This is a genomic window from Marivita sp. GX14005, from assembly GCF_023370775.1.
GTDB lineage: Bacteria > Pseudomonadota > Alphaproteobacteria > Rhodobacterales > Rhodobacteraceae > Marivita.
In genome coordinates this window covers 950,627-1,063,330 of the sequence record NZ_JAMCCQ010000001.1, presented here as the reverse complement: position 1 = coordinate 1,063,330, position 112,704 = coordinate 950,627, and the positions used below count along the sequence as shown (strand labels likewise).

Annotated in this window: 112 protein-coding genes and 1 tRNA gene (2 of these 113 only partly in view); 63 read left to right on the top strand and 50 right to left on the bottom strand. The window is 61.4% G+C overall.

Going from position 1 to position 112,704, the window contains the following annotated elements:
- Positions 1-241 carry the 5' portion of a DUF167 domain-containing protein gene (locus tag M3465_RS05350; RefSeq protein ID WP_249500668.1) on the bottom strand. 14 nt of this gene lie to the left of the window's left edge, so only the first 241 of its 255 coding nucleotides appear in the window; the start codon lies at positions 239-241; its stop codon lies beyond the left edge, outside the window.
- A gap of 49 nt (positions 242-290) precedes the next feature.
- On the opposite strand from M3465_RS05350, the gene M3465_RS05345 reads away from it, so the two are divergent.
- A complete protein-coding gene (locus tag M3465_RS05345; RefSeq protein WP_249500667.1) occupies positions 291-869 on the top strand; it encodes a nitroreductase family protein in 579 nt (192 codons plus the stop codon).
- Positions 854-1,585: an EI24 domain-containing protein gene (locus M3465_RS05340; RefSeq protein ID WP_249500666.1), complete on the top strand. Its 732-nt coding sequence runs from the start codon at positions 854-856 to the stop codon at positions 1,583-1,585. Before M3465_RS05345 ends, M3465_RS05340 begins: the two co-directional genes overlap by 16 nt.
- On the opposite strand, the gene M3465_RS05335 is transcribed toward M3465_RS05340, so the two are convergent.
- Together M3465_RS05335 and mce are read right to left on the bottom strand one after the other, a co-directional pair.
- Complete coding sequence (locus M3465_RS05335; RefSeq protein WP_249500665.1) at positions 1,521-1,817, bottom strand: DUF1467 family protein; 297 nt, start codon at positions 1,815-1,817, stop codon at positions 1,521-1,523. The genes M3465_RS05340 and M3465_RS05335 overlap by 65 nt on opposite strands.
- Before the next feature lie 28 nt (positions 1,818-1,845).
- Positions 1,846-2,250 (bottom strand): methylmalonyl-CoA epimerase, encoded by a 405-nt coding sequence (gene mce / locus M3465_RS05330; RefSeq protein ID WP_249500664.1) that lies wholly within the window; start codon positions 2,248-2,250, stop codon positions 1,846-1,848.
- Between the two features lie 123 nt (positions 2,251-2,373).
- On the opposite strand from mce, the gene M3465_RS05325 reads away from it, so the two are divergent.
- Positions 2,374-3,090, top strand: coding sequence for a response regulator (locus M3465_RS05325; protein WP_249500663.1), 717 nt, complete (start codon positions 2,374-2,376; stop codon positions 3,088-3,090).
- A 19-nt stretch (positions 3,091-3,109) separates the two neighbouring features.
- Here the strand turns inward: M3465_RS05325 and aspS are convergent, their stop codons facing one another.
- Positions 3,110-4,888, bottom strand: coding sequence for an aspartate--tRNA ligase (gene aspS, locus M3465_RS05320; protein WP_249500662.1), 1,779 nt, complete (start codon positions 4,886-4,888; stop codon positions 3,110-3,112).
- Between the two features lie 172 nt (positions 4,889-5,060).
- Here aspS and carB point away from each other — a divergent pair, with 172 nt between their 5' ends.
- On the top strand, positions 5,061-8,393 hold the full coding sequence (gene carB / locus M3465_RS05315) for a carbamoyl-phosphate synthase large subunit (protein WP_249500661.1): 3,333 nt from the start codon (positions 5,061-5,063) through the stop codon (positions 8,391-8,393).
- A 9-nt stretch (positions 8,394-8,402) separates the two neighbouring features.
- Here carB and M3465_RS05310 read toward each other — a convergent pair whose 3' ends face one another.
- Together M3465_RS05310 and M3465_RS05305 are read right to left on the bottom strand one after the other, a co-directional pair.
- Positions 8,403-9,038 (bottom strand): flagellar hook capping FlgD N-terminal domain-containing protein, encoded by a 636-nt coding sequence (locus M3465_RS05310; RefSeq protein WP_249500660.1) that lies wholly within the window; start codon positions 9,036-9,038, stop codon positions 8,403-8,405.
- A 4-nt stretch (positions 9,039-9,042) separates the two neighbouring features.
- The gene (locus M3465_RS05305; protein ID WP_249500659.1) at positions 9,043-10,350 is read right to left on the bottom strand and encodes a flagellar hook-length control protein FliK; all 1,308 of its coding nucleotides are present in this window, start codon (positions 10,348-10,350) and stop codon (positions 9,043-9,045) included.
- Between the two features lie 179 nt (positions 10,351-10,529).
- Here M3465_RS05305 and M3465_RS05300 point away from each other — a divergent pair, with 179 nt between their 5' ends.
- The 3 genes from M3465_RS05300 (at position 10,530) to flbT (ending at position 12,639) form a co-directional block, all read left to right on the top strand.
- Complete coding sequence (locus M3465_RS05300) at positions 10,530-11,801, top strand: flagellin N-terminal helical domain-containing protein (protein WP_249500658.1); 1,272 nt, start codon at positions 10,530-10,532, stop codon at positions 11,799-11,801.
- A 62-nt stretch (positions 11,802-11,863) separates the two neighbouring features.
- The gene (flaF, locus tag M3465_RS05295) at positions 11,864-12,238 is read left to right on the top strand and encodes a flagellar biosynthesis regulator FlaF (protein ID WP_249500657.1); all 375 of its coding nucleotides are present in this window, start codon (positions 11,864-11,866) and stop codon (positions 12,236-12,238) included.
- The gene (gene flbT, locus M3465_RS05290; RefSeq protein WP_249500656.1) at positions 12,235-12,639 is read left to right on the top strand and encodes a flagellar biosynthesis repressor FlbT; all 405 of its coding nucleotides are present in this window, start codon (positions 12,235-12,237) and stop codon (positions 12,637-12,639) included. The genes flaF and flbT overlap by 4 nt, the downstream gene beginning before the upstream one ends.
- Positions 12,640-12,667: 28 nt before the next feature.
- Here the strand turns inward: flbT and M3465_RS05285 are convergent, their stop codons facing one another.
- Positions 12,668-14,011, bottom strand: a complete 1,344-nt coding sequence (locus M3465_RS05285) for a FliI/YscN family ATPase (RefSeq protein ID WP_349305023.1) — start codon at positions 14,009-14,011, stop codon at positions 12,668-12,670.
- Positions 14,012-14,099: 88 nt separating this feature from the next.
- On the opposite strand from M3465_RS05285, the gene M3465_RS05280 reads away from it, so the two are divergent.
- The 9 genes from M3465_RS05280 to M3465_RS05240 are packed head-to-tail and all read left to right on the top strand — an operon-like array spanning position 14,100 to position 18,643.
- The gene (locus M3465_RS05280; protein ID WP_249500654.1) at positions 14,100-14,483 is read left to right on the top strand and encodes a FlgB family protein; all 384 of its coding nucleotides are present in this window, start codon (positions 14,100-14,102) and stop codon (positions 14,481-14,483) included.
- A gap of 11 nt (positions 14,484-14,494) precedes the next feature.
- Entirely contained in the window at positions 14,495-14,884 is a 390-nt protein-coding gene (gene flgC / locus M3465_RS05275; protein WP_249500653.1) for a flagellar basal body rod protein FlgC, read from the top strand.
- A 23-nt stretch (positions 14,885-14,907) separates the two neighbouring features.
- Positions 14,908-15,195: a flagellar hook-basal body complex protein FliE gene (gene fliE, locus M3465_RS05270; RefSeq protein WP_249500652.1), complete on the top strand. Its 288-nt coding sequence runs from the start codon at positions 14,908-14,910 to the stop codon at positions 15,193-15,195.
- Between the two features lie 4 nt (positions 15,196-15,199).
- On the top strand, positions 15,200-15,469 hold the full coding sequence (locus M3465_RS05265) for a flagellar biosynthetic protein FliQ (protein ID WP_249500651.1): 270 nt from the start codon (positions 15,200-15,202) through the stop codon (positions 15,467-15,469).
- Between the two features lies 1 nt (position 15,470).
- Positions 15,471-16,184 (top strand): flagellar hook-basal body complex protein, encoded by a 714-nt coding sequence (locus M3465_RS05260; protein WP_249500650.1) that lies wholly within the window; start codon positions 15,471-15,473, stop codon positions 16,182-16,184.
- Between the two features lie 11 nt (positions 16,185-16,195).
- Positions 16,196-16,981 carry a flagellar basal-body rod protein FlgG gene (gene flgG / locus M3465_RS05255; protein ID WP_249500649.1) on the top strand — a complete coding sequence of 262 codons (786 nt, stop codon included), beginning with the start codon at positions 16,196-16,198 and terminating at the stop codon, positions 16,979-16,981.
- Positions 16,981-17,400, top strand: a complete 420-nt coding sequence (gene flgA / locus M3465_RS05250; RefSeq protein WP_249500648.1) for a flagellar basal body P-ring formation chaperone FlgA — start codon at positions 16,981-16,983, stop codon at positions 17,398-17,400. Before flgG ends, flgA begins: the two co-directional genes overlap by 1 nt.
- Position 17,401: 1 nt before the next feature.
- Entirely contained in the window at positions 17,402-18,133 is a 732-nt protein-coding gene (gene flgH / locus M3465_RS05245) for a flagellar basal body L-ring protein FlgH (RefSeq protein ID WP_249500647.1), read from the top strand.
- An 18-nt stretch (positions 18,134-18,151) separates the two neighbouring features.
- Positions 18,152-18,643: a flagellar basal body-associated FliL family protein gene (locus M3465_RS05240; RefSeq protein ID WP_249500646.1), complete on the top strand. Its 492-nt coding sequence runs from the start codon at positions 18,152-18,154 to the stop codon at positions 18,641-18,643.
- On the opposite strand, the gene M3465_RS05235 is transcribed toward M3465_RS05240, so the two are convergent.
- The 7 genes from M3465_RS05235 to ubiE are packed head-to-tail and all read right to left on the bottom strand — an operon-like array spanning position 18,640 to position 26,010.
- Entirely contained in the window at positions 18,640-19,062 is a 423-nt protein-coding gene (locus M3465_RS05235; protein ID WP_249500645.1) for a hypothetical protein, read from the bottom strand. The two genes, M3465_RS05240 and M3465_RS05235, sit on opposite strands and share 4 nt — an antisense overlap.
- Positions 19,059-20,132 (bottom strand): EscU/YscU/HrcU family type III secretion system export apparatus switch protein, encoded by a 1,074-nt coding sequence (locus M3465_RS05230; RefSeq protein ID WP_249500644.1) that lies wholly within the window; start codon positions 20,130-20,132, stop codon positions 19,059-19,061. Before M3465_RS05230 ends, M3465_RS05235 begins: the two co-directional genes overlap by 4 nt.
- On the bottom strand, positions 20,129-20,896 hold the full coding sequence (locus M3465_RS05225; RefSeq protein ID WP_249500643.1) for a flagellar biosynthetic protein FliR: 768 nt from the start codon (positions 20,894-20,896) through the stop codon (positions 20,129-20,131). Before M3465_RS05225 ends, M3465_RS05230 begins: the two co-directional genes overlap by 4 nt.
- Positions 20,897-20,898: 2 nt before the next feature.
- Positions 20,899-22,977, bottom strand: a complete 2,079-nt coding sequence (gene flhA / locus M3465_RS05220; RefSeq protein WP_249500642.1) for a flagellar biosynthesis protein FlhA — start codon at positions 22,975-22,977, stop codon at positions 20,899-20,901.
- Complete coding sequence (locus M3465_RS05215; RefSeq protein ID WP_249500641.1) at positions 22,977-23,672, bottom strand: transglycosylase SLT domain-containing protein; 696 nt, start codon at positions 23,670-23,672, stop codon at positions 22,977-22,979. Before M3465_RS05215 ends, flhA begins: the two co-directional genes overlap by 1 nt.
- A 51-nt stretch (positions 23,673-23,723) precedes the next feature.
- Positions 23,724-25,256: a 2-polyprenylphenol 6-hydroxylase gene (gene ubiB, locus M3465_RS05210; RefSeq protein ID WP_249500640.1), complete on the bottom strand. Its 1,533-nt coding sequence runs from the start codon at positions 25,254-25,256 to the stop codon at positions 23,724-23,726.
- Between the two features lies 1 nt (position 25,257).
- Positions 25,258-26,010 carry a bifunctional demethylmenaquinone methyltransferase/2-methoxy-6-polyprenyl-1,4-benzoquinol methylase UbiE gene (gene ubiE, locus M3465_RS05205; RefSeq protein WP_249500639.1) on the bottom strand — a complete coding sequence of 251 codons (753 nt, stop codon included), beginning with the start codon at positions 26,008-26,010 and terminating at the stop codon, positions 25,258-25,260.
- Between the two features lie 85 nt (positions 26,011-26,095).
- Between ubiE and mutM the strand changes: the two genes are divergently transcribed.
- The 9 genes from mutM (at position 26,096) to M3465_RS05160 (ending at position 39,324) form a co-directional block, all read left to right on the top strand.
- On the top strand, positions 26,096-26,947 hold the full coding sequence (gene mutM / locus M3465_RS05200) for a bifunctional DNA-formamidopyrimidine glycosylase/DNA-(apurinic or apyrimidinic site) lyase (protein WP_249500638.1): 852 nt from the start codon (positions 26,096-26,098) through the stop codon (positions 26,945-26,947).
- A 65-nt stretch (positions 26,948-27,012) separates the two neighbouring features.
- Complete coding sequence (locus M3465_RS05195; protein ID WP_249500637.1) at positions 27,013-27,789, top strand: enoyl-CoA hydratase; 777 nt, start codon at positions 27,013-27,015, stop codon at positions 27,787-27,789.
- Between the two features lie 154 nt (positions 27,790-27,943).
- Complete coding sequence (rpsT, locus tag M3465_RS05190) at positions 27,944-28,207, top strand: 30S ribosomal protein S20 (protein ID WP_249500636.1); 264 nt, start codon at positions 27,944-27,946, stop codon at positions 28,205-28,207.
- A gap of 479 nt (positions 28,208-28,686) precedes the next feature.
- Complete coding sequence (dnaA, locus tag M3465_RS05185) at positions 28,687-30,057, top strand: chromosomal replication initiator protein DnaA (RefSeq protein ID WP_249500635.1); 1,371 nt, start codon at positions 28,687-28,689, stop codon at positions 30,055-30,057.
- Positions 30,058-30,207: 150 nt separating this feature from the next.
- The gene (dnaN, locus tag M3465_RS05180; RefSeq protein WP_249500634.1) at positions 30,208-31,326 is read left to right on the top strand and encodes a DNA polymerase III subunit beta; all 1,119 of its coding nucleotides are present in this window, start codon (positions 30,208-30,210) and stop codon (positions 31,324-31,326) included.
- A 24-nt stretch (positions 31,327-31,350) separates the two neighbouring features.
- Positions 31,351-32,460 carry a DNA replication/repair protein RecF gene (gene recF / locus M3465_RS05175; RefSeq protein ID WP_249500633.1) on the top strand — a complete coding sequence of 370 codons (1,110 nt, stop codon included), beginning with the start codon at positions 31,351-31,353 and terminating at the stop codon, positions 32,458-32,460.
- A 108-nt stretch (positions 32,461-32,568) separates the two neighbouring features.
- Positions 32,569-34,986 (top strand): DNA topoisomerase (ATP-hydrolyzing) subunit B, encoded by a 2,418-nt coding sequence (gene gyrB / locus M3465_RS05170; RefSeq protein WP_249500632.1) that lies wholly within the window; start codon positions 32,569-32,571, stop codon positions 34,984-34,986.
- A gap of 143 nt (positions 34,987-35,129) precedes the next feature.
- Positions 35,130-36,116, top strand: a complete 987-nt coding sequence (locus M3465_RS05165; RefSeq protein WP_249500631.1) for an efflux RND transporter periplasmic adaptor subunit — start codon at positions 35,130-35,132, stop codon at positions 36,114-36,116.
- Positions 36,109-39,324 (top strand): efflux RND transporter permease subunit, encoded by a 3,216-nt coding sequence (locus tag M3465_RS05160; RefSeq protein WP_249500630.1) that lies wholly within the window; start codon positions 36,109-36,111, stop codon positions 39,322-39,324. Before M3465_RS05165 ends, M3465_RS05160 begins: the two co-directional genes overlap by 8 nt.
- Before the next feature lie 137 nt (positions 39,325-39,461).
- Here M3465_RS05160 and M3465_RS05155 read toward each other — a convergent pair.
- The 7 genes from M3465_RS05155 to leuC form a co-directional block, all read right to left on the bottom strand.
- A tRNA-Pro gene (locus tag M3465_RS05155) sits at positions 39,462-39,538 on the bottom strand.
- An 80-nt stretch (positions 39,539-39,618) separates the two neighbouring features.
- Positions 39,619-40,596: a DMT family transporter gene (locus M3465_RS05150; RefSeq protein WP_249500629.1), complete on the bottom strand. Its 978-nt coding sequence runs from the start codon at positions 40,594-40,596 to the stop codon at positions 39,619-39,621.
- Between the two features lie 15 nt (positions 40,597-40,611).
- Entirely contained in the window at positions 40,612-41,718 is a 1,107-nt protein-coding gene (gene leuB / locus M3465_RS05145; RefSeq protein ID WP_249500628.1) for a 3-isopropylmalate dehydrogenase, read from the bottom strand.
- A 57-nt stretch (positions 41,719-41,775) separates the two neighbouring features.
- Positions 41,776-42,699 carry an endonuclease/exonuclease/phosphatase family protein gene (locus M3465_RS05140; RefSeq protein ID WP_249500627.1) on the bottom strand — a complete coding sequence of 308 codons (924 nt, stop codon included), beginning with the start codon at positions 42,697-42,699 and terminating at the stop codon, positions 41,776-41,778.
- Between the two features lie 38 nt (positions 42,700-42,737).
- Positions 42,738-43,646 carry a hypothetical protein gene (locus M3465_RS05135; RefSeq protein ID WP_249500626.1) on the bottom strand — a complete coding sequence of 303 codons (909 nt, stop codon included), beginning with the start codon at positions 43,644-43,646 and terminating at the stop codon, positions 42,738-42,740.
- Positions 43,647-43,878: 232 nt separating this feature from the next.
- The gene (leuD, locus tag M3465_RS05130) at positions 43,879-44,484 is read right to left on the bottom strand and encodes a 3-isopropylmalate dehydratase small subunit (protein ID WP_249500625.1); all 606 of its coding nucleotides are present in this window, start codon (positions 44,482-44,484) and stop codon (positions 43,879-43,881) included.
- Positions 44,484-45,887 (bottom strand): 3-isopropylmalate dehydratase large subunit, encoded by a 1,404-nt coding sequence (gene leuC / locus M3465_RS05125; protein WP_249500624.1) that lies wholly within the window; start codon positions 45,885-45,887, stop codon positions 44,484-44,486. Before leuC ends, leuD begins: the two co-directional genes overlap by 1 nt.
- Before the next feature lie 265 nt (positions 45,888-46,152).
- On the opposite strand from leuC, the gene M3465_RS05120 reads away from it, so the two are divergent.
- Both M3465_RS05120 and M3465_RS05115 read left to right on the top strand, forming a co-directional pair.
- The gene (locus M3465_RS05120) at positions 46,153-47,481 is read left to right on the top strand and encodes a mechanosensitive ion channel family protein (protein WP_249500623.1); all 1,329 of its coding nucleotides are present in this window, start codon (positions 46,153-46,155) and stop codon (positions 47,479-47,481) included.
- A gap of 159 nt (positions 47,482-47,640) precedes the next feature.
- Entirely contained in the window at positions 47,641-49,407 is a 1,767-nt protein-coding gene (locus M3465_RS05115) for an ATP-binding protein (RefSeq protein ID WP_249500622.1), read from the top strand.
- On the opposite strand, the gene yaaA is transcribed toward M3465_RS05115, so the two are convergent.
- The 3 genes from yaaA to M3465_RS05100 all read right to left on the bottom strand — a co-directional run bounded on the left by yaaA (position 49,392) and on the right by M3465_RS05100 (position 52,637).
- On the bottom strand, positions 49,392-50,171 hold the full coding sequence (gene yaaA, locus M3465_RS05110) for a peroxide stress protein YaaA (RefSeq protein ID WP_249500621.1): 780 nt from the start codon (positions 50,169-50,171) through the stop codon (positions 49,392-49,394). The genes M3465_RS05115 and yaaA overlap by 16 nt on opposite strands.
- A gap of 33 nt (positions 50,172-50,204) precedes the next feature.
- Positions 50,205-52,247: a DNA helicase RecQ gene (gene recQ / locus M3465_RS05105; RefSeq protein ID WP_249500620.1), complete on the bottom strand. Its 2,043-nt coding sequence runs from the start codon at positions 52,245-52,247 to the stop codon at positions 50,205-50,207.
- Between the two features lie 99 nt (positions 52,248-52,346).
- On the bottom strand, positions 52,347-52,637 hold the full coding sequence (locus M3465_RS05100) for a YggT family protein (RefSeq protein WP_249500619.1): 291 nt from the start codon (positions 52,635-52,637) through the stop codon (positions 52,347-52,349).
- A 135-nt stretch (positions 52,638-52,772) separates the two neighbouring features.
- On the opposite strand from M3465_RS05100, the gene M3465_RS05095 reads away from it, so the two are divergent.
- From M3465_RS05095 to arfB, 6 genes are all read left to right on the top strand, one after another.
- Positions 52,773-53,315, top strand: coding sequence for a thioesterase family protein (locus M3465_RS05095; protein WP_249500618.1), 543 nt, complete (start codon positions 52,773-52,775; stop codon positions 53,313-53,315).
- 52 nt (positions 53,316-53,367) lie between these two features.
- Positions 53,368-54,708, top strand: a complete 1,341-nt coding sequence (locus M3465_RS05090) for an MFS transporter (protein WP_249500617.1) — start codon at positions 53,368-53,370, stop codon at positions 54,706-54,708.
- The gene (mepA, locus tag M3465_RS05085) at positions 54,705-55,619 is read left to right on the top strand and encodes a penicillin-insensitive murein endopeptidase (RefSeq protein ID WP_249500616.1); all 915 of its coding nucleotides are present in this window, start codon (positions 54,705-54,707) and stop codon (positions 55,617-55,619) included. The genes M3465_RS05090 and mepA overlap by 4 nt, the downstream gene beginning before the upstream one ends.
- A 7-nt stretch (positions 55,620-55,626) precedes the next feature.
- Positions 55,627-56,448: an esterase-like activity of phytase family protein gene (locus tag M3465_RS05080; protein ID WP_249500615.1), complete on the top strand. Its 822-nt coding sequence runs from the start codon at positions 55,627-55,629 to the stop codon at positions 56,446-56,448.
- 91 nt (positions 56,449-56,539) lie between these two features.
- Positions 56,540-57,169 carry a queuosine precursor transporter gene (locus M3465_RS05075; RefSeq protein ID WP_249500614.1) on the top strand — a complete coding sequence of 210 codons (630 nt, stop codon included), beginning with the start codon at positions 56,540-56,542 and terminating at the stop codon, positions 57,167-57,169.
- Positions 57,170-57,422: 253 nt separating this feature from the next.
- Complete coding sequence (gene arfB, locus M3465_RS05070; RefSeq protein ID WP_249500613.1) at positions 57,423-57,842, top strand: alternative ribosome rescue aminoacyl-tRNA hydrolase ArfB; 420 nt, start codon at positions 57,423-57,425, stop codon at positions 57,840-57,842.
- A gap of 96 nt (positions 57,843-57,938) precedes the next feature.
- On the opposite strand, the gene M3465_RS05065 is transcribed toward arfB, so the two are convergent.
- From M3465_RS05065 to argH, 5 genes are all read right to left on the bottom strand, one after another.
- Positions 57,939-60,503: a TIGR02302 family protein gene (locus tag M3465_RS05065; protein ID WP_249500612.1), complete on the bottom strand. Its 2,565-nt coding sequence runs from the start codon at positions 60,501-60,503 to the stop codon at positions 57,939-57,941.
- Positions 60,504-60,551: 48 nt separating this feature from the next.
- Complete coding sequence (gene lysA, locus M3465_RS05060; RefSeq protein ID WP_249500611.1) at positions 60,552-61,817, bottom strand: diaminopimelate decarboxylase; 1,266 nt, start codon at positions 61,815-61,817, stop codon at positions 60,552-60,554.
- Between the two features lie 113 nt (positions 61,818-61,930).
- Positions 61,931-62,248, bottom strand: coding sequence for a DUF2834 domain-containing protein (locus M3465_RS05055; protein ID WP_249500610.1), 318 nt, complete (start codon positions 62,246-62,248; stop codon positions 61,931-61,933).
- Positions 62,245-62,418 carry a hypothetical protein gene (locus M3465_RS05050; protein ID WP_249500609.1) on the bottom strand — a complete coding sequence of 58 codons (174 nt, stop codon included), beginning with the start codon at positions 62,416-62,418 and terminating at the stop codon, positions 62,245-62,247. The genes M3465_RS05055 and M3465_RS05050 overlap by 4 nt, the downstream gene beginning before the upstream one ends.
- On the bottom strand, positions 62,418-63,809 hold the full coding sequence (gene argH, locus M3465_RS05045) for an argininosuccinate lyase (protein ID WP_249500608.1): 1,392 nt from the start codon (positions 63,807-63,809) through the stop codon (positions 62,418-62,420). Before argH ends, M3465_RS05050 begins: the two co-directional genes overlap by 1 nt.
- A gap of 22 nt (positions 63,810-63,831) precedes the next feature.
- Here argH and M3465_RS05040 point away from each other — a divergent pair, with 22 nt between their 5' ends.
- Entirely contained in the window at positions 63,832-64,395 is a 564-nt protein-coding gene (locus M3465_RS05040) for a TlpA family protein disulfide reductase (RefSeq protein WP_249500607.1), read from the top strand.
- Here M3465_RS05040 and M3465_RS05035 read toward each other — a convergent pair.
- The 3 genes from M3465_RS05035 to M3465_RS05025 all read right to left on the bottom strand — a co-directional run bounded on the left by M3465_RS05035 (position 64,289) and on the right by M3465_RS05025 (position 66,956).
- Complete coding sequence (locus tag M3465_RS05035; protein WP_249500606.1) at positions 64,289-65,005, bottom strand: sugar transferase; 717 nt, start codon at positions 65,003-65,005, stop codon at positions 64,289-64,291. The genes M3465_RS05040 and M3465_RS05035 overlap by 107 nt on opposite strands.
- A 59-nt stretch (positions 65,006-65,064) precedes the next feature.
- Entirely contained in the window at positions 65,065-66,384 is a 1,320-nt protein-coding gene (locus M3465_RS05030) for a UDP-glucose dehydrogenase family protein (protein WP_249500605.1), read from the bottom strand.
- 128 nt (positions 66,385-66,512) lie between these two features.
- Positions 66,513-66,956 carry a c-type cytochrome gene (locus tag M3465_RS05025; protein WP_249500604.1) on the bottom strand — a complete coding sequence of 148 codons (444 nt, stop codon included), beginning with the start codon at positions 66,954-66,956 and terminating at the stop codon, positions 66,513-66,515.
- Between the two features lie 227 nt (positions 66,957-67,183).
- Here M3465_RS05025 and idi point away from each other — a divergent pair, with 227 nt between their 5' ends.
- Together idi and M3465_RS05015 are read left to right on the top strand one after the other, a co-directional pair.
- Positions 67,184-67,741 carry an isopentenyl-diphosphate delta-isomerase gene (gene idi / locus M3465_RS05020; RefSeq protein WP_249500603.1) on the top strand — a complete coding sequence of 186 codons (558 nt, stop codon included), beginning with the start codon at positions 67,184-67,186 and terminating at the stop codon, positions 67,739-67,741.
- 75 nt (positions 67,742-67,816) lie between these two features.
- The gene (locus M3465_RS05015) at positions 67,817-69,193 is read left to right on the top strand and encodes a DUF4214 domain-containing protein (protein WP_249500602.1); all 1,377 of its coding nucleotides are present in this window, start codon (positions 67,817-67,819) and stop codon (positions 69,191-69,193) included.
- Here M3465_RS05015 and M3465_RS05010 read toward each other — a convergent pair whose 3' ends face one another.
- The 3 genes from M3465_RS05010 to M3465_RS05000 are packed head-to-tail and all read right to left on the bottom strand — an operon-like array spanning position 69,194 to position 71,471.
- Positions 69,194-69,775: a Smr/MutS family protein gene (locus tag M3465_RS05010; RefSeq protein WP_249500601.1), complete on the bottom strand. Its 582-nt coding sequence runs from the start codon at positions 69,773-69,775 to the stop codon at positions 69,194-69,196.
- A complete protein-coding gene (mltA, locus tag M3465_RS05005) occupies positions 69,772-70,815 on the bottom strand; it encodes a murein transglycosylase A (RefSeq protein ID WP_249500600.1) in 1,044 nt (347 codons plus the stop codon). Before mltA ends, M3465_RS05010 begins: the two co-directional genes overlap by 4 nt.
- Positions 70,812-71,471, bottom strand: coding sequence for a Tim44/TimA family putative adaptor protein (locus tag M3465_RS05000; RefSeq protein WP_249500599.1), 660 nt, complete (start codon positions 71,469-71,471; stop codon positions 70,812-70,814). The genes mltA and M3465_RS05000 overlap by 4 nt, the downstream gene beginning before the upstream one ends.
- A 105-nt stretch (positions 71,472-71,576) precedes the next feature.
- Here M3465_RS05000 and M3465_RS04995 point away from each other — a divergent pair, with 105 nt between their 5' ends.
- Both M3465_RS04995 and secB read left to right on the top strand, forming a co-directional pair.
- A complete protein-coding gene (locus tag M3465_RS04995) occupies positions 71,577-72,071 on the top strand; it encodes an FxsA family protein (RefSeq protein ID WP_249500598.1) in 495 nt (164 codons plus the stop codon).
- A 54-nt stretch (positions 72,072-72,125) separates the two neighbouring features.
- Positions 72,126-72,635, top strand: a complete 510-nt coding sequence (secB, locus tag M3465_RS04990; protein ID WP_249500597.1) for a protein-export chaperone SecB — start codon at positions 72,126-72,128, stop codon at positions 72,633-72,635.
- Here the strand turns inward: secB and dnaQ are convergent.
- From dnaQ to M3465_RS04970, 4 genes are read right to left on the bottom strand one after another with little or no spacing between them, the layout of a single operon-like run.
- Positions 72,632-73,315: a DNA polymerase III subunit epsilon gene (gene dnaQ, locus M3465_RS04985; RefSeq protein ID WP_249500596.1), complete on the bottom strand. Its 684-nt coding sequence runs from the start codon at positions 73,313-73,315 to the stop codon at positions 72,632-72,634. The two genes, secB and dnaQ, sit on opposite strands and share 4 nt — an antisense overlap.
- A complete protein-coding gene (coaE, locus tag M3465_RS04980; protein WP_249500595.1) occupies positions 73,308-73,901 on the bottom strand; it encodes a dephospho-CoA kinase in 594 nt (197 codons plus the stop codon). The genes dnaQ and coaE overlap by 8 nt, the downstream gene beginning before the upstream one ends.
- On the bottom strand, positions 73,898-74,731 hold the full coding sequence (locus tag M3465_RS04975; RefSeq protein WP_249500594.1) for a shikimate dehydrogenase: 834 nt from the start codon (positions 74,729-74,731) through the stop codon (positions 73,898-73,900). The genes coaE and M3465_RS04975 overlap by 4 nt, the downstream gene beginning before the upstream one ends.
- Positions 74,728-75,327 (bottom strand): Maf family protein, encoded by a 600-nt coding sequence (locus M3465_RS04970; protein WP_249500593.1) that lies wholly within the window; start codon positions 75,325-75,327, stop codon positions 74,728-74,730. The genes M3465_RS04975 and M3465_RS04970 overlap by 4 nt, the downstream gene beginning before the upstream one ends.
- Before the next feature lie 501 nt (positions 75,328-75,828).
- Here M3465_RS04970 and rho point away from each other — a divergent pair.
- From rho to M3465_RS04940, 6 genes are read left to right on the top strand one after another with little or no spacing between them, the layout of a single operon-like run.
- Complete coding sequence (gene rho, locus M3465_RS04965) at positions 75,829-77,097, top strand: transcription termination factor Rho (protein ID WP_249500592.1); 1,269 nt, start codon at positions 75,829-75,831, stop codon at positions 77,095-77,097.
- A 21-nt stretch (positions 77,098-77,118) separates the two neighbouring features.
- The gene (mnmE, locus tag M3465_RS04960; RefSeq protein WP_249500591.1) at positions 77,119-78,402 is read left to right on the top strand and encodes a tRNA uridine-5-carboxymethylaminomethyl(34) synthesis GTPase MnmE; all 1,284 of its coding nucleotides are present in this window, start codon (positions 77,119-77,121) and stop codon (positions 78,400-78,402) included.
- Between the two features lie 3 nt (positions 78,403-78,405).
- Positions 78,406-80,286, top strand: a complete 1,881-nt coding sequence (mnmG, locus tag M3465_RS04955) for a tRNA uridine-5-carboxymethylaminomethyl(34) synthesis enzyme MnmG (RefSeq protein WP_249500590.1) — start codon at positions 78,406-78,408, stop codon at positions 80,284-80,286.
- Positions 80,286-80,879 carry a 16S rRNA (guanine(527)-N(7))-methyltransferase RsmG gene (gene rsmG, locus M3465_RS04950; protein WP_249500589.1) on the top strand — a complete coding sequence of 198 codons (594 nt, stop codon included), beginning with the start codon at positions 80,286-80,288 and terminating at the stop codon, positions 80,877-80,879. The genes mnmG and rsmG overlap by 1 nt, the downstream gene beginning before the upstream one ends.
- A complete protein-coding gene (locus M3465_RS04945; protein ID WP_249500588.1) occupies positions 80,872-81,684 on the top strand; it encodes a ParA family protein in 813 nt (270 codons plus the stop codon). The genes rsmG and M3465_RS04945 overlap by 8 nt, the downstream gene beginning before the upstream one ends.
- Positions 81,685-81,693: 9 nt before the next feature.
- Positions 81,694-82,599 carry a ParB/RepB/Spo0J family partition protein gene (locus M3465_RS04940; protein ID WP_249500587.1) on the top strand — a complete coding sequence of 302 codons (906 nt, stop codon included), beginning with the start codon at positions 81,694-81,696 and terminating at the stop codon, positions 82,597-82,599.
- A gap of 1 nt (position 82,600) precedes the next feature.
- Here the strand turns inward: M3465_RS04940 and hemW are convergent, their stop codons facing one another.
- The 3 genes from hemW to rph are packed head-to-tail and all read right to left on the bottom strand — an operon-like array spanning position 82,601 to position 85,060.
- On the bottom strand, positions 82,601-83,746 hold the full coding sequence (gene hemW, locus M3465_RS04935) for a radical SAM family heme chaperone HemW (RefSeq protein ID WP_502846098.1): 1,146 nt from the start codon (positions 83,744-83,746) through the stop codon (positions 82,601-82,603).
- The gene (gene rdgB, locus M3465_RS04930; protein ID WP_249500585.1) at positions 83,739-84,350 is read right to left on the bottom strand and encodes an RdgB/HAM1 family non-canonical purine NTP pyrophosphatase; all 612 of its coding nucleotides are present in this window, start codon (positions 84,348-84,350) and stop codon (positions 83,739-83,741) included. The genes hemW and rdgB overlap by 8 nt, the downstream gene beginning before the upstream one ends.
- Positions 84,347-85,060 carry a ribonuclease PH gene (gene rph, locus M3465_RS04925; RefSeq protein WP_249500584.1) on the bottom strand — a complete coding sequence of 238 codons (714 nt, stop codon included), beginning with the start codon at positions 85,058-85,060 and terminating at the stop codon, positions 84,347-84,349. Before rph ends, rdgB begins: the two co-directional genes overlap by 4 nt.
- Positions 85,061-85,158: 98 nt before the next feature.
- On the opposite strand from rph, the gene hrcA reads away from it, so the two are divergent.
- Together hrcA and M3465_RS04915 are read left to right on the top strand one after the other, a co-directional pair.
- On the top strand, positions 85,159-86,229 hold the full coding sequence (gene hrcA / locus M3465_RS04920) for a heat-inducible transcriptional repressor HrcA (protein ID WP_249500583.1): 1,071 nt from the start codon (positions 85,159-85,161) through the stop codon (positions 86,227-86,229).
- A 4-nt stretch (positions 86,230-86,233) separates the two neighbouring features.
- Positions 86,234-86,800, top strand: coding sequence for a nucleotide exchange factor GrpE (locus M3465_RS04915; protein WP_249500582.1), 567 nt, complete (start codon positions 86,234-86,236; stop codon positions 86,798-86,800).
- Here M3465_RS04915 and mutS read toward each other — a convergent pair.
- A complete protein-coding gene (gene mutS / locus M3465_RS04910; protein ID WP_249500865.1) occupies positions 86,797-89,424 on the bottom strand; it encodes a DNA mismatch repair protein MutS in 2,628 nt (875 codons plus the stop codon). The two genes, M3465_RS04915 and mutS, sit on opposite strands and share 4 nt — an antisense overlap.
- Positions 89,425-89,538: 114 nt before the next feature.
- On the opposite strand from mutS, the gene M3465_RS04905 reads away from it, so the two are divergent.
- Positions 89,539-91,794 carry an NADP-dependent malic enzyme gene (locus M3465_RS04905; protein WP_249500581.1) on the top strand — a complete coding sequence of 752 codons (2,256 nt, stop codon included), beginning with the start codon at positions 89,539-89,541 and terminating at the stop codon, positions 91,792-91,794.
- 4 nt (positions 91,795-91,798) lie between these two features.
- Positions 91,799-92,674, top strand: coding sequence for a ribokinase (locus M3465_RS04900; protein WP_249500580.1), 876 nt, complete (start codon positions 91,799-91,801; stop codon positions 92,672-92,674).
- On the opposite strand, the gene msrA is transcribed toward M3465_RS04900, so the two are convergent.
- A complete protein-coding gene (gene msrA / locus M3465_RS04895; RefSeq protein WP_502846102.1) occupies positions 92,671-93,273 on the bottom strand; it encodes a peptide-methionine (S)-S-oxide reductase MsrA in 603 nt (200 codons plus the stop codon). The two genes, M3465_RS04900 and msrA, sit on opposite strands and share 4 nt — an antisense overlap.
- 213 nt (positions 93,274-93,486) lie before the next feature.
- Here msrA and M3465_RS04890 point away from each other — a divergent pair, with 213 nt between their 5' ends.
- On the top strand, positions 93,487-94,218 hold the full coding sequence (locus M3465_RS04890; RefSeq protein WP_249500578.1) for a sulfotransferase-like domain-containing protein: 732 nt from the start codon (positions 93,487-93,489) through the stop codon (positions 94,216-94,218).
- A 4-nt stretch (positions 94,219-94,222) separates the two neighbouring features.
- Here M3465_RS04890 and M3465_RS04885 read toward each other — a convergent pair whose 3' ends face one another.
- A complete protein-coding gene (locus tag M3465_RS04885) occupies positions 94,223-95,446 on the bottom strand; it encodes an argininosuccinate synthase (protein ID WP_249500577.1) in 1,224 nt (407 codons plus the stop codon).
- A 99-nt stretch (positions 95,447-95,545) separates the two neighbouring features.
- On the opposite strand from M3465_RS04885, the gene M3465_RS04880 reads away from it, so the two are divergent.
- Positions 95,546-96,298: a hypothetical protein gene (locus M3465_RS04880; protein ID WP_249500576.1), complete on the top strand. Its 753-nt coding sequence runs from the start codon at positions 95,546-95,548 to the stop codon at positions 96,296-96,298.
- A complete protein-coding gene (ilvA, locus tag M3465_RS04875; protein WP_249500575.1) occupies positions 96,291-97,517 on the top strand; it encodes a threonine ammonia-lyase IlvA in 1,227 nt (408 codons plus the stop codon). Before M3465_RS04880 ends, ilvA begins: the two co-directional genes overlap by 8 nt.
- Here ilvA and M3465_RS04870 read toward each other — a convergent pair.
- Entirely contained in the window at positions 97,514-97,819 is a 306-nt protein-coding gene (locus M3465_RS04870; RefSeq protein WP_249500574.1) for an Hpt domain-containing protein, read from the bottom strand. The genes ilvA and M3465_RS04870 overlap by 4 nt on opposite strands.
- A 146-nt stretch (positions 97,820-97,965) precedes the next feature.
- Here M3465_RS04870 and M3465_RS04865 point away from each other — a divergent pair, with 146 nt between their 5' ends.
- Complete coding sequence (locus M3465_RS04865; RefSeq protein WP_249500573.1) at positions 97,966-99,237, top strand: PP2C family protein-serine/threonine phosphatase; 1,272 nt, start codon at positions 97,966-97,968, stop codon at positions 99,235-99,237.
- Here M3465_RS04865 and M3465_RS04860 read toward each other — a convergent pair.
- Entirely contained in the window at positions 99,205-99,666 is a 462-nt protein-coding gene (locus tag M3465_RS04860) for an NUDIX domain-containing protein (protein WP_249500572.1), read from the bottom strand. The two genes, M3465_RS04865 and M3465_RS04860, sit on opposite strands and share 33 nt — an antisense overlap.
- A gap of 78 nt (positions 99,667-99,744) precedes the next feature.
- Between M3465_RS04860 and hslO the strand changes: the two genes are divergently transcribed.
- The 8 genes from hslO (at position 99,745) to M3465_RS04820 (ending at position 108,828) form a co-directional block, all read left to right on the top strand.
- Positions 99,745-100,734 carry an Hsp33 family molecular chaperone HslO gene (hslO, locus tag M3465_RS04855; RefSeq protein WP_249500571.1) on the top strand — a complete coding sequence of 330 codons (990 nt, stop codon included), beginning with the start codon at positions 99,745-99,747 and terminating at the stop codon, positions 100,732-100,734.
- The gene (locus tag M3465_RS04850; protein ID WP_249500570.1) at positions 100,727-101,323 is read left to right on the top strand and encodes a CoA pyrophosphatase; all 597 of its coding nucleotides are present in this window, start codon (positions 100,727-100,729) and stop codon (positions 101,321-101,323) included. Before hslO ends, M3465_RS04850 begins: the two co-directional genes overlap by 8 nt.
- The gene (locus tag M3465_RS04845) at positions 101,320-102,465 is read left to right on the top strand and encodes a CCA tRNA nucleotidyltransferase (RefSeq protein WP_249500569.1); all 1,146 of its coding nucleotides are present in this window, start codon (positions 101,320-101,322) and stop codon (positions 102,463-102,465) included. Before M3465_RS04850 ends, M3465_RS04845 begins: the two co-directional genes overlap by 4 nt.
- 75 nt (positions 102,466-102,540) lie before the next feature.
- Positions 102,541-104,403: an ABC transporter ATP-binding protein gene (locus M3465_RS04840; protein WP_249500568.1), complete on the top strand. Its 1,863-nt coding sequence runs from the start codon at positions 102,541-102,543 to the stop codon at positions 104,401-104,403.
- Complete coding sequence (locus M3465_RS04835; protein ID WP_249500567.1) at positions 104,400-106,229, top strand: ABC transporter ATP-binding protein; 1,830 nt, start codon at positions 104,400-104,402, stop codon at positions 106,227-106,229. The genes M3465_RS04840 and M3465_RS04835 overlap by 4 nt, the downstream gene beginning before the upstream one ends.
- Before the next feature lie 39 nt (positions 106,230-106,268).
- The gene (locus M3465_RS04830) at positions 106,269-107,489 is read left to right on the top strand and encodes a class I SAM-dependent RNA methyltransferase (RefSeq protein WP_249500566.1); all 1,221 of its coding nucleotides are present in this window, start codon (positions 106,269-106,271) and stop codon (positions 107,487-107,489) included.
- Between the two features lie 35 nt (positions 107,490-107,524).
- On the top strand, positions 107,525-108,265 hold the full coding sequence (locus M3465_RS04825; RefSeq protein WP_249500565.1) for an ion transporter: 741 nt from the start codon (positions 107,525-107,527) through the stop codon (positions 108,263-108,265).
- 74 nt (positions 108,266-108,339) lie between these two features.
- Positions 108,340-108,828 carry a L,D-transpeptidase family protein gene (locus M3465_RS04820; RefSeq protein WP_249500564.1) on the top strand — a complete coding sequence of 163 codons (489 nt, stop codon included), beginning with the start codon at positions 108,340-108,342 and terminating at the stop codon, positions 108,826-108,828.
- A gap of 57 nt (positions 108,829-108,885) precedes the next feature.
- Here the strand turns inward: M3465_RS04820 and dalA are convergent, their stop codons facing one another.
- The gene (gene dalA, locus M3465_RS04815) at positions 108,886-109,440 is read right to left on the bottom strand and encodes a divisome-associated lipoprotein DalA (protein WP_249500563.1); all 555 of its coding nucleotides are present in this window, start codon (positions 109,438-109,440) and stop codon (positions 108,886-108,888) included.
- Between the two features lie 173 nt (positions 109,441-109,613).
- On the opposite strand from dalA, the gene M3465_RS04810 reads away from it, so the two are divergent.
- Positions 109,614-110,213: a L,D-transpeptidase gene (locus M3465_RS04810; RefSeq protein ID WP_249500562.1), complete on the top strand. Its 600-nt coding sequence runs from the start codon at positions 109,614-109,616 to the stop codon at positions 110,211-110,213.
- A 148-nt stretch (positions 110,214-110,361) separates the two neighbouring features.
- Positions 110,362-110,553, top strand: a complete 192-nt coding sequence (locus M3465_RS04805; RefSeq protein ID WP_249500561.1) for a ferrochelatase — start codon at positions 110,362-110,364, stop codon at positions 110,551-110,553.
- A 69-nt stretch (positions 110,554-110,622) separates the two neighbouring features.
- Here M3465_RS04805 and hemH read toward each other — a convergent pair whose 3' ends face one another.
- Both hemH and M3465_RS04795 read right to left on the bottom strand, forming a co-directional pair.
- On the bottom strand, positions 110,623-111,684 hold the full coding sequence (gene hemH / locus M3465_RS04800; RefSeq protein WP_249500560.1) for a ferrochelatase: 1,062 nt from the start codon (positions 111,682-111,684) through the stop codon (positions 110,623-110,625).
- A gap of 55 nt (positions 111,685-111,739) precedes the next feature.
- Positions 111,740-112,561 (bottom strand): methyltransferase domain-containing protein, encoded by an 822-nt coding sequence (locus M3465_RS04795; RefSeq protein WP_249500559.1) that lies wholly within the window; start codon positions 112,559-112,561, stop codon positions 111,740-111,742.
- A 14-nt stretch (positions 112,562-112,575) separates the two neighbouring features.
- Here M3465_RS04795 and M3465_RS04790 point away from each other — a divergent pair, with 14 nt between their 5' ends.
- On the top strand, positions 112,576-112,704 hold the start of the coding sequence (locus tag M3465_RS04790; protein WP_249500558.1) for a ComF family protein. It continues 600 nt past the right edge of the window; 129 of the gene's 729 nt are visible here — the first part of the coding sequence; the start codon lies at positions 112,576-112,578; its stop codon lies off the right edge, out of view.

Below are 112,704 nucleotides of genomic sequence, written 5' to 3'. Positions count from 1 at the left end.
AAACCTTGTCCCGGCTTTTTGGTCCACGCACCAGCACGAGCCGGGATTTGGCTACGCCCAGCGCTTTGGCGAGCATGTCCCGCACCGCCTTGTTGGCTGCACCATCCGACGCCGGCGCAGTGACGGAAACTCGTATCAACTCCGCGTCCTGCTCGATACTGTTTTGCCGGGCCCTTGGCGTGACGCGGACGCTGTAGGAGCTGCCGGAAACCGCAAGTTCGGCAAGGCTGTTCTTTATCATGCTTTCCGCCTATCACGCGGACAACGCCTTTATCCATCGCGGAGGACATATGCCCGAGGCCAATGACGCGGTTCTGCAATTCCTTCTCTGCCGGCGCTCGCGCCCGGCCAAGCTGCTACGCGCGCCCGCACCATCGCCCGAGGCGTTGCGACCGATCCTGACCGCCGCGGCGCGCAGCCCGGATCACGGCAAGCTGGAGCCGTGGCGGTTCATCGTGCTGCAGGGACCAGCGCTTAAAAGATTGAGCAAAGCCGTTCAGGAACGGGGCGATGCGTCCGGCCGCACCGATGAGGAGATTGCGAAGGCGCGCAGTCAGTTCGACGACAGTCCACTTTGCGTGGCAGTGATCGAAGTGCAAAAACCTTCCGAGAAAATCCCGGCCATCGAGCAGACATATTCGACCGGTGCGGTTTGCCTTGGGCTTCTCAACGCCGCCCTCGCCTCCGGTTGGGGCGCGAATTGGCTCACCGGTTGGCCGGCGCATGACCGATCGTTCTGCCAGGATCAGCTTCGGTTGAACGAAAACGAACGTGTCGCCGGCTTTATCCATATCGGTACCGCCGCCTCCGAACCGCCGGAACGCCCGCGACCGGACCTCGATGCAATCACTGAATGGGTCTCGGAGTGATCTTCCAAAGCCTGTTCCTCGCACTCAACCAGATCGGCGATCCTCGTTTCAGGAAAGTCCTTTTCTTGGGCATCGCGCTAAGCGTTTTGCTATTGGCTGGGTTTTCCGCCGGTTTCGTTTGGCTCGTGAACGCCCTTCTTGGCCCGGAAATGACGCTGCCATTCATCGGCCCCGTCACGTGGATCGATGATGTTGCCGGGTGGGCGGTGCTGCTGCTGATGATCGTGCTGTCGGTTTTTCTGATGGTTCCGGTGGCCTCTGCCATGTCGTCCCTGTTCCTGGACACCGTGGCGGATGCCGTGGAGGAACGGAACTACCCCGAACTGCCAGCGCCGAACCACGTGCCTATCGCCGAAGCGCTGCGCGACACGATCGGGTTCCTTGGCGTTCTGATCGGCGCGAATATCGTCGCTCTGATCTTCTACCTTCTTGCACCGCCTCTTGCACCGCTCATCTTCTGGGCGCTCAACGGCTTTCTTCTGGGTAGCGAGTATTTCACGCTCGCCGCCATTCGGCGTGAAGGGCGCCGAGGCGCGAAAGCGCTTCGCAAGCGGCATTTGGCAAAGATCTGGGGGGCGGGTTTCCTGATGGCGCTGCCGCTATCGGTTCCGGTCCTGAACCTCGCTGTCCCGATCATCGGTGCTGCAACCTTTACCCATCTGTATCACCGAATTCAGGGGCGGGCCCCATCCGATCGAAGAAGTCGATATCCCTGATCGAGATCCAGCCGGACAGGATGATCCCCGCGATAATCAGCCAGAGCGCGCAACTCACCCCGGTCGTGATTAGCGCCTTTTTCTTGAGGTTATGCACCTCCGGAGAGCCGGAATGGGTGCCGGGCACGACCTTGCCCACGTCGCCTTGCGTCTGAAGCCGGATCGGAATGGCGACGAGGAACACCATGAACCAGATCACCGCGTACAACACGATGGCAGAGGTGATGGACATATGACGCTCCTTTAGTCCGTTTCGAGGATCAAACCTCTTCCAGCTCGGTCAGGCATCCGTTGAAATCCTTGGGATGCAGGAACAGCACTGGTTTGCCATGCGCGCCGATCTTGGGCTCTCCGTCACCCAGAACACGGGCGCCGCTTTCCAGAAGACGGTCCCGCGCAGCGATAATGTCATCCACTTCATAGCAAATGTGATGGATTCCGCCGGCTGGGTTTTTTTCCAGAAACCCCGAAATGGGGCTCGAATCGCCAAGCGGGTAGAGAAGTTCGATCTTCGTGTTGGGCAGTTCGATAAACACGACCGTCACGCCATGATCCGGCTCGTCCTGCGGCTCACCGACCTTCGCGCCGAGGGCGCTGCGGTATTGCTCGGCCGCGGCATCGAGATCCGGCACCGCGATGGCAACGTGGTTCAATCGTCCGATCATGCTTTGTCTCCCGGTGGTATCAGCGCTCTTATCCCCCGCGCGCGCCGGGCGCACAAGCGGCAAGGCCCATTAACCGTCTGTTAGCCAACCATGCGCAAGATAAGGCGACTCATGGAGGGCAATATGACTGACGATCAGGCTTTGGACCACATTCGCAGACCGACCGTATCCCGGCCATTGCTCGGGCTGACGATTCTCGCGGTGGAGGATAGTCTTTATTCGTGCGACGCACTCAGGCTGATGTGTCTACACAGCGGGGCGCGCTTGCGGCGGGCCGATTGTCTCGCTTCGGCTCGCCGGCATCTGCAGGTATATCGCCCGTCGGTCATGATCGTCGATATGGGTCTGCCCGATGGCAGCGGCGCCGATCTGATCGCCGAACTGTCGGTCGCGCTTCCCCGCATTTCGGTCATTCTCGGAACCAGTGGCGACAGCTTTGCCGAAGATATCGCCTATGCCGCCGGGGCCGATGGTTTCATCGCCAAGCCGGTCGCCAATCTGACGACGTTCCAGAACGCCATCCTTCAACACCTGCCGCAGGAGCGCCAACCCTTCGGATTGCGCGAGGTGCACAAGGAGCCGATTCTACCCGATCCCATCGCGTTTCGCGAGGACATGGCGCATATGGCAGAGGTTCTGGGCGGCCCCGTCGATGACCGAACCATCGATTACGTTGCGCTCTTCCTGCGTGGCGTTGCGCGCACGGCCGAGGACGACGCGCTCGAAGCGGCCGCTTCCGATCTGGCCGATGCACGTTCGCGCGGTGTGCCGCTTCGCGGTCAGGTCATGCGGATCGCCGGGCTAGTCGAGGCACGGCTTCAGGATGCGGTCGCGCTTTAGGGACGCATCCCCGCCGCTTTCAATCCTCGTCCGGTATGACGCGCAGGCGCAGTTCCATGAGCTGGTCGCTGGTCGGTAGCGACGGTGCGTCCATCATTAAATCCTCGGCCCGCTGGTTCATCGGGAACATAATGACTTCGCGGATATTCGCAGTATCGGCCAACAACATCACGATTCGGTCGATGCCGGCCGCGCAACCACCATGCGGCGGCGCGCCGAAGCGGAAGGCATTGACCATCCCGCCGAACCGCTTGCGCACTACTTCCTCGCCATAGCCGGCCAACTCGAACGCCTTGAACATGATCTCGGGCTTGTGGTTCCGGATCGCGCCCGACACAAGCTCATAGCCGTTGCAGGCCAGATCATACTGATAGCCCAGCACATCGAGCGGATTTCCGTTCAACGCATCCATTCCTCCCTGCGGCATCGAGAACGGATTGTGGCTGAAATCGATCGCTCCGGTTTCCTCATCGGCCTCGTACATCGGGAAATCCACGATCCAGGCAAAGGCGAACCGATCGGTTTCCGTCAGCCCCAATTCTTCGCCGATCACGACCCGCGCCCGGCCCGCGACGCTTTCGAAGCTCGACGGCTTCCCACCAAGGAAGAACGCCGCATCGCCCACGCCAAGCCCAAGTTGCAGGCGGATCGCCTCGGTCCGTTCGGGCCCGATATTCTTCGCAAGCGGGCCGGCCGCCTCCATTCCGTCGCCCTGATCGCGCCAGAAGATATATCCCATGCCGGGCAATCCTTCCTTTTGCGCAAAAGCGTTCATCCGGTCGCAGAACTTACGGCTGCCGCCGCCCGGCGCGGGTATCGCGCGGATCTCGGTGCCGTCGTGTTCGAGCAATTTGGCGAAGATGGCAAAGCCGGATCCTCGGAAATGATCCGACACGATCTGCATCTTGATCGGGTTTCGCAGGTCGGGCTTGTCCGTGCCATACCAAAGCGCCGCGTCGCGATAGGAAATCTGCGGCCAGACCGCATCGACCTTCCGCCCGTCTCCGAACTCTTCGAACACGCCCTGGATCACCGGCTGAATGGTGTCGAACACGTCCTGTTGCGTGACGAAGGACATCTCCATGTCGAGCTGGTAGAAATCCGTCGGCGACCGGTCCGCGCGCGGATCCTCGTCGCGGAAACAGGGCGCGATTTGGAAATACTTGTCGAAGCCCGACACCATGATCAACTGCTTGAACTGCTGCGGTGCTTGCGGCAGAGCGTAGAATTTGCCCGGATGCAAACGGCTCGGCACAAGGAAATCGCGCGCGCCTTCCGGACTGGAGGCCGTAATGATCGGCGTCTGGTATTCGCGGAACGACTGATCCCACATCCGCTTGCGGATCGAAGCAACGACATCCGACCGGAGTGTCATATTGCGTTGCATCGCCTCGCGTCTCAGATCGAGAAAACGATACTTCAGCCGGGTTTCCTCGGGATATTCCTGATCGCCGAACACGATGAGCGGAAGCTCTTCTGCCGCGCCCAACACCTCCATATCGCGGATGAAAACCTCGATCTCGCCTGTCGGCAATTTCGGGTTCACAAGGCTCGCATCGCGCGCCTTCACCTCGCCATCGATGCGGATGCACCATTCCGAGCGCAGTTTCTCCACCTCGGAAAACACGGGGCTGTCAGGATCGCACAGCAGCTGAGTGACGCCGAAATGATCGCGCAGATCGATGAACAGAACGCCGCCATGATCGCGTATACGGTGAACCCAGCCCGAAAGGCGAACCGTCTGGCCGACATTCTCGGCCGTCAATTCGGCGCAGGTATGGGTGCGGAAAGCGTGCATGACAGGTATCCTCGGGCGGAAAAATTTGGCCCGATACACCCTGTCGGCCCTTGGAAGTCAAGCGGTGCACCACGTCGCCCCTGATTGCAGACGCAAAAAAGGATTGCACCGCGCTTGCAGTCGCCCGCGCCATGCCTATAACACCGCCAGTTTGCACAATGAGGGTCGAGCGATGCCAAAGCGTGACGATATCAAGTCCATCATGATCATCGGAGCGGGGCCCATCGTTATCGGCCAGGCCTGCGAATTCGACTATTCCGGCGCCCAAGCTTGCAAGGCCCTGCGCGAGGAAGGCTACCGAGTCATCCTCGTCAACTCCAATCCGGCGACCATCATGACCGATCCGGGACTGGCCGACGCGACCTATATCGAACCGATCACTCCCGAGATCGTCGCAAAGATCATCGAGAAGGAACGCCCCGACGCCCTGCTTCCGACAATGGGCGGGCAAACAGGTCTGAATACCTCTCTCGCGCTCGAGGAAATGGGCGTGCTGGAGAAATTCGGCGTCGAGATGATCGGTGCGAAGCGCGAGGCCATCGAAATGGCCGAGGATCGCAAACTTTTCCGCGAGGCGATGGAGCGGATCGGCCTCGAAAACCCAAAGGCGACGATCATCACCGCGCCCAAGGGCGACAACGGCGAAGCCGATCTCGATGCCGGTGTGGCGCTCGCCCTTGCCGAGCTCGAAGAGATCGGACTGCCGGCCATCATCCGCCCGGCCTATACTCTGGGCGGAACAGGTGGCGGCGTAGCCTACAATCGCGAGGATTTCGTTTACTACTGCCGATCCGGGATGGACGCCTCCCCGGTGAATCAGATCCTGGTCGACGAATCCCTTCTTGGCTGGAAAGAGTTCGAGATGGAGGTCGTTCGCGACCGTGCTGACAACGCGATCATCGTCTGCGCGATCGAGAATGTCGATCCGATGGGCGTTCATACCGGCGATTCCATCACCGTCGCGCCCGCGCTGACCCTGACCGACAAGGAATATCAGATCATGCGCAACGGCTCCATCGACGTTCTGCGCGAGATCGGCGTGGAAACCGGCGGGTCCAATGTGCAATGGGCTGTCAATCCGGCGGACGGGCGCATGGTCGTCATCGAAATGAACCCGCGCGTCAGCCGGTCTTCGGCCCTTGCATCGAAAGCCACCGGGTTCCCGATCGCCAAGATCGCGGCGAAGCTTGCCGTTGGCTACACGCTGGACGAGCTCGACAACGATATCACCAAGGTCACCCCCGCCAGCTTCGAGCCGACCATAGATTATGTCGTCACCAAGATCCCGAAATTCGCTTTCGAAAAATTTCCCGGCTCCGAACCGCATCTGACCACCGCGATGAAATCTGTGGGCGAAGCGATGGCGATCGGCCGAACGATTCACGAATCGCTGCAAAAGGCATTGGCCTCGATGGAATCCGGTCTAACCGGGTTCGACGAGATCCATATTGAGGGTGCGCCTGAAACATCCGCCGTTATCAAGGCGATTTCCCAGCAAACGCCGGACCGCATGCGCACCATCGCGCAGGCCATGCGCCATGGACTGAGCAACGATGACATCCATGCCGTCACGATGTTCGATCCGTGGTTCCTTGCCCGCATCCGCGAAATCGTCGAGGCCGAGGAAGAGGTGCGCCGGCACGGTCTGCCGACGGACGAATCCGGAATGCGCGCGTTGAAGATGATGGGATTCACCGACGCACGCTTGGCCAGCCTGACCGGGGTCAGCGAAAAGGACGTTCGCGCAAAGCGGCTCGATCTGAATGTGAATGCCTCTTTCAAGCGCATCGACACTTGCGCCGCCGAGTTCGAGGCGCAAACCCCTTACATGTATTCCACCTACGAAGCGCCCATGATGGGCGATGTTGAATGCGAGGCGCGACCGTCGGATCAGAAAAAGGTCGTGATCCTGGGTGGCGGCCCAAACCGTATCGGGCAAGGTATCGAATTCGATTACTGTTGTTGCCACGCTTGTTTTGCGCTGTCCGATGCGGGCTACGAAACGATCATGATCAATTGCAACCCGGAAACGGTCAGCACCGATTATGACACGTCGGACCGGCTTTATTTCGAACCGTTGACCTTCGAACACGTGATGGAGATCCTCCGTGTCGAGCAGAAAAACGGCACGTTGCACGGGGTGATCGTCCAATTCGGCGGACAAACCCCGCTCAAGCTTGCCAACGCGCTTGAGGAAGAGGGTATCCCGATCCTCGGAACCTCGCCCGATGCCATCGATCTCGCGGAAGATCGCGAGCGCTTTCAATCGCTGGTAAATGAACTGGGTCTCAAGCAGCCTCGCAACGGCATCGCGTCCAGCGGCGAACAGGCCTTGGAGATCGCGGCGCGGATCGGTTTCCCGCTTGTGATCCGTCCCTCTTATGTCCTCGGCGGCCGCGCCATGGAAATCGTGCGCGATGAGGCTCATCTGCAGCGATACATCAATGAGGCCGTTGTCGTTTCCGGGGACAGCCCCGTTCTTCTCGACAGTTACCTCGCGGGCGCGGTCGAACTCGATGTAGACGCCTTGTGCGACGGAGAGCATGTTCACGTTGCCGGTATCATGCAGCATATCGAGGAGGCGGGCGTTCATTCCGGCGACAGCGCCTGTTCGCTCCCGCCTTATTCGCTTTCCGACGAACTTCTGGCAGAGATCAAGGCGCAAACCGAAGCGCTGGCGCTGGCGCTTGATGTGCGCGGTTTGATGAATGTTCAATTCGCGATCAAGGATAGCCAGATTTTTCTGATCGAAGTGAACCCGCGCGCCTCGCGCACGGTTCCGTTTGTTGCGAAGGCGACGGATTCGGCGATTGCCAGTATCGCTGCGCGCGTCATGGCGGGCGAAAGTCTGACGAACTTCCCGCTTCGCGACGCTTATCCGCAAGGTACCGATTACGACAAATCCTTGCCGCTGGCCGATCCGATGACGCTCGCAGACCCAAACATGCCGTGGTTCTCCGTCAAGGAAGCTGTTTTGCCCTTCGCCCGTTTCCCGGGTGTGGACACGATCCTTGGGCCGGAAATGCGGTCGACCGGTGAAGTCATGGGATGGGATCGCTCTTTTCCCCGCGCGTTTCTTAAGGCGCAGATCGGAGCGGGGAATAATCTTCCCGAATCCGGCACCGTTTTCTTTTCGATCAAGGATTCCGATAAAACCGATCAATTGGTCGATACAGCTCGAATCCTCATTGATCTTGGCTTCACAATTACCGCCACATCGGGCACCGCGTCTTTCCTGTCGCAACACGGAATTTCCTGTGGCGTGACGAAAAAGGTCTACGAAGGGCGCCCCAATATCGTTGATCTGATGAAAGACGGTGAAATTACGCTGGTGATGAATACGACGGAGGGCGCCGCTGCGGTCGAGGATTCTCGCGAAATTCGATCTGTCGCGCTTTACGACAAGATTCCCTATTTCACCACGGCTGCCGGTGCCCATGCGGCCGCTTTGGCGATGCAGGCGCGGCAGGAGGGCGATTTGATCGTCAAGAGCTTGCAAGGCTGACATTAGGTTTCAACGAAGAGCAACGATATCGGTTTCGCCGATCTCGCTTCCGTCCGAGAGTAGAAGCGTCGTCCTATTTCCGCCGACGCGTATCTCTTCGACAACCGATGCTGTCGTAACCGTCGCGTCGATTTTGGCATCATCCGCGGCGTTCCGCATCTCCGCGGAATAGAGCCCCGGCGTTGCGAAACGGCCGTCGCTATCGGTTCCTTGCCACGTCACCCGAGTTTGTCCCTGCTCCACGGGATGGCTAGATATGGTTTCGCCCAGGGAATTGAGAATAAATAGCTTTCCGCCTTCGTTGGTATCAAGTTCTGAAATGTCAAAATCGACAGGCGATCCGGAGAACTGGAAACTTTGGGTATGGGCAACTGTTCTGCCGACGAGCGCGGCAAGTTCAGAGAATGCGACAGTTGTCCCGCCCAGAAGCGCCTCCAGCTTCTCGTTCGTGAGGGTTTGCTGCTCTACCATGGAAAATGTTGCAAGCTGACTTGCAAACTGCTCGGCCTCCATTGGGCTGAGGGGATCCTGATTTTGGATCTGAGTGGTGAGCATTTTGAGAAACGTCTGAAAATCTCCTGAAACCTCCCTCTGCTCAGGGCTTGCGGGTTTCGGCGTTCCGTCTAATCTCGGCATGATGTCCATCAACTTATATCCTTATGTCCAAGCCATCTTCGAAAGGTCGATAGTTGCCCACATCGTGGATATCGACACTCTCCGCTGGCGCTGGGTCTGCAAACTGATGCGATGATCCTTCCGGATTTGCTCGATCATGATCGTGCGAAAAACTTAAATCGAAGTTATCAATGCCCAATTTCGCAAGATCTTCCTTCAGAAGGACCGAATTTTTCGATAGCTGATCGAGCGCTTCCCGCCCGTGGCTGATAAATCTGATCTCCATCGCCTCATGAGTTTTCTTAACCTTCAACGAGATTGGTTCAATTTCTTTTGAACCACCGGCGGCATTGTCGGGTTCTATTGATGGCGTTGCAGGTTGGTTATCTCCTTTCCTGTTGAGAAGCGAATTTCGTATGTCAGCGCTTTCAAAACCCTGAGATTTGGTTAGATTGATTGGCGCCGTATTGCCTTCCGGCACCCGATCGTACGTGCTGTCTGTCCGAAAACTCGGCCTCTCTGTTTCCTCCTTCAAATCGTTGCGGGACATCAGGCTTGAATTGAATTCGGCGCTATTATCACTACCGTTAACTACGCTGTTATCGCAATCGACTTGTTCTGTGGGTTGAGGATAGCGACCAACTGTTGCATTGGAGGACCCTAGGGAGTCGCCGTGTTTTATGAAGTCAGGAGAAATTTTTAACCGCGCACCAAGCCAATCGGGTTCCGTCTTCGAAAGATCTGGGTTTGAAATAGCATTATTGACCATTTGCGCAACCGGCTCACCATGGCTTTGCCCCGACTTAATTATGTCGGTTTCAAATTTACCCTTTTTTACATCAATGATTTTAGCTTTGCTTTTCAGAGGATCACTCTCCAACTGTATTTCGACCTTTGTTTTTTCCTGCCCGTTCTCATCTTCTATGACGGGTGTTGGTAATTGTGGCTCAGGCTGAATATGCTTTTTGAGGGAACGGCATGGCGCGAGTGTTTTACATAAAACGCGTATTTGTTCTTCGCTGTTCGATGACCTATCGATGTACGCGGTGTCGGCATATTCTCCTAATTCAGGCTGTGTATCTTCGATCAGAGAGTTTTCACCGCTGCGCTCGGCGGGGCAACGTGGGTCTGGTGCCGACATGACCTCGTTCATTGAGGTCATAAATGCTGCCTCGGGGTGAGTAGTATGAAGACCTTCGCAAGGGCGAGAAGCCGCGGCAGTGATTATCTGCGCTATTTGCATCTGAAATACCCCCGTGGATTTGTCCCATATAAGCGCACGAGGTTGCAAATAAATACTTAACACCGTCGGATCTTTAGTAGGAATTTTAGCAAAATCCAAAGAGAAACATCATTTTGGATTCAGGTTCTGTTTACGATTCTACATCATTTTCGTCATCGCACATTCGATGTGGCGCGAGAGATGCTCTCGGCAGGTGTCAGAATGACCGAATAACAGCTGCGAACTGATTGATCGTTCGCGGCTTCAACAAGGTGCAAAGCACGTTTGAAAGGAACAATATGTCCAGTATTCTGACAAACAACGGAGCAATGGTTGCTCTTCAAACTCTCAAGTCGATCAATTCTCGCCTTTCCGATACGCAGAGCGAAATTTCGACCGGCAAAACGGTGGCGAGCGCCCGTGACAACGCGGCGGTTTGGTCCATCTCCAAGGTCATGGAATCGGATGTAAAGGGATTCCAGGGGATCTCCGACAGTCTGAACCTCGGCGAATCGACCGTTGCGGTGGCGCGCAACGGTGCCGAAACGGTGACCGATCTTCTTACGGAAATGAAGGGCAAGATCGTTGCCTCTCAGGAACAGAACGTCGATCGGGCGAAGATCCAGACCGACATCGTCGCGCTTCGCGATCAGATCAATGCGGTCGTCGGCGCGGCACAGTTCAACGGTCTGAACCTTCTATCGAACCGGTCTCAGGACGCCGGCTCCGGTACGGTCAATGTCCTTGCTTCGCTTGATCGCTCCGCGACGGGTGTTACGGCCAGCGATATCGCGGTCGCCAAGAAGGACTTGGGTACGGCCGCGAGTTCAGTCACGGGCGGCACGGTAGCGACTATCGATGGACCGGAAACCCTAGATGCAACGCAAGCAGAAACGCTTACGGTGAGCACGCCGACCGGTGCGGGACAGGTGTTTAGTCTTCAAATCTCGGCAACCGATGCCGACAACAGTACTTTTACAGCCGCAGACTACACCACAGGCGGGACAGCCGCTGATGCGCAAAAGATCATGTACATCGCACGAGACGGAGAGACCGCGGGGGACGTGGCCAAAGGTCTCGCCCAGGCGTTCGCAATTTATGCCGCTGACCAAGGGCTAGATACTGACGTTTTTAATGTAACGGCGACGGGCGATAACTTGAGCATCAGTTCATCGGTGACGGATGCTACAGATACCATCGATGCCCAAATCAACACGCTGACAGCGCCGACACAGGTGACGATCGGCGGCGGCTTGGAAAAGCTGAACGACATCGACGTCACGACGGATGCCGGCGCCGATGCCGCGCTCGTTTCGATCGAGTTCATGATCCAGAACTCGATCGATTCGGCGGCCTCGTTTGGCTCTGCGCAGGGGCGGATCGAGACTCAGGCAAGCTTCATCTCGAGCCTGACGGATTCGCTCAAGTCGGGAATCGGTACGCTGGTTGATGCCGATATGGAGGAAGCGTCCGCGCGGCTTCAGGCGCTTCAGGTTCAGCAGCAGTTGGGCGTTCAGGCGCTGTCGATCGCCAATCAGGCCCCGCAGTCGCTGCTTTCGCTCTTCCGCTAAACCCCGGGGCGGGCCGCTGAAGCGGCCCGCTTCCTTACAACCTCAAGCCTAGGACCACCGCTTTGAACGCACATGCATATGCCTACAGCTCGGAAACCCCGTCGAATTCGGTCAAATCGCCAGCGGAAACTGAGCGCGATATCATCCTTCGCGTCACTCGGGAGCTAAAGTTCGCCGCGGAAACACGCAACGAAGACTACCGAAAGTTCGTTGCCGCTATTCATGCAAACCGCCGCCTCTGGAGCATTTTGTCAGCCGACGTTGCATTGACATCGAATGCTTTGCCGGCCGATCTGAGGGCGAGGATCTTCTATCTCGGGGAGTTTGTTCAGGATCATTCACGCAAGGTGCTGAATGAGGGTCTGGAGGTCGATGCCCTGGTTGACATCAATCTTTCTGTTCTGCGCGGTCTGGCACCGGCCGGAGGCGACAAATGAGTGGACTGGTTCTGAAGCTGAGCCCCAAGGAACGCATTATGATCAATAGTGCGGTGATCGAAAACGGTGATCGGCGCAGCCGCTTCACGGTGCTGTCGCCGAAAGCGAACATCCTCAGGCTCAAGGATGCGATTCATCCAGAGGATGCGAACACGCCTGTTCGTCGCGCATGCTATCTGGCGCAGCTATTGCTGAGCGGTGATGTCGATGCCAGTTCGGTCACGACGCGCCTTCAAGGGCAGATCGGATCGCTGACAACAGTGTTTCAGGATGACAGAAGCGTTAGACTGCTCGATAGGGCCAGCGCCTTTTTGCGCGAACATAACGCCTACGGTTGCTTGAAATCCCTGCGGCAACTTCTGCCCTTGGAGGAAAGGTTGCTGTCGCTTTCGGGGAAATGACGCCATGCCGGGAAATTGGGTCACAGAGTCACGCTCGGCCGAGCCTTTGTGTGCCGCATCGGCGCAGACCGAGAGCGAGCCGCTCAAAGCTATCATTGGACGAGCCATTGGTTCTTCCGATCTTGAATTCCCGGAAGATCGGGTGGAATGCCACGGCTTGGTCGAGCGCTGTATCGGCACCTTCCGAATAGAGGCCGGCGCTTATCAGCGCTGAACTCTGCTGATAGCTCGACAGAAGAGAGCGCGCGCGACCGATAAGCTGGTTTTCGATATCCGACGCAGCGCCTGGGAGGGAACGGGATACCGAACCAAGAACGTCCACTGCGGGAAATATCCCTTGTTCTGCGATGGTTCTGTCGAGAATAACATGCCCGTCCAGAACACCGCGGAGCATATCGGCAACCGGCTCATTCATGTCCGACGCCGCCACAAGAACGCTGAAAATCGCGGTGATATCCCCCGCACCTTCCGGCCCCGGACCGGCCCGTTCCACAAACTTGGTTAGCTTTGCCGGCGTTGAGGGCGGGAACCCCCGAAGGCTTGGAAATTCACCGCCGGAAATGGCGACTTCACGCTGCGCCTCGGCAAACCGCGTAAGCGAATCGACGATAAGCAATACCTGCCTGCCGGTATCGCGGAAATGTTCCGCAATCCGCATCGCCGCGAGAGGACACCGCATACGCGCCGTGGCCGCCATATCGGCGCCCGCGGCCACGACGATGGTTCTTTGCATACCCTCGGGGCCCAGGACATGCCGCGTGAACTCGTTGATTTCCCGCCCTCGTTCACCCACGAGCGCAAGAACGACGACATCTGCCTCGATCACTTTGACGAAATCGGCCACGAGAGTGGACTTTCCGACACCGGACCCGGCAAAGATGCCAATCCTTTGACCGCGCACGATCGGGAGCATGGTGTTAAAAAGATCGAACCCGGTTTCCAGCCGTTTCCCGAGGGGCTTACGAACCATGGGTGGCGGGGGCTCGTTGTAGATATCGAGCAATTCGTCGCCTTGCGTCAAAGCCCGACCATCCAGCGAACGGCCATACGGATCGACCACCCGGCCGATCCAGTCGGAACAAGGCGCGATCCGGCTCGGCCCAAGGGAAACGACGCGATCGGACAGTGCCACCTGTTCGGGCGGGTCGTCGGGTAACATCGTGACGGTGCCTTCATCGATCCGCAGCACTTCGCCCGTCAGAAAGGACCCATCCGCGCGCTTCAGGCGCAAGCGATCCGCGAGTTTCACTTCGGTTTCAAGACCGGCGATCGTCAAAATGTGACCGTCAACGGCGACAACGCGGCCAATGGGCCGTGCAGGCGCGATACCGGCCAGTCTGGTTGTCAGCTGCGACAGGGCTGCATTTTGCATCGCGCGCTCCATTCTTCATTCTGCAAACCCTTTCTAAAGGAATCAGGGTTAAGCCTTCGTTGAGCCTAACGAGGGAGAAACCCTGAAAATGTTCCAGAACCTGGATATGTTCAAAACCGCGATGTCCATGGCGCGGCACGCGGGCCTGAAACAGGCCGTGACCGCGCAGAACATCGCGAATGCCGACACCCCGAAGTTTCGTGCCCGAGCCGTAGCCGACTTTTCGACACTGCTGCCAGAACGCGACAGCGCCTTCGCACTTCGCGCAACGCGAAGCGATCACCTGGCCGGATCGAAAGAAGTTTCCTCTGTGCCGACCCGCACGCGGGCTGGCGCGGAGCCCAACGGAAACGGTGTGATCCTCGAGAACGAAATTCTCAACTCCGTCGATGCCAAGCGACAACATGACCGGGCGCTTGCCGTCTATCGCGCCTCCCTGGGGATGCTGCGCAGCGCGTTGAGCAAGCAATAGGAGCCAGATAAATGTCAGCCTTTTCAGACGCCTTGGGCGTTTCGGCCAGCGGTCTCAAGGCGCAATCGCACCGCCTTATGATCGTTGCCGAGAATGTCGCGAACACCGATACACCGGGTTATCGCCGCAAACTTGTGTCTTTTGACGCGGAAGCCGGGTTCGACAGAATTGCCAAGGTCGCGGTTGGCAAGCTCAACCTCGACAAGCGAGAAGGCGAAAAAATCTACGACCCGGGCCATCCGTTGGCCGATGCAACCGGCCACTACATCGGATCGAACGTCGATCTGGTAACGGAGATCGCAGACGCCCGCGAGGCCCAGCGCAGCTACGAGGCCAATCTCAAGATGTTCGATCAAGCCCGGCAAATGTCTTCGGGATTGATGGACCTCCTTCGCAAGTAACCTTTTCGGAACGGAGACAGGACATGGATGTCAAATCGCTTTTCGCATCACAGCAATACGCCGCGCTGAAGCCGGCGACCAAACCCGACCCGCGCGATGCCATCGCACAGAGTTTTGCCAAGATCACGGAAGATTTCGCCGAAACGCTCAAGTCGACCGAATCGACCGCGATGGGCTCTATGTACGGTGACGCCGATCCTCATGCGCTCGTGGAGGCGCTGTCACAATCGCAGCTTGCGGTCGAGACCGCGGTGACGGTTCGCAATCGTGTGGTGGAGGCATATCAGGAAATCCTGCGGATGCCGGTCTGACCCGATGCTGAGCGATGGCTACATCTTCGATGTCCTGCGCGAAGGGTTGCGGATTGCCGTCATGATCTCGGCGCCGGTGCTTCTCGTCGCGCTTTTGACGGGTGTAGCGATCGGCCTGTTTCAGGCGCTGACCTCGATCCAGGAAATGACGCTAACCTTCGTTCCCAAGCTCATCGCCATGCTTGGCGTGTTCTGGATGTCCATGAGCTTCATGACACGCAGTCTGACGGATTTCTTTCACACCGTCATCATCCCATCCATAGCCGGAGGTTGACATGGAAAACGCAGGATACGTTACACTGACCCGCCAATCGGGGTTGATGCGCGAAATGGAAACGATCGCGCATAATATCGCGAATGCGGCGACAACTGGATATCGCCAGCAAGGCATCGTCTTTTCCGAGTACATCCAGGCCGTCAATGACGGCGACAGCTTGTCCATGGCCGCCGCGCGCATCAAGACAACGTCCAACGCGCAAGGCATTTTGACACAAACGGGAAACACGCTCGATCTCGCCATCGAAGGCAGCGGCTATTTCCAGCTCGACACCCCCGATGGCCCGCGGCTCACCCGCTCGGGTGCGTTCAACGTGGATGCGGCTGGCGATATCGTGAGCGCCGATGGCCACCGCCTGCTCGATGGCGGCGGGGCCCCGATCAATCTTCCGCAGGGCGGTAGCGATGTGAAGATCGCCTCCGACGGCACGATCAGCCTTGGAGACAGGCTTTTGGGGCAAGTCGGCATCGTAGAAGTAGAGCCCGGTGCCGCGCTGGAGCGCGAGTCGGGTGTGCTCTTCAAGACCGAGGCGGAGCTGACACCTGCGGAGGACGGCAAGCTGCTTCAGGGCCATCTTGAAGGCTCGAACGTTGATGCGATCTCGCAACTTGCCCGCATGATCGAAGTGCAGCGTGCCTACGAGCTTGGCCAGAAGCTTATCGAGATGGACGACGAGCGGGCAAAAACCGCCATGCAAACATTGATCAAGTAAAGGAGACCGATATGCGCGCTCTCAAGATCGCAGCGACCGGAATGACCGCCCAGCAGATGCGGGTGGAGATCATTTCCAACAATCTCTCTAACATGAACACCACAGGTTATAATGCCCGGCGGGCGGAGTTTTCCGATCTGCATTACCAACAGGTCGCACGCGCCGGCACCGTCAACGCATCCGACGGGACTGTGTTGCCCACGGGAGTGCAGGTCGGGCTCGGGGTCAGGCCGGCGGCGGTTTCGGTGCACCTTGCCCAAGGCTCGCTTAGTCAGACCAATTCCGATCTCGATTTGGCGATCGACGGCAACGGCTTTCTTGAGGTGACCTTGCCTTCCGGCCAAACAGCCTACACGCGAGACGGATCGCTCAAACGCGATGCAGAAGGCCGGATCGTCACATCCGAAGGGTTCCCGGTCGCGCCGGAGATCGTTGTCCCGGAAGACGCACGCAGCATTTCGATCAACCCCGAAGGGGAGGTCTATGCCTATTTCGCCGATGAACCGGAGCCGCAGGCACTGGGGCAACTGAACCTTGCAGGGTTCGCCAACGCGAAAGGGCTCGAAGCGCTGGGCGGAAATCTCTTCGCCGAGACAGAAGCCTCCGGCGGTCCGCTTGTCGCTACGCCTGGGGAGGATGGGCTCGGCACGTTGCGTCAGGGCTATCTTGAGGACAGTTCAGTCGATCCGGTGCGGGAATTGACCGAACTCATCGAAGCTCAGCGCGGATACGAGCTGAACGCCAAGGTCATTTCCGCCGTCGATCAGATGCTCGGCGCAACCACGCAGGTGCGGTGATGCGCGCTGTTGGTTTCATTGTAAGCGCGATACTGGCCTCAGCCGCTCAGGCGGACTCCGTCGTCGCTGTCAAAACCATTCGCCCGAAGGAGGTCATCGCCGGCGACAGCGTGCAGCTTCAGGATGCCGAAGTGCCGGGCGCCGTCACATCGCTGGACGATGCGATCGGTTTCGAAGTGAAACGCGCCGTCTATGCCGGCCGCGCCGTAATGGCCGCCAATCTCATCCAAGCCGCGGTGGTCGAACGCAATCAGGTCGTCCCGGCAAGTTTCACCCTGAACGGTCTGACCATCGACACCGAAGCGCGCGCGCTCGAACGCGGTTCGGCGGGCGATATCATTCGCGCAATGAACCTGTCATCACGCATGACCATCCAGGCCGAAGTGCAGCAGGATGGCTGGCTCAAGGTGCTCCCCTGACATGAAAATTACGTTTCTTCTGACGCTCGCCGCCGCGACGACGCTACTCAATTGCAGCCGTATTGATCATATCGGCAAACCGCCGGATCTGACGCCGCAGGACAAAAGCGTTGAACGACAAGCGATGATCTATTCCGGCTTGCCGGTCACGACGCCGGATACCGCACAATACCGACGCGCCTCGCTCTGGAGCGGAGATCAGAGCTCGCTTTTCGGCGACCGGCGCGCCTATACGACCGGAGATATCCTGACCGTCATCATTGAAATAAACGACAAGGCCGAGATCTCGAACACCACCTCGCGCGGCAGGTCCGGGTCCGAAGCGCTCGGCGTTGCTCAGTTGTTCGGCCTGCCACAGCGCAAGAACAAAGACCTGCCCGAGGGGGCCGGTCTTGATACCGCGGTCGATCTCGAATCCTCCAGCCAAAGCAAGGGCAACGGGTCTGTTCGGCGCAACGAAAAGCTGACGCTGCGCATCGCTGCCACGGTAACGGGCGTTCTGCCAAACGGCGTCTTGCGCATCGAGGGAACGCAGGAAGTGCGCGTGAATTTCGAACTCCGCGAACTTCTCGTTTCGGGTTTTGTGCGCCGAGCGGATATCACCCGGCAGAACGAGATCACCTATGACAAGATCGCGTCAGCGCGGATCTCTTATGGCGGCCGAGGTCAGATAAGCGATGTGCAACAACCACGGTACGGGCAGCAAATGCTCGACGCCGTGCTGCCGTTCTAGCCCGAATTCGGAGGTCGCATGATCAAAAAACTTTTCCCGCTCGTTTCTCTTCTCCTTGGACTGGCTGCCGGGGGCGGCGCAGCGATCTTCCTTGCCCCTCCGCCGGAAGCGCCGGCCGCTGACCCGGACGCGGCGGCGGCAAAGCTGGAACCGGCGCCTGCAACGGAGGCGGAGTCGGCGAAAGACACCGAAATCGTCAAATTGCCAAATCAGTTCGTCGTTCCGGTGATCCTGAACAACCGCGTCCGCGCAATGGTGATCCTGTCGATCGCATTGGAGGTCGAAACCGGGCTGGCCGATCAGGTGCGCAGACTGGAGCCGAAACTGCGCGACGAATTCATCGAAGAGCTTTTCGGCCTGGCGGCGCTTGGCGGGTTCAAGGACGAACTGATTTCGCGCAAGACTCTCGAATTGGTGAAAGACGCGCTTTCGCATCGTGCAAAAGCTGTTCTAGGCGGTAAACCCGCGACCATCCTCGTCACCGACATGGCGCGGCAGGATCTCAGCTAGCGTCGCTTTTTCATTTCAAACAAGGTCTGCAGGCGCTGCGCTTCGGTTTCGAAAACCGGCGCCTCGGCATCCAGTTGCTCGATCATGAGCGAAACGCCGAGCTGCTTGCGCATGACCCCTTTCAGCGCCGCCTGAACGGCTTCTCCCTGCTGCGCCGCCCTGTTCATTCCCGGTTTCAATGAACGAAGATCGCGCGACAGCTTTTGCAACCGCAGCTCCCGAAACCGAAACATGGCCGGATCCCGCACCGCGTCTTCGTGTAGCGTGTCATGAAGCGCGCGCGCCTGTTCCGTCATCTCGCGTTCTCGTTCGTGCAATGCGCGGCTCATCCGGCGCTGCTCCGCCCGTAGCGCAAACAGCTTATCGGCTTGCGCCTGCAAAACCTCCTGAGCTTTCGTCAAACCGGCGGTTTTTTTCATTTCCTCATCCCATTCTGGATACGCCGTGCATAAGCGATGGCGGCGGCGACCGCCTTGTAGTGGTCCTGCTCGATCGTCATGCCGATTTTCACGTTGGCATAGATCTCTCGCGCGGTTGGCGGATCGCGATAAAGTGGGACGCCCGATTGCATGGCGATCTCACGGATCTTGCGCGCGGTCTCATCCGTTCCCCGAGCGACGCATTTCGGAACCGTTCCCGGCGCCCCCGACCATTGCAAGGCCACGGCGAAATGGGTCGGATTGGTGATCACCACGGTCGCCTTGGGCACATCGACAAGCATCCGGTTGGTCGCGATCTCTTCTGCTCGGGCGCGCCGCTGCTGCCTGACATTCTCGTCGCCCTCCTCATTCTTGTGCTCGTCCTTCAACTCCTTGTGCGACATCCGGTTCTTTTTGGCATGCTCCTTGGCCTGCCAGAACAGATCGATCACGGCAAAGGCGCAATAGGCGGCAAACGCGCACCAGAGCCAGCGAACGGCCATGTCGAACACATTGGCCAGGGCGGCATGCGCCCCGCGCAGGATCGCGCTTTCGAACAGACGATAACTGTCGCGCGCGAACACCGTCATGATCCCCGCGAAAACAAGGAACTTGATGAAATTCTTGAGAAACTCGAAAAGCCCGGACGGACCGTATTTCTTCTTCGCATTGGCCAGCGGCGAGATGCGGTTCAGCTTCGGCTTCAGCTTGTCGGCCGTGAAGATCACCTGCCGCGCGGCAATCAACCCGGTCAGGATCACCGAGAACGGAACAAGAAAGAGCACGATCACCATCGGCAGGATCCATCCGGCGACAGCCGCGGAAAGCCTTGGCGCGTCTTGACCTGCCGGATCCTGTATCGCCCGGCGAAGGAAAGCGGCGATGTCGCCGACGATATCCGTCATCACGCCGCCAAACAGAACATGAACCGCCAGGATGAACAGCACCAGACCGCCCAGATTGACGGCATCTTGCGATCTTACGATCTCCCCTTTCTTTCGCGCCTCTTCCAGCTTGCGCCGGGAGGCTTCATAGGGTTTGTCGCCTTGGTCTTCGCTCTCCCCGCTCATTCCGCACCCTCAAACGCCATCATGAGGATGGTCCGCGCCTTTTCCTGCCAGACCGTCAGCAAAAGCTCCCCGTGCGCGAGCAGGAAATAGATCGAAAAAAGCGCGACGAAGGGTATGCCGATGAAGGACACCATGAATTGCGGCATCGCCTTGTTCACGAAACCGATGAACAGATAATAGACAAAGAAGAGCCCGATGAACCCGGAGCCGAGCAGCACCGCGTTTCGAAAGAGGAAATCAAGGAGCGCCGTCGTCGTTTTGGCGAAATGAGACACCAGGTCCGACCAACTCGGCAGTTCAGCATAGTAGCTTGCGACAAACGCATAAATGATCTGATCACCCAGCGAAGTCGTGAAAATCAGCGCAAGCCCGGTGACCGTCAGGATGTGACTGATCACCGGCATCGGTTCGGTCGCCGTTCCCAGCATCTGCGCCAGCGATATCGTCTGACTGATAACCGTTCCCGTCATTTCCAGCAGGAAGACGATCCCGCGTGCGCATAGCCCGAGGAACAGGCCAAAACCTGTCTCGCGAAGCAGGAAGAGCGCCATTTCGCGGCCATCCGGGGGCCGTTCGGGCAGATAGGGCTCAACCACCGGCGCGATGGCAAGCGACAGAAAGAACGCGATCGGGAGCCGCACGCGCACCGACACCGATTTTTCCCCGTATCCCGGCGCCATGGAAAGTGCGGCGGCAATGCGGATAAAGACTGCCGCGACGAGCCAGATTTGACCGGCGATTTCGTTGAAGACCCCGCCCATCATCGTCAGGCCGCGATCGTTCCGACAAGCGCCGGTTTTGCGTCCGGGCCGATTTCCTCGAACGCCATGACGGGATTCGCGATGCCCTTGGCCGACAGCAGGCTTCGCAGGAAGCGCCTTCTGCGTCCTTGCGTGATCAGGGCGGGAAACACACCTTTCTGTCCGGCCTTTGCCATCTCCTCGGCGATGCTCTTGGCGAGTTTCTCGAAATCCTTGGGCGGCAGCGCGACATCGGGTGCGCCGCGATCTCCCGAAACTTCGCATTCCTCGAACCGCTTTTCCCAATCGGACGCGAGCTGAACGAGCGGTATCGTGCCGTCATCCCGCCGCATCGAGGCGACAAGCTGAAACCCGAGCCTTTGACGAACGTGTTCACACAGCGCTTCCGCACTGTGCCCCTGCCCCCGCGTTTCCGACAACGCTTCGAGGATCAGCTGGAAATTGCGGATCGAAACCTGTTCGTCCAGCAAGAGCTTGAGAACCTGTAACAACGTGTCGAGCGGCACCTTGTCCGGCACGAGTTGATCGATCAGAGCGCGGTTCGCCTCGGCCCTTGCGGGGTTGGACAGCGCGCGCAACTCATCGAGAAGCCGCTGCAGGGATTTCATCGTCAACAAGCGGCCCAGGTTGCGCTTGATGACCTCAAGCAAATGGGTCGCCAGCACCTCGCTGGGGGAAACGACGGTCAATCCATTCATCTGCGCATCCTCCCGCTCGGATATCTGGATCCAGCGGGCCGGCGCGCCATAGACCGGCTCTTCGACGTCGGTTCCCTTGGGCAGGGTCAGGGTTCCCTCGGGAATCAGCGCGAGCATCATATCGGGGTGGAGGACACCGCGTGCCGTCTCGACCCCATGGATACGGATGACATAAGTTCCATCCGGCAAGGTCGGCTCGTCGGTCAGGCGGACTTCGGGCATGATCGTTCCGAAACTTCGGGCGATATGCATCCGCATGTTGGTAATGCGCGAATCCAGCCCGCTCGCAGGATCGAGGACCATATCCACAAGATCGGGCGCAAATTCCAGGTGAAGATCATCAAGATCGAGCGAATCGCCGATCGGGCGATCCTTCTTCGCAGGTGCCGGTTCATCTGCCTGGTCCGTGTCGGGTAGCATCGCCTTGCGGCTGACCCAGAACGCAAGTGCACCAAGGATTGCGCCGCCTAGAAGGAAAGGAACAAAGGGCAGACCGGGCACCAATGCGAACACCACCATCAGAACTGCGACAGTGGCGAGCGCGGCCGGATGCTTGCCCAATTGTGACGTGATGGCGAGATCGGTCGCTCCGGTGGCGCCGCCACGGGCGAGCAGAAGCGCCGCGGCGATGGAAATGATCACGGCGGGAATCTGCGTGACCAACCCGTCACCGACGGTGAGGATCGCATAGGTTTCGAACGCCGCGCCGATGGGCATGCCATGCACCACCGCGCCCATGATCAACCCCACCACCAGGTTGAGCAGCGTGATCAAAAGCCCGGCAACGGCATCACCCTTGACGAATTTCGATGCGCCATCGAGAGAACCGAAGAACGTGGTTTCCTGAAGCTCTGTCTCGCGACGCGCGCGCGCATCGGCATGGGTGATCGCGCCCGCAGCCATATCGCTGTCAATGGCGAGCTGCTTGCCCGGCATCCCGTCAAGCGCGAAGCGCGCACCGACCTCGGCCATGCGGGCCGCGCCCTTGGTGATGACCATGAAATTGACGATCAGCAGAACGCCGAACACCACGAGCCCGAGAAACACGCTGCCGCCCATGACGAAATCGGCAAAACCCTGAATCACGTTGCCCGCGGCATCGGTTCCGGTATGCCCCTGCCCGATGATCAGCTTGGTCGAGCTGATATTGAGCGACAGGCGCAGCATCAGCGATGCCAGCAGTATCGTCGGAAAGGCCGAGAAATCGAGCGGTCGCTCCACGAAAAGCGTGACCGTGAAGATCAGGATCGCAAGGGCGAAGGATGCCGCCAGCCCGACATCCAGAACGAAGGCCGGGACCGGCAGGATCATCATCACGATCACCGCCATGAGCGCTACAGCCAGCGCCACGGTCGGGTTGGCGAAGAGGGTTCTGACGACGTCCATCAATTCGCCCTGCCGAAATCGATGAAGGGTGCCGCCCCCGACGCTTCCGCCACGAAAAGCGATCCCGGCGGCGCGCTTCCCCCCGAGGCGAACATGCGCACCTTGGACTTGCGCGGCATCGGATCAGCCGGGGGCCGAGCCAGCTTCGCCACTCGTTCGCGGTAATCGCCGAACTTCGCCTTGTAGCGGTCGGCATAGAGCGGCGTTCTGCTGTGATAGGCCCCGGCCGCATCCGTCCAGTTGCCGAACTCCGTGTGCAGATCCTTGAGAAACTGTGCCGCATAGGCTGCGTTCAGATCGGGATCGAACATCTCGTCGAGGCTGCGAAACGCCTCCGAATGCCAACGGTAATTGATCTGGAAACAGCCGATATCGATATTCGTGACGCCGCGTTTCACTTTGGAAAAAACATAGGAACGCGCCTCATCCTCCGTCTTGAACCAGCTTCCGTCACCGGCGTGATTCACCGCCCAGGGCCACGGGCTGGCATCCTTGCCGCGCCCCGTTTCCAGTCGTGTAATTGTCAGCATCACCTCCGCCGGAACGCCCGCGGCCTCCGCCGCGCGATAGGCGGCTGCATCGCAGATATTCGCCAGCGTATCGGACGCGCATGACATCCAGACTATCGCGGCGATGCCTGCAACTGCTGCCTTGATCCGTGCCGTCACGATCACCCTCGCGTTCTGCGGTTTCACGGAACACTAGGTGCAGGGACGTTACGAATTCGTTACGCCAAGCAGCAATTTTCAGAGAAAAGCGCCAAGAATGAGCGACAGCGCGACGCCGCCGGCCGCACCGACAGACAGCCAAGTCGCCGCGAGCCGCGTTTTGTTCACCCTGGGCGCCGGTCGGTCCTGTGCCTGGGCGATCAGAACCTGCTCCATGAGCTTGGGCAAACGCGGGCCAAAGCGCGCCAGAACCACCGCCGTCTTGCCCAGATCGCGGGCAAAGGCGCGCGGCCCGATGCTCGTCTTGATATACTCCTCGACAATCGGGCGCGCGACGTTCCATATGTTCATTCTGGGATTGAGCGAGCGGGCCACGCCTTCGACGACGACCATCGTGCGTTGAAGCAGGATCAACTCAGTCCGGGTCTGCATTCCGAAGCGCTCCGTCACCTCGAACAGGTAGTTGAGCAGCCGTCCCATCGAGATCCGCGTCGCATCCATGCCGAAGATCGGCTCTCCGACGGCGCGCAGGGCGCGCGCGAATTCATCGACATCGCGGTCGGCGGGCACATATCCGGCCTCGAAATGCACTTCGGCCACGCGCTTGTAATCGCGGCGAATGAAACCGTAGAGGATTTCGGCATAGACGCGGCGGGTGTATTCGTCGATCTGGCCCATGATCCCGAAATCGAGCGCGATGATATCGCCATTCGCGGCGACCTTGAGGTTGCCCTGGTGCATGTCCGCATGAAAAAACCCGTCGCGCAGCGCGTGTTGCAGAAAGAGCTGCAGCACCCGCTCGCTCAGCGCAACGCGGTCGTGACCTGCGGCATCGAGCGCCGCGTTGTCGCCCAGCGGCACGCCGGAGGCCCATTCCATTGTCATCACCCGGCGGCTGGATTTCTCCCAGTCGATGGCGGGAACCTGGAACCCCGGATCATGCGCCGTGTTGGCCGCGAATTCCGAAGCGGAGGCCGATTCGAGCCGCAGATCGAGCTCGCCCATCACGACGCCTTCGAAGTGCGCGATCACTTCCTTCGGCCGAAGCCTGCGGGAGGACGGGGACAGCACCTCGACCATGCCGGCGGCAAAGTAGAACGCATCGATATCCTTGCGGAAATCCCGTTCGATATGGGGACGCAGCACCTTGACGGCCACGGTCTCGCCCGATTGCGCGGTCTGTGCCTTGTGCACCTGCGCGATAGACGCCGCCGCAACGGGTTCGCTGAAGGCGGAAAACAGTGTTTCCACAGGCACGCCAAGCTCGGTCTCGATCGTCGCCTTGGCTTCCTCAATGGAAAACGGCGGCAGCTTGTCCTGTAGCACGCGCATCTGCGTGGCCAGTTTCTCGCCCACCACATCAGGGCGCGTGCTGAGCACCTGGCCGAACTTGATATAGGCCGGGCCGAGCGCCGTCAGCGCGCGGGGCACCGGCGGCATGGACGGATCGCCCGAATAGCCGAGCCATTTGAACGGCCAACCCAGCAGCCGCGCCGCGACACGCAGCGTTTTGGGCGCCTCGAACGCATCGAGCACATCGCCCATCGCACCCGTTCGCTCCAGCGTCGCGCCGGTTCGGATCAGTCGAAGAAGGTTGTGCGGCCCCCGCATCTCAGATCTTCCAGCCGGAATGAAGACAGGCAATTCCCATGCTCAGGTTGCGATACCTGGCGTTCTCGAAACCGGCAGCGCGCACCATGCCGAGAAACGTGTCCTGATCGGGGAACTTGCGGATCGATTCGACCAGATACTGATAGCTGTCGCGATCCCCTGCGATGGCCTGCCCCATCCGCGGGATGATGTTGAACGAATAGAGGTCATAGACCTTCTGCATCATGTCGTTCGGGATCTGGCTGAACTCCAGCACCATCAGTCGCCCACCGGGCCGCAGCACACGGAACGCCTCGTTCAGCGCTTCCTGCGGGCGGGTGACGTTCCTGATGCCGAAAGAGATCGTGTAGACGTCGAACGTATTGTCGGCGAAGGGCAAGTTCATTGCATCCCCCACTACCCAATCGAGACTGTCGCTCATTGCGTTCGCTTCAGCGCGCTTGCGCCCTTCGATCAGCATGGATTCGGTCAGATCGAGAACCGTCGCATGTCCGCGTCCGGCGCGCTTGAGGAACCGAAACGAGATATCCCCCGTCCCGCCGGCCACGTCGAGCAGACGCTGCCCGGCGCGCGGCGCCAGCCAATCCATCATCGCATCCTTCCAGAGGCGGTGGATGCCAAGGGACATCGCATCGTTCATCACGTCGTATTTGGACGCGACCGAACGGAACACGCCCTGCACGCGCCCGGCCTTTTCGCCTTCCGGCACGTCTTGAAAGCCGAAATGTGTGGTCGAATGGGTTTCGTCTGCCATAAACCTTGTCGCCTTGCCTGCCAGCCCTTCTTATAGAGCGCCGGCACGGCGTTACAATGCGGCGACAGGAGTTGAGACAGGCCAAATGCCCGAATTGCCAGAGGTTGAGACGGTTCGACGCGGGCTCGTGTCCGCAATGGAAAGCGCGACCATCGTGCGGGCAGAGGTGAACCGCCCCGATCTGCGCTGGCCGTTTCCCGAGAACATGGCTGACCGGCTGACCGGCCAGAAGGTGCTGCAACTGCGCCGCAGGTCGAAATACATCCTCGCCGATCTGGGCAGCGGAGAAACCGCGCTGATCCATCTTGGAATGTCGGGCCGAATGCTGGTTTCCGGTGATCCGCTAGGCCGTTTCGTCCATGCACATCCCGCTCCGCAGAAGCACGATCATGTCGTGCTGCATATGGACAATGGCGCCCGCGTGACCTTCAACGACCCGCGGCGGTTCGGCGCGATGGATCTGTTCCCCACCGAGAGCGGCGAGGCGCATCGCCTGCTCGCCGCCCTAGGCCCCGAACCCTTCGGCAACCGGTTCGACGATGCCTATCTCGTCTCGCGACTGTCGGAACGAAAGACGCCGATGAAAGCCGCGCTTCTGGATCAGAAGACCGTGGCAGGCCTTGGAAATATCTATGTCTGCGAGGCGCTGTTCCGCGCGGGCATCCATCCGGCCCGGCAGGCCCGGCGTTTGTCGCGCAAACGGCTGGCGAGCCTCGTTCCGATCATCCGCGAGGTTCTGCAGGACGCGATCGATGCCGGCGGATCATCGCTGCGCGATTTCCGGCAGGCCGATGGCGAGCTCGGTTATTTCCAGCACAGTTTCGATGTCTATGGCCGCGAGGGCGCGCCCTGCCGCACCCCCGGCTGCACCGCGACCATCCGCCGAATCGTGCAATCGGGCCGGTCGACCTTCTATTGTCCGGCCTGCCAAAGATAGCTTGAACGGCACCGCCCGGATGCGTAAGGCTTCGCGCTACAGATCACCGAACGGAGCGCATGTTCATGGCTTATGAGACGATCATCGTCGAAATCGAAGATCACGTCGCCACCATAAAACTGAACCGGCCCGATGCGCTCAACGCGCTGAACAGCCAGCTTCTCAAGGAACTTGCCACCGCACTTCGCGATGCGGACAAGAACGAAAAGGTGCGCTGCATCATTCTGACCGGCTCGGCCAAGGCGTTCGCAGCGGGCGCGGATATCAAGGAGATGTCGGAAAAGACCTTTGTCGAGATGTTCCTCAGCGATTACTTCGGCAACGAATCCATGCAGCTGACACGGACCCGCAAGCCGGTGATCGCCGCAGTTGCGGGTTACGCGCTCGGCGGCGGCTGCGAGCTTGCGATGATGTGCGATTTCATCATCGCCGCGGACAGCGCCAAGTTCGGCCAGCCGGAGATCAATCTCGGAGTTGTCGCGGGCCTTGGCGGAACGCAGCGTTTGACCCGTTTCGTCGGCAAATCGAAATCCATGGACATGCACCTGACGGGCCGCTTCATGGATGCCGAGGAAGCCGAGCGTGCCGGTCTTGTAAGCCGCGTGGTTCCGGCGAAATCGCTCATGGAAGAGGCCCGCTCTGCCGCCGAAAAAATCGCCGAGAAATCTCTGCTCGCCAGTTTCGCCGTCAAGGAGGCGGTGAACCGCGCCTATGAGACGACGCTGGCCGAGGGTCTTTTGTCCGAACGAAGGCTCTTTCATTCGCTCTTCGCATCCGAAGACCAAAAAGAAGGCATGGAAGCCTTCCAGGAAAAGCGCACCGCGCAGTTCCGCGACAGATAGGCGCGAAATAGGGCTTTCCTTGACCGGCAACCGGGGCTATACGCCCCGGCATATGCGTGTGATGCCCGCTCAGGCAAGATTCGATCCGGTTATCGTTCCCGGGCGTGCAGTCATTATGCAACCCGATTGAAACAGACGAACCAGGATAGAACACATGGCCAATACGCCCCAGGCAAAAAAGCGTGCGAAGCAGAACGAAAAGCGCTTCGCCGTCAACAAGGCGCGCCGCTCGCGCATCCGCACCTATCTGCGCAAGGTCGAGGAAGCGATCGCATCCGGCGACAAGGAAGCAGCGACCGCTGCCCTGCGCGCCGCACAGCCCGAACTCATGCGCGGCGTGACCAAGGGCGTTTTCCACAAGAACACCGCAGCGCGCAAGATGTCGCGCCTGTCCTCTCGCGTCAAAGCGCTGGGCTGAAGATCACGGCGCCGGGAATCGCCGGCTGCGCCGAACATATCTACAAATCAAGATGCCGCTCCTTCGGGGGCGGCATTTTTTTGCCGGCTTGCGCGGGTTTGCACCGGTTTGGGATTCTTTTTCGGCAAGCCGCGAGTCAATACCGAAGATGAGTTGAAGCAATCGGATCCGCGCGGGTAATGTCTGTCTTGCGAGTCACATCGTACTTGGGGGGACAGGTTCTGCTGGACCGTAATCGTTAACTCGACTGCCGGGAAAACGGTCCGCGTATAAGATCGACAGTATGTCGGCGACCTTGTCCATTTTGACATTGGGCTGCAACGCGCACGTTTTGCGGGGCGCGACCCTGTTCTGTTGCGCCGCTCAACGCCTGTTGGGTGCCGATCCCCCTTGTTCGATGTGCCGCAAGAGGCAGGGGTGCCTCTTTGTTGGATGGGGAACGGCGCAGGTAAAATGGCGCGCTTTGTGGGACATGGGACATGACGCAAGAACAGTGGGGCACAATCCGGGATGAGCTTAGCAAGACATTGGGGGCAAACAGTTTTCAAAGCTGGATCGAGCCGCTGACATTCATCGAAACCTCCGAGGGGATCGCCCGCTTCGGAGTTCCGACCAACTTTCTGGGCAATTACGTCTCGCAGAACTACGGCGACGTTCTTCTGTCGAAGATCACCCAGACGAACCCATCCGTGCGGCGAATCGAGTTCGAGGTCGTCACCGCCGAGAGGCCGAAAAACCCGGGCGTCCAGCACGATGCACCCGTGCCGGTGGCTCCTGCTGTTGCCGCGCAACCGCCGGTCAACGATGTGCTGGCCGGCTCTCCGCTCGACAAGCGCTTCACCTTCGACAGTTTCGTCGTCGGCAAGCCGAACGAGCTTGCCCATGCCGCAGCCAAGCGCGTGGCCGAAGGCGGGCCCGTCACGTTCAATCCGCTGTTTCTCTATGGCGGCGTTGGGCTCGGCAAGACGCACCTGATGCATGCCATCGCGTGGGAATTGCGCACGAGGCAGCCGCATCTGAACGTGCTCAACCTCTCTGCGGAACAGTTCATGTATCGCTTCGTTCAGGCGCTGCGCGACCGCAAGATGATGGATTTCAAGCAACTCTTCCGGTCCGTCGATGTCCTGATGGTCGATGATGTGCAATTCATCGCCGGCAAGGACAACACGCAAGACGAGTTTTTCCACACCTTCAACGCGCTCGTGGATCAGCAAAAGCAGATCATCATTTCTGCCGACCGTGCGCCGGACGAGATCAAGGCGCTGGAAAACCGCATCCGCTCGCGCCTGCAAAGCGGTCTCGTCGTCGATCTGCATCCGACCGATTACGAATTGCGCCTCGGGATCCTGCAATCGAAGGCCGAAACCTATAGCCAGATGTATCCCGGCCTCGAACTTTGCCCCGGCATCCTCGAATTCCTCGCCGCGCGGATCGTCAGCAATGTGCGCGTTCTCGAAGGCGCGCTGACCCGGCTGTTCGCCTTTGCCTCGCTGGTCGGCAAGCCGATCAACATGGATCTGACGCAAGAATGTTTGACCGATATCCTGCGCGAGTCCGAACGCAAGGTCTCCATCGAGGAGATCCAGCGCAAGGTGGCCGATCATTATCTCATCCGCCATTCCGATCTTGTCGGACCCAAGCGGATTCGCACGTTCGCACGCCCGCGCCAGGTCGCCATGTATCTGTGCAAGCAACTGACCACGCGTTCCCTGCCGGAGATCGGCCGTCATTTCGGCGGGCGCGATCACACCACCGTCATGCACGGCGTCCGCCGGATCGAGGAATTGCGTAAGCAGGATGCGCAGATCGACGAGGATGTAGAACTTTTGCGCCGGTCACTCGAGGCATAGGACCGGCAAATCCGCATCATTGCGCAAGTTACTGCACGGCCCGCTCTTGACCCTGCAATCAATCCTGCCAAAAAATCGCGCGACGATTGGGGATGGTTTACGCCCCGAAAGAGGAATACTGTCGGCCTCCGGCCGAACGGAGGATACGGCATGAAATTCAGCATGGAACGCGGCACCCTGCTCAAGGCGGTTTCGCAGGCGCAATCCGTCGTGGAGCGGCGCAACACCATTCCGATCCTCGCCAACGTCCTCATCGAAGCCGAGGGCGACACCGTGCAATTCCGCGCCACGGATCTCGACATCGAGGTCGTGGACCGCGCCACCGCGCAGGTCGAGCGGGCCGGGGCGACCACAGTGTCCGCCGTAACGCTGCACGAAATCGTGCGAAAACTGCCCGATGGCGCACTGGTCTCGGTCTCCGAAGACAGCGCATCCGGGCGATTGACGGTCGAAGCCGGGCGCTCCAACTTCTCTTTGGCGACGTTGCCGAAAGAGGATTTCCCGGTGATGGCGTCCTCCGAATACAGCGCCAATTTCTCTGCCCCCGCGCCGGTTCTGCGCAAGCTATTCGATAAGTCGAAATTCGCCATCTCGACCGAGGAAACGCGCTATTACCTAAACGGCGTCTACATGCATATCGCCGACGGCGAAGACGGCCGCGCACTGCGCTGCGTCGCGACCGATGGCCACCGGCTCGCCCGGATCGACGCGCCCCTGCCAAGCGGGGCCGAGGATATGCCCGGCGTGATCGTCCCGCGCAAGACCGTGGGCGAGCTGCGCAAGCTGCTCGACGATGACGACATGGAAATCGCCGTATCCGTTTCGGAAACCAAGGTGCGCTTTGCCACGCCGAGCATCACCCTCACCTCCAAGGTGATCGACGGCACTTTCCCCGACTACACGCGCGTCATCCCGCAAGGCAACACGCGCCGACTCGAAGTCGATGCGGCCGAGTTCGCCAAGGCGGTGGACCGCGTTGCGACCGTGTCCTCCGAACGCTCGCGCGCTGTGAAGATGGCGCTTGACGAGGATCGCCTGATCCTCTCGGTCAACGCCCCCGATAGCGGCGCCGCCGAAGAGGAATTGGCTGTCGCCTACGGCGATGATCGGCTGGAGATCGGGTTCAACGCGAAATACCTTCTCGAAATCGCCAGCCAGGTCGACCGGGAGAATGCCGTCTTCATGTTCAATTCCGCGGGCGATCCAACGCTGATGCGCGAAGGCAACGACACCAGCGCCGTCTATGTTGTGATGCCGATGCGCGTCTAAGCGCATTTCGGCAAGGCCACCGTTTTGCCACTTCATATCAGCCGCCTCACGCTGTCGCATTTCCGGTCCCACCTGCGCAGCGCGCTCGACCTCGATGCGCGGCCCGTGGTGCTTTACGGCCCGAATGGCGCCGGCAAGACCAACTTGATCGAGGCGGTCTCGCTCTTCTCCCCAGGTCGCGGCATGCGGCGCGCATCCGCGCAGGACATGACCCGGAGGCCCGAAGCCCTGGGCTGGAAAATCACCGGCCTCGTCGAAACGCCCGAAGGGCTTCAGGACATCGCCTCTCATTCCGAAGACGGCACGCCGCGTCAGGTCAGGATCAATGACAAGCCCGCGCCGCAAACGCGTCTGGGCGAACTGGTGCGGATGCTATGGCTTTTGCCCTCGATGGACCGGCTCTGGATCGAAGGCGCGGACGGGCGGCGGCGCTTTCTCGACCGCATGACGCTCAGCTTCTTTCCCGGTCACGGTGAAGCGTCGCTGACTTACGAAAAGGCGATGCGGCAGCGCAACCGCCTGCTCAAGGATCAGGTGCGCGACCCGATGTGGTATCGCGCGCTGGAATCGCAGATGGCGGATGCGGGCGCGGAAATCCATTCGAACCGCCAACGAGCGCTTGCCCGCATCGCCGAGGCACAGCAGCAGGCCAGCACCCAGTTCCCCGCCGCCCAGCTAGATCTGATCCAGACCGAAGGCGAGATGCCGCGCAGCGCCGATGATCTGCGCAGCGCGCTCCAGGAAAGCCGCTTTCGCGATCTTGCCGCGGGGCGCACCCTTGTCGGCCCTCACCGCGCCGACCTCTACGGGGTGTTCGCCGCCAAGGGCGTGCCTGCCGCCGACAGCTCCACCGGGGAGCAGAAGGCGCTGCTCATCTCGCTGGTGCTCTCCAACGCCCGCGCCCTTGTCGAGGATTTCGGCGCGCCGCCTATCGTGCTCTTGGACGAGGTCGCCGCCCATCTCGACGCCGCCCGCCGCGCCGCGCTTTACGACGAGATTTGCGCCCTCGGTGCGCAGGCCTGGATGACAGGCACCGGCGATGAGCTTTTCGCCGAACTGGGCACGCGCGCGCAATATTTCGAAGTCACTGACGACGGCGCCGGCTCGACCGTCACGGCAATTCGAGCGCCGTGACTGCACCCTGCGTCCGGCCCCCGGCCCGCCCCCTAAATCTTGTGCCGATCGCGTGACAACCCCTTGGCTTTCGCGTATAAAACCGCGAGCAAAGCAAAGGCGACATTCATGGCTGAACCCGCACAGATCCCGGAAGAATACGGCGCTGATTCCATCAAGGTTCTCAAGGGCCTGGAAGCAGTGCGCAAGCGTCCGGGCATGTATATCGGCGATACCGATGACGGCTCGGGCCTGCATCACATGGTCTATGAGGTCGTCGATAACGGCATCGACGAGGCGCTGGCCGGTCATGCCGATTTCGTGCGCGTCAAGATCCACGCCGATAACAGCGTTTCGGTGCGCGATAACGGGCGCGGCATCCCCGTCGATATCCACGAGGAAGAAGGCGTTTCCGCCGCCGAGGTCATCATGACCCAGCTTCACGCGGGCGGCAAATTCGACCAGAACTCCTACAAGGTGTCAGGCGGCCTGCACGGGGTCGGCGTGTCCGTCGTGAACGCCCTGTCCGACTGGCTCGAACTGCGCGTCTGGCGCAAGGGCAAGGAACATATCGCGCGTTTCGAACGCGGCGAGACGGTCAAGCATCTTGAAGTCGTGGGCGACGCGAATGGCGAAAAGGGCACCGAGGTGCGCTTTCTCGCTTCGACCGATACGTTCTCGAACCTCGATTACGATTTCCACACGCTGGAAAAGCGCTTGCGCGAACTCGCCTTCCTGAACTCCGGCGTGCGCATCATCCTTGAAGATGAACGCCCGGCGGAGCCGCTCCATTCCGAGCTTTTCTACGAAGGCGGTGTGCGCGAATTCGTCAAATATCTCGACCGTTCCAAATCATCGGTCATGCCGGAGCCGATCTTCATGGTCGGGGAGCGGGACGGCATCGGCGTCGAAGTGGCGATGTGGTGGAACGACACCTATCACGAAACCGTTCTGCCTTTCACCAACAACATTCCGCAGCGCGATGGCGGCACGCATATGGCCGGCTTCCGCGCCGCGCTGACCCGCACGATCAACAATTACGCGCAATCCAGCGGCATCGCCAAGAAAGAGAAAGTCAGCTTCACCGGCGACGATGCGCGCGAAGGGCTGACATGCGTTCTGTCGGTCAAGGTGCCCGATCCGAAATTCTCCAGCCAGACGAAAGACAAGCTCGTTTCCTCCGAAGTGCGCCCCGCCGTGGAAAGCCTCGTGAACGAGAAACTTTCCGAATGGTTCGAGGAGAACCCGAACGAGGCGAAGATCATCGTCGGCAAGATTATCGAAGCCGCCCTCGCCCGCGAAGCGGCCCGCAAGGCGCGCGAACTCACCCGCCGCAAGACCGCGATGGACGTCAATTTCCTCGCTGGCAAGCTCAAGGATTGTTCCGAAAAGGACCCGGCCCAGACCGAGCTTTTCCTTGTCGAGGGCGACAGCGCCGGCGGCTCTGCCCAGACGGGCCGCGACCGGCGCACGCAGGCGATCCTGCCGCTCAAGGGCAAGATCCTGAACGTCGAACGCGCGCGGTTCGATCGGATGCTTGGGAGCCAGGAGATCGGCAATCTCGTCATGGCGCTCGGCACCGGGATCGGGCGGGATGAATTCAACATCGACAAGCTGCGCTACCACAAGATCGTCATCATGACCGATGCCGATGTCGACGGCGCACATATCCGCACGCTGCTGCTGACCTTCTTCTATCGCCAGATGCCCGAACTGATCGAAGGCGGCTATCTCTATATCGCGCAGCCGCCGCTCTACAAAGTGATGCGCGGCAAGTCCGAGGTCTACCTCAAGGACGAGGCCGCGATGGAGGATTACCTCATCCAGCAGGGGACCGATGGCGCCCAACTTGTGCAAGGCAATGGCGAGACGATCACCGGGCAGGACCTTGTCCGCGTTGTCGAAGAAGCGCGGCAACTCAAGCGCGTCCTCGATGCCTTCCCGACGCATTATCCGCGCCACATCCTCGAACAGGCCGCCATTGCCGGCGCGTTCGTGCCCGGCGCGGTGGATCGCGATTTGCAGGGCGTGGCTGATATCGTCGCCCAGCGGCTCGACCTGATCGCGCTGGAATACGAACGCGGTTGGCAGGGGCGCATCACCCAGGATCGCGGCATTCGGCTCGCCCGGATTCTGCGCGGCGTCGAGGAAGTGCGCACCCTTGACGGTCCGATGCTCCGCTCCGGCGAGGCGCGCAAGACCGGCAGCTTCACCGAGAGCCTGCAGGCGGTCTACGACCAACCGGCAACGCTCGTGCGCAAGGATCGCCGGCAAACGATCCACGGCCCGCTCGATCTGCTCAAGGCAATCCTCGAAGAGGGCGAGAAAGGTCTGACGCTTCAGCGTTACAAGGGGCTGGGTGAGATGAACCCCGACCAGCTCTGGGAAACCACGCTGGATCCTGATGCCCGCACGTTGCTTCAGGTGAAAGTTGACGACATGACCGAGGCAGACGATCTGTTCACCAAGCTGATGGGCGATGTCGTCGAACCACGCCGCGAGTTCATCCAGCAGAACGCCCTCAGCGTCGAAAACCTGGATTTCTGATCCCCTCGGGGGCACGCAGCATGTGCCCTCACCCAGCGCTCCAAACTTGAAATATCCGCGCTCAGACCCGCACCGGTCTGGCACATTGCTATCACATGCCATATGTGGAATGTGTGTCCTGTCTCGGGCAAAGGAGCAAGAGGATGATCGGACGAATGAGCGTTATGGCACTTCTGCCTTTTCTGGTGCTACCCGCGAACCCCGTACAGGCAGACACGATTACGGTGGAACCGGTCGAACTGTCGGAGTGGAAATCCGTTTACGGCACCGTCGAAACCCGCGACCGCGTGCCAGCCCGCGCGCGTATCGGCGGCACCATCGACACGCTCAACGTGACGGAGGGCGACAGGGTCAACGCCGATCAGCAGATTGCGCTGGTCGAGGATGACAAGTTCGAATTCCAGCTCGCCTCGCTCGATGCGCAGCTCGAAGCGGCCCGCGCGCGGCTCGATACGGCGCGAACTGAACTGGAACGGGGCCGCACGCTTCTTGATCGCGGGATCATCACGACCCAGCGGATGGATCAGCTGCGCACCGATGTCGATGTGATCGCCGGGCAAATCCGCAGCCTCGAAGCGGAACGGTTGGTTCTGGAGCAACGCGTCAGCGAAGGTGCGGTTCTCTCGCCGCAAGAGGGTATCGTTCTGTCGGTGCCGGTGACGCGCGGGTCGGTCGTCAATCCCGGTGAGGTGATCGCCGAAATCGGCGGCGGCGGCGTGTTCCTGCGTCTGTCTTTGCCCGAACGTCACGCCGAGGCACTTTCCGAAGGTGACGAGATCATTATCGGCTCCGCAGACGACGGCCAGCAGTCCGGAACGCTCGTCAAGCTCTATCCCCAGATCGACGGCGGTCGCGTTCTGGCGGATGTTGAAGTCGCCGGGCTCGATCCGCGCTTCGTTGGACGGCGGCTTCCGGTGCGCTTGCCCATCGGCATCCGCCCGGCGCTGCTGGTGCCCGAAGATGCGCTGACAACGCAAGGCGGCCTTGATTATGTTACGGTTGAGACTGCCGAAGGCATAGTCGATCGCGTTGTCGTTCCCGGCGCCGGCATTGAGCGCGACGAACGCATGTGGCGCGAAATCCTGACGGGTCTGACCACTGGCGACCGCGTGGTGACTCCGGATGAGTGACAATCATGGCCATCTCGGCATCGCCGGCCGCCTCACCCAGGCCTTCATCGCGTCATCATTGACCCCGCTCCTTCTACTGGCCTCGCTCGCGGTCGGCCTGATCGCGCTTGCCAGCCTGCCGCGCGAGGAAGAGCCGCAAATCTCCGTCCCCATGGTGGACATTCACGTGCAGGCCGATGGTCTCGCCGCGCAGGACGCGCTGAAACTGGTGACGGAGCCGCTGGAAACCATCGTGAAAGGCATCAACGATGTCGAACATGTCTATTCCGATACCCGCGACGACCGCGTGATGGTCACCGCCCGGTTCAAGGTCGGCGTGTCCGCGGATACCGCGATCCTGCGGGTGCGCGAAAAGATCCTCGCCAACATGGACAGGATTCCGGTCGGCATACCCGAACCACTCGTCGTCGGGCGCGGTATCGATGATGTCGCCATCGTCGCACTGACCTTCGCGCCAGCGCCCGGACAGGACGGCATCGGCGCCGATACCCTGACCCGCATCGCCCGCGAGGTCGAGGTCGAACTGGCCCGGATCGACGATGTCGGGCTGACCTATCTCGTCGGTGAGACCGAACAGGCGCTGCGCATCGCGCCCGACCCGGAACGGCTGGCGCTATACGGCATTACCCTGCAACAGCTTGCGGGCAAGGTGGAAGGCGCCAACCGCGCCGCGCCGGCCGGCAATCTGCGCGACGGCGGCGAACAGATCGGCCTCGTGATCGGGCAGACCCTCTCCACCCCGGCGGAAATCGGCAATCTCGAACTAACCGCGCGTGACGGTCGAACGGTCTACGTGCGCGATGTGGCGGATGTGGGTTTCGTGTCGGATCTGGACGAGGCGCATGTTGCGACCCTCTCGCGCGGCGCGGATGGCGATGTTCTGCGCCGTCCCGCCGTCACCCTTGCGCTGGCCAAACGGGCCGGGGCCAATGCCGTGACGGTGGCCGAAGAAATCCTGCACCGGGTCGATGCGATGCAGGGCGATCTGATCCCCGCCAGCATCAGCGTCGAGATCACGCGCGACTATGGCGAAACCGCCAGCGAAAAAGCGAACGAACTACTGTTTCACCTCGGCCTCGCGACCGTTTCCATCGTCGCGCTGATCTGGCTCGCCATCGGATGGCGCGAAGCCGTTGTCGTGGCTGTCGTGATTCCGGTAACCATTCTCCTGACGCTCTTTGCCGCGTGGATCATGGGCTACACGCTCAACCGCGTGTCGCTTTTCGCGCTGATCTTCTCCATCGGGATCCTCGTCGATGACGCCATCGTGGTGATCGAGAACATCGCTCGCCATTGGGGCCTGAAACCGGCGGACAAAAGCGCCCGGCAAGCCGCGATCGAGGCGGTGGCCGAGGTCGGAAACCCGACCATCGTCGCGACATTGACGGTCGTTGTGGCGCTGCTGCCCATGCTCTTCGTGTCCGGCATGATGGGCCCATACATGAGCCCGATCCCGGCCAACGCCTCCGCAGCGATGATCTTTTCCTTCTTTGTCGCCGTGATGATCACGCCCTGGCTGATGATGAAGATCGCCAGCCCCGCAACGGTCGCGCATCATGAGAGCGGCGGCGCGGATCACCCCGGCGGCAGGCTCGGGCGGGCTTATGCAGTCGTCGCGCGCCCTCTGCTGCGCGGCAAAGGGCGCTCCCTGCTCTTCCTGATCGCCGTCGCGGTCCTTTCCTTCGGCTCGCTCGCCGCGCTCTATACCCGCGATGTCACGGTCAAGCTCCTGCCTTTCGACAACAAATCCGAACTCTCCATCGTGGTCGATCTGCCCGAGGGCGCCTCGGTCGAGGATACCGACGCCGCCGTGCAGACAGCCGCCCGCATCGCGCTGGATATTCCCGAAGTTCTGTCCGCACAGACCCATGCCGGAACGCCGTCCGCGTTCGATTTCAACGGATTGGTGCGCCACTACTACATTCGCTTCGGCCCCGAACAGGGACAGGTTCAGGTGAACCTCACCGCCAAGGATCACCGCGAGCGCAGCAGCCATGCCATCGCGCTCGATCTTCGGGCGCGATTGTCCGAACGGCTCGACCTGCCGGATGGCGCTGTGTTCAAGGTGGTCGAACCGCCCCCCGGCCCTCCCGTTCTTGCCACGCTCCTGGCCGAGATCTACGGGCCCGATGCCGAAACCCGCCGTGCCGTCGCGGAAAATGTCCGCAGCGCTTTCGAAGAAACGCCGTTCATCGTCGATGTCGATGACAGCCAAGGCGTCAGGCCGCGCCGTCTGCGTGCGCAGCTCAGCCCCGGCGATATGGATTTCTTCCGCGTGCAGGAAAGCGACGCGCTGCAAACGCTGCGGCTGCTCAATTCATCGACGACGGTTGGATATTCCCATCGCGGCGAAGGCCGCGCGCCCATCCCCATCATCATCGCTCGCCCGCGCGCGGAGCGCGTGATGAATGAGGCCACCCTTTCCACCCCGATCCCCGCTGCCGCGCTGCCAGGCGCGCGGGGCGTGGTGGAACTCGGGGACGTTGTTCAGATCAGCGAAGAACGCGCCTCCTACCCGATCTTCCGGCGCAACGGGCACAGCATTGTCATGGTCATGGGCGAGCTGGCCGGCACATTCGAGGCACCGCTATACGGCATGCTGTCGGTGGCCGACCGCCTGGATGCGATGGACTGGAGCGACACGCCCGCGCCCGAGATTCGCCTGAACGGCCAGCCCTCCGATACCAGCGATCCGGTTTTGCTCTGGGACGGCGAATGGGAGGTCACCTGGGTCACCTTCCGCGACATGGGCGCAGCCTTTGCCGTCGCGCTTCTGGGGATCTATATTCTCGTCGTGGCGCAGTTCGGATCCTTCCGCCTGCCCCTCGTGGTGCTGACGCCGGTGCCGCTTACCTTTCTGGGGCTGATGTTCGGGCATTGGCTGTTCAATGCGCCATTCTCCGCCCCGTCGATGATCGGCTTCATCGCACTTGCCGGGATCATCGTGCGAAATTCGATCCTGTTGGTGGATTTCATCCGCCATGCGAATCCCGAGGGGCGGATCACCGTCGAGACCCTGATCGAGGCCGGTGCGACGCGGTTCAAACCGATCCTTCTGACGGCGCTCGCGGCGATGATCGGCGCTGCCGTGATATTGGCCGACCCGATCTTCCAGGGGCTGGCGCTGTCTCTGCTCTTCGGTCTTCTGACGTCGACGGCCTTGACCGTATTGGTGATCCCCACGATCTACCGCGTGTTCAAGATGTGAAGGGACGGTTTTTCCGTTTCGAATTGGCTGCGCCAATCCGACCGAAGCGAGGGGTTTCACCCCTCGCGCTCCCCAAGGTATTTGCGGCCCAAAGAAGCCTGATATCTGGGCGCGACGATGCTGCGATGAAGTGGATTTGGTCGGGCTGAGAGGATTCGAACCTCCGACCCCCTGCTCCCGAAGCAGGTGCGCTACCAGGCTGCGCTACAGCCCGACCGTGTGCGCCGGATTACTGCGCGCGCGCTGGTTTGACAACCCTTGATTTGCAACAGCGTCTGCCGGTCGGGCGGGATATCAGGCGTTTTCCTGCGGCTTTGCCCGATCGCGGAACCGGCCCGATCGCATCAGACCACTCAGGCGCAGAACGGAGGGCGTTCCGATACGTGTGCGCGTGCGCAAGACGGGGGTGTTGCGCGATGCGCCGGCGCGGCTTTCGCGGAAGACGATGAACAGCCCCGATGCGATGATAATGGCCGCGCCGATCATCGTGTAGCGATCGGGCGTCTCGTCGAAGAACAGCAGCCCGTAGACCGTCGCCCAGAGGATCTGGGAATATTGCATTGGCGCGACGATGGCCGCCTCCCCGGTGCGGTAGGCGCCGATGATGACGCGCGCCGCGGTCCAGGCCATGATCGAGATGATCGCCAGCATGCCCAGATGTTCGAGCGGCATGGGCTTGTAGACGAATCCAAGCGCGGCACCCATCAGGATGAAATTGGCCATCATCGGATAGAGCAGCATCACCAGCGTTCGCTCCTCGGCGCCGATCTTGCGCACCACGATCGAGGCAAATGCCCCGCCGAACGCAGCTGCAATCGCGGCGGCATGGCCGAGGGTCAGATCAGTCGCGCCGGGGCGCAGCACCACCATCACGCCCGCGAGCCCGACGATGACGGCGAGCCAGCGCTGCACCCTGACCCGTTCGCCAAGGATCGGGATCGACAGCACAGTGATCAGCAGCGGCGTGGCAAAGAGGATCGCGTAGGTTTGTGTCAGCGGCAGATGCGCGAAGGCGTAGAAGGCCGACACGCCCGTGACCACGCCGCCCAGCGTGCGCAGCGCCATCCACCAGGGATGGACCGGCACCAGCGTGCCGGGCGTAGCATCCCGCATGAGCATGATGGTGGCCAGCGGGAAGCTGAGCAGAACGCTGAAGAACACGATCTGAATGGGCGAATAATGCGCGCCGAGCGTCTTGATGAAGACGTCATGCGTCGAGAACAGCCCGAAGGCGAGAAGGGCCAGCAATGCGCCTTTGGCATTTTGCGACATGGCCGGCCCCGGTGGTTACAGGCTATTGTCGAGCGCCGCGATCACCGCGTCGCCCATCTGGGAGGTGGAGATCGGCGTGCCGCCCTCCGGACCCAGTAGATCAGCGGTGCGCAGCCCGTCGGCCAGCACTTTTTCGACGGCAGCTTCAAGTCTGTCCGCTTCATCGCCCTGATCGAAGGAGTAGCGCAGCGCCATCGCGAAGCTGAGAATGCAGGCGATCGGGTTCGCCTTGCCTTGCCCGGCGATATCGGGCGCGGAGCCATGCACCGGCTCGTAAAGCGCCTTGGGCCGGCCATTCGCCATCGGCGCGCCAAGGCTGGCCGAGGGCAGCATGCCGAGCGAGCCGGTCAGCATCGCGGCCGCGTCGGACAGCAGATCGCCGAACAGGTTGTCGGTCACGATCACGTCGAACTGCTTGGGCCAGCGGCAAAGCTGCATCGCGCCGGCATCGGCATACATATGGCTCAGCTCGACATCCGCATAATCGGCGTCATGCACCTTTTGCACCACCTCGCGCCAGAGAATGCCCGATTCCATGACATTGGCCTTTTCCATCGAACAGACCTTGCCGGAGCGGCGGCGTGCCAGTTCGAACGCGGCGCGCGCGATGCGGTCGATCTCGGTCTCGGTATAGCGCTGCGTGTTGATCCCGACGCGCTCGCCGCCGTCTTCGATGATCCCTCGCGGTTCACCGAAATAGATGCCCGATGTCAATTCGCGCAAGATCATGATGTCGAGCCCCGCGACGACATCGCGTTTGAGCGATGAGAAATCGGCCAGCGCATCGAAGCATTGCGCCGGGCGCAGGTTGGCGAAGAGGTCCATTTCCTTGCGCAGGCGCAGCAGCCCGCGTTCCGGCTTCACGCTGAAATCAAGCGCGTCATAGGCCGGCCCGCCCACTGCGCCGAGCAGGACCGCATCGACCTCCTGCGCCTTTGCCATGGTGTCGTCATGCAGGGGCGTGCCATGTTTGTCATAGGCCGCGCCGCCAACCAGATCCTCGCTTACATCGAAAGGCAGATCGCGCTTTTCGCCATACCAGTCGATCACCTTGCGCACCTCGGCCATGACTTCGGGGCCGATCCCGTCTCCGGGTAAAATCAGAAGCGACGCGTTGCTCATCCTGCGATCCTTTGCATGTCTGGGTTCCGTTTCGCCTAGCCGCGCTTTGCCCCATGGTCAAGGCGGGCGCCGTTCGGGCAGGGCGATATCGACGATGATGAGGCTATGATCCTGACCTTCGAGCGGCGGAAGCACCTCGGCATGACGGATTTGAAAACCCTTTGACGGCAGCAAATAGGACACGCGCATCGGGCCGGGGTCGTCCCAATGCGCGGTTACCTGCCCCGGCAGGGGATCTTGTAGATCGGGGCGTTGCAAGAAGAGGGCCATCGCGTCGCGATACCCCTCGCCGCGCTGGGGATCGAGATTGGTGTTGGCCATTAGTACGAAAGGTTCGGGCATGGGCGGGCCGCGCCCGCCGTCCAGGATATGTTCCCAAAGTCGCAATTCATCGAGATTGCGCCGCCCGTTCCGATCCTCCGGGCCGTCGAAGACCGGCGCGCCGGAATGGCCAACCAGCAGGTGCAGGGGTGCCGACTCCACGTGAATCGGAACGACCCAGTGTCCGCCGCTCGACAGGCGTTGCACGTCCAGCCCCGCATCGTTCGGTGCGATATGGGTTCCCGGCAGATCGCGCCATAGCATGTCATTGAAAGAGCGCACGTCTTTGGATGCAATGGGAATACGGGACAGGACGGCCATGCCTTCCTGACCGGGGAACCGACCATATGCCTGTGCATCCTCGGGCTCGGCCAATCGCCCGTCGCCATCCATGTCGTGCCCCGTCGGAAGACCGGCGTTGGGGCGCAATGCCAGCGTGTGATAGCCGCCCCCGATCAGCCACGCGAAGGCATCGAGCGCCGCGCCGCCTGCGTCGAAATCGAACTTGGTCAACACGATGATATCCGCATCGGCCCGGGCGAGCGCCTGCGCGAAGGCGGGCAGCGGTTCTTGCTGCCGCACGATATCGCGGAGCAGCAGCCCCGGCCCGTCGCGGGTAAGCGGCACATGCCATAGCGCGAGGCGCAGCTCTTGTGCCATGCAAAGCGGCGCGATGAGCGATAGGATCGCAGTAAGGATCAGGCGGCCTGCAACTCCTGCGCATAGGCGCGGCGGCGCTTTTCTTCGATCAGCGCGGCGACGCGGAGCAATGCGATTCCGCGCATCATCAATGTCAGAGGCAGGAACGCCCATGCACATACGACCCAGATCATGACTTCGGGCACCGTCAAGGCGGCTGGATCGAAAAGCCCGATCCAGAGTTTCAACAATGCCGGAAGAATGAATGGCAGGAGAAACCCTAAGACCAGGTTAAGAGACGCGTCACGTTTCAGGCGGAACAGCACATCCCGTCCCGAAGTCGGGTCGAATAAGGGAAGGTTTATCCAAAAATTGAAGGCTTTTTTGCGTATCGGCCAGAAGATGAACCGTGCATGAATCCAGAAGAGCAAAAGCACCGCACCGGCAATCACGAAAACGGCGCTCGCCATCTCGGCCACCAGATCGAGAGCGATCAGATGCGCCATGTCAGCAAAGGCGATCATCAGAAGCCGGATCGGCGAGAATGGAATGTCGAGCATCTGCGCCGCGCCGTCCGAGAAAGATTGCAGCGCGTTGGGAGGCGCATCGCCATGGCTCGCCGTCAGGATCGAGGCGGCTAACACGCAGAAAAAGAGCCCGAGAAAGCGCAGCCGGTTGAATGGCGCCGCGTCGCGGAATTCGAGGAAGGTCGGATATTCGCTATAATACTCGGCGAACGTCACCACCGCCGCGACCAGCGCGACAAGCGCGGTGATCTGCGCCGCATCGTTCGTCGTGCTCGGCAGCACCAGTGACGGAACCGCCACCAGAACCGCCATCAAAACGGCGCGCAGAGCTGATCCGATGATCCGCTTGACCACTCCGGTTTCCCTTCGAACTGGGTCGGCGCGATACGATGCCGCGTCCTTGTCCCAGATTTTCCCGCCGGGATCGGCGGACTGCCTCATTCTTGCCCCAGTTTTGCCCAAGTTGCATCGGCGGCTCAACTGCGCCGGACGGTCGAGCGACTGAAACGGACGGAGTTCGGCGTCAACTGGTGCGGGAATACATCAAACGTAATTGCGAAATGTGGCAGCTTTCGCATGGCCCACAATATCTAGCTACATGCTGCGAGCGATCGAACACGGAAAAGGCCGCCCCGGTCGGGACGGCCTTGATGTGATTGTCGCTTCGGATCCGTCAGACCCAGGGACGCGACTGTTCGGCCTGCGATTCAAACGTGTCGATCGCCTCGGCCTTCTCCATCGTCAGGCCGATATCGTCGAGCCCGTTCAGCAGGCAGTGCTTCTTGAAGCTGTCCACCTCGAAGGCAAAACTTTCACCATCGGATGTGGTCACGACCTGGTTTTCCAGATCAACGGTCATGCGCGCGTTCGACCCCTTCTCGGCGTCCTTCATCAAAACATCGACCGCCTCGCGCGGCAGGACGATGGGCAGGATACCGTTCTTGAAGCAGTTGTTGTAGAAAATATCGGCGAAGGAGGTGGAGATCACCGCCTTGATTCCGAAATCCTTGAGCGCCCAGGGTGCATGTTCGCGCGATGAGCCGCAGCCGAAATTGTCGCCCGCGACAAGGATCTCCGCCTCGCGATATTGCGGCTTGTTCAGCACGAAATCGGGGATCTCATCTCCGTTATCGTCAAAGCGCATCTCGTCAAAAAGGTTTGCGCCCAGACCCGACCTCTTGATCGTCTTGAGGAACTGCTTCGGGATGATCATATCGGTGTCGATGTTCATCAAGGGCATCGGCGCTGCGATCCCGGTCAGTTTTTCGAACTTTTCCATTACATCATCTCCCGAACATCGGTCAGTTTGCCGGTCACCGCCGCCGCCGCGGCCATTGCCGGCGACATCAGATGCGTGCGACCGCCGCGGCCCTGACGGCCCTCGAAATTGCGGTTGGACGTTGCGGCGCAACGTTCGCCCGGAGACAGTTGGTCGGGGTTCATGGCAAGGCACATGGAACAGCCCGCAAGGCGCCATTCGAAACCGGCCTCCTTGAAGATATCGGCCAAACCTTCCTCTTCGGCCTGCGCGCGCACGAGGCCCGAGCCGGGAACGACCATCGCGCGTTTCACGGCGATCTTCTTGCCTTTCAGGATCTCGGCGGCAGCCCGCAGATCCTCGATCCGGCCATTGGTGCAGGAGCCGATGAAGACGGTGTCGATCTCGATATCACTGAGCTTCTGACCGGGCTTGAGGCCCATATAGTCGAGCGAGCGTTGCGCCGCGCCGACCTTGCCGCCTTCGAAACTGTCGGGGGCCGGCACTTCAGCGGTGATCGGGAGCACATCTTCAGGCGATGTGCCCCAAGTCACCACTGGTGCGATATCCTCGCCTTTGATCGTTACCACCTTGTCCCAATGCGCATCGTCGTCCGAGTAGAGCGTCTTCCACCAGTTTAACGCCGCTTCCCATTGCGCGCCCTTCGGCGCGTGCGGGCGGCCCTTGACGTATTCGAAGGTCTTTTCATCCGGTGCGATCAGACCGGCGCGCGCGCCGCCTTCGATGGCCATGTTGCAGACGGTCATCCGCCCTTCCATCGACAGATCGCGGATCGCCTCGCCGCAATATTCGATCACATAGCCGGTGCCGCCGGCGGTGCCGGTCTTGCCGATCACCGAAAGCGTGATGTCCTTGGCCGTCACGCCGGGGCGCAGCTTGCCGGTGATCTCGACCTTCATGTTCTTCGACTTGCTCTGGATCAGCGTTTGCGTGGCCAGAACATGCTCGACCTCGGACGTGCCGATGCCATGCGCCAGCGCACCGAACGCGCCGTGCGTCGCGGTATGGCTGTCGCCGCAAACGACGGTCATGCCGGGCAGCGTCCAGCCCTGCTCGGGGCCGACGATATGCACGATTCCCTGCCGCACATCGGAGACAGGATAGTAATGAATCCCGAACTCCTTGGCATTGCTGTCGAGCGCCGCGACCTGGATGGCGCTGTCCTCGGTCATGTTCTTGGGATCCTCGCGCCCGGCGGTCGTGGGCACGTTGTGATCGGGCACGGCGATCGTCTTGTCCGGCGCGCGCACGGAACGGCCGGCCATGCGCAGCCCTTCAAAGGCTTGCGGGCTGGTGACTTCATGCACCAGATGGCGATCGATATAGAGCAGGGATGTGCCATCTTCGGCTTCGTGCACCAAATGGGCATCCCAGATTTTATCATAGAGCGTCTTGGGGGACATCGGTCCTCTCCCTTGCGAAATAGCGATGTGAAGGCTGGGTGATCGGCTCAGGCGCTGATCGGTAGTCGCGCGCGCACCGTATGGGTGGAGCCGAAGAACCGTTCACGCAGACGCGCGCGGTCGTCGATGTCGAAAACCCTCTTCATGCCATGTGCCATACATCATCGCCCCGTCACGCCGCAAGAGCGACGCAAGGCCGCTATATAACTTGCGCAAAGAGCCGGCGAGTGCGAGTCTGGCGTCCGGGCAGGAGACCGGAACCGCAATGGATCCAGACATCGTCACCACCGAAACCGTCACCGAGTTCACGCTCGATTTCGTCGCGTGGATACAGGGTTTCGCGGATAGCCTCTGGCGCCCCTGGATCGGCTATCAGATTGCCATCGCGCTGGCCGTCTTTGTCGCCGCGCATCTGCTGGCGGGACTGTTCAAACCGCGCCTGCATCGCTGGATGCGCACGCGCGAAGGCTGGCCGAAATGGCGGATACGCGCGCTCGTTATCGTGCATCGCCGCTTCAGGATGATCCTCTTCGTCGCGATCATCTGGATCGTCGTCGCGCTGATGCGCGAGATCACATGGCCGTCGCGCTCCTATCTTCTGGGGATCGTCGCCAATCTGGCGACCGCCTGGCTTTCCATCGTCCTGCTCACGCGGCTGATCCGCAATCCGGCCCTGCGCAGCATCGTCCGCTACGGCGCATGGATCTGGGTCACGCTGACGATCACCGGGCTGGCCGACGATGCGCAGGATTTGATGGACCGTCTGGCCTTCAATCTCGGTGAAACCCGGCTTTCCCTCTGGCTCGTGGTGCAGGCGCTGGTGCTGGTGGCGGCGCTCATCACCGTGGCGCGGCTCGTCAGCAGCACGACGGCCAGCACGATCCGGCGGAACAAGGACATCTCGCCCTCCATGCAGGTTCTGGCGATCAAGTTCCTGCAGGTCGCGCTCTATGGCGCGGCGTTCTTCATCGGGCTTCGGCTGGTCGGGGTCGATCTGACGGGGCTGGCGTTCCTGTCAGGGGCCATCGGCGTCGGGCTTGGTTTCGGCTTGCAGAAGGTCGTCTCGAACCTCGTGTCCGGCATCATCATCCTGCTCGACAAGTCGATCAAGCCCGGCGATGTGATCTCCCTCGGCGATACGTTCGGCTGGATCAATTCGCTCGGTGCGCGATATGTCAGCGTGGTCACGCGGGACGGGAAGGAATACCTGATACCGAACGAGGACCTGATCACCGGGCAGGTGGTCAACTGGTCCCACTCGAATGAATATGTCAGGCTCGATATCTTTTTCGGAACAGCCTATCACGACGATCCGCACAAGGTTCGCGAGATCGCGATCAAGGCCGCCAAATCGGTGGACCGTGTGCTGAGCTTCAAATCGCCCGTGTGCCATATCGTCGGTTTCGGCGACAGCTCGGTCGATTACATTCTGCGCTTCTGGATACGCGATCCGACCGGCGGGCTGACCAATATCAGGGGCAATGTCTATCTCGCGCTCTGGGACGCGTTTCAGGAGAATGGCATCTCCATCCCGTTCCCACAGCGCGAGGTGAAAATGCTCGGCGATGCGCAGAACACACTCCCGGAGGGATGAAATGTGCAACTTTCATTCGCGTAAGCCCGCCGACGAGAAATGCTGATCAGTATCCTCAACGCCGCTTAACCGATGCTCTCGCACCCCTGCCTGCGCAGAAATTAACCTCTTGTTCACCCTGTTGAGCGAACCTGCGCCCGAACGGGAACGGAGGTCTGGATGAGTCTCGCCAACAAATTGGCCGAGGAACGTCGCGCGCGGCTTGCCGCCGAGCGGCTTCTCGAACTCAAACAGGCCGAACTTTTCGCCGCCAACCGCAAGCTGGGCACGCATGCACAACAGCTCAGCAACGAGATCGTGGAAACCCGCGCCGAAGTGGCGATGGTGCGGGGAGAAAACCAGCGCGTGAAAAGCGAGCTTGGTGTTGCGCATGAGAAAATTCAGATTGCCGAGCGCCGGCTTTGGCATTCCATCGAAACAATCCAGGACGGTTTCGCTTTTTTCGACAGCGACAATCAGATGATCGTGGCGAACCGTGCCTACCTGGCGGTGTTCGAGGATCTCGAAGAGGCGCGGCCCGGCATCACCTATCCGCGAATCCTGCAATTGATGACCGAGGAAGGCATCATCAACATCGGCGATGAGCCTCCGGCGGAATGGCGCGCGCGGATGCTTGACCGGTGGCAACAGGAGGCGCCCGAATCCGTTCAGTTCCAGCTCTGGAACGGCGAGCACGTGCGCATGATCGACCGCCGCAGCCCCTCGGGCGATGTCGTCAGCCTTGCCATCAACATCACCGAATCCGTGCGCTACCAGAACGAGCTTCGCGAGGCGCGTGAGAAGGCCGAAGCGGCCAACCGCGCGAAATCGGCGTTTCTCGCCAATATGAGTCACGAAATCCGAACGCCGATGAACGGCGTTGTCGGCATGGCCGATCTTCTGACGGAAACCGCGCTGGACGAGGAACAGAGACTCTTTGCCGAGACGATCAAACATTCCGGCGAGGCGCTTCTGGTCATCATCAACGATGTTCTGGACTATTCGAAGATCGACGCCGACAAGCTGCTGCTCAAGCCCGAACCGTTCGATCTGCGGCAGGTGCTCGAAGAGGTGGTGATGCTCCTGCAACCCATCGCGCGGGGCAAGGGGGTGGCGCTGAACATCGATTACGACTTGTTCCTGCCCGACAGGTTCGTCGCCGATCCCGGCCGCATCCGCCAGATCGTGACCAACCTGATGGGCAATGCCGTCAAATTCACGCTCGAAGGCGAGGTTCTGCTGCGCGTCACCGGCGTCGGCCGGGAGGACGGGCAGACCACTCTGCACATCAGCGTGGAGGATACCGGCATCGGTATCGCCGCCGACAAGGTCGATCACGTGTTCGGAGAGTTCAACCAGGTCGAGGACGACCGCAACCGCCAGTTCGAAGGCACCGGGCTGGGCCTGTCGATCACCAAGCGACTGGTAGAGCTGATGGCCGGCGAGGTGTGGGTCGAATCGCAGGAAGGCGTCGGCAGTTGCTTTGGCTTTCGCATCACCCTGCCGCTTGCCGACACGCCCCGGCCGGCCCAGCCCGAAGAGCCGCCGCAGATCGTCTCTGGCACGCCGAAGGTGCTTCTGGCGGAGGATAACAAGACCAACCAGCTTGTGTTTCGCAAGATGATCGGCACGCTCGACATCGATCTGCGCGTGGCGGGGGACGGGTTCCAGGCGGTCGCCGCCTATGAGGAGGCGCGGCCGGATGTGATCTTCATGGATATCTCAATGCCCGGAATGGACGGCAAGGAAGCGACCGCCCGCATCCGCGAGATCGAGGGCGACGGGCCGAACGTGCCGATCATCGCCGTGACCGCACATGCGATGGACGGGGATCGGGAAGCGATCCTCGATGCGGGGCTGACCGATTACCTGACCAAGCCACTGCGCAAGGCCGCGCTCATGGAAAAGCTGGCGCTCTACTGCCCGCAGCTTCAGCTGGCGTCATAGGGGCGCACGAAAGCGGGCTCGTTCGGCTCGGACAGGTCCGCGCGATAGGCATAGCCGCCCAGATCGAAATCCTTGATCGCGTCGGGATCGGTCAGCCGGTTCTGCACGATGAACCGCGCCATCGCGCCCCGCGCCTTCTTCGCATAGAAGCTGACGATCTTCGGCCCCTTGCCGTCGCCCTTGTCCTCCAGAAAGGCGGGCGTGACGATCCTCAGCCCTAGCATATCGCGCGGGACCGCGCCGAAATATTCCTGGCTGGCGCAGTTGATGAGCGTATCGGCGCCCAGCGCATCGGCCTGCTGCTTGAGTTCCTTCGCGATCCGGTCGCCCCAATAGTCGTAAAGGTCCGCGCCACGCCGCGTTTTCAGGCGGCTGCCCATCTCCAGCCGGTAAGGCTGTATCCCGTCCAGCGGGCGCAACACGCCGTAAAGCCCCGACAGGATGCGCAGATGATCCTGCGCCCAGCGCATCTCGTCGCTGTCCAGCGTGCCGGCTTCGAGCCCCTGATAGGTGTCGCCCGCAAAGGCCAGCGCGGCGGGGCGCAGATCGTCATCCTTCGGCGCATCCTCGAAATCGCGAAAGCGGTCTCGGTTCAGCTTGGCCAAATCGTCGCTCAGCTTCATCAGCGATTTCAGATCGCCCAGCGTCAGGTTCCGCGCCGTCGCGGCCAGCCGGTTCGCCTCGTCCTGAAAGACCGGCTCCGTCATATCCACATCGCGTTCGGACCAATCGAGCCGTTTGGCCGGGGAAATCACGACGAGCATACCACCACCTTTCCTCTTTGCTTCGGGTGCGATCTAGTCCGCAGCTTGCAGAACGTCCAGAAACGCATCGGCAAAGCGTTCGGCCCGCCGATCCCCGATGATCCGGGCTATGCCGGCCGCGTCGCGCGGGCGGGCTTGTGCAAGCTTGGCAAGCTGCCCCGCATCGCAGGACATCGGCTTGAGCGTTCCGCACGCGCCGCGCGTCAGTTCGGCCTGCGCGGTGAGCAGCGCATCGTAAAGCCCGCCGGCCCCGCTGACCGCCAGCTTGCGCCGCGCCGGATGATCGCGCGGCACGTCGCCTGCGATCACCTCCAGAAACGCCTGGCCGTAGCGTTCGAGCTTCTTCGCCCCGACGCCGCTGATCCGCGCCATCTGGTCAAGTGTCTCTGGCCGCGTCTCGGCCATCTCGATCAAGGTCTTGTCAGGGAAGATGACATAGGCGGGCACCGATTGTTCCTCAGCCAAGGCGCGCCGCTTGGCCTTGAGCGCAGACATCAGCGGCGCATCCTCATCGCTGACCAGCGCGCGGACCTTGGGGCGGCGTTCGCTGGCCGCTTCGATACTGTCGCGGCGCAGGGAGATCGCTTCTTCCCCGCGCAGGATCGGCCGGGCCGCTTCGGTCATCACCAGCGCGCCGTGCCGTTCTGCATCGGGGCGCATGAGATCGAGCCCCATCATCTGCCGGAACACCGCCTGCCACTCGCCGCGCTTGAGATCCTTGCCGATGCCGAAGGTCGGCAGATTGTCATGGCTGCGCCCCAGCACCTTTTCGGTTTTGGTGCCAAGCAGAATGTCGATGAGATGCCCTGCGCCGAAACTCTCCCCCGTGCGAAGCGCCGCCGACAAAGCCTTGCGCACCGCTTGCGTGCCGTCGATCAGCTTGGCGGGCGTGTCGCACAGATCGCAATTGCCGCAGCTCACATCGCTTTCGCCGAAATAGCCCAGCAGCGTCTTGCGTCTGCACTCCTGCGCTTCGGCCAGCCCCAAAAGCGCGTTGAGCCGCCCATGATCGGCATCACGACGCTCCGGCGAAGCCAACCCCTCGTCGATTTGCGCACGGCGCAGGCGAATATCGTCGGCACCGTAAAGCGTCAGCGTTTCGGCTGGCGCGCCGTCGCGCCCGGCGCGGCCGATTTCCTGATAGTAGGCTTCGATGGATTTGGGCAGATCGGCATGCGCGACCCAGCGGATATCCGGCTTGTCCACCCCCATGCCGAAGGCGACCGTGGCCACCACGATCAGCCCATCCTCGGTGGCAAAACGCGCCTCGACGCGCCGCCGCTCCTCGGGATCCATGCCGCCGTGATAATGGCAGGCGGTATGCCCTTCGTCATATAGTGCCCGCGCGAGCGTTTCCGTCTTTGCCCGCGTTCCGCAATAGACGATGCCGCTTTGCCCCTTGCGTGCGGCGGCGAAGGCCATGATCTGCTCGCGCGGCCTGTTCTTCGGAGCAAAGGCCAGATGAATGTTCGGCCGGTCGAACCCGCGCAGGAAGGTGCGCGGCGGCTGTCCGTCGAAAAGGCGCTCGACAATCTCGACCTGCGTTTCGGCATCCGCCGTGGCGGTGAACGCCGCCAGCGGCACATCCAGTGCGCGGCGCAATTCGCCGATGCGCAGGTAATCGGGCCGGAAATCATGACCCCACTGGCTGACGCAATGCGCCTCGTCCACCGCGATGAGCGACACGCCCGCCTGCTGCAACATACGTTGCGTGCCACCCGAGGCCAGCCGCTCGGGCGCGAGATAAAGCAGCTTCAGATCGCCGCGATGGAGCATATCCCAGATCGCATCGTTTTCCTCTGGCGTGTTCGAAGAGGTCAAGGCACCGGCGGCAACCCCCGCCTCGCGCAACCCTCGCACCTGATCGCGCATCAGCGCGATGAGCGGCGAGATCACGACCGTCACGCCATGACGCACCAGCGCGGGAAGTTGAAAACACAGCGATTTGCCGCCCCCCGTCGGCATGATCGCCAGCACGTTTTCGCCCTGCGCGACGGCGTCCACGATCTCGGCCTGACCGGGCCGGAAGCTGTCGAATCCGAAGACATCCCGCAGAATTGCATCTGCGTCTGGCATATCGCGCGGCATGGGAAACCTGTCAGGTTTTATCTATATCTGCTCTGTTCCTGACAGTCTCATACTAAGGATGCGTGAACAAGCCTTCGAGCGCGATCCCTAGCCGTAAAAGAACCCGGCATTGTTGGCGAGGATAATGCGGATGATATAAATACCGATCAGCGCCACCAGCGGCGCCAGATCGATGCCCGACATCGGCGGCAGGATGCGGCGCAGGCGGGAATAGAGCGGCTCCAGAATCCGGTTCAGCCCGTCCCAAATTTGCGCAACCAGCGGCTGGCGCAGGTTCAGCACCTGGAAGTTGATCAGCCAGCTCATGATGACATGGGCGATGATGAAGAACCACACGACGTCCAAAAGCAGCATGAGGATCTGGTAAAGCGATTGCATCGGCGGGTCTTTCCTTGGAGTTCGGCTCGCCCAGAGTTAGGCGCAAGCGACGCGAAGGACAAGAGAGGCTTGCCGCAGCGTCGCGGTTGACGCGGGCGGCGGGCGCGGCACCTTGGCGCGCACAGGAGTAAGCCGATGTATCCTTTCATCCGCATGGCCCACGGCCTTTGGCGCGCGCGCAACATCCCGGATCTCGGGCCGACGGAAACCTATATCTCGCAGCATCGTTGTTGGCCGTGGGATATCGATATGTGGCTGGAGCTGAACAACGGGCGCACGCTCACGCTGCTCGATCTGGGGCGCATCCCGCTGGCTAAGGCCACGGGGCTTTTGGCCGCTGGGCGGCGCGAGGGATGGGGGCTGACGATGGCCGGTGTCGTCGTGCGCTACCGCCGCCGCGTGCGCGCCTTCGAGAAGTTCGAGATGCGCAGCCGCCTTTTGTGCTGGGACGCGCGGTTCATGTATATCGAACAGGGCATGTGGAAGATGAACGGCGAATGCGCGAACCATGCCGTTTATCGCTCCGCCGTGACGGACAGGACCGGCATCGTGCCGACCGACCGCGTGATCGAGGCGCTTGGGCTGGAGGGCATGCCCTCGCCCGAAATGCCCGATTGGGTCGCGCATTGGCTGGAGGCAGAGGACAAGCGCCCGTGGCCGCCCATGCAGGACGCCTGAACGCTTGCCAGCCCGGCGCTTTCCCGCTCATAAGGCGCGAGGGGGATCGGGCATGGCAGACGGGACATTGCGCAAGCGCATCTGGGGTTGGTTCTTTTTCGACTGGGCGAGCCAGCCCTACAACACGCTGCTCATCACCTTCATCTTCGCGCCCTATATCAAGGAGTTGATGGGCGACGGCAGCGCCGCGCAATCGGCCTGGGGCTTCGGGATCGGCGCGGCGGGGATCGCGATTGCGCTGCTTGCGCCGGTTCTGGGCGCGCTGGCCGATACCGGCGGCAACCGGATGCGGTGGATCTGGCTCTTTTCGGCCATGTATGTGATCGGCGCCGCCGGGCTGTGGCTCGCCGCGCCGGGCGATTATAACCTCGCGGTGATCCTGACATTCTTTGCCATCGGCATGATCGGGATGGAGTTCGCCACGACCTTCACCAATTCCATGCTGCCCGATCTTGGCCCGCCCGAAGAGATCGGGCGCATTTCCGGCAATGGCTGGGCCTTCGGATATGTCGGCGGGCTTGTCGCTCTGGTTCTCATGCTGGGCTTTTTCGCCGACAATGCCGAAACCGGGCGCACCTTGCTCGGGTTCGCACCCGCCTTCGGGCTCGACCCGGCAGCGCGCGAAGGCACGCGGTTCGTCGGGCCGCTGACGGCGATTTGGTTCATTGTATTCATGGTGCCGTTCTTCCTCTGGGTGCGCGATCCCAAGGCGCATCCGGCCCCGAAAGGCGCGGTGCGCCGTGCCTTGCGCGATCTGGGCGGCACACTGCGGCGGCTGCCACAAGACCGCTCGCTCTTCGCTTATCTCGCTTCGGCCATGTTCTACCGCGATGCGCTGAACGGGATGTATGCGTTCGGCGGAATCTATGCCGCCGGCGTGCTGGATTGGAGCGTTCAGAATGTCGGGATCTTCGGGATCATCGCGATTATCGCCGGTGCCGTTGCCGCCTGGGCGGGCGGCAAGGCAGATGCGCGTTTCGGCCCTAAACCCGTAATCGGTGTCTGCATCGGCGTTCTCACGCTGGTCGGCATTTCCATCGTCCTGATCTCGCGCGAGGCGATGTTCGGGATCGCCCTGCCCCAAGGTTCTGCCCTGCCCGATATTACATTCATGGCGATCGGCGCGCTGATTGGCGCGGCGGGCGGCGTGCTGCAAGCGGCGAGCCGGACGATGATGGTCCAGCAAGCCAATCCCGCACGCATGACCGAGGCGTTCGGCCTCTATGCGCTTTCGGGCAAGGCTACCAGCTTCCTCGCCCCGCTGCTCATCGGGGCGGCCACCTATGCCACCGGATCGCAGCAATTGGGCGTCAGCCCGGTGATAGGGCTTTTCCTGATCGGCCTGCTGTTGTTACTCTGGGTCAAACCAAACGGGCATGGGGCAGGCACATGACACGGTTTACCTTACTTTTGGGAATGGCACTGGCCCTCGCGGCTTGCGGCGGCGCCGAGAAACGCTCGGCGGAGGTTTCGGCTTCCGCGCGGGTCAATTCGGTGCTCAGCACGCGAGAGGCCAAGCAGCTGTTCGGCGGTATGCAAACAGGATCGCGCCAGTCTCCGGCGGCGTTCGGTGGCTACTCCAAGGGCTGCGCCGCCGGGGCCGTGCAACTGCCGGATACAGGGCCGACATGGCAGGCGATGCGCCTGTCGCGCAACCGCAACTGGGCGCTGCCGGTGACGGTGGATTTCGTGCAGGATCTGTCGCGCATCGCGGCGCGGCAACCCGGATGGGCCGGACTATATGTCGGCGATATGAGCCAGCCGCGGGGCGGGCCGATGCTGACGGGGCATCGCAGCCACCAGATCGGGCTGGATGCGGATATCTGGATGCGCCCGCCGGATCGGCTGAACCTGAGCGTGGCGGAGCGCGAGGCGATTTCCTCGATCTCCATGCGCCGGGCCAATGGCGCGTTCACCAACAAGAATTGGACCGCTGCGCATCACAATATCCTCAAGGCGGCCGCAAGCGACAATCGCGTTTCACGGATTTTCGTCTTTCCGGGCGCCAAGGTCGCGATGTGCAACGCGGAGAAGGGCGACCGGTCCTACCTGCGCAAGATCCGCCCCTGGTGGGGGCATCATTACCATTTTCACGTGCGGCTGAACTGCCCCAAGGGCATGCGCGGTTGCGAGAACCAAGCTGCTCCGCCGCCGGGCGATGGATGCGCCGAAGCGCAGCAATGGGTGAACAACATACTGAACCCGCCACCGCCCGACCCCGACGCGCCCCCTCCGCGCAAGCGCCGGGAATTGACGCTCGGTGATCTGCCGGCGCAATGCGCCTCCGTTCTGGCGTCGAACTGATCCCGGCTTGACCGAAACGCTCCAACGCGCGCGGTTCCTGTCATCCTATGGCTGGACCGACCAAAGCGCGGATTTCGGCGGTCTCTCGGGCCTGACTTTGACGGCGGACGGCCGAAACTTCACTGCCCTGAGCGACCGCGCCTTTCTGCTGCGCGGGACGATACACCGGCATGAAACGCGCATCATCGGGCTTCGCAGCGCGGGGCCGGAGGCGCTGAACATGCCGGAGGATCTGATCGAGGATCCGGTCTGGGATACCGAAGGTCTGGCGCAGGACGGCGCCGGGCGGCTTGCGATTTCGCTGGAGACGAGCAACCGCATCCTGCGGCAGACGGATAACGGCGGATGGACGCTACTTCCGGATCATCCGCAGATCGCCGCTTTGCCCCCGAACAAGGGTCTGGAAGCGCTGGCGGCGGGCGATGCCGATACGCTCTATGCCATCCCCGAGGTTTCAGGCGATCTGACGACGCCTTTCCCGGTCTTTCGCCACCTGGACGCGACGGGGTGGGACATTCCCTTCCGGATCGCTCGAAGCGAGGGTTTCCTGCCCGTCGGCGCGGATATCGGGCCGGATGGGCGGCTTTACCTGCTCGAACGCGGGTTCTCGGGCTTCGGCTTTTCCAGCCGCGTGCGCCGCTTCGATCCTCATGGTGCGCAGCTTCAGTATGGCGAGATGTTGTTGCACACGAAAACGCGGCGGCACGACAATCTCGAAGGGATCGCCGTCTGGCGGGATGAGGCCGGTCGGATGCGCCTCACGATGATCTCCGATGATAATTTCAACATTTTCCAGCGAACCGAGATTGTCGAATACGCATTGGAGTGACTTGTGCGGGCCGCGCCAAGACATTAGACAGCGCGTCATTCCCGAGATCGGGAATCAAGTCCCCGCTACCTTGGCAAAACGGGAGTCATACATGACCCGCGCACATCTCCCCGGCATCCTCGCGATGGCCGTGATCGTCCTCGCCTCCAATATCCTGGTGCAGTTTCTTTTCGGCAACTGGCTGACCTGGGGCGCGTTTACCTATCCCTTCGCCTTTCTCGTCACCGACCTGATGAACCGGCTTTATGGCCCCGGCCCTGCTCGCAAGGTCGTCTTCGCCGGCTTTGCAGTGGGCGTGCTGTGTTCGCTTGTCGGCACGCAGATCATGGGCGAATTCGGGCCGCTCGTCACCTTTCGTATCGCGCTCGCTTCCGGCACGGCCTTCCTGACGGCGCAGCTTCTCGACGTGGCGATCTTCGACCGGCTGCGCGGCGGCGCGTGGTGGCGCGCGCCGCTGGCATCGACGCTGATCGGCTCCTCGCTCGACACAGCGCTCTTCTTCAGCATCGCGTTCTCCGGCACGTTCGCCTTCATCGAGCCGGGCAATGACGTGTCCTGGGCGGGCGAAATTCTGCCGCTTCTGGGCGTCGGGCCGATGGCGCCGCTTTGGGTGTCGCTGGCGGTCGCCGACTGGTCCGTCAAGCTCGCGCTGGCGCTGATCGCGCTCGTGCCGTTCCGGCTCATTGTCCTCAGGTTTCGTCAAAAAACGGCGATGACGTAAAAAAGATTTGCAAAATCGGCAAAGCCTGCGACTCTGACCAAGCGTTTTCAACAGCTGAAAGGAGGTGATCCAGTGTCTAGAGAGGTATTGGAGAGAGGTGTCGGAACAGTTCGGGAGGTGCGCAGCTAGGGCAGCCCCTGGCTATGAGCCGAACGAATTGGTGAGAGCCTAACCGCCCCCACCTCCACAAGTCTCGAAGGGCCATCCGAACGGGTGGCCCTTTTGGCATCCGCCCCCTATCGTTGCAGACGCCATGCAGATCACCGACAGCATAACGATCGAGGATTGGGAACTCACCGAACAGTTCGTGCGCGCCTCCGGCCCCGGCGGGCAGAACGTGAACAAGGTGGCAACCGCTGTCGAGCTGCGTTTCGAAGCGGAGCGCTCGCCCAACCTGCCCGCCCCGGTAAAGACCCGACTGCGCCGGATTGCCGGACGCAGGTGGACGAAAGACGGCGCGCTTGTTCTTCAGGTGGACGAGACCCGCTCGCAGGCCCGCAATCGCGAGATCGCCCGCGACCGGTTGAAGGACATGATCGTGGCGGCGCTAAAGCCGCGCAAACGCCGGATCGCGACGAAACCGACACTCGGCTCCAAGAAGCGGCGGCTCAAAGCCAAGAAGGAGCGGGGCGAGGTCAAGGCGCTGCGCGGCAAGGTCGACCCTGACCTTTGAGCGGGCCTTGATGCGTTGACGCATCAAGCCGTTTCCGTCGACGGAAACGTCGGGGCTCTGCCCCGAACCCCGAGGTATTTGAAGCCCAAAGAAGCCTCAGAACCTGTCCAGCAGACGTTCGAGATATTCGAGTTCCTGCTCGGGCCGCTCTCCTTCGCCCGAACGGCGGCGAATCTCGTCCAGAAGCTCGCGCGCCCGGCGATACACATCTTCGCCCTGAAGCAGGTTCTCATCCGATCCGATTTGCCCCTCGGAGCCGACGCTGCGCCCGAGCGGATCGCGTTGGCGCCCCGGATCGGCGCCTTCGGCTTGCCCTTGTTGGCCCTGCCCCTGTTGCGGTTGCCTCTGCGCGAGCGCATCGCCGAGATTGCGCATCCCTTCGCGCAAAGCCTCCATCGCCTCGGACTGGTTGTCGATGGCCCCGGCCAGATCGTTCTCGCGCAGCGCCTCTTCGGCTCCCTCCATCGCGCCTTCGGCCCGGTCCAGTGCCTCGCGGGCCGCATCGCCGGCTTCGGTTCCGGCGCCCGGCAGGTTTTGCGACTGGCGGTCGAGTTCCTGCCGGAGCGCACGCTGACGCTCGGCAAGGCTGTCTTCGAGGTCTTGCGGCTGACCGGTTTCGCCTCCCTCGCCAGGCTGTCCGCCCTGCCCTTCACCGCGCTGTCCCTGCCCCGGCTGACCCGGTTGCGTCTGCCCTTGCCGGCCTTGCCCCTGCTCGCCCTGTTGACCCGGATTGAACTGCTCCTGCAGATCGCGGAACGCCTGATCCGACAAGTCCTGCTGTTCCCGCAAAGTCTCGCCCAGACCTTCCATCGCCTGTTCGCCCGGTGTTTGCCCACGCTGGCCCTGCGTGACCTGCATGTTCTCCATCATCTGGCGCAACTGGTCGAGCGCCTCCTGCGCCTCGGCCATGCGGCCCTGTTCCATCAACTCCTGGATACGGTCCATCATCGCCTGAAGATCGCTTTGGCTCATCTCCATCATGTTCCGGTTTTGGGCCGTGTCCTGATCCTGACCGTCCTGCTGCGCCTGGCGCGACAGCTGGCGCAGGTAATCGTCGGTCGCATCGCGCAGCTCCTGCATCAGTTCGGCGATCTCCTGATCGGACGCGCCGTTGCGCATGGCTTCGGACAGCCGCTCCTGCGCGCGTTCGAGCCGCTCGCGCGCATCGTCGAGATCGCCCTCCTCCAGAAGCAGGGCGAGATCCCAAAGCGCCTGCGCGATCTCGGTCTGCTGATCGTCATCAAGCCCCAGTCCGGCCAGAGCCTCGATCCGGCGCAGGATCGTTCGCAAGCGCAGGTAGTCGGTGGCCGAGCGGAACACATCATCTGGCCTGTGCGAAACGGCGCGCAGGAGCAGGGCGACATCCTCTGCATTCTCGCGGTTCCAAAGCAGCGCGCGGCGCTGTTCGATGATCGCCGCTGCCATCGGATCGAAGAAACGCCGCCCCGGAAGGGTGATGATCTCCGGTGCGGTCTGCCCGGTTTGGCCCAGGTCGTCGCTGGCGCTGAGTGTCACCGTCACGGGAAGATTCGCCCAGGGGTGCTCCGAGAAATTCTCCACCAGCGTTTCGCTGAACTCGGCACGATCCCCGGTGATCGGCATGGGCAGCGGAAGCTCGATCGCGGCGCGCGGCTCGGGCGCGATGCGCAGGCCATAGCGTCGGTCGATCTCATCCAGAGCCAGCTCGATCCGGGCCTGTCCGGCCACTACGGCGTAATCGTCGCTCGCGCTGAACGGGATCTGCGCATCGCCCTCGAAACTGGCCTCGATCCCTTCATCGAGCTGCACATCGGGCGCGCGGTCGGGGATCGCGGTGATCTCCCAAAGCCGCCCGCCGGGCCCGTCGATCTCGATCCGGCCCGATTGTGCGATCTCGAATTCCTGCGCCGTAAGCCCCGGTGCATCATCTGCGGGCGCTGTTCCGGACACTGTCTCCCGCGTCGCGAGCGCCCCGACCTCGCCATAGAAGCGCAGGGTGATCCGGCTGCCGATCGGCGCGTCGAGTCCGGCGGCCTCGATATCGTTCAGATAGATCGAGGGCAGCCCGGTATAGCGCGGCGGCTCGAGCCATCCTTCCCAGGTCGGCCCCGCCGCAAGGCCAGCGCCGGCAGGCCCAAGCGCCGACACCGATTGGACGCGCATGGCCGAGCCGAAGATCACCGCGACCAGAAGCGCAAGCAGCGCAACATAGCGCAGCGCAAACGGATCGGCGCCGGAGACGCGCAGGTCGGGCTCCGCCGGACGGGCCTCCTTCAGCCGTGCCGCCATACGCGCCTGATGCGCCTGCCACACAGCGGAAGATGCGGCATCCCCGGCCCCGATCGCCTGCTCATCCATCGCGGCAAGGATCGGATGTCCCGGCAGGGTCGCATCGAGCCGTGCCAGCGCCGCCGCACGCGAGGGCCATCCGAAACGCCGCACGCCCCGAACGAGCGCCCATCCCGCGCCCAGCGCGAATATCCCGAGGCTGATCCAGACCAGTTCGACCGGCAAGATATCCTGAACGCTCAGCATTAGGAACGCCAGCGCCGCGAACAGCACCGACCATAACGGCCAGAAGGCACGCACCACCGCCTCGGCGCCCATCCCCAAACGTGTGAGCGCGAGCGGCCATCGGATAGCGTCGCTTACATGCTGGGGCAGGTCATCGCATGCGGTCATTCCGGTCTCCGGGGGCCGATTTCCGGCGCTGGGGCCGCAAGGCGCACCTTACAACCAGGGGGGAATGGTATCGCGATTTATGATTTCGTCAAAGTCCGGCCGCTTGCGAATGACGGCGAATTGATCGCCCTTGGCCAGAACCTCGGGCACCAGCGGACGCGTGTTGTATTCGCTCGCCATGACGGCCCCATAAGCCCCGGCCGACCGGAACGCGACCAGATCGCCCTCGGCAAGCGGCGGCATCATGCGCCCCTTTGCAAAGGTATCGCCCGATTCGCAGACCGGACCGACGATGTCGAACGGCTGCAGATCGACCCCGGCGGCCGGCTCCGTCACCGGCACGATATCGTGCCAGGCGTCATACATCGCGGGGCGGATCAGATCGTTCATCGCCCCGTCGAGGATCAGGAACCGCCGCCCCTCACCTTCCTTGATATAGATCACCCGGCTGACGAGAATACCGGCATTTCCGGCGATCAAACGCCCCGGCTCTATCTCGATTTCGCAGTCCAGATGCCCCAGCGTGCGGCGGATCATCGCGCCGTAATCCGACGGCAAGGGCGGCGCCTCGTTCGAACGGGTATAGGGAATGCCCAGCCCGCCGCCTAAATCGAGCCGACTGATATTGTGCCCATCCTCGCGCAGCGCCTCGGTCAGTTCGGCGACCTTGTCATAGGCCAGCTCATACGGCGCAAGATCGGTCAACTGAGAGCCGATATGCACATCGATCCCGACGATCTCGATCCCGGGCAGCCGGGCTGCTTCGGCATAAACCTCTCGCGCCCGCGCGATCGGGATGCCGAACTTGTTCTCCGACTTGCCGGTCGCGATCTTGGCATGGGTCTTGGCATCGACATCCGGGTTCACCCGCACGGTGATCGGCGCCGTCTTACCCAAGCTCACGGCCAACTCGGAAATGACCCGCATCTCCGGCTCGCTTTCGACATTGAACTGTCGCACGCCACCCTCGAGCGCGGCACGTATTTCCGACCGCGTCTTGCCGACACCGGAAAAAACGATCTTCTCGCCCGGAACGCCCGCCGCGCGGGCGCGCGCGTATTCGCCGCCCGACACCACGTCCATCCCCGCACCGAGATCGGCCAGCGTCTTGAGGATCGCCTGGTTCGATGCGGCTTTCATCGCGTAGCAGACCAGGTGGTCGACCCCCTCCAGCGCCTCGTCGAACAGCTGAAAGTGCCGCGTCAGCGTCGCCGTGGAATACAGATAGAACGGCGTTCCGACAGCTGCCGCGATATCGGCCACCGCCACATCCTCGGCGTGCAATTCGCCGTTTCGATACAGAAAATGATCCACCCGCGCCTCCAGAGTCAGACCGCGCCGCAGTAGCGCAGGCACGAGGGCCGCGCCACCCCTGCTTCTTCTCTTTTACAAATACTCGAAAACCGGCGTCTGCCCCACGCCCGCCCTCAAACGATGGGGCGCGATCTCAGGAACAGGTAAAGCGGCAAACCGCAGCTCACCCCGATGCAATAGGTGGCTGGGATCGCAATGAGCGCGCTCCAGTTCCGGCGCACCGCGACTTCGGCAACGATCCACACGGTCAGGCTGACCGCTGCGATGGTCAGATCCCAAGTCAACCCGGTGGTCGCGTCATTCACATACCAGGCGTCGATCATCGCGCCGAGCGACCAGCCGTTTTCCATGAACCACGAGACGAACCAATACATCGGATGCACCGCACCCCAGATCGCCAGCGCAAGGTAGACCCACCGCATCGGGCTCATCGCACCGAAGCGCCCACGGAGACCGGCCCCTTGTTCACGATCACCCCGGTCGATGTGCGGATCCCGTCAGAGCCGATGGTCACGGTCGTCGCCATGGACGGGCGCAGCGGCGGGCCATCCGCGCCGCAGCCCGCGAGAGCGAAAAGCGCAGCGATGAGCGCCGCGCGCATCACCGCAGCGCCTCGTTCCAGCGCGCCACCTGTTCGCGCACCCGCACAGGCGCGGTGCCGCCAAAGCTGGTGCGGCTGGCGACGGAATTGTGAACGCCGAGCACCGTGAACACGTCCTCGGTGATCTGGTCATTCACGGATCGCATGTCCTCCAGCGTCAAATCCGGCAAATCGCATCCCCTTTTCTCCGCCATCGCCACCAGCGCACCCGTGACGTGATGCGCCTGCCGGAAAGGTAGGTCGATCTCGCGCACAAGCCAATCGGCCAGATCGGTCGCCGTGGAGAACCCGGCAGAGGCCGCCGCTTCGAGCGCCGCACGATTGGCGGTCATGTCGCGCACCATGCCTTCCATCGCGGCCAGTGCCAGCATCCAGTTGTCGGCCGCGTCGAAAACCTGTTCCTTGTCCTCCTGCATATCCTTGGAATAGGCCAAGGGCAGCCCCTTCATCACCATCATCAGCGCGACGTTGGCCCCGAAGACGCGCCCGATCTTGGCCCGGATCAGTTCCGCCGCATCGGGGTTCTTCTTCTGCGGCATGATGCTCGACCCGGTAGAGAACCTGTCGGACAGGGTGACAAATCGGAATTGAGCCGAAGACCAGATCACCAATTCCTCGGCCATGCGGCTCAGATGCATGGCGCAGATGCTGGCAACGCTGAGGAATTCCAGCGCGAAATCGCGATCGCTGACCGCGTCGAGGCTGTTTGCCATGGGCCGGTCGAAGCCCAGCGCCTTTGCCGTCATGTCCCGATCAATGGGAAAGGATGTGCCTGCCAGCGCCGCTGCGCCTAGCGGACATTCGTTCATCCGCGCACGGGCATCGCGCACGCGCGAAAGGTCGCGGGCGAACATCTCCACATAGGCCATCATGTGATGACCCCATGTCACCGGCTGCGCGGTCTGCAGATGGGTGAAGCCCGGCATGACCCAATCCGCCCCCGCCTCGGCTTGCGCCAGAAGCGCCTTCATCAATGCCGTCAGCCCTGCGTCGGCGGCATCGAGCTGATCGCGCACCCAAAGGCGGAAATCCGTCGCCACCTGATCGTTGCGCGACCGTCCCGTGTGCAGACGACCTGCCGCATCGCCGATCAACTCCTTGAGCCGCGCCTCGACATTCATGTGAATATCCTCAAGCGCGGTCGAGAACGCGAATTCCCCCGCCTCGATCTCTGACAAAACGGTGAGCAACCCTTCCCGCATCGCCTCGGCATCGCTATCCTTCACAATGCCTTGTGCGGCCAGCATGGCGGCATGGGCCCGCGAACCGGCGATATCCTGAGCCGCCATCCGCTTGTCGAACCCGATCGAGGCGTTGATCGCCTCCATGATCGCGTCCGGCCCGGCGGCGAAACGGCCGCCCCACATCTGGTTCGAGGATTTGTCCGACATCTCTGACCCCTTCGGAGGGAAAATGAAAAATACCTGTGCCGCCCTGCTCTATACGGGCCTCGTGATGCTTGCAAATCCCGCGCTGGCCGATCTTTCCGAAGCAGAGGCGATGCGCGAGGGGGACATGAAGAAACTGACCTTCCACGCCGCCCCGCAGGCGGCCGGGAGTTCGGAATTCATGACCTTCGAGGGAGACGCGCTCACGCTTGCGGAGTACGAAGGCAAATGGGTCTTGCTGAATTTCTGGGCCACATGGTGCGCGCCCTGCCGCAAGGAAATCCCGATGCTGTCGGAGCTTCAGCGCGAATTCGGCGGCGAGCGGTTCGAGGTCGTGACCATCGCCTCAGGGCGCAATCCGCCGCCCGCGATGCAGAGCTTTTTCGAAGAGATTGGCGTCGACAATCTGCCGCTTCACCGCGATCCGAAATCGGCACTGGCGCGGGAAATGGGCGTTCTCGGCCTGCCGATCACCGTCATCCTCAACCCCGAAGGGCAAGAGGTCGCGCGGATGCGGGGGGATGCCGATTGGGCGTCCGATAACGCGCGTGCCGTTCTGGCGACCATCCTGAACGGGGAAGCGGGCTGACCGCGCCCATCGACAGGATGAGCCGTAGGGTCTGAGCGCAGATCCACAGATCGAGAGCGAGCGAGCGGCGGCGGGTATAGAGCCGTTCTATCCGCAGTTTTCGCGGCAGGATGAAGGTCGCATAAAGGGTTTCAAGCTCTTCCGCCGTGCCGACGCGGCTCAGCATCCGGTGCTCGCGCATGGCCCAGCGCAGGGTCGCCAAGCCGGTGATGCCGGGTCTGATCGCCGAAAGCGACCGAAACGCGCCGGGATAGCGCGCCACCATACGCGCGGTTGGCGGACGCGGCCCGACCAGCGCCATATCCCCCCGGACCACGTTCCAGAGCTGCGGCAATTCGTCCAGCCTCCAGCGCCGGAGCGACCGCCCCAGAGGCGTGACGAGATGGGACTTGTTGCCACCCGTGGGCAAGCCATCATCCTGCCCGCGCATCGTGCGCAGTTTCCACATGACAAAGGCCCGTGACGGCCCGTTCATCCGCTTTGCGCCGAAAAACGGGTTATGACGGTCGAACATCAGGATCAAAAGCGCGCAGGCAGCGATCACCGGCCAAAGCAGCACCAGCAACAGCAGCGCGGCCAAGGCATCGATGACATATCTACGCTGTGACATTCCGGCAGCCCCCGTTTCGAACGTGCCACCATCTTTGCCGCGAAAACCCTAACGGTTGGTTAATCGGAATACCCGGCCCGTCCGACACTCTCATAGGCCGTGAAACCGGCCTCCCGCGCCACGCTCGCATTGTAGATGTTGCGCAAATCCGCCATCGCGGGGCGCGCCATGCTCCCGGCGATCTGGGGCAGATCGAGCGCGCGAAATTCGTTCCATTCGGTCAGGATCACCAACAGATCCGCGTCTTTGGCCGCGGTGTATGGATCTTCCTGCCAGTCCACGCCGGGCAAAAGCGCCTCGCCCTCATTCTGGCCCTGCGGATCACAGACACGCACCCGCGCACCGCCCCCGACCAACGACGGCACGATGGTGAGGGAGGGCGCATCGCGCATGTCGTCGGTGTTGGGTTTGAAGGTCACGCCGAGAACCGCGATGGTCTTTCCGTTGAACGTGCCATCGCACATATCCTGCAGCTTGCCGATCATTCGCCGCTTGACATCCTCGTTCACCGCGATCACCGCCTCGGTGATGTGCATCGGGCTGGCATGTTCCTGCCCGATCCGCGCCAAGGCTTTGGTATCCTTCGGAAAACATGAACCACCGTAGCCCGGCCCGGCATGAAGGAACTTGTTGCCGATGCGGTTGTCCATGCCCATGCCCTTGGACACCTGCTTCACATTGGCCCCCACCTTTTCGCACAACGCGGCGATTTCGTTGATGAACGTGATCTTCGTCGCCAGGAATGCATTTGCCGCATATTTGATCATTTCAGCGGATTCGAGATCTGTCGTCACGATGGGAAAATCGCGCAGGTAGAGCGGCCGGTAAATCTCCTCCATGACAGAGGCGGCGCGATCGGTTTCCACCCCGACGACAACCCGGTCGGGTTTCATGAAATCGTCGATCGCCGCACCTTCTCGCAGGAATTCGGGGTTGGAGGCGACATCGAACTCCAGATCGGGATTTGCTGCGGCGACGACCTCGCGCACCTTGCGGTTCGTGCCGACGGGCACGGTGGATTTTGTGACGATCACCATGTAATGCTTGGCGGCCTTGGCGATCTCCTCCGCCGCGGCCATCACATAGGTCAGGTCGGCATGACCGTCACCGCGCCGTGTCGGCGTGCCGACGGCGATGAAAACGGCCTCCGCACCGTCGATCGCGGCTGCCAGATCGCGCGTGAATTCAAGCCGCCCGGCCTCGACATTGCGCGCCATGAGCGAATCGAGCCCCGGCTCGAAGATCGGCACCTCGCCGCGTTCAAGCATGTCGATCTTGCGCTGATCCTTGTCGACGCAAACGACGCTATGGCCGAAATCGGAAAAACACACTCCGGATACCAAACCGACATAGCCGGTGCCGATCATCGCAATCTTCATGACGCACGCCTCTTTATGATGGCCGTGTTCTGCGGGTTGCGACGCGGGCCGTCAACACCCGCCGCAGACCGGATGCAAAAAGGGCGCCCCGGATGGAGCGCCCCTTGCGAAAAACCGGATCGCGCGGTTCAGGAACCTTCTTCAGGCTCGGGCGATACGGACACGAGATAGGCATAGACATCCTCTGCGCCCTTGCGCAGCTTGAACGACATCTTGGAGCGGGCGCTCTCGCCCAGATAGTCGGACAGGAAGCCCTTGGGATCTTGGGTATAGGCGACGAAGGATTCCTCGTCCCAAACCAGGCCTTTTTCACCTGCGGCCACGATGCTGTCACCGTAACGGAAGTCTTCGTAAGTGCCGGCCTGGCGGCCAATGACATTCCAGAGATTCGGGCCTGTGCGACCACCTTTCACGATCTCGGTGCCGTCATCGGAAACAATCATGTGGCACGATTTGCACTTGTTGAATTCCTTTTCCCCGGCGGCCGGATCGCCGACACCGGCATGGTTGTCGGCGAAGGCGGAACCGGCCAGGGAAACGGCCGCAGCGGCGGTTGCAATCATCAGCTTCATGTTGAACTCCTTTGTTCATGCCGGCGCACATTAGCGCACTGTAGGGAAGGAAACCAACCCAAATGGCGTTCAGTTCCGCTTCATCTTGTCGCGAATTCTGGTATTCAAGTTGCTTCTGAAACGCATCTTTAATACCCGGAGTTTCCAAGCAGTTGGACATATTCTGCACGCCGAATATCTCTTCGCTTGGCCTCGCGCCGATTTCAGATGACCGAAGGCTGCCGCGCATGACCCTCATTCCCGCCTGGATAGACGGTAAGCTGGTTCCGGCCGAAAAGCTCGATGTTCACAAGCGGGGGCTTCGACACAAGGCGGTATCGGTGTTCGTGATCTGCGATGGCGAGATTCTCATCCAGCAACGCGCGTTGTCGAAATATCACACGCCTGGGCTTTGGGCGAACACATGCTGCACACATCCTGAGTGGAACGAGCCGAGCCTCGATTGCGCGCATCGCCGCCTGTCCGAGGAACTGGGGATCTTCGGGATCGATCTCGAACATCGCGGGCAGGTCGAATATCGCGCGGATGTGGGGGGCGACCTGATCGAACATGAGCTGGTCGATGTCTACCTCGCCCGGCCGGCTTCTCGTCCCGAAACCTCACCGAATCCCGATGAAGTGATGGCGCTCAAGTGGGTGAGCTATTCCGATCTGCTCCGTGAAATTTCCGACGATTCTGACCGCTTTACGCCTTGGTTGCGGATCTATATCGAAACGTATGCGTCACAAATCCTTGGCAGATCGGCGTATTGTCGCGATTCCAAGGCGAAAAGCGGCCAATTTTAATCATAATTGGCCCCGTTTCTTGCCTTTCTTGTCACCTAACTATTCAGTCGGGGGCTCAAACTGGGGAGTTTGGGTATGTCTGCTGCTGTCGCCGCCAGTGATCTGGAACGGTATATGCTCGATCTGGTCAACGAGGAGCGGACCAGCCGTGGTCTGAACGCTCTGGTTCTGGACCGCGTATTGAACGGCACGGCCGATGCCCACTCAGCCTGGATGCTGGAGAACAACATTTTCAGCCATACCGGCGCAGGCAACTCCACCCCGACCGAGCGGATGACCGAAGCGGGTTTCGATTTCGCCGGATCCTGGCGCACTGCCGAAAACATCGCCGCGCAAAGTGAACGCGGCGAGCCGGGGCTTCTGGACGATGTCTACGACCTGCACCTGGCACTGATGAACAGCGCCGGCCACCGCGAGAACATCCTGACCCCCGATCTCGAAGTTGTCGGCATCGGCATCCAGACCGGCACCTTCACCTACAGCACCGGCACCTATTTCTCCGTCATGGTCACGCAGAATTTCGCCATGACGGGCGGAACCACGACGCCGGATGTTCCGGGCGAACCCGAACCCGCCAGCGAAAGCGGGGTCATGGTCGGCAATGCGGGGGCCGAAAACCTCGTCGGCACCGACAGGGCCGATACGTTCTCCGGCTCTGGTGGAAATGATACAATTTCGGGGCAGGGCGGTTTCGATACGGCGGTCTATGGTGGCGACGCGTCGAATTACGCGATCCGCATTTCGGACGGAACGATCCTGATCGAGGATCGAACCGGCGCGGACGGAATGGATACGCTGGACAGCATCGAAATGCTGCAATTTGCCGACACCGATTTCCGGCTCGAACAGTTCATCAATGTCAGCGGGCTCAGCGATGGCGACATGCTGGCCTTCTGCGAGCTCTACGTCGCCTATTTCAACCGCGCGCCCGATTCCGCCGGTCTGCTCTTCTGGGGATCGCGGCTGGCCGATGGCATGTCGATGGAGGAGATCGCGCGCAGTTTCTTCGTCCAGCCGGAAACCCGCGCACTATATGGCGAAACGGATGGCACCGCCGATTTCGTCACCTCGGTCTACGCCAATATCCTTGGCCGCGCGCCCGACACGGCCGGTTTCAATTACTGGACCGGAATGCTCGACAGCGGCGCGGTCGATCAGGGCAAGTTCATCCTCGCGATGATCGGCGGCGCCAAAGCCGAAACCGGCGGCGCGGCCGATGCCGCCTATCTCGAAACCAAGGCCGAGATCGGGGCTTATTACGCCGTGATCAACGGGCTCAACAATGTCGATGTCGCCAAGCAGGCGATGCAGGAATTCGACGGTTCGGTCGGTTCGGTCGCTGCGGCGAAAGACCTGATCGACGATCACGCCGCGCTGGCGGACAGCGTGCAGACATCGGAGTTCACCATATCTGTGACGGGCCTGATCGAGGATGCGCTGGACTGGGTCTGACTATCCACGACCGGTTTTGCGCAAGTAAACGTAATAGGCACCGCCTCCGCCGTGACGGATATGTGCTTCGGTCACATCCAGAACGGCCGTATTGAGCGGAGCCATCCTGAGCCACATCGGCACCTGCCGTTTCAGAACCCCGCGCTGGCGCGGCATCGGATCATGCGGATCGTCGCGCTGTCCCTTGCCGGTAATCACCAGAACCAGCCGAAAGCCCCGCGAATAGCTTGCCAGGATGAACCGCGATAGCGCTGGATGCGCCTGATCGAGCGTCATGCCATGCAGATCGATCCGCGCCTCCGGCACCATCTTGCCGCGCCGCATCTTGCCAAAGGTTTTCTTGTCCATGGTCGGCTTGGGCGCGGCGGTCGCAGGCGTCGTGATCCGGCTCGCGGGCCGGGGCGGCTTGGCTCCGATCCCGAACGCCTTGGGCAGATCCATCGGCTCCGGCTTTGGCGCGCGCGGGGCAGGGGGTTTAGGCGCTTCGCTCTCCCGCCGCGCCGCGCCCGGCAGGGGGCGGGTAGAGCGCGCGACGCGGTTCCAAAGCTCGCGCTCCTCTGCACGCAGACGGCGGCGGCTCATTGCAGCGCCTCCGGAAGATGCGCATAGGCGCGCTGGATCGGCATGAGAACCACCATGCGCCCCGGATCTCGGATCGTGCCGGCCTCCAGCCCTGCGGCATCCCCCGTTCCGAAAAACACATCGGCCCGCTGCGCGCCCTTGATCGCCGATCCGGTGTCCTGAGCGATCATCAAACGCCGCATCGGGCTGCGCCCGTCCTTCTCGATCCAGACCGGCGCGCCAAGCGGGGTAAACGCCGGATCGACGGCAATCGACCGCATCGGCGTGATCGATCGATTCATCGCACCCAGCGGGCCAAGATCGGCCGGAACCTCGCTGACCTCGCGAAAGAACACGTAAGACGCATTGTGGAACAGCAGATCCTCGCCCTCTGCCGGGTTGCGCCGCACCCAATTCTTGATGACATCGGCGGACACCTGATGCGCCTCGTAGACACCGCGCCGCACCAGTTCCTTGCCGATGGAGCGATAATCATGCCCGTTTGCGCCGCCATAGCCGACGCGGATCACACGCCCGTCGGGGAACCGCACGCGACCCGATCCCTGCACCTGGAGAAAGAACTTCTCGACCGGATCGTCCACCCAGGCAATCTCGAAACCGCGCCCCTCCATCACGCCGCTGGTCAGGATCTCGCGCCGTGTCAACCAGGGCCGGGCGTCCTGCGCTTCGGGCGGCATTCGGAAAAGCGGGTAGCGGTAGCGATCGGTGCGCACCGGGGAGCCGTTCAGTTCAGGCTCGAAATAGCCGGTAAAAAGCGCATCGTCCCCGTCCTCGATCAGGACCGGGCGGAAGAACAATTCGAAAAACTGGCGCGCATCGGCTGCATCGAAGGCCAGTGCGCAGAGCGATCTCCAATCCGGGCCGTCCAGATCGCCGCAGGTGTTGCGAAACACCGCCAGAGCAGCGGCGTGATCATCCTGCGCCCAGCCGTCCAGTTCCTCGAAATCGAGAATGGAATAGGATGTGTCCACCTCATCGGGCACGGCGTGTCCTGCGATCAAAACCCCACATAGCAGCGCCGCACCGGCAAGGCGGATCATTCGCCCGTGGCGACGAGCTGCCAGTTCGGATCATCGACGCCCATGCGGCGCGAGAAGGTCCAGACATCTTTCTGACGCTTGAGCTGGCTCGTCGATCCCTCGATGATCTCGCCCGCGCTGTTGCGCACCGCAAAGGTCAGTTCTCCGATGAACCTGACGGTGATTTCCGCGATCTGGGTCGCCTCGTCGAATGTCGCATCGGCCAGCGACATCTCGCGCACGCCCACGAATTCCGCCTCGATGGTCAAACCCTGCGCCTCGCGGGCCTGCACGACTTCGGCGAAACTCTCGTAAACCTCGTCTGACAGGAACGGCTTGATCTCGGCCAGATCGCCGCGCTCGAAGCCCATCAGGATCATTTCATAGGCACCGCGCGCGCCGCCGAGAAAATCGCCGACGCCGAAAGACGGCTCCACCCGCTTCATCCGCGCGAGCGCATCGGCAGCATCGCTGCCCGAGTCGACGTGATCCACGATATCGTGATCCGGCCCGCCCTCGATCACCTCGAACTCGCGCCGCGAGCGCGAGGCCGGCTCGTCCTGCGACACCGCAGGCTTTTCATACCCTTCGCGCGTTCCCAGAACGCTGCGCAAGCGCAGGATCAGGAAAACGGCGATGCCGGCAAGCACCAGAAGCTGTATCAGCGGTGAATTCATCAGGACCTCGCCCAGACCATAAGTGGAAACATCAGTGTCGCGTCCTTATGTAGGGGCTGGGTGTTGCTTAGTCCACCGCGCACCCGGCGAAAGGAGTGTGCTCATATGTGGCTTTTTGCGGCTTTCCTGCTGGTCCCGCTCATTGAGATCGGCCTGTTCATCCAGGTCGGCGGCCTGATCGGCCTTTGGCCGACGCTTGGCATCGTGATCCTGACCGCGATCCTCGGCACATGGCTGGTGCGCTCGCAGGGCGCGATGGCGCTGAACAACCTGCGCGCTTCCTTCTCGCGGCTGGAGGATCCGGCCGAACCGCTCGCGCATGGCGCGATGATCCTGCTGGCCGGCGCGCTGCTGCTCACGCCGGGGTTTTTCACCGATGGCGTCGGATTTGCCCTCCTTGCACCGCCGGTCCGTCAGGCGGTGATCGGCTATCTGCGCAAACACATCACCGTGCAGCGTTTCGAGATGGGCCCGCAAACCCCGCCGCACCGCGAATCGCCCCAGCGCAAGCCGCGCGATATTGTCATCGAGGGCGAGTTTCACGAGGTCACCGACCGGAAAAAACCGAACCATCCCGGTTCCGGCTGGACCCGGCATTGAGCCTGCTGATAAGCAACGCTGGATTTTGAAACGCTCGATCCGAGGGAGACAGACATGACCGATACGCCGGAACCCGCCACCAATGGCGCAGCGGAACAGAAAGCCGCGCCGATCAAGATGAACGTCCTTGCGCAATTCGTGCGCGATCTGTCGTTCGAGAACATCCTCGCGCAGAAGGGCGTTCAGGGCGAGGTGCAGCCCGATGTGCAGCTTCAGGTCAATCTCGACGCCAAGAAGCGCACGGTCGAGCATCAGTTCGAAGTGATCCTGAAGGTTCAGGTCACGTCGAAAGCCAAGGAAAGCGGCGACACGCTCTTCATGCTCGAGCTGGAATATGCCGGCGTCTTCCACGTGGAGAACGTGCCGGAAGATCAGATGCACCCGTTCCTGCTGATCGAATGTCCGCGGATGCTCTTCCCCTTCGTCCGCCGCATCGTCAGCGATGTGACCCGCGATGGCGGTTTCCCGCCGCTGAACCTCGAAAACATCGATTTCGTTCAGCTGTATCGCTCGGAATTGGCCCGCCGGGCGCAGGCGCAGCAGTCGGAAAAGGCGGACGCCTAAACCCGGCGCCAGAGCGCATTTTCACCAAGCTTCTCGACAAAGGCGGCGTGAGCCGCCTTTTCGTTTTCGGTGATCCGCGGCGGCAGGGGCGCGGGCCGTGGTTGCGGGCGCCAATCCTGATCGGCGCCGCCCGACCTTCCGCGCGATACGCTCAGCCCGAAATCGGGCTGCTTGCCGCCGATGAGTTCAAGATACACTTCCGCGAGGATCTCGGAATCGAGAAGCGCGCCGTGCAACGTGCGCGCCGAATTGTCGATCCCGAAGCGCCGGCAGAGCGCATCTAGCGACGACGGCGAGCCGGGAAACTTGCGCCGCGCGATGGCGAGCGTGTCGATCGCCCGGTCGAACGGAATCGGAGGACGTTTCACCCAACCCAGTTCGGCATTGAGGAATTTCATGTCGAACGCGGCGTTGTGAATGACCAGCTTCGCATCGCCGACGAAATCGATGAAGGCTTGTGCGACATGGAAGAAGATCGGCTTGTCGCGCAGGAAATCATCCCCGAGCCCGTGCACTTCGAACGCCTCCTGCGGCATGGCGCGTTCTGGGTTGATATACTGGTGATACGTCCGCCCGGTCGGAACGTGGTTGTAAAGCTCCACCGCCCCGATCTCGACGATGCGGTCGCCCTGATCCGGCTCGAATCCGGTGGTTTCCGTATCCAGAACGATCTCACGCATCTTTCATCCGCTCCCTGATCTGCGCCACCACATCGCGCACCTGGCAACGCGCATGCTCGAGCGTATCGGTTTCGATCACGAAATCCGAGCGCCGGCATTTCTCCGCGTTCGGCATCTGCTTGTCACGAATGGCGATAAACGCATCGCGGTCCATCGTGCCACGCTCCAACACGCGACTTTCCTGCAAATCGGCCGGAATAGTGACACATGCAACCGCATCCATCTCACTCTCGGCCCCAGTTTCGAAGAGCAATGGAATATCAAAGACGAGGATATCCGCCTGCGCCTCTGCCGCAAACATATCCCGATCCGCTTTCACCAAAGGATGCACGATCCGCTCGATCGCCCGCAACGCGTCAGGATCATCTGCTATGATTTTGCGCAGAGCGGCCCGGTCCACCGCATCTTCGGTGACCGCGCCGGGATAGGCCGCGCGCATCGGCGCGACCGCCGCGCCGCCCTTTGCATAGAGCCGATGCACCGCCGCATCCGCATCCCAGACCGCGCAGCCTTCATCGGCGAACATCTCCGCCGTCGTCGATTTGCCCATGCCGATGGATCCGGTCAGCCCCAGCCGATAGGTCACCGCAGCACCGCCGCACGCAGGTTTTCATCGACCACGGGTCGTTTGCCGAACCAACGCTCGAACCCCGGCACCGCCTGATGCAGCAACATCCCCAGCCCATCGACGACCCGGCAACCCTGTTCCTCCGCGACGGTCAAAAGCCGCGTCCGCAGGGGCGCGTAGACCAGATCGTTAACAATGGTTCCGGGTCGCAGCCCGTCGAGCGGAATACGCAGCTCGGGCTTGCCCGTCATACCGAGAGAGGTGGTGTTGACCACGAGATCGGCCTCCTCCACCGCATTGCCCGCCTGAACCCAGTCGATCACCTGAACCCGCGCCCCGAAATCCTCGCGCAGCCGCTCGGCCCTGGCGCGGGTGCGGTTCGTCAGCAGAATCTGCGGCACCCCGATATCGACAAGCGAAGCAACCACCGCCCGCGCCGCGCCGCCCGCACCGAGAACGAGAGCCGGGCCGCTTTTCGGCGTCCAATCCGGGATCGTCTGACGGATATTCTCGATGAACCCGTAGCCATCTGTATTATCGGCGTGGATCTTGCCGTCCTTGCGGAAGATCAGCGTATTCGCCGCGCCGATCAGGGTCGCGCGGTCGGTGATCAGATCGGCCAAATCCATCACCGCTTCCTTGTGCGGGATCGTCACATTCGCCCCGACGAACCCGATATCGGCCAGCCGTGGCACCAGATCGCCAAGCTTCTCCGGCGCGATATCAAGCGGAACGTAATGCCCCCGCAGCCCGTATTTGCGCAACCAATACGCGTGCAGCCGGGGACTACGTGAATGGGCAATCGGATGACCGATCACACCGGCCAGGGGGATTTTCTCGTCGCTCATCCGTCGATCCGTCCGGTCGTTGCAAGGTAATTGAGAAGCTCAAGTAGCGGAAGTCCGAGCACGGTGAAATAGTCTCCCTGAACCTGCGTGAAAAGCCGCGCGCCCTCCTCCTCCAGCTTGTAGCCACCGACGGAGTGGCGAATGCTGTCCCAGTTCCGCTTCAGATAGGCGTCGAGATACGCGTCACCGAAGTCCCGCATCCTGAGCCGCACCGTTCCGACATGCCGCCAGATCGGCTTGCCATCTTCGTAAAGCACCGCCGCCGACAGCAGGAGGTGCGAGCGGTTGCGCAGCCGGCAGAGCTGTTCGCGCGCCTCATCCACCGTTTCGGGCTTGGCAAAGATCTCGCGATCCACCGAAAGCATCTGATCGCAGCCCAGAACCGGCACGCCTGGGCGCTTGTCTGATATCTTGCGCGCTTTCATCTCAGCCAGCGCATCCGCGATATCTCGCGGGCTGGCATCCTCGGCCAGAAGCGCATTGCGGATGGACGCCTCATCGAGCCGAGGCACCGCCACATCGAATCGCAGCCCTGCATTCCGCAGCATGTCGGCACGGATCGTCGAGCCGGATGCGAGGGCAAGATCGAGACTCATGTGGACAACCTTCGGGACAAACGCGGTTTCTTTCCCGGGATGTTTTGCGGAAAACTGCTGCTTCGGGCAAGGCTTGTGATGAATACCCAAACCGTTCAACCGCAGCCCCGCGATTATCCGCCCTGTGCAAAGGATAGTTCCGCAATCCACAGCAAAGCGGGCCCGACACTTTTATCCACGTTGGATGTTTACGGCACCAATCGATAAACAGCCCGAAACATGGCGCGATTCCAATCGTTTGCCGAAGCAGCGCTGCAGGTTCTCCACAGATGGGGGCAGGGTTGTTCACCTCGGGATAAAACGGGGATGGCTCGATAATCCACAGCCGAGGGGCAGCCCTATCTAAAACAAAAACCTTTCTTTTCTCTTTCTTTTTTATTGAGAGGATCGCCGGTTTGACAGGTCGCACCCGCTCGGCTAAGAGGCGGACAGTCCTGTTCTGGATGATGCTTTCCAAAGACCTAACTGACATGACCGCGAATTTGCGGTCCGGGATATCTCATGACCGAAAAACTGAATCTTGCCGATCTCAAGGCGAAAAGCCCCAAAGACCTCTTGTCGATGGCCGAAGAGCTGGAGATCGAGAACGCCTCGACCATGCGCAAGGGCGAGATCATGTTCCAGATCCTGCGCGAACGCGCCGATGAAGGCTGGACGATTTTCGGCGATGGTGTGCTCGAAGTTCTGCAGGACGGGTTCGGCTTTCTCCGCTCCCCGGAGGCGAACTATCTTCCCGGTCCCGACGATATCTATGTCTCGCCCGAGATGATCCGCAAATTCTCGCTCCGCACGGGCGATACCATCGATGGCGAGATCAAGGCGCCCGAGGATAACGAGCGCTATTTCGCGCTGATGGATTGTCGGCAGATCAATTTCCAGGAACCCGAACGCGCGCGACACAAGATCGCCTTCGACAACCTCACGCCGCTCTATCCGGATGAGCGTTTGAAGATGGAAATCGAGGATCCGACGATCAAGGATCGTTCCGCCCGGATCATCGACCTGGTCGCGCCGATCGGCAAGGGCCAGCGCTCGCTCATCGTTGCTCCGCCGCGCACGGGTAAAACGGTTCTGCTCCAAAACATCGCCCATTCGATCGAGCGCAACCATCCCGAATGTTATCTTATCGTCCTGCTGATCGACGAACGGCCCGAAGAAGTCACCGACATGCAGCGGTCGGTGAAGGGCGAGGTCATCTCGTCCACCTTCGATGAGCCAGCGACACGGCACGTTGCCGTGTCAGAAATGGTGATCGAAAAAGCCAAGAGACTTGTCGAACATAAACGAGATGTTGTTATTCTTCTCGATTCAATCACAAGACTTGGTAGAGCGTTCAATACGGTTGTGCCGTCTTCCGGCAAGGTTTTGACAGGTGGTGTGGATGCGAACGCGCTGCAACGGCCGAAACGATTCTTCGGCGCGGCGCGGAATATCGAAGAGGGCGGATCGCTGACGATCATCGCGACCGCGCTGATCGACACCGGCAGCCGGATGGACGAAGTCATTTTCGAAGAATTCAAGGGAACGGGCAATTCCGAGATCGTGCTGGACCGCAAGATCGCGGACAAGCGCGTCTTCCCGTCCATCGACATTCTCAAATCGGGAACACGCAAGGAAGACCTGCTTGTCGACAAGGTCGATCTGCAAAAGACTTTTGTCCTGCGCAGGATTCTCAATCCGATGGGAACGACCGATGCGATCGAGTTCCTGATTTCCAAGCTCAAACAGACCAAGACCAATTCGGAATTTTTCGACTCGATGAATTCCTGAAGGCGGTCTATCTAACCCGTCATGGATACAATCTTCGCGCTTGCGACCGTGCCCGGAAAATCCGGTGTCGCGGTCGTACGGGTGTCCGGCCCGGACGCTTTCGACCTGTTCGACCTGTTCGAGATCTCGCCGCCGGAGCCTCGTCGCGCGAGCCTGCGGCGCTTGACTCACAGGGTGCGGGGATTTCTCGACGAAGCGTTGATCTTGACCTTCGAAGGCGGCGCGAGTTTTACCGGTGAGCCGGTGGTCGAGTTGCACCTCCACGGCAGTATCGCGATCGCACAGGCCGTTCTCGACTGTCTTGAAGACCATGCCGAATTCCGCCGCGCGGCGCCGGGGGAATTCACGCGTCGCGCGCTGATGAACGACCGTCTTGACCTTACCCAAGTCGAAGCGCTGTCGGATCTGATCGATTCCGAAACGGAAATGCAACGCAAGCAGGCGTTGTCGGGATACTCTGGAAAGCTGCGAGATGCGGCCGAAACATGGCGCGCCCATCTGATTCGCGCCTTGTCACTGCTCGAGGCGACAATAGATTTCGCAGATGAGGATGTTCCAGTTGACGTCACGCCCGAGGTCAGCGCGCTGCTGGAAAAAGTCCAAGCCGATTTGGCGCAGGAAATCGATGGTTTCGGCGTGGCGGAGCGTATCCGCGTCGGATTCGAAGTGGCTATCGTCGGGCCTCCAAATGCCGGTAAATCGACCTTATTGAACACGTTGGCCGGCAGGGATGCGGCGATCACTTCTGAAATCGCCGGAACGACCCGTGACGTGATCGAGGTGCGCATGGATCTCGGCGGCCTGCCGGTCACGTTTCTCGACACCGCGGGGCTTAGGGAAACCACCGATACGGTCGAATCCATCGGCATAGAGCGCGCAGTCGCCCGCGCTCGGGAAGCTGACTTGCGGATCTTTCTTCAGGGCGATGAAACCTTCGCTCATCTTGAACCGGGGAGAGAGGATATTGTCGTTCGGGGAAAGGCAGATCTCGGCGCTGGCAAAGATGGGGTGTCAGGAAAAACCGGTCAGGGTATTCAGGCCTTGGTCGAGCGTGTTCAGCGTCACCTTCTGGATAAAGTCACCGGCGCCGGGTTGGTATCTCACCAACGTCAAATGGATGTTCTGAAAGATGCGGTGGATCACCTGACGCAGGCCATTGTGTTCTTGGAAAAAGGATCTAAATTTTACGATCTCGCTGCCGAGGAATTGCGTTCCACGGTTTTTTCTCTCGAACGCCTTGTCGGCCGGGTGGACATAGAAGATATCCTGGATCACGTTTTTGCCAGCTTCTGCATTGGAAAGTAAGGAGTGTTTCACGTGAAACAATTTGACTTCGACGTGATCGTTGTGGGCGGTGGGCATGCCGGGTGCGAAGCGGTGCATGCTTCTGCCCGTCTTGGCGCCCGTACAGCTCTTGTAACCCTTTCCAAGAGCGGAATTGGCGTCATGTCATGCAATCCCGCGATTGGGGGGTTGGGTAAAGGGCATCTTGTCCGGGAAATCGACGCTCTCGATGGCGTTATGGGGCGTGTCGCGGATAAAGCGGGCATTCAGTTTCGCCTTCTAAATCGGAGAAAGGGCCCGGCCGTACAAGGACCCAGAGCGCAAGCAGATCGAAAAATCTACCAGTCCGAAATGCTGGCGGAAATCGAAGCGCTTCCCAACATCACCATCATCGAAGGCGAGGTAACTGACCTTTCTTTGGGAGATGACCGCGTGGAAGCGGTTGAACTCGACAACTGCAGAAGCCTCACCGCCAATGCCGTGGTCCTCACCACTGGAACATTCTTGCGCGGAGTTATCCATATCGGCGATCGCCAAATCGCTGGCGGTCGGATGGGAGAACGGCCTTCCACGTCTCTTGCTAATACCCTTGCCGCACTCGATCTTCCCCTTGGCCGATTGAAAACCGGCACCCCGCCGCGGTTGGACGGCCGGACCATCGATTGGAACGCACTGGACAAGCAGCCGGGCGATGAGATGCCGGCGCTCTTTTCCTTCATGTCTCACAAGCCGACGGGGCGTCAGGTGTCCTGCGCCATCACCCATACCAACGAGCGGACCCATGAGATCATACGCGAGAATCTGGGTCGATCGGCGATGTATAGTGGCCAAATCGGCGGTGCCGGCCCGCGATATTGCCCATCCATCGAAGACAAAGTCGTGCGTTTTGCCGATAAAAGCTCGCACCAGATCTTCCTCGAACCGGAGGGTCTGGACGATTTCACAGTTTACCCGAACGGCATTTCAACGTCGCTTCCAGAGGACGTCCAGATCGACTATGTGAGATCGATCAAGGGGCTGGAGAGCGCCGAAATATTGCAGCCTGGATATGCTATCGAGTACGACTATATCGATCCTCGTGCATTGAACCTCGACTTGTCATTGAAAATTAGGACGAATCTTTATCTTGCCGGGCAGATCAATGGAACGACCGGTTATGAGGAGGCTGCCGCTCAAGGTCTCGTCGCGGGGTTGAACGCGGCGTTGTGCTCGAAAAAGCGTGATCCGATCCATTTCAGTCGCGCAGGCAGCTATATCGGGGTAATGATCGACGACCTGATCACGCGCGGTGTGTCGGAGCCGTATCGCATGTTCACGTCGCGTGCGGAGTATCGGCTCTCGCTACGCGCAGATAATGCGGACCAAAGATTAACACCACTCGGCGTGGAAATCGGATGCGTCTCGCCGGAGCGCGAGGCGATGTTCACCGTTAAACTTGCCGCTTTGGAACAAGCCAAATCCGCTTTGGCGCAAACATCCTTCACGTCAAAGCAATTGATCGACGGTGGAGGTCCTGTCTCGAACGACGGTGCTCGTCGCAATGGGTTTGAAGCGTTGGCGATCGAGGGGGTTGATTGGACAGTTCTTTCGAAAGCAGACCCATCGCTCAGTGGGGTTCCCCAGGCAATACAAGATCAGCTTTCAAAGGAGGCACTTTACGCGAATTATGTTGCACGACAGGCGCGCGATATCGACATACTTCGACGGGATGAGGCTCAAGCCATACCTCTTGATTTTGACTATGGCGCATTGCACGGCCTTTCCAACGAACTCCGCGCCAAGTTGGCTGAGGCTAAACCCGCGAATATCGCACAGGCGAGCCGACTGGATGGGATGACGCCGTCTGCTCTCTTGCTTATTCTCATGAAAATAAAAAGCGACCAGAAAGAAAAGCGGCTGGCGTGATGGATGTTTCACGTGAAACACTCGACAGGCTGGAGGTTTACCATCATCTTCTTGATAAATGGTCGCGCAAAATCAACCTCGTGAGCCCATCAACGCTACAAAACGCCCGTTTACGGCATTTTAAGGATTCGCTGCAATTGTTGTCGGTAGAGAGCCCGCGCGGTAAGCGCTGGGTGGATATTGGATCGGGGGCGGGATTTCCAGGAGCTATCATCGCAATTGCGCGCGCAGGAGCGTCGGATGCGGGGAAGACTATTTTGGTCGAAAGCGACAAGCGTAAATCGGTGTTCCTTCGCACTGTTTCACGTGAAACAAACGCCGACTTCACCGTTTTGGCGGAACGTATTGAGTGCATCGAGCCGTTAGGAGCCGACATAATCAGCGCCCGCGCACTGGCACCCTTATCGAGGCTTTTCGACTACGCGGAGTCGCACTTGCAAAAGGGGGGAGTCATGATTTTTCCGAAGGGCGCGAATTGGCGCCAAGAGGTCGCAGATGCGGAGAAAACATGGCACTTTTCCTATGCGGCGCATCGGAGTATGACCGATGATGAGGCAGTGATTTTGAGGATCGAGGACCTATCCCGTGCATGATACGGCAGATCGCAGCAAGCCGAAGATAATTGCAGTCGCCAACCAGAAAGGCGGCGTGGGGAAAACCACGACAGCAATCAACTTGGCATCGGCGCTGGCCGAACTTGGAAGGCAGGTTCTTGTCGTGGACCTCGACCCGCAGGGAAACGCGTCCACCGGGTTGGGAATTATGCCTGAGGATCGAAAGGCCACCACCTATGATCTGCTCCTCGATGATTTTCCGTTGAATGACATTATCTGCCGGACTCAGAGCGCGGGGCTCTACCTGGTACCATCTACAACAGACCTTAGCTCTGCGGATATCGAGCTGATCTCGAACGAAAAGCGCAGCCATCTTTTGCATGACGCGCTTCGGCAGCCGGAAATGGAGCGCTTCGGTTTTGAATTCATCCTGATCGACTGTCCTCCATCCCTGAATCTGCTTACAGTCAATGCCATGGTGGCTGCGCATTCGATCATGGTTCCGCTTCAAAGCGAGTTCTTTGCGCTTGAAGGGCTGAGCCAGTTGATGCTGACCATTCGCGAAGTGAGACAATCGGCAAACCCCATTTTACGGATCGAGGGTGTCGTCCTGACGATGTATGACGCGCGCAACAACCTTTCGCAGCAGGTCGAGAGTGACGCGCGCGATAATCTTGGCGATTTGGTTTTCAATACTGTGATTCCCCGGAATGTGCGTGTCAGCGAGGCGCCATCTTTTGCAATGCCGGTTCTCAATTACGATACCGGTTCCAAGGGCGCCGCGGCCTACCGCGCGCTCGCACGGGAATTTCTCAGTAAACACCAGACGATGACAGCAGCATAGGATCGGCCGATGTCGGACAGGAAAGAACAGAGACGTGGGCTTGGGCGCGGGCTTTCGGCCTTGATGGCGGATATCGAGCCGGCGGGCGAGGCGGTTGTGAAGGATGCGCCGCGTCCGAACAGGACAGTGCCGATCGAGAAGCTGGTTCCCAACCCCGATCAGCCGCGCCGACAGTTTGACGCGGATGCGCTTGAGGACCTCAAGAATTCCATCCGCAGCAAGGGTGTCATTCAGCCGTTGATCGTTCGGCAGAAGGGAGATCCCGATAGCTATGAAATCGTTGCGGGTGAGCGGCGGTGGCGCGCAGCGCAGGCAGCGGGGTTGCACGAACTTCCGGTGGTCATCCGGGACCTGTCGGATGAGGACGTTCTCGAGATCGCGATCATTGAGAATATCCAGCGGGCGGATCTGAACGCCATCGAAGAAGCGGCCGGATATGAACAATTGATGACCAAGTTCGGCCATACACAGGAACAGCTTGCGAAAGCACTTGGCAAAAGCCGCAGCCATATCGCCAATCTCTTGCGGTTGCTCAACCTGCCGGACGTGGTCAAGAAAGCGGTTCAGGACGGGAAGTTGTCAGCCGGCCATGCGCGTGCGCTGGTGACCGCTCCGGATCCCGTATTGATGGCGGGAGATATCGTTCGGCGTGGGCTGTCGGTCCGGGAAACGGAGCGCTTGGTAAAAGCGGCACTGAATCCCGAGGGGGCGAAGGCGACAAAACCTAAGTCCAGTTCTGCTAAGACCGAAAAAGATGCCGATACAAAGGCGCTCGAAGCGGATTTGTCGGCGGCGCTTGGGATGAAGGTTTCGATCAACCATCGGCAGGGAGGGGACACCGGGACGGTGACGATTGCCTATGAGTCGCTGGAAGACCTGGATGCGCTTTGCATGGTGTTGAGCGCTACAGGGTAGGTCAGGCTTGCACGAGTTGCGTGATAAGGTGGTTCAAAAGTGGGCGACCGCGCGCGCTCGTGCCAATCTTTCCGGCACCTTGCCAAAGGTAGCCGTCGGCGATCAGCGCCTCCGCACGGTCGCGGTCGAGAATTTCCGTTATGTCATCAAGATATATACCTTCGGAAAGACGTAGCCCCATGATGAGGCGTTCTTCCGCTATATCTTGGCAGGACAGCAGATTCGCCGTCTTAATCGCGTCCCCTGAGCCGGCTCGTGCCAACCAGGTCTCGGGTTGCTTCCACGCCTCGGTTGCGTACCGCTTTCCGTTCAGTGTCAGGCGCCCATGTGCACCGGGGCCGATGCCCGCATAGTCACCGCCGCGCCAATAGAGCAGATTGTGCTTCGCTTCGGCGCCCGGGCGGGCGTGGTTGGATACTTCGTAACCGATCAAACCTGCCTCGCGGCAAAGCTCCTGCGTCAATTCATAGAGATCCGCGCCCAAATCATCGGACGGAAGCCCCTTGAGCCCGCCTTTCTGCGCACGATCCCAGAAAGCGGTGCCTTCCTCGATGCTCAACTGGTAGAGCGATAGATGATCGACGGCCATATCAAGCGCGCGGGTCAGCTCATCGCGCCAGTCGTCCAGCGTTTGATCCTGCCGGGCGTAGATGAGATCGAAACTGACGCGGTCGAAGTATTGGCGCGCGACGGTGAATGCGTGTTCCGCGTCCTCGACGCTGTGCAAACGACCGAGCCTGCGAAGATCCGGGTCGTTCAATGCCTGGACGCCGAGAGAAATGCGGTTGACGCCGGCCGATGCATATCCATCGAAGCGGCGTGCTTCGACCGAAGTGGGATTTGCCTCCAGCGTGATTTCGATGTCATTGGCAAAAGACCAGACGGAGCGCGCGGCGGAAAGCACGGCCTCAACGGTCTCGGGCTCCATCAGGCTGGGTGTGCCTCCGCCAAAAAAGATCGAGGACAGCACGCGCGGGCCGGTCTGTGCGCCGCAGCGCCGGATCTCGGCGGCGAGCGCATCGGCCCAAGCAGATTGATCGATGGAGGCGCGAACATGGCTGTTGAAATCGCAATAGGGGCATTTCGCGGCGCAGAAGGGCCAATGCACGTAAAGGCCAAAGCCCCGGCTTTGCCAAAGCTCAGGCAAAGCAGCCCGCGACAAGCTTTGCAAAGGCATCTGCGCGGTGGCTGATGCGGTTTTTCTCCCACCGGTCCATTTCGCCAAAAGTCATGTCATAGCCCTCGGGCTGGAAAACCGGATCATACCCGTGCCCCTGATCGCCGCGCCCCGGCCAGACGATCCGGCCCGGCATGGTTCCGGGGAACACCTCGTCATGCCCATCGGGCCAGGCGAGAACGAGGGTGCAGCAGAACCGCCCTGTCCAAGGGGGCGGCGTTCCGGTCGCGCGGATCTCGTCGTAGGCCTTCTGCATCGCCATGCCGAAATCACGCCCGGTCGGGGTTTCCGCCCAATCCGCGGTATAAACACCGGGCGCGCCGTCCAGCGCGTCGATCTCCAGCCCGCTGTCATCGGCGAGCGCGGGCAGGCTGGTTGCCTTGGCGGCGGCATGGGCCTTGATCCGGGCGTTTTCGATGAAGGTGGTTCCGTCCTCGACGGGTTCCGGCAGGTTCATTTCCGCCGCGCCGACAACGGAAACGTTGTAGTCCTTCAGAAGATCGGCGATTTCGTCGAGCTTTCCGCGATTGTGGGTCGCGACAAGCAGGCGGTCGCCTTCGAACTTGCGGGTCATTCGGCGGCCTTGATCTGCATGGCGACAAGCTCCTGAACGCCCTCATTCGCGAGATCGAGAAGCTCTGTCATCTGGTCGCGCGAGAAGGTTGCGCCTTCGGCGGACATCTGGACTTCAATCAGTTGGCCATCGCCGCGCATGATGAAGTTGCCGTCAACCCCGGCTTCGCTGTCCTCGGGGTAATCGAGATCGAGCACCGGCTGACCGGCATAGATACCGCAGCTGACCGCAGCAACGGGAGAGACCAGCGGATCGGTTTTCACATCTCCCGCCTTCATCAGCTTGTTCACCGCAAGGCGCAGCGCGACCCAGCCGCCAGTGATCGCGGCGCAGCGGGTGCCGCCATCGGCTTGGATCACGTCGCAATCGATGGAGATCTGACGCTCGCCTAGGGCGACGCGGTCGACCCCGGCGCGCAGGCTGCGGCCGATCAGGCGCTGGATCTCGATGGTACGGCCCTGCTGCTTGCCGGCCGAGCTTTCGCGGCGCATCCGTGTCGTGGTGGAGCGCGGCAGCATTCCGTATTCGGCTGTCACCCAACCAAGGCCCGAACCCTTGATGAAGGGCGGCACGCGGTCCTCGATGGAGGCGGTGCAGAGAACATGCGTGTCCCCCATACGGATCATGCACGATCCTTCCGCATGTTTGATGATCCCGGTTTCGATTGAAACCGCGCGCATTTCGCTTAACTTCCGTCCAGAGGGTCGCATGGGCATTTCCTTTGATTTCCGGCTGTGGATACAGTCAGGCCGGCTGGGTCCGCAACCCAATAGCCCGTGATGACACGGGCGTTGCACGAGGTGGTCGAGTGAGCGACGGATCGAAACTTCTGGACGAGTTGAACGACCGGTCCCGAGAGGTGTTCCGCAAGGTGGTCGAAGGCTACCTGTCAACCGGCGAGCCGGTGGGATCGCGCACGCTGACGCGTATCCTCGAGGAGAAGGTATCGGCGGCGACGATCCGGAACGTCATGCAGGATCTCGAATTCCTGGGCCTGCTCGACAGCCCACATGTCAGCGCGGGGCGCGTGCCCACGCAGATGGGACTGCGCATGTTCGTCGATGGGCTTTTGGAAATCCGCGATCTCGATCAGGCGGATCGCGAGAAGATCGACGCGACGATGGGCAGCAACAGCCAGGATGTTGGCAGTATTCTCGACCGCGTCGGATCGGCGCTGTCGGGGGTGACGCAGGGGGCGTCGCTGGTGCTGACGCCGAAGCATGAGGCAGCGATCAAGCATATCGAGTTCGTGCCCATCGGTGGAGACCAGGCGCTCGTCGTTCTGGTGTTTTCCGATGGCCATGTCGAGAATCGGCTTTTCACGCCGCCGCCGGGTCAGACGCCGAGTTCGATGCGTGAGGCTGCGAATTTCCTCAATGCTCTGGTCGAGGGCAAGACCCTGTCGGAGCTGCGTCGTTCCATCGCGGATGAGATCGCGGCGCGGCGGCGGGAGTTGAACGCGCTGGCGGCCGGGCTGGTGGAGCAGGGGCTCGCGATCTGGGACGAGAACGGTGACACGTCGGAGCGTCTGATTGTGCGCGGGCGTTCCAATCTGCTGGCGGAAGAGGCGCATGCCGAAGAGCTCGACCGAATTCGTGAGCTTTTCGATGATCTGGAACGCAAGCGCGATATCGCCGAGTTCCTGGAGCTGACCGAAGAGGGCGCGGGTGTGCGCATTTTTATCGGTTCGGAGAACAAACTTTTCTCACTTTCGGGTTCCTCTTTGGTTGTCTCTCCATATATGAACTCGGATCGGAAAATAATCGGCGCGGTTGGTGTCATCGGTCCGACACGTCTGAATTACGGGCGTATCGTGCCGATCGTGGACTACACCGCGCAGCTTGTCGGGAGGGTTCTCGGCGACCGCAACCAAGGGTGACGAGATGGCGGAAACGGATCACACAACGGATTTCCTCGATAGCCTGGCAGAGGCCGAGGCCGAGGAAAACGAGGCGCTGGAAGAAGAGATCGACGACGAGGCGGCTGAGATCGATGCGCTGCGTGCGGAGCGGGACGAGCTGAAGGATCGTTTCATGCGCGCGCTGGCGGATGCCGAGAACGTGCGCAAGCGGTCGGAGAAGGATCGGCGCGAGGCGCAGCAATATGGCGGCTCGCGTCTGGCGCGCGATCTGCTGCCGGTCTACGACAACCTGCAACGCGCCCTGGCCGCCATTCCCGAAGACCAGCGCGAATCGTCCAAGGCGCTGATCGAGGGGGTCGAATTGACCATGCGCGAATTGCTCAACGTGTTTTCCAAGCATGGCGTGCAGCTCATCAAGCCCGAGGTGGGCGAGAAGTTCGATCCGCAAAAGCACGAAGCGATGTTCGAAGCACCCGTGCCCGGCACCAAGGCCGGGGAGATCATTCAGGTCTCCGCCGAAGGGTTCATGCTGCATGATCGCCTTCTGCGCCCGGCGCAGGTTGGCGTAAGCTCGACGCCGGCGTCTTAATCGCCGGTTTCGACCAGCGATTTCAGCTTGTATAGAGCCTGAAGCGCCTGCATCGGGGTCATGTCATCGGGGTGCAGATCCTTGATCTGCGCCTCTAGTTCGCTGTCCTGTTTCGGAGCTGGCGCCGCTGTTTGCGCGACTGCGGAAAAGAGCGGTAGATCGTCGATCAGCGCCTTGGGGGCTGTCTTTTCGCGCTCTCCGGCTTCGAGCGCGTCCAGAACGGATCTTGCGCGAGTGATGACGGCGGGCGGCAACCCGGCCAGTTGCGCGACCTGAACGCCGTAGGACCGATCCGCAGCGCCGCTGCGCACTTCGTGCAGGAAGATCACCTCGCCTTCCCATTCGCGCACCGCAACGGTGGAATTGCTCACACCATCGAGCCTCGCTGCGAGGGAGGTGAGTTCGTGGTAATGCGTCGCGAAAAGCGCGCGGACCTTGTTGACCGATTGCAGATGCTCCAGCGTGGCCCAGGCAATGGACAGACCGTCATAAGTTGCGGTGCCGCGGCCGATCTCATCGAGGATCACCAGCGCGCGATCATCGGCCTGATTGAGGATCGCAGCGGTTTCCACCATCTCGACCATGAATGTGGAGCGCCCCCGCGCCAGATCGTCCGACGCGCCGACGCGGCTGAAGATCTGGCTGACGATGCCGATATGGGCCGATTGCGCCGGAACGTATGATCCGGCCTGTGCGAGCAGTGCAATCAGCGCGTTCTGGCGCAGGTAGGTGGATTTTCCGGCCATGTTCGGGCCGGTGAGGAGCGTGATGGCTGCTGCGTCGTCCTCGGCGGTCAGATCGCAGTCGTTCGCAATAAATGTTGCACCATTTTCCGCGCGCAAGGCGCGTTCGACGACAGGGTGACGCCCTGCCTCGATGGCGAAGGCGCGGCTTTTGTCGACCCTTGGCCGGGTCCAGTTCTGATCGGCGGCCAGATCGGCGAGCGAGGTGGCCAGATCGAGTTCGGCAAGCGCGGCGGAGAGGGCGCCCAGATTGGCCTGCTTCATCATAATCCCGTCTCGAAGCGCGGAATAGAGCCGCTTTTCGAGTTCGAGCGCTTCGGTTCCGGCACTCATGATCCGGCGTTCGAGTTCTGACAGCTCGACCGTGGTGAACCGGATCTGGTTGGCGGTGGTTTGCCGGTGGATGAAGGTTTCGTTGAGCGGCGGGGCCAGCATCTTTTGTGAATGGATGGCGGTGGTTTCGATGAAATAGCCCAGCACGTTGTTGTGCTTGATCTTGAGCGAGGACACGCCCGTTTGCTCTGCATAGCGCGATTGAAGTCCGGCGATGATGCCGCGCCCTTCGTCGCGCAGCTTGCGTGCTTCGTCGAGATCCGGGTCAAAGCCGGGCGCGATGAACCCTCCGTCGCGGGCGAGAAGCGGCGGATCAGCGACAAGTGCCTCATCGAGCCGGGCGAGAAGGTCGTCATGGCCGGTGAGATCAGCGGCGGCTCGGGCCAGGATGTCGGGCAGATCATGCGGCTCTAACACGGCGGAAATCGTCTTTGCCTGTGCAAGAGCGTTGCGGATTGCGGCCATGTCGCGTGGACCGCCGCGATCGAGACTGAGTCGGGACAGGGCGCGGTCGATATCGGGAACCGATTTCAGCGCATCGCGCATCTCACGGGCCGGGGAGGTTGTGTCGAGGCACCACGCAACCGCATCGTGACGTTGCGCGATACAGGGCAGGTCGCAAGAGGGCGCGGAGAGGCGTCGTTCCAACAGCCGCGCGCCGCCAGCGGTGGAAGTGCGGTCGATGACGGACAGCAGGGATCCGGCGCGCCCGCCATTTGGCCCATGCGTGATTTCCAGATTGCGCCGCGTGGCCGCGTCGATCTGCATTGCGGTGCCGATCTGTTCCTGTTGCGGCGGTCGCAAGAGCGGCAGACGGCCCTTTTGCGTCAGGTCCAGATAGTCGACAAGCGCACCGAGCGCCGACAGTTCGGGGCGCGAAAACTGGCCATAGGCATCGAGCGAGGCAACGCCGAATTGCTGCTTCAGCCGGGAGCGCGCGCCGGTTGAATCGAAGCTCGATTTGCCGAGGATCGTCGGTTCGATCCCGAGATCGAAGAGCGTGCCGCGCAGCTGTTCGTCCTGTCCATCGGCGACGAGGATCTCCGAAGGCGCCAGCCGTGCGAGTTCGGGGCCGATCCGCACCGCCGTGAGCGGCAGGACATGCAGCGCGCCGGTGGAAATATCGGTCCAGCCAAGCGCCCATTCGTCTCTGACACAGGCCAATGCGGCCAGATAATTGTGGCGTCGGGCTTCGAGCAGGCTGTCTTCGGTGAGAGTGCCGGGCGTGACAAGCCTCACCACATCGCGTTTCACGACAGATTTGGAGCCGCGTTTCTTGGCCTCGGCGGGGCTTTCCATCTGCTCGCAGACGGCAACGCGAAATCCCTTCCTGATGAGTGTCAGCAGGTAGCTTTCCGACGAATGGGCCGGCACACCGCACATGGGAATATCGTCACCGTCGTGCTTTCCGCGCTTCGTCAGCGCGATATCGAGCGCCTCGGACGCCGCGATCGCATCGTCGAAAAACAATTCGTAAAAATCGCCCATGCGGTAGAATAACAAAGCATCGGGATGCTGCGTTTTTATTTCCAGATATTGCGCCATCATGGGTGTGACGGCCGATTTATTCGCGTTCACAAGCTTCCCCTCGGTGCCTTGTCGTGACAATAAAGGGGGCCGCACGGCTCGAAAACCCGAATTTGACGAAAGAGACCCCGATACATGCCCAAACCGAAGTTCACCCGCGAAGAAGCGCTTGCCTTTCATTTCGAGCCGTCGCCCGGCAAGTGGGAGGTCAACGCCACCGTTCCGATGACGACGCAGCGCGATCTGTCGCTCGCCTATTCGCCCGGTGTCGCGGTGCCTTGCGAGGATATCGCCGAAAACCCGGAGCTGGCTTATGACTACACGAACAAGGGCAATCTGGTTGCGGTGATCTCCAACGGGACGGCGGTCTTGGGGCTGGGCAATCTGGGCGCGCTGGGATCGAAGCCGGTGATGGAGGGCAAGTCGGTGCTGTTCAAGCGGTTCGCGGATGTGAATTCCATCGATATCGAGCTGGACACCGAAGACCCCGATGCCTTCTGCAACGCCGTGCGGCTGATGGGGCCGACATTCGGCGGCATCAACCTTGAGGACATCAAGGCGCCAGAATGTTTCATTATCGAGCAGCGGCTCAAGGAAGAGATGGACATTCCGGTGTTTCACGACGACCAGCACGGCACGGCCGTGATCTGCGCGGCGGGGCTCATCAACGCGCTGCATCTGTCCGGCAAGAAGATCGAGGATGTGAAGATCGTGCTGAACGGGGCAGGCGCGGCCGGGATCGCCTGTATCGAGCTGCTCAAGCAGATGGGCGCGCGGCATGAAAACTGCATCGTCTGCGACACCAAGGGCGTGATCTATCAAGGCCGCACCGAGGGGATGAACCAGTGGAAATCGGCCCACGCCGTCAAGACGGAGGCGCGCAGCCTAGAAGAGGCGATGCTGGAAGCGGATGTGTTCCTCGGCGTCAGTGCCAAGGGCGCGGTGACGCAGGAGATGGTGCGGAACATGGCCGACAATCCGGTAATCTTTGCCATGGCGAACCCCGATCCCGAGATCACGCCGGAAGAGGCCCATGAGGTGCGCGTCGATGCCATCGTCGCGACGGGGCGGAGCGATTATCCCAACCAGGTGAACAACGTGCTGGGTTTTCCGTATCTCTTTCGCGGGGCGCTCGACATTCATGCGCGCGCGATCAATGACGAGATGAAGATCGCCTGCGCCGAGGCGCTCGCCGAACTGGCGCGGGAGGACGTGCCGGACGAGGTGGCGCTGGCCTATGGCAAGAATCTGAGTTTCGGGCGCGATTACATCATCCCCACGCCGTTCGATCCGCGCCTGATTCACCGTGTTCCCGCCGCCGTCGCGAAGGCCGGCATGGATACGGGCGTTGCGCGGCGGCCGATCATCGATCTTGCGGCCTATGAGGAATCGCTCAAGTCGCGCATGGATCCGACGGCCAGCATCCTGCGCGGGATCAACGCACGGGCACGCAAGGCCCAGGCGCGGGTGATCTTTGCCGAGGGGGACGATCCGCGCGTTTTGCGGGCCGCAGTGATGTATCAGCGCGGCGGGTTCGGCAAGGCGCTGGTCGTCGGGCGCGCCGATGATGTGAAGGCAAAGCTCGAAGCCTCCGGTCTTGGCGATGCGGTGCGCGAGCTTGAGGTGGTGAACGCCGCGAACACATCGCATCTCGAAGACTACAAGGAGTTTCTTTACGGCCGCCTGCAGCGCAAGGGTCTGGATCGGCAGGATGTTCATCGGCTTGCCGCGCGGGACAGGCATGTTTTCGGTGCGCTGATGCTCCAGCAAGGGCATGGTGACGCGCTCGTCACCGGGGCGACGCGGAAATCGGCGCATGTGCTGGAGCTTATCAACCATGTGTTCGATGCGGATGCCGCGCATGGTGCCGCTGGCGTGACCGCGCTGCTCTATGGCGGGCGGATCGTGCTGATTGCCGATACGCTCGTGCATGAATGGCCGAACGAGCATGACTTGGCCGATATCGCCGAACAAGCCGCGGGCGTCGCGCGGCTGATCGGACTGGAGCCGCGTGTGGCGTTCGTGTCCTTCTCGACCTTTGGCTATCCGGTCTCGGAGCGGGCGGAGAAGATGTATCTCGCGCCGCGCGTGCTGGATCAGCGGGGGGTGAATTTCGAATATGAAGGCGAAATGACCGTTGATGTCGCGCTCAACCCGAAGGCGCAGGCGCATTACCCGTTCCAGCGGTTGACCGGCCCGGCGAATATCCTGATCGTGCCGGCGCGCCATTCGGCCTCGATCTCGGTCAAGCTGATGCAGGAGATTGCCCATGCGACGGTGATCGGGCCGATCCTCACCGGCATCGACAAGTCGATTCAGGTCTGTTCGACCACCATGACGGCGAATGACATTCTCAACATGGCGGTTCTGGCCGCGTGCAAGGGGAACTGATCCGGTGGCGGTCTATAACCTCGGGTCGATCAATGTCGATCTGTTCTACCAAGTGCCGCATCTGCTTGCGCCTGGCGAGACACTGGCCGCGACCGAGCACCGCAGGGGGCTGGGCGGCAAGGGCGCAAATATGTCGGTCGCCATCGCGCGGGCAGCGGCGCGGGCGGTCCATATCGGTGCGGTTGGGGCCGATGGGCGCTGGGCGGTCGGACGAATGCTCGAATACGGGGTGGATACGCGCCAGATCCGCGAGATCGGCGAGGCGACGGGCCATGCCGTCATCATGGTGGATGCGCGCGGGGAAAACGCGATCCTGATCCACCCCGGTGCCAATCACGCCGTGTTAGAGCCGCATATTGCGGAGGCGCTGGCCGGAGCGGGAGAAGCGGACACCTTCCTTTTCCAGAACGAAACCTCGGCCCAGATCGAGGGCGCGGCGCTGGCGTCGGCCAAGGGGATGCGTGTGGTCTATGCCGCCGCGCCGTTCGATGCGGAAGCGGTCAAGGCGGTTCTGCCGATGCTCGACATGCTGGTGATGAACGCGGTCGAAGCACGGCAGTTGAGCGAGGCGATGGGGCTTGACCTCGCGGATTTGCCGGTGCGTGACGTTATCGTGACGCTTGGGGCGGACGGGTGCCGTTGGCTCAACACTGATCTGGGAACGGACCGAAACTTTCCCGCCATCCCTGTGACCCCGGTCGACACGACCGGGGCCGGGGATACGTTTACAGGGTTCCTTGTCGCCGCGCTCGATCGCGGTTTGCCGATGGAGCAGGCGATTTCGCTTGGTCAACAGGCCGGGGCGATCATGGTGACGCGGCACGGAACGGCCGATGTAATCCCCGATCTCAAGGATGTCGAGGATGCGCGGCTCGGTTAGTTGATGAAGGGCGCATCGCTGCCCCAAAGCTCTTCGATCCGCGCATCGCGCCCGCAACCGTCGCGGTAACGCTTATATGCTTTGGACTGCTTGATCGGGCCGAAGCGTGACAGGATCAGGTTATCCCCGAGATAATAGTCCTGATGATAATCCTCGGCTGTGTAGAAGGTTTGCGCATCGAGGATTGGCGTCACGATCTCCTGCCCGAGCTCTGCCTGAGCCTCGGCCTTTGCCGCCTCGGCAGCGGCGCGTTCCTCTGGGTTAGAGACGAAAATGGCGGTGGCATAACTTTGCCCGCGGTCGCAGAACTGGCCGCCCGGATCGGTCGGGTCGATGGAGCGGAAGAAAAGGTCATAGAGGGTTTTGCGATCCACGACATCGCTGTCATAGGTGATCTGGACCGCCTCGTAATGCCCGGTGCCGCCGCGGCTGACCTCTTTGTAGGTCGGGTTTTCCGTTGTCCCGCCGGTATAGCCGGAAACGGCTTCCTGAACGCCTTTGACGCTTTCGAAATCCGCTTCGACGCACCAGAAACAGCCGCCGGCGACGACGATATCGCGTGTCTCGCCCGCCTTGGCGGACTGGGATTGCAGCGCCATTCCGGCAAGAATGGCGAGTGACAAGAGAACGGGTCTAGTTCGGCGCAAGCGCATGGGGTGTCTCCTTTTCGGTTGTCTCCAGTTTGAGACAGGTTCTAGGGCGAACGCAATTTCCATGAGGCGGGTTCACTCGAAGGTGAGCGGGAGTTACCGCTTGTGCCGCCCGGCGCATGGGGTAGCGTGACTTCCAGGGCGTTCGGGAGGGGCCGCAACATGAAACTGGCGATGTGGTCGGGGCCGCGCAACCTGTCGACCGCGATGATGTATGCGTTTGCACAGCGGCGGGATTTCGACGTTTGGGATGAGCCGTTCTACGGGCCTTACCTGTGGATGACGGGGCTCGCCCATCCGATGCGCGAAGAGATCCTGCAAAGCCGCCCGGAGGATGCCGAAACCGTCGAACAGAGACTGATGTCACCGCAACCGGTTGGCCGGCATGTCTATCACAAGCATATGTGCCAGCACATGATCGACGGGATGCCGCGCGCGTTCATGGGCGAGTGCGTAAACGTGTTTCTGATCCGCCATCCCGCGCGGGTGACAGCCAGTTTCGCCAAGGGCTATCCGCAGGTGACGGCCGAGGATATCGGTTTTCGCCAGCAGGCGGAGTTATATGACGAGGCGATTGCGCTGGGTCAGCAGCCCATCGTCATCGACAGCGCCGATATCCGCCGCGATCCCGAAGCGATGTTGCGCGCGCTTTGCGATGCCGTCGGGCTGGGCTGGGATCCGGCGATGTTGAGCTGGCCTGCGGGGCCCAAACCCTATGACGGGGTCTGGGCGCCTGTGTGGTATCGCTCGCTTCATCGGACAACGGGCTTCGCCGGGCCGGAAGGGGATTTGCCCCCAATGTCAGGCCGGCTGAAGGATGTGGCGAATGAGGCGATGCCCTATTACGCCCGGATGAAGGAAAAGGCGCTGAAGGCGGAGAAACCCCCGCTCTAGAGCCTTATTTCAACCGACGATCCCGCGCGGCGAGCAGTTTCAGGCGCAGCGCGTTGAGCTGGATGAAGCCTTGCGCGTCCTTCTGATCGTAGGCGCCGGCGTCTTCCTCGAAGGTCACATGCGCTTCGGAATAAAGCGAGTGATCCGACCAGCGCGCGACCGTGTTGACCGAACCCTTGTAGAGCTTCACGCGGACGGTGCCGGTAACATGCTCCTGGCTCTTGTCGATCAGCGCTTGCAGCATCTCGCGCTCGGGCGAATACCAGAAGCCGTTATAGATCAGTTCCGCATAGCGCGGCATGATCGAATCCTTGAGGTGCCCCGCGCCGCTGTCGAGCGTGATCTGCTCGATCCCGCGATGCGCTTCGAGCAGGACAGTGCCGCCGGGGGTTTCGTAAATGCCGCGCGATTTCATCCCGACGAAACGGTTTTCCACCAGATCGAGCCGCCCGACCCCGTGCTTGCCGCCAAGTTCGTTCAGCTTTGTGAGGATCGTCGCCGGGCTCATCGCTTCGCCATTGATAGCGACCGCATCGCCCTTTTCGAAACTGATCTCGACCATCTCGGGCGTATCGGGCGCGTCTTCGGGATGGACCGTGCGCTGATAGACGTAATCGGGCGCTTCCTGCGCCGGGTCTTCCAGCACCTTGCCTTCGGACGAGGTGTGCAGAAGGTTCGCATCGACCGAGAACGGCGCTTCGCCGCGCTTGTCTTTGGCGATGGGGATCTGGTTCTTTTCGGCGAAATCGAGCAGCTTGGTGCGCGATGACAGGTCCCACTCGCGCCACGGCGCGATCACCTTGATATCGGGATTGAGCGCATAGGCAGCGAGCTCGAAGCGCACCTGATCGTTGCCCTTGCCGGTCGCGCCATGAGCGACGGCATCGGCGCCGGTTTCGGCTGCGATCTCGACCAGACGCTTGGAAATCAGCGGCCGCGCGATGGAGGTGCCAAGCAGGTAGACGCCTTCGTAGACCGCGTTGGCGCGGAACATCGGGAAGACGAAATCGCGCACGAATTCCTCGCGGATATCCTCGATATAGATGTTCTCCGGCGCGATCCCCAGAAGTTCGGCCTTCTTGCGCGCCGGCTCGAGTTCCTCGCCCTGGCCCAGATCGGCGGTGAAGGTCACGACCTCGCAGCCATACTCGGTTTGGAGCCATTTCAGGATGATGGAGGTATCGAGGCCACCGGAATAGGCCAGCACGACTTTCTTGGGCGCAGACATGGGTTTTCCTTTATCGGGTTTGCCGTGGCGATTACTTGTTTTTCAGGGTAGGGGCAAGAAGCGGACCGGCAGCGGCCGCGTGGCTAAAGGAGACATGCCGTGCTTGGTTGGCGAATCTTCCTACATTCGTTCAATTTGGTGATCGCCAATCTCGATCAGGCTCTGCGGCTGTCCTTGCTGCTCTATCTCGTGCAGAGCGCCTATACGCTTTACGCGTTCCTCAACCCGCCGGAGATGATCGCGGCAGAAGGCGATGCGCCGGCGGTGCCGGGCGGGGAGGATGTGACTGCGATTTTGCTACTTGGCACGTTCGCGATTGTCGCGAGTCTCTGGATCGCGGTGGCGTGGCATCGTTTCGCACTGTCTGGGGAGCGGGTGCAGGGTTGGCTGCCGCGGTTTCACGGTTCGGAGATCCTCGCCTATCTTGGGCGATCCCTGCTTATCGGGCTTCTGGTGGTGATCGGTATCCTGGCAGTGTCCATTCCGCTGGGCATCCTGTCCGCCGGGCTGCCGGGGCTGATCGGTCTCATGACGCTGGCGATCGTCGGTGCGGCGGCTTACCTTTTCTTTCGGCTGGGCGTGATGCTTCCCGCCGCGGCCATCGGGGCGGATCTTCGCCTTGCCGAGGCATGGGCCGCAACGCGCGGTCAAAGCGGGCCGATCCTTGTTCTGGCCCTGATCGTCGTCGGGGCGAGCGTGCTTATCCAGTTGCCGTCCTTTTTCAATGACGATCCTTCCTCGATCATTAATCTCGTCTATGCGCTGGTGATGAACTGGTTTGCCACCATGATCGGAATTTCGGTGCTGACGACGCTTTACGGGTATTTCATCGAAGGGCGGTCCATTGACTGATTTTGCCAAGGCGGCCCGCGACGCGACGCAAGCGATGCGAGAGGTGTTTCCGCCGACACCGCTCTTGCGCAACGCGCATCTGTCGGATCGCTACGGCGCCGAAGTGTATCTCAAGCGCGAGGATCTGTCGCCCGTGCGCAGCTACAAACTGCGCGGCGCGTTCAACGCGATGCGCAAGCGGCCCGACGCCGGGCTTTTCGTCTGTGCCAGCGCCGGGAACCATGCGCAGGGCGTTGCCTTCATGTGCCGTCATTTCGGGGTGAAGGGGGTGATCTTCATGCCGGTGACGACGCCGCAACAGAAAATCCAGAAAACCGAGATCTTCGGGGGCGATAGTGTCGAGATCCGCCTTGTCGGGGACTATTTCGACGATACGCTCGCCGCCGCGCAGGGGTTTTGCAAGGAAGCGGGCGGGCATTTCCTGTCACCCTTCGACGATGAGGACGTGATCGAGGGTCAGGCCAGCGTCGCGGTGGAACTGATCGAACAGCTGGGCGGCGCGCCGGATCACCTTGTCATTCCGGTCGGGGGTGGCGGGCTTTCGGCGGGGATGCTCAGCTACCTGGGGACCGACTGCCAATATACCTTCGTCGAGCCGAAAGGCGGTGCCTGTCTCCATGCCGCGCTTGAGGCCGGACGGCCGGTGAAGCTCGATCATGTGAACACCTTTGCCGACGGGGCCGCTGTCGGGCAGATCGGCCAGCGGACCTTTGCGCGACTCAAGGGTGTGGGGCTGGCTAATACGTTGACCATTCCGGAGGACCGGCTTTGCACGACGATGCTGGAAATGCTGAATGTCGAGGGGATCGTGCTGGAACCGGCTGGCGCGCTGTCGGTCGATGCGCTGCCCGATCTTGGCCAGGCGATCGCGGGGCGCAGGGTGGTCTGCATCACCTCGGGTGGCAATTTCGATTTTGAACGGCTGCCCGAAGTGAAGGAGCGTGCGCAGAAATTCCTTGGGCTGAAGAAGTATTTTATTCTCCGGATGCCGCAGCGGCCCGGCGCGCTCAAGGATTTCCTCGGGCTGCTTGGCCCCGATGACGATATCGCGCGGTTCGAATATCTCAAGAAATCGGCGCGCAATTACGGATCGGTCCTCATCGGGATCGAAACCCGCGAGGCCGGAAGTTTCGACAAGCTTTTTGCCAAGCTCGATGCTGGCGGGTTCACCTATCAGGATATCACTGACGATGATCTGCTCGCGCAATTCGTGATCTAGGCCGCGAATCGCTTTCCATATTCCGCTTCGAAACTTGCACGCGATGCGTGGTAAAGCGATTTGAGCGCCGCGATATCAGGTGCCTCACCGCTGCACATTTCGGACACTTCGTGAAAGCCCAGATTCAGGGCGGAACCCTTGAGGAAATGCAGCAATTCGCGCAGATGCGGGGGGTCGTGCAGGGCCGTATCGAGCCGCGAAAGCGTATCCTCCACCTCCATCAAGAACAGTTCCGCCACCTCGTCGAAATCATCGGCGCCGATTTCACTGCGCAGCTCGGCCACGCGCGTCCAGTCGATCATTTCAGCCTCCTTTTCGCAAAAGTGTGGCGCCAAGAGGTAAAGAAAGGGTCTTCGACGCCGGTAAACCACCTTCAATTTTAAGCTTCACCTTCGGTTAAGACTTGGCGCTTAGGCAGGATGCGGGGGCCAATGTAGGGGTTGGTGACATGGGTATGGTGCAAGGCGCTGCGATGGCGCTTCCGCATGTGGAGGGCGATTGCCTGCGCCGCGTTCTGGTGGTTGACGATAGCGCCGCACAGCGGCGGATTCTGGGCCTGATGCTCAGGCGCTGGGGGTTCGAGGTGGCCGAGGCGGAGGATGCGCAAGCCGGTCTGGCGCTTTGCGAGACGTTCCGGCCCGATCTCGTGATATCGGACTGGATGATGCCGGGCATGACCGGCGTTGAATTCTGCACCGCCTTTCGTCGCATGGAGCGCGACAGCTACGGCTATTTCATCCTCCTGACATCGAAAAGCGAGAAGGCGGCGGTGGCCTCGGGCCTCGAATCGGGGGCCGACGATTTCCTGACCAAACCGGTCAGCGGCGCGGAGCTTCGCGCCCGTATCACCGCTGGCGCACGCATCCTGTCGATGGAGCGTCAGCTGAAGGCCAAGAGCGATATGATCGCTGCGACACTGTCCGAACTACAGGCGATTCACGCCTGTATCGACAAGGACTTGAAACGCGCGCGGGTTTTGCAACATTCGCTGATGCCGGTGCGGTCGGTGACATATGGCAAGAGCCGGGTGAGCGTGATGCTCAAATCCTGCGGCCACGTGGGCGGCGATCTGGCTGGAATGTTCGGCATCGATTCGGGCGATTTCGGTCTGTTCAGTCTCGATGTATCGGGCCACGGTATCACGTCGGCGATGATAACGGCGCGCGTCGCCGGTGCGCTCGGCTCGAAATTTCCGGACGAGAATCTCGCGCTTTGCCCGGACGGGCGGGATTTCGGGTTCCTGCCGCCGCAATGCGTTGCGCGGCGGCTGAATGAACGAATCGTTGGCCAGAAGGGCGTCACCGAATATCTCACGATGGCCTATCTGCAGGTCGCCGCCGGGTCCGGCCGGGCGAGCCTCGTTCAGGCCGGGCATCCCCCACCGCTGCTGCTGCGCCGGACGGGGGAAGTGGAGTTCATCGGCGATGGCGGGCTTCCCATCGGGCTGATCGCGGGGGCGACCTATGAGGATCACATGCTTCAGCTTTATCCGGGCGACAGGATGCTGCTTTACACTGATGGTTTCACCGAAGCGCGTCTGGCCGATGGCACGATGCTGGAGGAGGAGGGGTTGCGTGAGTTGGTGCTGTCCATATCCGACGGATACTCGGGACCGGAGTTCCTTGATCGCCTATACGAGGAATTGAAGGCACGCGCGCCCGAGGGGCGTGATTTCGACGACGATATCTCAGCCGCGTTTCTGGAATATGGCGGCCTGTGAGCCATGACGCCGCAGAAAATCGCGGTCGCCGGAATTGGAAAGCCAGCGCAGCGCGTCGCGCTGGGGAAGCCAGAGCGCGGTATGATCCGGCTCTGACGGTGGGCCGCGCCGAAGGATGGGCCGTGCCATGTAGATCAGGCAGAGTTTTTCGGCCCAGATGTCGTATTCCGGCATAAAGGTGAAGCGCCGATAGGCACCGAGCCGGCGTGGCTCGGCAATGGTCCAGCCGGTTTCCTCGCGCACTTCGCGCGCCAGCGCCTGAACCGGGGATTCGCCCGGATCGATGCCGCCGCCCGGCAGTTGATATTCGCGCTCCTGCCCGTCCTGACGCGTGATCAGAACACCGCGCGGGCCCGGCAGGATGGCATAGGCGCCCATGCGGAACCGATAGCGCCGACCGCGTTCGGGTGGATCGTCGAACCTGCGCATCGTGCCAATTCCCCTTGCCCCCTTGGACCGCGCCTGCCGCCGCATATATAGTCGCCAACGCGTTTTGAAGGGATTTCCATGACTTTTGGTTCGAAAATCGTTTGGGACGATACCGTCCTGCCGTTTCAGCTTGATCGCTCGGACATTCGCGGCCGCGTCGCGCGGCTCGACGGTGTGCTCAGCGGTATTCTCAAGCAGCACGATTATCCCCCGGCGGTCGAGGCGCTGGTGGCGGAGATGGCGCTGCTGACGGCTCTGATCGGGCAGACGATCAAGCTGCGCTGGAAGTTGTCGCTGCAGGTGCAATCGAAGGGCGCGGTGCGGATGATCGCGACCGATTTCTACGCCCCTGAGAATGAGGGCGAGCCGGCGCGAATCCGGGCCTATGCCAGTTTCGACAGGGACAAGATCACCGATGGCCCCGCGATGGAGCAGATCGGCAAAGGGTATTTCGCCGTTCTGCTGGACCAGGGCGCCGGCATGGAGCCTTACAAAGGAATCACCGGCCTGTCCGGTCCGACGCTTGCACATTGCGCGGAGGCATATTTCGCGCAATCCGAGCAGTTACCGACCAAGTTCGCGCTCAGTTTCGGCCAATCGACCGAACCGGGCGTTGCGAGCCATTGGCGCGCGGGCGGGATCATGATCCAGCACATGCCCAAGGCGTCCCCCGGCGTGGCGCGGGATGCTTCGGGCGAGGGTGGTTTGTTGATGCCGGAGGATATCCTCGACGGTGAAGAGGGCGAGAACTGGAACCGCGCTAACCATCTGCTCGCGACGGTCGAGGATATGGAGCTGGTCGGCCCGTCGCTACCTCCGACGGACCTTTTGGTGCGGCTGTTTCACGAGGAACAGCCGCGCGTCTTCGATGCGCAGACGATCCGTTTCGGCTGCACGTGCTCGGAAGAGCGGGTCAGGCAGAGCCTGTCGATCTATTCTGCGCGGGATATCGAAAAGATGACGACCGAGGATGGCCGCGTCACCGCCGATTGCCAGTTCTGCGGCGCGCATTACGATCTCGATCCCGACACGCTCGGGTTCGAGGCCAAAGAGGTGCCGGGTGAATGATCGCGCCCGGCTGATCGCGGCGGTTCGGCGCGAGGCCGACGCATCGTCCGATTTCGATCTCAACCCGGATACCGTTCTGCCGGAGGGCCGCAAGCTTCGGCAGGCAGGCGTTCTCGTTCCGGTGATGCCCGGCGCGGGCGGGGCCGATGTTCTGCTGACGATCCGTTCGACGCGGCTCAAGCATCATCCGGGGCAGATCTCCTTTCCGGGCGGCAAGCGGGAAGAGTCGGACGCCGATTCCATCGATGCGGCGCTCAGGGAGGCACAGGAAGAGGTCGGGCTTGCGCCGGAACATGTCGAGATCCTCGGCACGCTTCCCTCGCACGAAACGGTGACAGGGTTCGTCGTCACGCCGGTGATCGGATGGATCGACAGGCCGTTTACAATTCGGCCTGAACCCGGCGAGGTGGCGGAAGTGTTCCGCGTGCCGCTTCATCGCGTGACCGACAAGGCCCGGTTTTCCGTGCAGTCGCGGCGCTGGCGCGGATCGCGGAGGCATTATTACACCGTTCCTTTCGGCCCCTATTACATCTGGGGCGCGACCGCGCGTATCCTGCGCGGGCTGGCCGAGCAGCTGGAGGCAGTATGAAGGTTTCGGGCGCATGGTTGGACGCACCAGAGACGCAAGCGGTGTTCGCGGCTCTGGGCGCGGGCGGGCACCAGTCCTTCGCGGTGGGCGGCTGCGTGCGCAATGCGCTGATGGGGGTGCCGGTAAAGGATGTGGATATCGCCACCGACGCGCGCCCCGATCAGGTTCAGGCGCTGGCCGAAGCGGCCGGGTTGAAACCCGTGCCGACAGGGATCGAACATGGCACGATCACGGTCGTGTCGGACGGCATGGGCTACGAGGTGACGACCTTTCGTGCCGATGTCGAGACCGATGGCCGGCACGCCTTGGTGCGATTTTCGAACGATCTGAAAGAGGATGCCGCGCGGCGCGATTTTACGATGAACGCGCTTTATGCCGATGCGCAGGGCCGTGTGATCGATCCGCTGGGCGGTTTGCCGGATCTCAAAGCGCGGAGGGTGCGGTTCATAGGCGACGCGACCGCGCGGATTGCGGAGGATTACCTGCGTATCCTGCGCTTTTTTCGCTTTTCGGCCTGGTATGGCGATCCGGCGCAAGGCTTCGACCCGGAGGCACTGGCGTCGATTGCCGGCGGTCTCGATGGCTTGGCCGGATTGTCCCGCGAAAGGGTCGGCGCTGAAATCGTCAAGCTGCTGCAAGCGGCCGATCCCGCGCCGTCTGTTGCCACGATGGCGCAAACCGGCGTCTTGAACGCGGTGCTTCCAGGTGCGGACCCGCGCGCGCTGGCGGCGCTTGTGCATCTGGAGCAAAACCTTTCCATCACACCAGACGCGCTGCGTCGGCTGGCGTGCCTGGGTGCGTTCGATGGCACCGCGCTGCGCCTGCCGAAGCGCGATCAGAGACGACTTGCCCTTTATCAGAGACTGATCTCCTCCGCCGAGAGTGCTGCGGAACTGGGCTACAGGCATGGCGCGGATGTGGCGCGCGATGCGCTTTTGCTGCGTGCGGTCTTGTTCGAAACGCCGTTGGACGCGGAAGCCATGGATGCCGCAGAGGCCGGCGCGACGGCGCGGTGTCCGGTCAAGCCTGCCGATCTGATGCCGGACTATTCCGGCGCCGCGCTGGGCGAGAAGCTGCGCGAGATCGAGGCGCGCTGGATCGCATCGGGCTTTGCGCTGGATAAGGCCGATCTTCTGAACTGATCCATTGGCCTTTTGTCCGGCGCATCGCTATTGTCTGGCGGTTCTTGTCATGCGCGGTGGAAAGGAGGCTGCCCGGTGTTTCGCTTTTTCGAAAACTTGGTGAATCCCTACGCGACCTATGACGCGAAGGATACGCCGCCGGACCGGTTGCTGCCCTTCATGCTGGACTATGCGCAGCCGTTCAAACGGGTCTTCGCGCTCGCTGCGGTGATGTCGGTGATCGTGGCCGGGATCGAGATCCTGCTGATCTGGGCGATGGGATGGGTGGTCGATATCCTCGATGGGGAGCCGGCGGAGGTCTGGCAGGATTACGGTGTCTGGCTGATCGCGCTGGCCGCGTTCATCCTTGTGGTCCGCCCGGCGTTGCAGGCGATCGATGTGCTGCTGCTGAACAACACGATCCTGCCGAATTTCGGCACACTGATCCGCTGGCGCGCGCATAAGCATGTGCTTCGGCAATCGGTCGGCTGGTTCGAGAACGATTTTGCCGGCCGCATCGCAAATCGCATCATGCAGACGCCCCCCGCCGCCGGGGAGGCGGTGTTTCAGGTGTTCGATGCGATCACCTTTTCGATTGCCTATGTCGTGGGCGCGTTGGTCCTGCTCGGGCAGGCCGATGCGCGGCTGGCGTTGCCGATGCTTGTCTGGCTGGTGCTATACGGCGCGCTGGTGCGTTGGACGGTGAAGCGCGTCGGGCCGGCCTCGCAAGCGGCGTCGGACGCGCGGTCCGAGGTGACGGGGCGGGTGGTTGACAGCTATACCAACATCCATTCCGTCAAAATGTTCGCGCATGATGCGCAGGAAATCGACTATGCCAAAAGCGCGATAGAACGTGCGCGGCAGACGTTCCAATACGAGATGCGACTCTTCACGATCATGGATGTCGTTCTGGTGATACTGAACGGGTTTCTGATCGTGTCCGTCGTGGGCTGGGCGCTCTGGCTCTGGATGCAGGGGCAGGCCAGCGTCGGTGTGGTGGCGGCGGCGATCGCGCTGACGCTCAGGCTCAATTCGATGACCGGGTGGATCATGTGGTCTCTGACCTCGTTTTTCCGCCAGCTTGGCGTGGTGGCCGAGGGAATGCAGACCATCGCGCAGCCGATCACGCTGACGGATACGACCGGCGCGCCAGCACTCAGCCTTGGCGAGGGCCGGATCGAGATCGAGGCGCTGACGCATCATTACGGGCGTGGATCGGGCGGGCTGAACCGGATCGATCTGAGTATCGCGCCGGGCGAGAAGGTGGGCCTTGTCGGGCGGTCGGGGGCCGGGAAATCGACCCTCGTGAAGCTGCTGCTTCGGTTCTACGATGCCGAACAGGGTCGCATCCTGATCGATGGGCAGGATATCCGCCACGTCAGACAGGACAGTTTGCGGCAAGCCATCGGCATGGTGCAGCAGGACAGCGCGCTGCTGCATCGCTCTGTGCGGGACAATATCCGCTACGGGCGCGCCGATGCGACGGAGGCCGAAATCATCGCCGCCGCCAAACAGGCGCAGGCCCATGAGTTTATCTGCGATCTGACCGATCCCGAGGGGCGCACCGGCTATGACGCGCAGGTCGGTGAGCGGGGCATCAAGCTGTCGGGCGGGCAACGGCAAAGGGTGACGCTGGCGCGGGTGATCCTGAAGGATGCGCCGATCCTGCTTCTGGACGAGGCGACAAGCGCGCTCGATTCCGAGGTGGAAGCGGCCATTCAGGATACGCTCTACGGCATGATGGAAGGCAAGACGGTGATCGCGATTGCGCATCGGCTCTCCACCATCGCGCATATGGACCGGATTTTGGTCATGGATCAGGGGCGCATCGTCGAGGATGGCAGCCATGACGCGCTTTTGGGGAAAGGCGGGCTATATGCGCAGTTCTGGGCCCGCCAATCCGGCGGGTTCATCGCGATAGAGCCCGACACAGAGACAGATACCGAGGCAGCAGAGTGAAACGGTTTTTCATTGATCCTTTCGCGCCGGCCGGCGGGCCGCCGCCCAAGACGCTCGGTGCGTTCTTCGGCTGGGCGCTGCGCGGCGCATGGCCGGTGCTGAGCTTTGCCGGCGTGCTGTCGATCATCGGCGGCGTGGCCGAGGTCGCAGCGGCGATCCTGCTCGGACGGGTGATCGATGCGGCGCTGGCATCGGGGGCGGACTCGGTGTTCGCCGAAGGGTCGGGGCTGCTCATCGGCTCGCTTGTGTTCTTCATCCTGTTACGCCCTACGATCTTTGGGCTGAGCGCCTATGCACAGACGGTGCTGATGCAGCCCAATATCCTCAACCTCGTGCTGTCGCGGATTCATCGCTACACGCTGGGTCAGTCGGTGACCTTCTTCGACGACGATTTCGCCGGGCGTATCGCGCAGAAAGAGATGCAGACGGCAAGGGCGCTCAACGATTGCGTGGTCGAAATCGTGCATACGGTGCTCTTTGCGCTGGCATCGGTCGTTGGGGCGATCCTTCTGCTCGGCACGGTGGATGTGCGTATCGCGGCGGGGCTGCTCATCTGGATGATCGGCTACGGGTTCCTGATCCGGTTCTTCATGCCGCGGATTCGCAAACGCTCCAAGGCGCGGGCCTCGGCGCGGGCGATGGTGACGGGGCAGGTCGTCGATACGGTGACCAATATCAAGACGGTCAAACTTTTCGCGCATCAGGGCCACGAGGACCGCGCCGCGCTGGGCGCGATGGGGGAATATCGCGAGCGGTATCTGGAGTTCGGGCGCGTTTCGGTCGCCTTCCGGTTCTGGCTGATGACGCTTGCCGGGATGCTGCCGGTGCTGCTTGTGGGCGGCGCGCTTTGGTATTGGTCGCGCGGGCTGATTTCGGCCGGGGATATCGCGGCGACCGGGGCGGTCAGCCTGCGGCTGGCGCAGATGACCGGGTGGGTCAGTTTCACGCTGATGGGCCTTTATGCCAATATCGGCGAGGTCGAGGACGGGATGCGCACGCTATCGCCGCCGCATCTGCTGACAGATGCGCCGGGTGCGCCCGATCTCGAGGTCACGCAAGGCGAGGTGCGCTTCGATGCGGTCAACTTTGCCTATGGGCGGCGCAGTGGCGGGATCGAGGATATCTCGCTGACCATTCATCCGGGCGAGAAGCTGGCCATCGTCGGCGCGTCCGGTGCCGGTAAATCGACCTTGGTGGCGTTGCTGCTTCGGCTCTACGACACCGAGGGCGGCAGGATCCTGATCGATGGGCAGGGGGTGGACTCCGTCACGCAGGAAAGCCTGCGGCGGCAGATCGGCATGGTCACGCAGGAAACCGCGATGTTCAACCGCTCGGCGCGCGACAATATCCGCTATGGCAGCCCCGACGCGACCGAGGACGAAGTGATCGCCGCTGCGAAGAAGGCCGAAGCGCATGAGTTTATCCAAGGGCTGGAAGATCATCGCGGGCGCACCGGCTATGACGCCCATCTGGGCGAGCGCGGCGTCAAGCTTTCGGGCGGCCAGCGGCAACGGATCGCGCTGGCGCGGGCGATCCTGAAGGACGCGCCGATCCTCGTTCTGGATGAGGCGACGAGCGCGCTCGATTCCGAGGTGGAAGCCTCCATCCAGACGGCGCTGGAGCATGTGATGGAGGGCAAGACCGTGCTGGCCATCGCGCACCGGCTTTCCACCATCGCCAATATGGACCGGATCGTCGTGATGGATCAGGGCCATATCGCCGAGATCGGCACACATGACGAATTGATCGCGATGGGCGGGCTCTATGCACGCTATTGGAGCCGTCAATCGGGCGGTTTCCTCGATCTGCGCGATGCGGCCGAATAAGGCTCGACGGGCCAGCGTGGGTGGGGCAAAAGCCGGCGCATGACGGAATTGACGATCGAACGGCTTGGTCATCTTGGCGACGGGATCGCGGAAGGGCCGGTTTACGTCCCCGGCGCGTTGCCGGGCGAGCGCGTGACCGGAACGCGTGAGGGCGATGTGCTGCGCGATATGCGTATCCTCACACCCTCCGCCGACCGGGTGGCGCCGCCTTGCCCCCATGCACGCGCTTGCGGTGGCTGCCAGTTGCAGCATGCGGCAGACGGTTTCGTTGCCGAATGGAAGCGCGACGCGGTGCGGCAGGCGCTGGCGCAGCAGGGGATTGCGGCTGATCCCGACCTGCCCATCACCTCGCCACCCCGCTCAAGACGCCGCGCCGCGTTTTCGGTGCGCCGCACCAAGAAAGGCGCGCTGGCGGGATTTCACATGAAAGCGTCGGACGTGATCATTGCGGTTCCGAATTGCATCCTCGTGCATCCCGAGCTGGTCGCCGCCTTGCCGATGGTCGAGGCGCTGGGCGTGGCCGGGGCGTCGCGCAAGGGCGAATTGTCGGTTCTCGTCACGCTGACAGAGACCGGGCTCGATGTTGCGGTGCAGGGGGGCAAGCCGCTCGATACCACGCTGCACCAATCGCTGGCCGAAATTGCGCGTGCGCATGATCTTGCCCGGATCGCTTGGGACGGGGAGATCGCGCTGCAGCGCCGTGCACCTGTGCTGCGGCTCGGCCGGGCCGAGGTGACACTGCCGCCCGGTGCGTTCCTGCAGGCCACCAGGGAAGGCGAGACCGCGTTGGTGGACGCCGTGAAACAGGCTCTAACCGGGGCGAAACGCGTCGTGGACCTCTTCGCCGGGTGCGGGACATTCGCCCTGCCCCTGACCGAGAGCGCGCCGGTTCATGCGGTCGAAGGGGATCGCGCGATGATGCGCGCACTCGATCATGCGTGGCGCAACACCGAAGGGCTGAAGCGCATCACCCACGAGGCGCGCGATCTCTTCCGCGATCCGCTCTTGCCGGAGGAGCTTTCCCGCTTCGATGCCGTCGTGATAGACCCCCCGCGTGCCGGTGCGGCGGCGCAGGTCGCGCAAGTGGCAAAGGCCGCCGTGCCGCGGATCGCGCATGTGTCCTGCAATCCGGCGACATTCGCGCGCGATACCGCGACGCTGATCGCGGCGGGATACGATCTGGAATGGGTCAGGGTGGTTGACCAGTTTCGCTGGTCCACCCATGTGGAACTGGTGGCGCTTCTGCGCCGCAGGTCATGAGAGGGAGGTCGATGCAAGAAAAGGTTGCAGCGTTCATGGCGCAGCCATGGGTGACGAATTTCATCATCGGTGTGATCGTGTTCAACGCGATCCTGCTCGGGATGGAGACATCGGACAGGATCATGGCCGTCGCGGGGCCGCTGATCCTCGCGCTGGATGCCGCCTGTTTGGCGATCTTCGTGATCGAGATCGTTCTGAAAATCTATGCGCACGGGTTTCGGTTCTTTCGAAGCGGATGGAACCTTTTCGATTTCGTCATCGTCGGCATCGCGCTCGTGCCGGCGACACAGGGCTTTTCGGTGCTGCGCGCGCTGCGCATCCTGCGAATCCTGCGCGTGGTGTCGGCCACACCGCGCCTGCGGCGCGTCGTCGAAGGCTTCGTCACCGCGCTTCCCGGCATGGGCAGTGTATTCCTGCTGATGGCGTTGATCTTCTATATCGGCGCGGTGATGGCGACCAAGATCTTCGGCGATGCGTTCCCGCAATGGTTCGGCGATCTGGGAAGCTCGGCCTATTCGCTATTCCAGATCATGACGCTGGAATCCTGGTCGATGGGCATCGTCCGCCCGGTGATGGATGTCTACCCCTATGCCTGGGCGTTCTTCGTGCCGTTTATCATGGTCACGACCTTCGCGGTGGTGAACCTGCTGGTCGGCCTGATCGTCAATTCAATGCAGGACGCCCATGCCGAGGAATCGAACGAGAGAACGGACGCCTATCGTGACGAGGTGTTGCACCGGCTGGAGGCCATAGAAAAACGGCTCGGAGAGCGGTGAGCTTTTCATTTCCTTTCGCAATCGCCACGGTTTTGGTGTAGCCTGCCAAAAAAACCAAGAGCGGTGTGGCAGGCATGTTTCGGCTGATTTTATTATTGACCGTGGCCCTCGGGCTATCGGGCTGTGCGAGCAAGTTTCAGACCTATGACGGGCCAGAAGTGACCCGTGTGATCGTCAACAAGGGCATGCGGCGAATGTATTTGCTGCATCACAATCAGGTGCTTGAAAGCTATGACGTGGGCCTTGGCTTCGCGCCCGAGGGGCACAAGCAGATCGAGGGCGATGGCAAAACGCCGGAAGGCGAGTATCTGATCGACAAGCGCAATCCGAACAGCAAGTTCTATCTGTCGATCGGCATCGATTATCCCCGCCCGCGCGATATCGAGATTGCCAGCACGATGGGCAAATCGCCCGGCGGCGATATCTTCATTCATGGAAGGCCGTGGAAATATCGCAAGGGTGGCCAGGACTGGACGGCCGGATGTATCGCCGTGACCAATCGGCAGATGCGCGAGATCTATGCGATGGTCCGCGACGGAACGCCGATCACGATCACGCCGTGACAGGGCGGGTGAGGCGGTGACGCCTCATCCCGTATGTGTTCGTGTGAAGTTGGCGCTTCAGGCGGGGGCGTTGACGGGGATGAAGCCCGATTCGCCCGGCGCGCCAAGCACGAGATTCCACCAGATCTTGCCGTTGGATTCCTGATACCAGGAAAAGCCCATGTCCCGCGCCGTCGGATCGAGAATGACCGTCCGCGTGTTTGGCGCATCCATCCACGCACCGAGCGTTTCAAGCTCTGTCTCGTAGGTTTCGGAGATCGCCTCCCCGACGAGGCGCCCGTCATATCCGGCCCGCTGGATGCGGGTGATCGGCGATGAGCCGTCGGAGCCGAAATGCCACGGGCGGTTCTGGGCGCTCATATCGCGTGCATGGGTCGCGGCGGCGGCGGTAAGGCGCGAGTTGAGCTCAAGCGGGGCGACGCCCTTTGCCTGACGCAACGCATTGATCGCATCGAGCATGCGAAACTGGATCTGCGCCTTGTCACCGGGGCCGATACGGTAGAGTTTCGGCAGCGGCTTGCCATCCGGGCCCAGCGTTGTCGGCGGCGGAGCGCCGGCACATGCCGTCAAAGCCAGTGCAGCCGCACCCAGCAAAAATGTCGAACGCTTCATCATAGCCACCCGAATTGTTCATGCCCCCCGGCTTAGCCCTCCAGACAGAGGGGCGCAAACACACAAAGCCGCGATTTGCCGATCTCTCATTCCTTTGAATTGCGACTGCGGCATTCAAGTCATATATAGATCTCTGGTTGAGACCACTGATTGGTTAAGAAGAGGGCTAAGACATGGCGAAAACACCGCGATTTCCCGTAAACCGCCGGGCGTTCCTGGCCGGGTCTGCCGCGCTTCTCGCAACGCCGGCGATGGCGCAGAACGTCAATAGTGCGGCCACGGTCGAGATGGAGCGCGATCTGTCGCAATCGGTGCGGCGTAACATCTCCAGCTTCCGCACGCTCGATTGGCGGCCGTATTTCAGCGATCTGAACAACGGCGCGATCCTGGTGGACATCGATTCGCGCGCCCTTCATTTCTGGGCCGAGAACGGAAATTACCGGCTTTACCCGTCCTCCGTTCCTTTGACCGAAGACCTGACGCGGCGCGGACGCACGCGCGTGACCTTCAAGGATCCCGCGCCCGACTGGCGACCAACCCCCGCGATGAAGAAGCGCGACCCCGATTGGCCGGACTATGTGCCGCCGGGGCCGGACAACCCGCTCGGCACGCGCGCGCTGCACCTGAGCTGGACCTATTACCGCATCCACGGCACGCATGATACGCGCAAGATCGGGCGGCGGTCCTCGAACGGATGCATCGGGCTTTACAACGAGCACATCGAAGAGCTTTACGCGCTCGCCAAGGTCGGCACGCAGGTGTTGCTAATTTGACGACACGGCAACCACGCTGAAAAGTCCAGCGATAAGATGGGTTTGCTTTTGCGCGGATAAGCTGGTTAGAACGGGTTACGAGGTAAGTCTTGGGTGCTGGTCGTGTGATGCTGTGTGCGCACCGATTGGCGAATATCTGGAGGTTAACATGAAAAAACTCGTACTCGCCGCTGCGTTTGCCGGTGCTGCTTCGACAGCAATGGCTGGTTCCTACGCAAAAGACGACGTGGTCATGGAGCCCGTGGTTGTTGTTGAAGAAGCACAAGCCACGTCTTCGTCCGCTGGTCTCATCATCCCGCTGATCGTGGTCGCGCTGCTGGCTGCTGCCGCTGCCGACTGATCCATACCGGATGACGGAAACGAAAAAGGCGGTGCATCTGCACCGCCTTTTTTGTGTTTCGGGGGCTCTTTATTCAAGCCAGCCGCGCATATTTTCCTCGATCACTGCGGACAGCGCCTTGATATGCGCATCGTCGTCGTTGAGGCACGGAATATAGGTGAAGGTCTTGCCCCCCGCTTCTTCGAAGCTTTCCTTGATCTCCTCGTTGATCTCTTCCAGCGTTTCAATGCAGTCGGCCGAAAAGGCCGGGGCCGCGACGGCGATGTTCGTTTTGCCCTCGCGGGCAAGATCGGCGACGTGATCGACGGTATAGGGCTTCAGCCATTCCTCGGGGCCGAACACGGACTGGAACGTCGTGGTGATATCGGTATCGTCCCAACCGAGCCGTTCCTTGACGAGCCGCGTCGTCTTTTGGCACTGACAATGGTAGGGATCGCCCTCCATAAGGTAGCGTTTCGGCATCCCATGATATGACATGACAAGGATGTCCGGCCGCTTGTCGAGTGCGCCATAGGCGCGCTCGATCGATTGCGCGAGCGCGTCGATATAGAGCGGATGCTCGAAATAGGGATCGACGGTGCGGACCGTCGGCTGCCACTTTTCTTCCATCAGCGCGCGGAAGAACTGATCGTTCGCGGTGGCCGATGTGGCACCGGCGTAATGCGGATAAAGCGGAAAGAACAGGATCTTTCGGCAGCCCGCATCAACCATTTCGCGCACCTTGGATTTGGTCGAGGGATTGCCGTAGCGCATGCAGAAATCGACCATCACCTGATCGCCGTAGCGTTCCCGCAGGGCGGCCTGCATCTTGGCCGTCTGCGCCTTGGTGATCGTCATGAGAGGGCTTTCGCCGATCTCTTCGTTCCAGATGGATTTATAGGCCGCACCGGAGGCGAAGGGCCTTTTCGACAGGATCACGAGTTGCAGCAGCGGCTGCCATTTCCACGGGCTGTAATCGATCACCCGGCGGTCCGAAAGGAACTCGTTGAGGTAACGGCGCATTGGCCAGTAGGTATAGGCGTCGGGCGTGCCAAGATTGGCGAGCAGGATGCCGACCCGCTCGGCCTTGATCTTCGGGTGATCTTCGGGGGCGTGGGTCGGTCGGTGTTCCGGTGTTGTGGCGTCGAGCATCGGGCCTGCGTCCTTGTTCTTGTTCATCGGCTACCTAAACCCGTGGCGGAGCGGGTCAATCCTTTAGCGGCGTTTCGGTCGCGCCCAGCGCATCGGCAAGGCGTGCGGCGGCGGAGCCGGGGCGAAGCGGTTGCGGTTGGGAGGCATCGGGCGCCCAGCCGGTCAGTGTAATCAGTTCGAACGTCGCCGGAACGCGGCCTCCCGCGTCGCCATAGGCTTCGGCATAAAGCTCTGCCGCGCGCAGAAGGACGCCGCGCCGGGTCGGAGCCCTGAGCCGGGCGGAGAGGGCATTGGCCTCCCCCATCGCGCGCAGGTCGCGCATGAGGTGCAGCGCGCTCGGGTAACTCGCCGTCAACACCGCGCTGTCGGCGACGGGCAACGCCAGACCCGCGCGTTGCAGCAGCGCGCCGAGATCGCGGATCTCCGCCATCGGTGCGACGCGGGGAGACAGCCCGCCGGTGATCTCGATTTCCGCCTGCCCCATCGCCGCGCGCAATTCGTGCAGAGTCTGCCCGCCGAACGACGCCGCGAGCAGCAACCCGTCCGGTATCAGTGCGCGGCGGCATTGGATGAGCTGGCCGACAGGGTCGTTCGCCCAATGCAGCGCCATTGCGTGGATGACGAGATCATGCGCCGCCTCGTCCAGATCGAGCATCTCGGCATCGGGTATGATTTTAGCCGCCGGGAAGGCATCGCGCCACACCTCGGCGAAAGGCGTTACGATCGCCGCATCGCGAAAGGATTTGTTAACCAGACTCAGGCGATCCTCGATGTCGGCCCGCGCTTCCTCGTGCAGGAAAAGCGCCGGCGCGGACGAAGCACGCGCCCGGTGGCGGCTCAGCGCCGCGCGGTCGGTCAAAAGAGGCGTTTCGGACATGAACGGGAAATAGGATGCTGCACACCGGATTGCAAACCGCGTTGCGGCTGGTCTACCCGCCGGGCTGCATCGCCTGCGGCACGATGGTGGAACAGGAGAACGGGCTTTGTGCCGCGTGCTTTCGCGATACGCCCTTCATCACC

What these genes read in the sequence shown, in the direction of transcription:
- ubiE (WP_249500639.1), bottom strand. Translation starts at nt 26,010, where the DNA reads ATGGCAGACGAAACCCATTCGACCACACATTTCGGCTTTCAAGACGTG.
- M3465_RS05325 (WP_249500663.1), top strand. Translation starts at nt 2,374, where the DNA reads ATGACTGACGATCAGGCTTTGGACCACATTCGCAGACCGACCGTATCC.
- M3465_RS04975 (WP_249500594.1), bottom strand. Translation starts at nt 74,731, where the DNA reads ATGAGCGACGAGAAAATCCCCCTGGCCGGTGTGATCGGTCATCCGATT.
- M3465_RS05095 (WP_249500618.1), top strand. Translation starts at nt 52,773, where the DNA reads ATGTATCCTTTCATCCGCATGGCCCACGGCCTTTGGCGCGCGCGCAAC.
- flhA (WP_249500642.1), bottom strand. Translation starts at nt 22,977, where the DNA reads ATGGACGTCGTCAGAACCCTCTTCGCCAACCCGACCGTGGCGCTGGCT.
- M3465_RS05310 (WP_249500660.1), bottom strand. Translation starts at nt 9,038, where the DNA reads ATGGACATCATGCCGAGATTAGACGGAACGCCGAAACCCGCAAGCCCT.
- yaaA (WP_249500621.1), bottom strand. Translation starts at nt 50,171, where the DNA reads ATGCTCGTCGTGATTTCCCCGGCCAAACGGCTCGATTGGTCCGAACGC.
- M3465_RS05090 (WP_249500617.1), top strand. Translation starts at nt 53,368, where the DNA reads ATGGCAGACGGGACATTGCGCAAGCGCATCTGGGGTTGGTTCTTTTTC.
- M3465_RS05140 (WP_249500627.1), bottom strand. Translation starts at nt 42,699, where the DNA reads ATGGCACAAGAGCTGCGCCTCGCGCTATGGCATGTGCCGCTTACCCGC.
- M3465_RS05115 (WP_249500622.1), top strand. Translation starts at nt 47,641, where the DNA reads ATGAGTCTCGCCAACAAATTGGCCGAGGAACGTCGCGCGCGGCTTGCC.
- mutS (WP_249500865.1), bottom strand. Translation starts at nt 89,424, where the DNA reads ATGATGGCGCAATATCTGGAAATAAAAACGCAGCATCCCGATGCTTTG.
- M3465_RS05225 (WP_249500643.1), bottom strand. Translation starts at nt 20,896, where the DNA reads ATGATGGGCGGGGTCTTCAACGAAATCGCCGGTCAAATCTGGCTCGTC.
- dnaQ (WP_249500596.1), bottom strand. Translation starts at nt 73,315, where the DNA reads ATGCGTGAGATCGTTCTGGATACGGAAACCACCGGATTCGAGCCGGAT.
- rdgB (WP_249500585.1), bottom strand. Translation starts at nt 84,350, where the DNA reads ATGACCCGCAAGTTCGAAGGCGACCGCCTGCTTGTCGCGACCCACAAT.
- flgG (WP_249500649.1), top strand. Translation starts at nt 16,196, where the DNA reads ATGCGCGCTCTCAAGATCGCAGCGACCGGAATGACCGCCCAGCAGATG.
- M3465_RS04805 (WP_249500561.1), top strand. Translation starts at nt 110,362, where the DNA reads ATGAAAAAACTCGTACTCGCCGCTGCGTTTGCCGGTGCTGCTTCGACA.
- flgH (WP_249500647.1), top strand. Translation starts at nt 17,402, where the DNA reads ATGAAAATTACGTTTCTTCTGACGCTCGCCGCCGCGACGACGCTACTC.
- M3465_RS05010 (WP_249500601.1), bottom strand. Translation starts at nt 69,775, where the DNA reads ATGAGCCGCCGCCGTCTGCGTGCAGAGGAGCGCGAGCTTTGGAACCGC.
- leuD (WP_249500625.1), bottom strand. Translation starts at nt 44,484, where the DNA reads ATGGAAAAGTTCGAAAAACTGACCGGGATCGCAGCGCCGATGCCCTTG.
- M3465_RS04890 (WP_249500578.1), top strand. Translation starts at nt 93,487, where the DNA reads ATGAAACTGGCGATGTGGTCGGGGCCGCGCAACCTGTCGACCGCGATG.
- M3465_RS04825 (WP_249500565.1), top strand. Translation starts at nt 107,525, where the DNA reads ATGGCGCAGCCATGGGTGACGAATTTCATCATCGGTGTGATCGTGTTC.
- M3465_RS05335 (WP_249500665.1), bottom strand. Translation starts at nt 1,817, where the DNA reads ATGTCCATCACCTCTGCCATCGTGTTGTACGCGGTGATCTGGTTCATG.
- M3465_RS05260 (WP_249500650.1), top strand. Translation starts at nt 15,471, where the DNA reads ATGGAAAACGCAGGATACGTTACACTGACCCGCCAATCGGGGTTGATG.
- dnaN (WP_249500634.1), top strand. Translation starts at nt 30,208, where the DNA reads ATGAAATTCAGCATGGAACGCGGCACCCTGCTCAAGGCGGTTTCGCAG.
- M3465_RS05230 (WP_249500644.1), bottom strand. Translation starts at nt 20,132, where the DNA reads ATGAGCGGGGAGAGCGAAGACCAAGGCGACAAACCCTATGAAGCCTCC.
- rsmG (WP_249500589.1), top strand. Translation starts at nt 80,286, where the DNA reads ATGGATGTTTCACGTGAAACACTCGACAGGCTGGAGGTTTACCATCAT.
- M3465_RS05265 (WP_249500651.1), top strand. Translation starts at nt 15,200, where the DNA reads ATGCTGAGCGATGGCTACATCTTCGATGTCCTGCGCGAAGGGTTGCGG.
- flgA (WP_249500648.1), top strand. Translation starts at nt 16,981, where the DNA reads ATGCGCGCTGTTGGTTTCATTGTAAGCGCGATACTGGCCTCAGCCGCT.
- leuB (WP_249500628.1), bottom strand. Translation starts at nt 41,718, where the DNA reads ATGAGCAACGCGTCGCTTCTGATTTTACCCGGAGACGGGATCGGCCCC.
- M3465_RS04830 (WP_249500566.1), top strand. Translation starts at nt 106,269, where the DNA reads ATGACGGAATTGACGATCGAACGGCTTGGTCATCTTGGCGACGGGATC.
- aspS (WP_249500662.1), bottom strand. Translation starts at nt 4,888, where the DNA reads ATGCACGCTTTCCGCACCCATACCTGCGCCGAATTGACGGCCGAGAAT.
- mltA (WP_249500600.1), bottom strand. Translation starts at nt 70,815, where the DNA reads ATGATCCGCCTTGCCGGTGCGGCGCTGCTATGTGGGGTTTTGATCGCA.
- secB (WP_249500597.1), top strand. Translation starts at nt 72,126, where the DNA reads ATGACCGATACGCCGGAACCCGCCACCAATGGCGCAGCGGAACAGAAA.
- gyrB (WP_249500632.1), top strand. Translation starts at nt 32,569, where the DNA reads ATGGCTGAACCCGCACAGATCCCGGAAGAATACGGCGCTGATTCCATC.
- M3465_RS05100 (WP_249500619.1), bottom strand. Translation starts at nt 52,637, where the DNA reads ATGCAATCGCTTTACCAGATCCTCATGCTGCTTTTGGACGTCGTGTGG.
- M3465_RS04970 (WP_249500593.1), bottom strand. Translation starts at nt 75,327, where the DNA reads ATGAGTCTCGATCTTGCCCTCGCATCCGGCTCGACGATCCGTGCCGAC.
- ubiB (WP_249500640.1), bottom strand. Translation starts at nt 25,256, where the DNA reads ATGCGGGGGCCGCACAACCTTCTTCGACTGATCCGAACCGGCGCGACG.
- M3465_RS05345 (WP_249500667.1), top strand. Translation starts at nt 291, where the DNA reads ATGCCCGAGGCCAATGACGCGGTTCTGCAATTCCTTCTCTGCCGGCGC.
- flbT (WP_249500656.1), top strand. Translation starts at nt 12,235, where the DNA reads ATGAGTGGACTGGTTCTGAAGCTGAGCCCCAAGGAACGCATTATGATC.
- M3465_RS04860 (WP_249500572.1), bottom strand. Translation starts at nt 99,666, where the DNA reads ATGCGCAGGTTCGACGATCCACCCGAACGCGGTCGGCGCTATCGGTTC.
- M3465_RS05285 (WP_349305023.1), bottom strand. Translation starts at nt 14,011, where the DNA reads ATGCAAAATGCAGCCCTGTCGCAGCTGACAACCAGACTGGCCGGTATC.
- msrA (WP_502846102.1), bottom strand. Translation starts at nt 93,273, where the DNA reads ATGGCGCTGCAATCCCAGTCCGCCAAGGCGGGCGAGACACGCGATATC.
- M3465_RS05075 (WP_249500614.1), top strand. Translation starts at nt 56,540, where the DNA reads ATGACCCGCGCACATCTCCCCGGCATCCTCGCGATGGCCGTGATCGTC.
- M3465_RS04795 (WP_249500559.1), bottom strand. Translation starts at nt 112,561, where the DNA reads ATGTCCGAAACGCCTCTTTTGACCGACCGCGCGGCGCTGAGCCGCCAC.
- M3465_RS05300 (WP_249500658.1), top strand. Translation starts at nt 10,530, where the DNA reads ATGTCCAGTATTCTGACAAACAACGGAGCAATGGTTGCTCTTCAAACT.
- M3465_RS04915 (WP_249500582.1), top strand. Translation starts at nt 86,234, where the DNA reads ATGGCGGAAACGGATCACACAACGGATTTCCTCGATAGCCTGGCAGAG.
- hemH (WP_249500560.1), bottom strand. Translation starts at nt 111,684, where the DNA reads ATGCTCGACGCCACAACACCGGAACACCGACCGACCCACGCCCCCGAA.
- M3465_RS04845 (WP_249500569.1), top strand. Translation starts at nt 101,320, where the DNA reads ATGAAGGTTTCGGGCGCATGGTTGGACGCACCAGAGACGCAAGCGGTG.
- recQ (WP_249500620.1), bottom strand. Translation starts at nt 52,247, where the DNA reads ATGCCAGACGCAGATGCAATTCTGCGGGATGTCTTCGGATTCGACAGC.
- hslO (WP_249500571.1), top strand. Translation starts at nt 99,745, where the DNA reads ATGACTTTTGGTTCGAAAATCGTTTGGGACGATACCGTCCTGCCGTTT.
- M3465_RS05050 (WP_249500609.1), bottom strand. Translation starts at nt 62,418, where the DNA reads ATGCGCGCGGCGCTCATCGCTGCGCTTTTCGCTCTCGCGGGCTGCGGC.
- M3465_RS05040 (WP_249500607.1), top strand. Translation starts at nt 63,832, where the DNA reads ATGAAAAATACCTGTGCCGCCCTGCTCTATACGGGCCTCGTGATGCTT.
- rph (WP_249500584.1), bottom strand. Translation starts at nt 85,060, where the DNA reads ATGCGACCCTCTGGACGGAAGTTAAGCGAAATGCGCGCGGTTTCAATC.
- M3465_RS05000 (WP_249500599.1), bottom strand. Translation starts at nt 71,471, where the DNA reads ATGAATTCACCGCTGATACAGCTTCTGGTGCTTGCCGGCATCGCCGTT.
- M3465_RS04820 (WP_249500564.1), top strand. Translation starts at nt 108,340, where the DNA reads ATGTTTCGGCTGATTTTATTATTGACCGTGGCCCTCGGGCTATCGGGC.
- mepA (WP_249500616.1), top strand. Translation starts at nt 54,705, where the DNA reads ATGACACGGTTTACCTTACTTTTGGGAATGGCACTGGCCCTCGCGGCT.
- flgC (WP_249500653.1), top strand. Translation starts at nt 14,495, where the DNA reads ATGTCAGCCTTTTCAGACGCCTTGGGCGTTTCGGCCAGCGGTCTCAAG.
- M3465_RS04905 (WP_249500581.1), top strand. Translation starts at nt 89,539, where the DNA reads ATGCCCAAACCGAAGTTCACCCGCGAAGAAGCGCTTGCCTTTCATTTC.
- mnmE (WP_249500591.1), top strand. Translation starts at nt 77,119, where the DNA reads ATGGATACAATCTTCGCGCTTGCGACCGTGCCCGGAAAATCCGGTGTC.
- dnaA (WP_249500635.1), top strand. Translation starts at nt 28,687, where the DNA reads ATGACGCAAGAACAGTGGGGCACAATCCGGGATGAGCTTAGCAAGACA.
- leuC (WP_249500624.1), bottom strand. Translation starts at nt 45,887, where the DNA reads ATGTCCCCCAAGACGCTCTATGATAAAATCTGGGATGCCCATTTGGTG.
- M3465_RS04995 (WP_249500598.1), top strand. Translation starts at nt 71,577, where the DNA reads ATGTGGCTTTTTGCGGCTTTCCTGCTGGTCCCGCTCATTGAGATCGGC.
- M3465_RS05030 (WP_249500605.1), bottom strand. Translation starts at nt 66,384, where the DNA reads ATGAAGATTGCGATGATCGGCACCGGCTATGTCGGTTTGGTATCCGGA.
- rpsT (WP_249500636.1), top strand. Translation starts at nt 27,944, where the DNA reads ATGGCCAATACGCCCCAGGCAAAAAAGCGTGCGAAGCAGAACGAAAAG.
- M3465_RS04940 (WP_249500587.1), top strand. Translation starts at nt 81,694, where the DNA reads ATGTCGGACAGGAAAGAACAGAGACGTGGGCTTGGGCGCGGGCTTTCG.
- M3465_RS05235 (WP_249500645.1), bottom strand. Translation starts at nt 19,062, where the DNA reads ATGAAAAAAACCGCCGGTTTGACGAAAGCTCAGGAGGTTTTGCAGGCG.
- mutM (WP_249500638.1), top strand. Translation starts at nt 26,096, where the DNA reads ATGCCCGAATTGCCAGAGGTTGAGACGGTTCGACGCGGGCTCGTGTCC.
- M3465_RS05165 (WP_249500631.1), top strand. Translation starts at nt 35,130, where the DNA reads ATGATCGGACGAATGAGCGTTATGGCACTTCTGCCTTTTCTGGTGCTA.
- fliE (WP_249500652.1), top strand. Translation starts at nt 14,908, where the DNA reads ATGGATGTCAAATCGCTTTTCGCATCACAGCAATACGCCGCGCTGAAG.
- M3465_RS05065 (WP_249500612.1), bottom strand. Translation starts at nt 60,503, where the DNA reads ATGACCGCATGCGATGACCTGCCCCAGCATGTAAGCGACGCTATCCGA.
- M3465_RS05035 (WP_249500606.1), bottom strand. Translation starts at nt 65,005, where the DNA reads ATGTCACAGCGTAGATATGTCATCGATGCCTTGGCCGCGCTGCTGTTG.
- mce (WP_249500664.1), bottom strand. Translation starts at nt 2,250, where the DNA reads ATGATCGGACGATTGAACCACGTTGCCATCGCGGTGCCGGATCTCGAT.
- M3465_RS04885 (WP_249500577.1), bottom strand. Translation starts at nt 95,446, where the DNA reads ATGTCTGCGCCCAAGAAAGTCGTGCTGGCCTATTCCGGTGGCCTCGAT.
- M3465_RS04870 (WP_249500574.1), bottom strand. Translation starts at nt 97,819, where the DNA reads ATGATCGACTGGACGCGCGTGGCCGAGCTGCGCAGTGAAATCGGCGCC.
- M3465_RS05160 (WP_249500630.1), top strand. Translation starts at nt 36,109, where the DNA reads ATGAGTGACAATCATGGCCATCTCGGCATCGCCGGCCGCCTCACCCAG.
- M3465_RS05120 (WP_249500623.1), top strand. Translation starts at nt 46,153, where the DNA reads ATGGATCCAGACATCGTCACCACCGAAACCGTCACCGAGTTCACGCTC.
- argH (WP_249500608.1), bottom strand. Translation starts at nt 63,809, where the DNA reads ATGTCGGACAAATCCTCGAACCAGATGTGGGGCGGCCGTTTCGCCGCC.
- arfB (WP_249500613.1), top strand. Translation starts at nt 57,423, where the DNA reads ATGCAGATCACCGACAGCATAACGATCGAGGATTGGGAACTCACCGAA.
- rho (WP_249500592.1), top strand. Translation starts at nt 75,829, where the DNA reads ATGACCGAAAAACTGAATCTTGCCGATCTCAAGGCGAAAAGCCCCAAA.
- idi (WP_249500603.1), top strand. Translation starts at nt 67,184, where the DNA reads ATGACCCTCATTCCCGCCTGGATAGACGGTAAGCTGGTTCCGGCCGAA.
- M3465_RS05280 (WP_249500654.1), top strand. Translation starts at nt 14,100, where the DNA reads ATGTTCCAGAACCTGGATATGTTCAAAACCGCGATGTCCATGGCGCGG.
- M3465_RS05015 (WP_249500602.1), top strand. Translation starts at nt 67,817, where the DNA reads ATGTCTGCTGCTGTCGCCGCCAGTGATCTGGAACGGTATATGCTCGAT.
- carB (WP_249500661.1), top strand. Translation starts at nt 5,061, where the DNA reads ATGCCAAAGCGTGACGATATCAAGTCCATCATGATCATCGGAGCGGGG.
- M3465_RS05025 (WP_249500604.1), bottom strand. Translation starts at nt 66,956, where the DNA reads ATGAAGCTGATGATTGCAACCGCCGCTGCGGCCGTTTCCCTGGCCGGT.
- M3465_RS05055 (WP_249500610.1), bottom strand. Translation starts at nt 62,248, where the DNA reads ATGAGCCCGATGCGGTGGGTCTACCTTGCGCTGGCGATCTGGGGTGCG.
- M3465_RS04865 (WP_249500573.1), top strand. Translation starts at nt 97,966, where the DNA reads ATGGGTATGGTGCAAGGCGCTGCGATGGCGCTTCCGCATGTGGAGGGC.
- M3465_RS04810 (WP_249500562.1), top strand. Translation starts at nt 109,614, where the DNA reads ATGGCGAAAACACCGCGATTTCCCGTAAACCGCCGGGCGTTCCTGGCC.
- M3465_RS05135 (WP_249500626.1), bottom strand. Translation starts at nt 43,646, where the DNA reads ATGAGGCAGTCCGCCGATCCCGGCGGGAAAATCTGGGACAAGGACGCG.
- M3465_RS05195 (WP_249500637.1), top strand. Translation starts at nt 27,013, where the DNA reads ATGGCTTATGAGACGATCATCGTCGAAATCGAAGATCACGTCGCCACC.
- M3465_RS05240 (WP_249500646.1), top strand. Translation starts at nt 18,152, where the DNA reads ATGATCAAAAAACTTTTCCCGCTCGTTTCTCTTCTCCTTGGACTGGCT.
- M3465_RS05340 (WP_249500666.1), top strand. Translation starts at nt 854, where the DNA reads ATGGGTCTCGGAGTGATCTTCCAAAGCCTGTTCCTCGCACTCAACCAG.
- dalA (WP_249500563.1), bottom strand. Translation starts at nt 109,440, where the DNA reads ATGAAGCGTTCGACATTTTTGCTGGGTGCGGCTGCACTGGCTTTGACG.
- M3465_RS05150 (WP_249500629.1), bottom strand. Translation starts at nt 40,596, where the DNA reads ATGTCGCAAAATGCCAAAGGCGCATTGCTGGCCCTTCTCGCCTTCGGG.